Source organism: uncultured Intestinimonas sp., from assembly GCF_944387245.1.
Classification (GTDB): Bacteria; Bacillota; Clostridia; order Oscillospirales; family Oscillospiraceae; genus Intestinimonas.
Window position 1 is genome coordinate 1 of the sequence record NZ_CALXEE010000001.1, and the last position, 101,427, is coordinate 101,427.

General features: G+C 62.7%; 106 protein-coding genes and 2 riboswitches. Of the genes, 86 read left to right on the forward strand and 20 right to left on the reverse strand.

Translation table 11 applies throughout. From position 1 onward, the window contains the following. Positions 1–86: 86 nt before the first annotated feature. The 3 genes from Q0K15_RS00005 to Q0K15_RS00015 form a co-directional block, all read right to left on the reverse strand. Positions 87–707: a DUF4230 domain-containing protein gene (locus Q0K15_RS00005; protein ID WP_294510122.1), complete on the reverse strand. Its 621-nt coding sequence runs from the start codon at positions 705–707 to the stop codon at positions 87–89. A gap of 124 nt (positions 708–831) precedes the next feature. Beyond that, a complete protein-coding gene (locus Q0K15_RS00010; RefSeq protein ID WP_294510125.1) occupies positions 832–1,014 on the reverse strand; it encodes a hypothetical protein in 183 nt (60 codons plus the stop codon). Positions 1,015–1,069: 55 nt separating this feature from the next. Further along, complete coding sequence (locus Q0K15_RS00015; protein ID WP_294510128.1) at positions 1,070–2,254, reverse strand: M20 family metallopeptidase; 1,185 nt, start codon at positions 2,252–2,254, stop codon at positions 1,070–1,072. Positions 2,255–2,436: 182 nt separating this feature from the next. Here Q0K15_RS00015 and Q0K15_RS00020 point away from each other — a divergent pair, with 182 nt between their 5' ends. The 10 genes from Q0K15_RS00020 to Q0K15_RS00065 all read left to right on the forward strand — a co-directional run bounded on the left by Q0K15_RS00020 (position 2,437) and on the right by Q0K15_RS00065 (position 11,221). Then, positions 2,437–3,807 carry an MATE family efflux transporter gene (locus Q0K15_RS00020; protein ID WP_294510131.1) on the forward strand — a complete coding sequence of 457 codons (1,371 nt, stop codon included), beginning with the start codon at positions 2,437–2,439 and terminating at the stop codon, positions 3,805–3,807. Positions 3,808–3,973: 166 nt separating this feature from the next. Continuing rightward, a complete protein-coding gene (locus tag Q0K15_RS00025) occupies positions 3,974–4,534 on the forward strand; it encodes a hypothetical protein (protein ID WP_294510134.1) in 561 nt (186 codons plus the stop codon). A 137-nt stretch (positions 4,535–4,671) separates the two neighbouring features. Next, positions 4,672–5,073 carry a ribonuclease III domain-containing protein gene (locus tag Q0K15_RS00030; protein ID WP_294510137.1) on the forward strand — a complete coding sequence of 134 codons (402 nt, stop codon included), beginning with the start codon at positions 4,672–4,674 and terminating at the stop codon, positions 5,071–5,073. 6 nt (positions 5,074–5,079) lie between these two features. Further along, positions 5,080–6,711 carry an NFACT family protein gene (locus tag Q0K15_RS00035; protein ID WP_294510140.1) on the forward strand — a complete coding sequence of 544 codons (1,632 nt, stop codon included), beginning with the start codon at positions 5,080–5,082 and terminating at the stop codon, positions 6,709–6,711. A gap of 30 nt (positions 6,712–6,741) precedes the next feature. Then, on the forward strand, positions 6,742–7,065 hold the full coding sequence (locus tag Q0K15_RS00040) for a hypothetical protein (protein WP_294510143.1): 324 nt from the start codon (positions 6,742–6,744) through the stop codon (positions 7,063–7,065). Then, on the forward strand, positions 7,065–7,754 hold the full coding sequence (locus tag Q0K15_RS00045) for a response regulator transcription factor (RefSeq protein WP_294510146.1): 690 nt from the start codon (positions 7,065–7,067) through the stop codon (positions 7,752–7,754). Before Q0K15_RS00040 ends, Q0K15_RS00045 begins: the two co-directional genes overlap by 1 nt. A gap of 95 nt (positions 7,755–7,849) precedes the next feature. Then, entirely contained in the window at positions 7,850–8,773 is a 924-nt protein-coding gene (locus tag Q0K15_RS00050; RefSeq protein ID WP_294510149.1) for an ATP-binding cassette domain-containing protein, read from the forward strand. Continuing rightward, positions 8,766–9,539, forward strand: a complete 774-nt coding sequence (locus Q0K15_RS00055) for a hypothetical protein (RefSeq protein ID WP_294510152.1) — start codon at positions 8,766–8,768, stop codon at positions 9,537–9,539. The genes Q0K15_RS00050 and Q0K15_RS00055 overlap by 8 nt, the downstream gene beginning before the upstream one ends. Before the next feature lie 18 nt (positions 9,540–9,557). Continuing rightward, positions 9,558–10,322 carry a hypothetical protein gene (locus tag Q0K15_RS00060; protein ID WP_294510155.1) on the forward strand — a complete coding sequence of 255 codons (765 nt, stop codon included), beginning with the start codon at positions 9,558–9,560 and terminating at the stop codon, positions 10,320–10,322. 17 nt (positions 10,323–10,339) lie between these two features. After that, the gene (locus tag Q0K15_RS00065) at positions 10,340–11,221 is read left to right on the forward strand and encodes a HAMP domain-containing sensor histidine kinase (protein ID WP_294510158.1); all 882 of its coding nucleotides are present in this window, start codon (positions 10,340–10,342) and stop codon (positions 11,219–11,221) included. A gap of 55 nt (positions 11,222–11,276) precedes the next feature. Here the strand turns inward: Q0K15_RS00065 and Q0K15_RS00070 are convergent, their stop codons facing one another. Further along, positions 11,277–11,966: a hypothetical protein gene (locus tag Q0K15_RS00070; RefSeq protein WP_294510160.1), complete on the reverse strand. Its 690-nt coding sequence runs from the start codon at positions 11,964–11,966 to the stop codon at positions 11,277–11,279. 235 nt (positions 11,967–12,201) lie between these two features. Between Q0K15_RS00070 and udp the strand changes: the two genes are divergently transcribed. From udp to Q0K15_RS00090, 4 genes are all read left to right on the forward strand, one after another. Beyond that, on the forward strand, positions 12,202–12,975 hold the full coding sequence (gene udp, locus Q0K15_RS00075; protein ID WP_294510164.1) for a uridine phosphorylase: 774 nt from the start codon (positions 12,202–12,204) through the stop codon (positions 12,973–12,975). A gap of 112 nt (positions 12,976–13,087) precedes the next feature. Further along, on the forward strand, positions 13,088–14,158 hold the full coding sequence (locus tag Q0K15_RS00080) for a glycosyltransferase family 2 protein (protein WP_294510166.1): 1,071 nt from the start codon (positions 13,088–13,090) through the stop codon (positions 14,156–14,158). A 154-nt stretch (positions 14,159–14,312) separates the two neighbouring features. Continuing rightward, positions 14,313–14,771 carry a MarR family transcriptional regulator gene (locus tag Q0K15_RS00085; protein WP_294510169.1) on the forward strand — a complete coding sequence of 153 codons (459 nt, stop codon included), beginning with the start codon at positions 14,313–14,315 and terminating at the stop codon, positions 14,769–14,771. Beyond that, a complete protein-coding gene (locus Q0K15_RS00090) occupies positions 14,761–16,185 on the forward strand; it encodes an MATE family efflux transporter (protein WP_294510172.1) in 1,425 nt (474 codons plus the stop codon). The genes Q0K15_RS00085 and Q0K15_RS00090 overlap by 11 nt, the downstream gene beginning before the upstream one ends. 48 nt (positions 16,186–16,233) lie before the next feature. Here the strand turns inward: Q0K15_RS00090 and Q0K15_RS00095 are convergent, their stop codons facing one another. The 4 genes from Q0K15_RS00095 to Q0K15_RS00110 form a co-directional block, all read right to left on the reverse strand. Further along, entirely contained in the window at positions 16,234–16,392 is a 159-nt protein-coding gene (locus tag Q0K15_RS00095) for a FeoB-associated Cys-rich membrane protein (RefSeq protein WP_294510175.1), read from the reverse strand. A gap of 32 nt (positions 16,393–16,424) precedes the next feature. Beyond that, the gene (gene feoB / locus Q0K15_RS00100; RefSeq protein WP_294510179.1) at positions 16,425–18,635 is read right to left on the reverse strand and encodes a ferrous iron transport protein B; all 2,211 of its coding nucleotides are present in this window, start codon (positions 18,633–18,635) and stop codon (positions 16,425–16,427) included. A gap of 120 nt (positions 18,636–18,755) precedes the next feature. Beyond that, positions 18,756–18,977, reverse strand: a complete 222-nt coding sequence (locus tag Q0K15_RS00105) for a FeoA family protein (protein ID WP_294510440.1) — start codon at positions 18,975–18,977, stop codon at positions 18,756–18,758. A gap of 21 nt (positions 18,978–18,998) precedes the next feature. Beyond that, positions 18,999–19,208 carry a FeoA family protein gene (locus tag Q0K15_RS00110; protein ID WP_294510181.1) on the reverse strand — a complete coding sequence of 70 codons (210 nt, stop codon included), beginning with the start codon at positions 19,206–19,208 and terminating at the stop codon, positions 18,999–19,001. A 252-nt stretch (positions 19,209–19,460) separates the two neighbouring features. Here Q0K15_RS00110 and Q0K15_RS00115 point away from each other — a divergent pair, with 252 nt between their 5' ends. The 5 genes from Q0K15_RS00115 to Q0K15_RS00135 all read left to right on the forward strand — a co-directional run bounded on the left by Q0K15_RS00115 (position 19,461) and on the right by Q0K15_RS00135 (position 22,372). After that, positions 19,461–19,835 carry a metal-dependent transcriptional regulator gene (locus Q0K15_RS00115; RefSeq protein WP_294510184.1) on the forward strand — a complete coding sequence of 125 codons (375 nt, stop codon included), beginning with the start codon at positions 19,461–19,463 and terminating at the stop codon, positions 19,833–19,835. 189 nt (positions 19,836–20,024) lie between these two features. Further along, the gene (locus Q0K15_RS00120) at positions 20,025–20,588 is read left to right on the forward strand and encodes a DUF3793 family protein (protein ID WP_294510187.1); all 564 of its coding nucleotides are present in this window, start codon (positions 20,025–20,027) and stop codon (positions 20,586–20,588) included. Between the two features lie 52 nt (positions 20,589–20,640). Then, positions 20,641–21,072 (forward strand): flavodoxin, encoded by a 432-nt coding sequence (locus tag Q0K15_RS00125; protein ID WP_294510190.1) that lies wholly within the window; start codon positions 20,641–20,643, stop codon positions 21,070–21,072. A gap of 18 nt (positions 21,073–21,090) precedes the next feature. Further along, positions 21,091–21,489, forward strand: coding sequence for a metal-dependent transcriptional regulator (locus Q0K15_RS00130; RefSeq protein ID WP_294510193.1), 399 nt, complete (start codon positions 21,091–21,093; stop codon positions 21,487–21,489). A 91-nt stretch (positions 21,490–21,580) separates the two neighbouring features. Further along, the gene (locus tag Q0K15_RS00135; protein WP_294510196.1) at positions 21,581–22,372 is read left to right on the forward strand and encodes a ZIP family metal transporter; all 792 of its coding nucleotides are present in this window, start codon (positions 21,581–21,583) and stop codon (positions 22,370–22,372) included. A gap of 6 nt (positions 22,373–22,378) precedes the next feature. On the opposite strand, the gene Q0K15_RS00140 is transcribed toward Q0K15_RS00135, so the two are convergent. Beyond that, positions 22,379–24,370, reverse strand: coding sequence for a fructose-1,6-bisphosphatase (locus Q0K15_RS00140; protein WP_294510199.1), 1,992 nt, complete (start codon positions 24,368–24,370; stop codon positions 22,379–22,381). A 431-nt stretch (positions 24,371–24,801) separates the two neighbouring features. Between Q0K15_RS00140 and Q0K15_RS00145 the strand changes: the two genes are divergently transcribed. From Q0K15_RS00145 to Q0K15_RS00180, 8 genes are all read left to right on the forward strand, one after another. Then, complete coding sequence (locus Q0K15_RS00145) at positions 24,802–25,044, forward strand: ribosomal L7Ae/L30e/S12e/Gadd45 family protein (RefSeq protein WP_294510202.1); 243 nt, start codon at positions 24,802–24,804, stop codon at positions 25,042–25,044. An 81-nt stretch (positions 25,045–25,125) separates the two neighbouring features. After that, complete coding sequence (gene rpsL, locus Q0K15_RS00150; RefSeq protein ID WP_204739785.1) at positions 25,126–25,548, forward strand: 30S ribosomal protein S12; 423 nt, start codon at positions 25,126–25,128, stop codon at positions 25,546–25,548. A gap of 216 nt (positions 25,549–25,764) precedes the next feature. After that, positions 25,765–26,235: a 30S ribosomal protein S7 gene (gene rpsG / locus Q0K15_RS00155; RefSeq protein ID WP_204739783.1), complete on the forward strand. Its 471-nt coding sequence runs from the start codon at positions 25,765–25,767 to the stop codon at positions 26,233–26,235. Positions 26,236–26,252: 17 nt separating this feature from the next. Further along, positions 26,253–28,361 (forward strand): elongation factor G, encoded by a 2,109-nt coding sequence (gene fusA, locus Q0K15_RS00160; protein ID WP_294510211.1) that lies wholly within the window; start codon positions 26,253–26,255, stop codon positions 28,359–28,361. Between the two features lie 134 nt (positions 28,362–28,495). Continuing rightward, the gene (tuf, locus tag Q0K15_RS00165) at positions 28,496–29,698 is read left to right on the forward strand and encodes an elongation factor Tu (protein ID WP_294510214.1); all 1,203 of its coding nucleotides are present in this window, start codon (positions 28,496–28,498) and stop codon (positions 29,696–29,698) included. A gap of 187 nt (positions 29,699–29,885) precedes the next feature. Beyond that, positions 29,886–30,728, forward strand: a complete 843-nt coding sequence (locus Q0K15_RS00170) for a mechanosensitive ion channel family protein (RefSeq protein WP_294510218.1) — start codon at positions 29,886–29,888, stop codon at positions 30,726–30,728. A 13-nt stretch (positions 30,729–30,741) separates the two neighbouring features. Next, positions 30,742–31,317 carry a hypothetical protein gene (locus Q0K15_RS00175; RefSeq protein ID WP_294510221.1) on the forward strand — a complete coding sequence of 192 codons (576 nt, stop codon included), beginning with the start codon at positions 30,742–30,744 and terminating at the stop codon, positions 31,315–31,317. 30 nt (positions 31,318–31,347) lie between these two features. Further along, positions 31,348–31,917: a hypothetical protein gene (locus Q0K15_RS00180; protein WP_294510224.1), complete on the forward strand. Its 570-nt coding sequence runs from the start codon at positions 31,348–31,350 to the stop codon at positions 31,915–31,917. A gap of 69 nt (positions 31,918–31,986) precedes the next feature. On the opposite strand, the gene Q0K15_RS00185 is transcribed toward Q0K15_RS00180, so the two are convergent. Then, positions 31,987–32,469: a DUF4830 domain-containing protein gene (locus Q0K15_RS00185; protein ID WP_294510227.1), complete on the reverse strand. Its 483-nt coding sequence runs from the start codon at positions 32,467–32,469 to the stop codon at positions 31,987–31,989. Between the two features lie 93 nt (positions 32,470–32,562). On the opposite strand from Q0K15_RS00185, the gene Q0K15_RS00190 reads away from it, so the two are divergent. The 11 genes from Q0K15_RS00190 to murF all read left to right on the forward strand — a co-directional run bounded on the left by Q0K15_RS00190 (position 32,563) and on the right by murF (position 44,499). Then, positions 32,563–33,273: a 16S rRNA pseudouridine(516) synthase gene (locus tag Q0K15_RS00190; protein ID WP_294510443.1), complete on the forward strand. Its 711-nt coding sequence runs from the start codon at positions 32,563–32,565 to the stop codon at positions 33,271–33,273. Positions 33,274–33,458: 185 nt separating this feature from the next. Next, positions 33,459–34,550 carry a helix-turn-helix domain-containing protein gene (locus tag Q0K15_RS00195; protein WP_294510230.1) on the forward strand — a complete coding sequence of 364 codons (1,092 nt, stop codon included), beginning with the start codon at positions 33,459–33,461 and terminating at the stop codon, positions 34,548–34,550. A 123-nt stretch (positions 34,551–34,673) separates the two neighbouring features. Next, positions 34,674–35,363 (forward strand): cell division ATP-binding protein FtsE, encoded by a 690-nt coding sequence (gene ftsE / locus Q0K15_RS00200; RefSeq protein WP_294510233.1) that lies wholly within the window; start codon positions 34,674–34,676, stop codon positions 35,361–35,363. 1 nt (position 35,364) lies between these two features. Continuing rightward, the gene (gene ftsX / locus Q0K15_RS00205) at positions 35,365–36,243 is read left to right on the forward strand and encodes a permease-like cell division protein FtsX (RefSeq protein ID WP_294510236.1); all 879 of its coding nucleotides are present in this window, start codon (positions 35,365–35,367) and stop codon (positions 36,241–36,243) included. Positions 36,244–36,274: 31 nt separating this feature from the next. Beyond that, positions 36,275–37,555 (forward strand): peptidoglycan DD-metalloendopeptidase family protein, encoded by a 1,281-nt coding sequence (locus Q0K15_RS00210; RefSeq protein WP_294510238.1) that lies wholly within the window; start codon positions 36,275–36,277, stop codon positions 37,553–37,555. 100 nt (positions 37,556–37,655) lie between these two features. Further along, positions 37,656–38,825 (forward strand): S41 family peptidase, encoded by a 1,170-nt coding sequence (locus Q0K15_RS00215; protein ID WP_294510241.1) that lies wholly within the window; start codon positions 37,656–37,658, stop codon positions 38,823–38,825. A gap of 93 nt (positions 38,826–38,918) precedes the next feature. Further along, positions 38,919–39,626 carry a hypothetical protein gene (locus Q0K15_RS00220; RefSeq protein WP_294510244.1) on the forward strand — a complete coding sequence of 236 codons (708 nt, stop codon included), beginning with the start codon at positions 38,919–38,921 and terminating at the stop codon, positions 39,624–39,626. Positions 39,627–39,768: 142 nt separating this feature from the next. Next, positions 39,769–40,248: a transcription elongation factor GreA gene (gene greA, locus Q0K15_RS00225; protein WP_294510247.1), complete on the forward strand. Its 480-nt coding sequence runs from the start codon at positions 39,769–39,771 to the stop codon at positions 40,246–40,248. Positions 40,249–40,274: 26 nt separating this feature from the next. Then, positions 40,275–41,774 (forward strand): lysine--tRNA ligase, encoded by a 1,500-nt coding sequence (gene lysS, locus Q0K15_RS00230; protein WP_294510250.1) that lies wholly within the window; start codon positions 40,275–40,277, stop codon positions 41,772–41,774. A 245-nt stretch (positions 41,775–42,019) separates the two neighbouring features. Then, positions 42,020–43,075 carry a D-alanine--D-alanine ligase gene (locus tag Q0K15_RS00235; RefSeq protein ID WP_294510253.1) on the forward strand — a complete coding sequence of 352 codons (1,056 nt, stop codon included), beginning with the start codon at positions 42,020–42,022 and terminating at the stop codon, positions 43,073–43,075. Positions 43,076–43,104: 29 nt separating this feature from the next. Next, positions 43,105–44,499 carry a UDP-N-acetylmuramoyl-tripeptide--D-alanyl-D-alanine ligase gene (gene murF, locus Q0K15_RS00240; protein WP_294510256.1) on the forward strand — a complete coding sequence of 465 codons (1,395 nt, stop codon included), beginning with the start codon at positions 43,105–43,107 and terminating at the stop codon, positions 44,497–44,499. A gap of 50 nt (positions 44,500–44,549) precedes the next feature. On the opposite strand, the gene mtnA is transcribed toward murF, so the two are convergent. After that, a complete protein-coding gene (gene mtnA / locus Q0K15_RS00245; protein WP_294510259.1) occupies positions 44,550–45,575 on the reverse strand; it encodes an S-methyl-5-thioribose-1-phosphate isomerase in 1,026 nt (341 codons plus the stop codon). A gap of 72 nt (positions 45,576–45,647) precedes the next feature. Here mtnA and abc-f point away from each other — a divergent pair, with 72 nt between their 5' ends. The 8 genes from abc-f (at position 45,648) to Q0K15_RS00285 (ending at position 53,718) form a co-directional block, all read left to right on the forward strand. Then, the gene (gene abc-f, locus Q0K15_RS00250; RefSeq protein ID WP_294510262.1) at positions 45,648–47,549 is read left to right on the forward strand and encodes a ribosomal protection-like ABC-F family protein; all 1,902 of its coding nucleotides are present in this window, start codon (positions 45,648–45,650) and stop codon (positions 47,547–47,549) included. Next, positions 47,546–48,352: a YdcF family protein gene (locus tag Q0K15_RS00255; protein ID WP_294510265.1), complete on the forward strand. Its 807-nt coding sequence runs from the start codon at positions 47,546–47,548 to the stop codon at positions 48,350–48,352. The genes abc-f and Q0K15_RS00255 overlap by 4 nt, the downstream gene beginning before the upstream one ends. A gap of 30 nt (positions 48,353–48,382) precedes the next feature. Beyond that, positions 48,383–49,447: a peptide chain release factor 1 gene (gene prfA, locus Q0K15_RS00260; protein WP_294510445.1), complete on the forward strand. Its 1,065-nt coding sequence runs from the start codon at positions 48,383–48,385 to the stop codon at positions 49,445–49,447. Positions 49,448–49,463: 16 nt separating this feature from the next. Continuing rightward, on the forward strand, positions 49,464–49,721 hold the full coding sequence (locus Q0K15_RS00265) for a hypothetical protein (protein WP_294510268.1): 258 nt from the start codon (positions 49,464–49,466) through the stop codon (positions 49,719–49,721). A 155-nt stretch (positions 49,722–49,876) separates the two neighbouring features. Then, positions 49,877–50,893 carry an L-threonylcarbamoyladenylate synthase gene (locus Q0K15_RS00270; RefSeq protein ID WP_294510271.1) on the forward strand — a complete coding sequence of 339 codons (1,017 nt, stop codon included), beginning with the start codon at positions 49,877–49,879 and terminating at the stop codon, positions 50,891–50,893. Positions 50,894–50,949: 56 nt separating this feature from the next. Next, positions 50,950–51,696 (forward strand): hypothetical protein, encoded by a 747-nt coding sequence (locus Q0K15_RS00275; RefSeq protein ID WP_294510274.1) that lies wholly within the window; start codon positions 50,950–50,952, stop codon positions 51,694–51,696. Next, positions 51,693–52,292: a dephospho-CoA kinase gene (gene coaE / locus Q0K15_RS00280; protein ID WP_294510277.1), complete on the forward strand. Its 600-nt coding sequence runs from the start codon at positions 51,693–51,695 to the stop codon at positions 52,290–52,292. The genes Q0K15_RS00275 and coaE overlap by 4 nt, the downstream gene beginning before the upstream one ends. 16 nt (positions 52,293–52,308) lie before the next feature. Beyond that, on the forward strand, positions 52,309–53,718 hold the full coding sequence (locus Q0K15_RS00285; RefSeq protein WP_294510280.1) for an aminopeptidase: 1,410 nt from the start codon (positions 52,309–52,311) through the stop codon (positions 53,716–53,718). 60 nt (positions 53,719–53,778) lie between these two features. Here the strand turns inward: Q0K15_RS00285 and Q0K15_RS00290 are convergent, their stop codons facing one another. The 5 genes from Q0K15_RS00290 to Q0K15_RS00310 form a co-directional block, all read right to left on the reverse strand. Next, complete coding sequence (locus Q0K15_RS00290; protein ID WP_294510283.1) at positions 53,779–55,509, reverse strand: glycosyl hydrolase family 18 protein; 1,731 nt, start codon at positions 55,507–55,509, stop codon at positions 53,779–53,781. A 154-nt stretch (positions 55,510–55,663) separates the two neighbouring features. Further along, positions 55,664–56,230 carry a 2-oxoacid:acceptor oxidoreductase family protein gene (locus Q0K15_RS00295; protein WP_294510286.1) on the reverse strand — a complete coding sequence of 189 codons (567 nt, stop codon included), beginning with the start codon at positions 56,228–56,230 and terminating at the stop codon, positions 55,664–55,666. Then, positions 56,227–56,982 carry a thiamine pyrophosphate-dependent enzyme gene (locus tag Q0K15_RS00300; RefSeq protein ID WP_227603905.1) on the reverse strand — a complete coding sequence of 252 codons (756 nt, stop codon included), beginning with the start codon at positions 56,980–56,982 and terminating at the stop codon, positions 56,227–56,229. The genes Q0K15_RS00295 and Q0K15_RS00300 overlap by 4 nt, the downstream gene beginning before the upstream one ends. 1 nt (position 56,983) lies before the next feature. After that, entirely contained in the window at positions 56,984–58,045 is a 1,062-nt protein-coding gene (locus Q0K15_RS00305) for a 3-methyl-2-oxobutanoate dehydrogenase subunit beta (RefSeq protein WP_294510293.1), read from the reverse strand. A gap of 25 nt (positions 58,046–58,070) precedes the next feature. Beyond that, positions 58,071–58,268, reverse strand: coding sequence for a 4Fe-4S binding protein (locus tag Q0K15_RS00310; protein WP_130849710.1), 198 nt, complete (start codon positions 58,266–58,268; stop codon positions 58,071–58,073). A gap of 211 nt (positions 58,269–58,479) precedes the next feature. On the opposite strand from Q0K15_RS00310, the gene Q0K15_RS00315 reads away from it, so the two are divergent. The 7 genes from Q0K15_RS00315 (at position 58,480) to Q0K15_RS00345 (ending at position 67,086) form a co-directional block, all read left to right on the forward strand. Continuing rightward, positions 58,480–59,244: an IclR family transcriptional regulator gene (locus Q0K15_RS00315; RefSeq protein ID WP_294510297.1), complete on the forward strand. Its 765-nt coding sequence runs from the start codon at positions 58,480–58,482 to the stop codon at positions 59,242–59,244. Positions 59,245–59,456: 212 nt separating this feature from the next. Continuing rightward, positions 59,457–60,518, forward strand: coding sequence for a butyrate kinase (gene buk / locus Q0K15_RS00320; RefSeq protein ID WP_294510301.1), 1,062 nt, complete (start codon positions 59,457–59,459; stop codon positions 60,516–60,518). 84 nt (positions 60,519–60,602) lie between these two features. Beyond that, complete coding sequence (gene nhaC / locus Q0K15_RS00325; RefSeq protein WP_294510304.1) at positions 60,603–62,039, forward strand: Na+/H+ antiporter NhaC; 1,437 nt, start codon at positions 60,603–60,605, stop codon at positions 62,037–62,039. Between the two features lies 1 nt (position 62,040). Beyond that, positions 62,041–62,946, forward strand: a complete 906-nt coding sequence (locus Q0K15_RS00330; RefSeq protein ID WP_294510309.1) for a phosphate acyltransferase — start codon at positions 62,041–62,043, stop codon at positions 62,944–62,946. Between the two features lie 60 nt (positions 62,947–63,006). Further along, positions 63,007–64,329, forward strand: coding sequence for a lactate racemase domain-containing protein (locus Q0K15_RS00335; RefSeq protein WP_294510312.1), 1,323 nt, complete (start codon positions 63,007–63,009; stop codon positions 64,327–64,329). 35 nt (positions 64,330–64,364) lie between these two features. Beyond that, positions 64,365–65,663, forward strand: a complete 1,299-nt coding sequence (locus Q0K15_RS00340) for an MFS transporter (RefSeq protein WP_294510315.1) — start codon at positions 64,365–64,367, stop codon at positions 65,661–65,663. 31 nt (positions 65,664–65,694) lie between these two features. Beyond that, a complete protein-coding gene (locus tag Q0K15_RS00345; protein ID WP_294510318.1) occupies positions 65,695–67,086 on the forward strand; it encodes an FAD-binding oxidoreductase in 1,392 nt (463 codons plus the stop codon). A gap of 166 nt (positions 67,087–67,252) precedes the next feature. On the opposite strand, the gene Q0K15_RS00350 is transcribed toward Q0K15_RS00345, so the two are convergent. Continuing rightward, a complete protein-coding gene (locus Q0K15_RS00350; RefSeq protein ID WP_294510321.1) occupies positions 67,253–67,789 on the reverse strand; it encodes a hypothetical protein in 537 nt (178 codons plus the stop codon). Between the two features lie 215 nt (positions 67,790–68,004). After that, positions 68,005–69,246: a serine hydroxymethyltransferase gene (glyA, locus tag Q0K15_RS00355; protein ID WP_294510324.1), complete on the reverse strand. Its 1,242-nt coding sequence runs from the start codon at positions 69,244–69,246 to the stop codon at positions 68,005–68,007. A gap of 293 nt (positions 69,247–69,539) precedes the next feature. Between glyA and nth the strand changes: the two genes are divergently transcribed. Together nth and Q0K15_RS00365 are read left to right on the forward strand one after the other, a co-directional pair. Beyond that, positions 69,540–70,184: an endonuclease III gene (gene nth / locus Q0K15_RS00360; protein WP_294510327.1), complete on the forward strand. Its 645-nt coding sequence runs from the start codon at positions 69,540–69,542 to the stop codon at positions 70,182–70,184. Between the two features lies 1 nt (position 70,185). Further along, positions 70,186–70,812 (forward strand): chloramphenicol acetyltransferase, encoded by a 627-nt coding sequence (locus tag Q0K15_RS00365; RefSeq protein ID WP_294510330.1) that lies wholly within the window; start codon positions 70,186–70,188, stop codon positions 70,810–70,812. 45 nt (positions 70,813–70,857) lie between these two features. Here the strand turns inward: Q0K15_RS00365 and Q0K15_RS00370 are convergent, their stop codons facing one another. Together Q0K15_RS00370 and Q0K15_RS00375 are read right to left on the reverse strand one after the other, a co-directional pair. Beyond that, on the reverse strand, positions 70,858–72,129 hold the full coding sequence (locus Q0K15_RS00370) for a replication-associated recombination protein A (RefSeq protein ID WP_294510333.1): 1,272 nt from the start codon (positions 72,127–72,129) through the stop codon (positions 70,858–70,860). Between the two features lie 77 nt (positions 72,130–72,206). Then, complete coding sequence (locus tag Q0K15_RS00375; RefSeq protein ID WP_294510336.1) at positions 72,207–73,139, reverse strand: S1 RNA-binding domain-containing protein; 933 nt, start codon at positions 73,137–73,139, stop codon at positions 72,207–72,209. Positions 73,140–73,272: 133 nt separating this feature from the next. Between Q0K15_RS00375 and Q0K15_RS00380 the strand changes: the two genes are divergently transcribed. The 31 genes from Q0K15_RS00380 (at position 73,273) to hemL (ending at position 101,004) form a co-directional block, all read left to right on the forward strand. Continuing rightward, on the forward strand, positions 73,273–73,464 hold the full coding sequence (locus Q0K15_RS00380) for a DUF951 domain-containing protein (protein ID WP_130849724.1): 192 nt from the start codon (positions 73,273–73,275) through the stop codon (positions 73,462–73,464). Continuing rightward, positions 73,461–74,531 carry a histidinol-phosphate transaminase gene (gene hisC, locus Q0K15_RS00385; RefSeq protein WP_294510341.1) on the forward strand — a complete coding sequence of 357 codons (1,071 nt, stop codon included), beginning with the start codon at positions 73,461–73,463 and terminating at the stop codon, positions 74,529–74,531. The genes Q0K15_RS00380 and hisC overlap by 4 nt, the downstream gene beginning before the upstream one ends. Next, positions 74,528–75,397, forward strand: a complete 870-nt coding sequence (locus Q0K15_RS00390; protein ID WP_294510344.1) for a radical SAM protein — start codon at positions 74,528–74,530, stop codon at positions 75,395–75,397. Before hisC ends, Q0K15_RS00390 begins: the two co-directional genes overlap by 4 nt. 92 nt (positions 75,398–75,489) lie before the next feature. Beyond that, positions 75,490–75,680: riboswitch (cobalamin riboswitch) on the forward strand. 102 nt (positions 75,681–75,782) lie between these two features. Further along, a complete protein-coding gene (cbiD, locus tag Q0K15_RS00395; RefSeq protein WP_294510347.1) occupies positions 75,783–76,925 on the forward strand; it encodes a cobalt-precorrin-5B (C(1))-methyltransferase CbiD in 1,143 nt (380 codons plus the stop codon). 15 nt (positions 76,926–76,940) lie between these two features. Further along, complete coding sequence (gene cobM / locus Q0K15_RS00400) at positions 76,941–77,696, forward strand: precorrin-4 C(11)-methyltransferase (RefSeq protein ID WP_294510350.1); 756 nt, start codon at positions 76,941–76,943, stop codon at positions 77,694–77,696. Further along, positions 77,693–78,733: a cobalamin biosynthesis protein gene (locus Q0K15_RS00405; RefSeq protein ID WP_294510353.1), complete on the forward strand. Its 1,041-nt coding sequence runs from the start codon at positions 77,693–77,695 to the stop codon at positions 78,731–78,733. Before cobM ends, Q0K15_RS00405 begins: the two co-directional genes overlap by 4 nt. A gap of 3 nt (positions 78,734–78,736) precedes the next feature. Continuing rightward, positions 78,737–79,474, forward strand: a complete 738-nt coding sequence (gene cobJ, locus Q0K15_RS00410; protein WP_294510356.1) for a precorrin-3B C(17)-methyltransferase — start codon at positions 78,737–78,739, stop codon at positions 79,472–79,474. A gap of 2 nt (positions 79,475–79,476) precedes the next feature. After that, on the forward strand, positions 79,477–80,217 hold the full coding sequence (gene cobK, locus Q0K15_RS00415) for a precorrin-6A reductase (RefSeq protein ID WP_294510359.1): 741 nt from the start codon (positions 79,477–79,479) through the stop codon (positions 80,215–80,217). Then, positions 80,214–81,413: a precorrin-6y C5,15-methyltransferase (decarboxylating) subunit CbiE gene (gene cbiE, locus Q0K15_RS00420; RefSeq protein ID WP_294510362.1), complete on the forward strand. Its 1,200-nt coding sequence runs from the start codon at positions 80,214–80,216 to the stop codon at positions 81,411–81,413. The genes cobK and cbiE overlap by 4 nt, the downstream gene beginning before the upstream one ends. Then, positions 81,403–82,776 (forward strand): cobyrinate a,c-diamide synthase, encoded by a 1,374-nt coding sequence (locus Q0K15_RS00425; protein ID WP_294510365.1) that lies wholly within the window; start codon positions 81,403–81,405, stop codon positions 82,774–82,776. The genes cbiE and Q0K15_RS00425 overlap by 11 nt, the downstream gene beginning before the upstream one ends. Before the next feature lie 3 nt (positions 82,777–82,779). Beyond that, positions 82,780–83,838, forward strand: a complete 1,059-nt coding sequence (cobT, locus tag Q0K15_RS00430; RefSeq protein WP_294510367.1) for a nicotinate-nucleotide--dimethylbenzimidazole phosphoribosyltransferase — start codon at positions 82,780–82,782, stop codon at positions 83,836–83,838. A 22-nt stretch (positions 83,839–83,860) separates the two neighbouring features. Continuing rightward, positions 83,861–84,376 (forward strand): bifunctional adenosylcobinamide kinase/adenosylcobinamide-phosphate guanylyltransferase, encoded by a 516-nt coding sequence (locus Q0K15_RS00435; protein WP_294510369.1) that lies wholly within the window; start codon positions 83,861–83,863, stop codon positions 84,374–84,376. 4 nt (positions 84,377–84,380) lie between these two features. After that, a complete protein-coding gene (locus Q0K15_RS00440; protein WP_294510374.1) occupies positions 84,381–85,151 on the forward strand; it encodes an adenosylcobinamide-GDP ribazoletransferase in 771 nt (256 codons plus the stop codon). Next, on the forward strand, positions 85,148–85,516 hold the full coding sequence (locus tag Q0K15_RS00445) for a bifunctional adenosylcobinamide kinase/adenosylcobinamide-phosphate guanylyltransferase (RefSeq protein ID WP_294510377.1): 369 nt from the start codon (positions 85,148–85,150) through the stop codon (positions 85,514–85,516). Before Q0K15_RS00440 ends, Q0K15_RS00445 begins: the two co-directional genes overlap by 4 nt. Continuing rightward, positions 85,507–86,091, forward strand: a complete 585-nt coding sequence (locus tag Q0K15_RS00450) for a histidine phosphatase family protein (protein ID WP_294510385.1) — start codon at positions 85,507–85,509, stop codon at positions 86,089–86,091. Before Q0K15_RS00445 ends, Q0K15_RS00450 begins: the two co-directional genes overlap by 10 nt. Then, positions 86,088–87,062, forward strand: coding sequence for an adenosylcobinamide-phosphate synthase CbiB (gene cbiB, locus Q0K15_RS00455; RefSeq protein ID WP_294510388.1), 975 nt, complete (start codon positions 86,088–86,090; stop codon positions 87,060–87,062). The genes Q0K15_RS00450 and cbiB overlap by 4 nt, the downstream gene beginning before the upstream one ends. Before the next feature lie 25 nt (positions 87,063–87,087). Further along, positions 87,088–88,146, forward strand: a complete 1,059-nt coding sequence (gene cobD / locus Q0K15_RS00460; protein ID WP_294510391.1) for a threonine-phosphate decarboxylase CobD — start codon at positions 87,088–87,090, stop codon at positions 88,144–88,146. After that, positions 88,147–89,649, forward strand: a complete 1,503-nt coding sequence (locus tag Q0K15_RS00465; RefSeq protein ID WP_294510394.1) for a cobyric acid synthase — start codon at positions 88,147–88,149, stop codon at positions 89,647–89,649. A 4-nt stretch (positions 89,650–89,653) separates the two neighbouring features. Further along, a complete protein-coding gene (locus Q0K15_RS00470) occupies positions 89,654–90,298 on the forward strand; it encodes a precorrin-8X methylmutase (RefSeq protein WP_294510397.1) in 645 nt (214 codons plus the stop codon). Between the two features lie 19 nt (positions 90,299–90,317). Then, positions 90,318–91,106 (forward strand): sirohydrochlorin cobaltochelatase, encoded by a 789-nt coding sequence (locus Q0K15_RS00475; RefSeq protein ID WP_294510400.1) that lies wholly within the window; start codon positions 90,318–90,320, stop codon positions 91,104–91,106. Between the two features lie 18 nt (positions 91,107–91,124). Then, positions 91,125–91,317: riboswitch (cobalamin riboswitch) on the forward strand. 27 nt (positions 91,318–91,344) lie between these two features. After that, positions 91,345–92,061 (forward strand): energy-coupling factor ABC transporter permease, encoded by a 717-nt coding sequence (locus tag Q0K15_RS00480; RefSeq protein WP_294510404.1) that lies wholly within the window; start codon positions 91,345–91,347, stop codon positions 92,059–92,061. A gap of 13 nt (positions 92,062–92,074) precedes the next feature. Then, on the forward strand, positions 92,075–92,368 hold the full coding sequence (locus tag Q0K15_RS00485) for an energy-coupling factor ABC transporter substrate-binding protein (protein WP_294510407.1): 294 nt from the start codon (positions 92,075–92,077) through the stop codon (positions 92,366–92,368). Positions 92,369–92,370: 2 nt separating this feature from the next. Beyond that, positions 92,371–93,153: a cobalt ECF transporter T component CbiQ gene (cbiQ, locus tag Q0K15_RS00490; protein ID WP_294510411.1), complete on the forward strand. Its 783-nt coding sequence runs from the start codon at positions 92,371–92,373 to the stop codon at positions 93,151–93,153. Further along, the gene (locus Q0K15_RS00495) at positions 93,150–93,995 is read left to right on the forward strand and encodes an ATP-binding cassette domain-containing protein (protein WP_294510414.1); all 846 of its coding nucleotides are present in this window, start codon (positions 93,150–93,152) and stop codon (positions 93,993–93,995) included. The genes cbiQ and Q0K15_RS00495 overlap by 4 nt, the downstream gene beginning before the upstream one ends. A 4-nt stretch (positions 93,996–93,999) precedes the next feature. After that, positions 94,000–94,680 (forward strand): precorrin-2 C(20)-methyltransferase, encoded by a 681-nt coding sequence (gene cobI / locus Q0K15_RS00500; RefSeq protein ID WP_294510418.1) that lies wholly within the window; start codon positions 94,000–94,002, stop codon positions 94,678–94,680. A gap of 28 nt (positions 94,681–94,708) precedes the next feature. Next, complete coding sequence (gene hemA / locus Q0K15_RS00505; RefSeq protein ID WP_294510422.1) at positions 94,709–95,962, forward strand: glutamyl-tRNA reductase; 1,254 nt, start codon at positions 94,709–94,711, stop codon at positions 95,960–95,962. After that, the gene (locus Q0K15_RS00510) at positions 95,925–96,377 is read left to right on the forward strand and encodes an NAD(P)-dependent oxidoreductase (protein WP_294510425.1); all 453 of its coding nucleotides are present in this window, start codon (positions 95,925–95,927) and stop codon (positions 96,375–96,377) included. The genes hemA and Q0K15_RS00510 overlap by 38 nt, the downstream gene beginning before the upstream one ends. After that, positions 96,374–97,264: a hydroxymethylbilane synthase gene (gene hemC, locus Q0K15_RS00515; protein ID WP_294510429.1), complete on the forward strand. Its 891-nt coding sequence runs from the start codon at positions 96,374–96,376 to the stop codon at positions 97,262–97,264. The genes Q0K15_RS00510 and hemC overlap by 4 nt, the downstream gene beginning before the upstream one ends. Next, positions 97,249–98,754, forward strand: a complete 1,506-nt coding sequence (gene cobA, locus Q0K15_RS00520) for a uroporphyrinogen-III C-methyltransferase (RefSeq protein ID WP_294510432.1) — start codon at positions 97,249–97,251, stop codon at positions 98,752–98,754. The genes hemC and cobA overlap by 16 nt, the downstream gene beginning before the upstream one ends. After that, complete coding sequence (gene hemB, locus Q0K15_RS00525) at positions 98,741–99,724, forward strand: porphobilinogen synthase (protein ID WP_294510434.1); 984 nt, start codon at positions 98,741–98,743, stop codon at positions 99,722–99,724. The genes cobA and hemB overlap by 14 nt, the downstream gene beginning before the upstream one ends. Then, complete coding sequence (gene hemL, locus Q0K15_RS00530) at positions 99,724–101,004, forward strand: glutamate-1-semialdehyde 2,1-aminomutase (protein WP_294510437.1); 1,281 nt, start codon at positions 99,724–99,726, stop codon at positions 101,002–101,004. The genes hemB and hemL overlap by 1 nt, the downstream gene beginning before the upstream one ends. Positions 101,005–101,427 lie beyond the last annotated feature (423 nt).

A 101,427-nucleotide genomic window follows, 5' to 3' on the forward strand; every position in this document is an offset into this window, starting at 1 on the left:
GAGCGAGGTTTGGAAACCCTTTTCGGGCTCCAAACCTCGCTCATTTTTATGGCTTCATTTTGCAACGCGCCCTTTTTGCGGCTGGTTCAGCAGATGGTCCAGGTGTAGGTGCCACTGCCGGGGAGGAGGGAGACAAAGGTCTCCACCGCGCCGCGGGCCTTTTCAGCGGCGTCCGTGAGCAGACCCTCGTCGATGGCCTTCTGCTCCACCTCCGCCTTCTGGTCCTTGGTAAAGCCGGTGTAGTCCTCGATGGTAATGGGGTTGAAGATGTTGCGGGTCTCGTCAAAGACCTGGAGGCTGTCCTCCGGGATCTCGTGGGAGAGGATCTTACTCTCCGGCAGGGTGATGGTCACGGCCTTCCGGAGCTCGTCCACGTCCACCTCAGCTCCGCTCAGGTCCACGCCGGCCTTGATGACGCCGTCGTAGGAGACGAGGAAGCTTTTGGTGGTGAAGGGCACCTTCCAGCCGTAAAAGTCCAACTGATTTTCAAATTTCCCCATGTTGGTGTAGTGGTACTCCACTGATACCAGCTCCTGGACTGACCGGAGCTGTTGGCCCAGCAGGTCGCTGGTGATGGTGGGCTGCTGTTCGCGGCCCCTCCAGAGGGCGCCCAGCCAGAAGGCCAGGAGCAGGAGAAGGACGGCTCCGGCCGCCCAGAAGAGCTTGCGCTTCAAGCGAAAAAAGTTGTGGGTCTTGGTCTCTGCCACAGGGTGGTTCCCCCTTTCTTCCGCATATCATAGCGGAAAACAGGGAAAAATGCAAGCCCAACGGGAAAGTTGCCGAAAAAGGACGGCAGCCGCCCGGGCCGGTGGGCCGGGGCGGCTGCCGCTGTCAGGGGTGTTCCTGCCGTCCCATCAGCCGGGCGGCGTGGCTGCGCAGGTCGGAAAGGGTGTTGATCTGCTTCATCCTCCCGCTGAGCCGGGACTGAATATCCTCGGGCAGGGCGTGAAGGTAGGCGTCCGCCTCCGGGTCGTGGCGGCACAGGGCGTAGAGATCGGCGTAATCCCGCTGCATGGGGCATCACCTCGCCTCTAGCATTTCCCATTCCGCCGCATCCAACCCAGGAAGATCATCCCTGCCAGGCCAACCCCTCCAGGGCCGAGCGGGCCAGCAGGGCGGCGTCTACGGCCAAGGCGTCGTCGTCGGTGCGGAATTTGGGACTGTGCCAGCCGGCGTTTTCACGGTCGGGGAAGCCGGAGCCCAGCCAGTAGAAGAAGTAGGGCACCTCCCGGCCAAACTCGGGAAAATCCTCGGAGCTCATCTCCGGGGCTGTGCCCACAATGTTATCCTCTCCCACGACGGCGGCCGCCGCCCGACGAGCCAGGGCGGTCATGGTGGGGGAGTTGGAGAGCAGGGGGGCGGCCTCCTGACAGTCAAAGTCGCAGCCGCAGCCGTAGGCTGAGGCGATATCACGGGTGAGCCGCTCCACCCGGTTCTGGGCCATCATCCGGGTCTCATGGGAGAAGGCCCGGATGCTCCCCGTCATGGTTAGAAGGTCGGGGGCAAAGTTCTCTGGAGTCCCGGCGTGGACAGAGCAGACGGCGCACACAAGAGGGTCCTCCGGGGCAGTGTTGCGGCTCACCACCGACTGGATGCTCTGGATGATGGCCGCCGCCGGTACGATGACGTCCACGCACTTCTGCGGGGTGCCGCCGTGGCCGGTGACCCCGTGGAGGACAATGGTGAAGTTGGCCTTCTCCGACATGAGGGGCCCCTCCTGAATAGCCACCTTTCCGGTGGGGATCTGGGGCCGGTTGTGGACACCAAAGACACAGGCCGGTTTGCTGGGCAGCTTTTCCCACAGCCCGTGGGAGAGCATGGCACGGGCGCCGCCGGTGGTCTCCTCGGCGGGCTGGAAGAGGAAGGCTACGTTCCCGGCCAGCTCCTCCCGCATGGCGGAGAGGAGACAGGCTGCGCCGTAGAGCCCGGCGGTGTGGAAGTCGTGGCCGCAGGCGTGCATAACGCCGGGCACCTCCGACACCACCTTCCCCTCCTCCGGCGTCTCCTGGACGATGGCGTCGATGTCGGCCCGGAGGGCCACGGTGGGGCCGGACTTTCCGCCCCGGAGCAGGGCGGCACAGCCGGTCTCCATGCCCAGGTCGATAAGCTCCAGCCCCAGAGCAGTCAGCTTCTCCTTCAGAAGGGCAGTGGTGCGCACCTCCCTCCAGCTTAATTCCGGGTGGCGGTGGAGGTCGTCTTTGAGCTGCCTGAGCGCCGGCAGGAATGACTGAGCCTGTTTCAACAAGATATCCATAGTGATCTATCCCTCATTTCACGGTGTTGTGTCGGAAGAAACAACAATTCCGAGGCATCACCGGTTGTTTTCGGCGGAGATCTGTATTATAATAATACATCGTTCACCGAACGGGTTCTGGTGCGGGTACCCGCCTATAGTATAGTCCCTGTCATTTTAAATCACAAGGAGGAGACGCCGGGATGGCACAACAGCAGAACGATTTTTCCAAAGGAAGCATACCCAAGACCATCCTGACCTTGGCGGCTCCCATGACACTGGCACAGCTTATCAATGTTCTATACAGCGTGGTGGATCGGATGTACTTGGGGCGTCTGCCCGGCCACTTGGCCCTTACCGGCCTCGGACTCACCATGCCCATCATCTCTATCCTCATGGGCTTTGCCAATCTCTGCGGTATGGGCGGTGCCCCTCTGTGCTCCATCTATCGGGGCAAGGGGGAGAACGAAGAGGCCGAGTATGTGATGGGCAACTCCTTCACCCTGCTCATTATTTTGGGTGTCCTGGCTACACTGGGCTGCCTGCTGGTGAAGAAACCCATGCTCTACCTCTTCGGTGCCAGTGACGCCACCTTCCCCTATGCCGATGCCTACCTCACCATCTATCTCATGGGAACCCTTTTCGTGATGATCAGTTTGGGCCTCAATCCCTTCATCAACTCCCAGGGTTTTGCCAAGATCGGCATGATGACGGTGGGCTTGGGTGCCGTTGTGAACATCGTACTGGACCCGGTTTTTATCTTTGTGCTGGACATGGGGGTCCAGGGCGCGGCCCTGGCCACTATCCTGGCCCAGGGGTGTTCCGCAGTGTGGGTGCTCCGCTTCCTCACCGGAAAGAAGGCCATCCTGCGTCTGCGCCTGAGCCGGATGTCCCTGACACTTCAGCGGGTGAAAAAGATCCTCTCCCTGGGTCTGGCCGGATTTTTTGTCAACCTCACCAACAGTCTTGTTCAGGTGGTGTGCAACGCCACCCTTCAGACCTGGGGCGGCGACCTCTATGTGGGCGCTATGACCATCGTTAACTCGATCCGCGAGGTTGTGTGCATGCCCCTCACTGGTGTGACCAACGGTGCCCAGCCGGTGCTGGGCTTCAACTACGGCGGCGGCCTGTACCGTCGGGTCCGGCAGGGTATCCGCTTCTCCGCCGCTGTGGTGGTCATCTACTCCATCTTGGCCTGGGCGGTCATCATGGTTTTCCCGGAGCTCCTGATCCGGCTTTTCACTACGGAGGACGAGCTGGTTCGGGTAGGGGTGCCCGCCCTGCGTACTTATTTCTCGCTCTTTATGTTCATGTCTTTACAGCTGGCGGGGCAATCCATTTTCACCGCTCTGGGGCGGGCCAAAAATGCCATCTTTTTCTCCCTCCTCCGCAAGGCCTTCATCAATGCCCCGCTCACTCTGCTGCTGCCCTATGTCTTTGGCACCAACGGCGTATTCATTGCCGAGGCCGCCTCGCAGTTCCTGGGAGGGCTGGCCTGCTTCACCACCATGTACTTTGTGGTCTACCGGCCTATGGGCCGGCTGGAGGCTGCGGAAACGAGCGCGTCAACATAAGATGAAACAAACGGCTGCCCGATACCGGGCAGCCGTTTGTTTCATCTGTGTGCAGACGATGGAGACAGGTATGAGCGGGGCGGCAGGAAAAAGGTCCTGAATGTCGCTTCTGCCGGGAAAAACTTTCACAGCTGCGCATAGGATAGGAAAAAGAGGGGGGAGGGACATGGAGCGGCGGTATACGCTGGAGGGCGGCGGCAGTCTGACCGTGCAGGCGGATGAGCTCCGGGCGGTGCTGACGGCGGAGCGGGCATCGGACAGCCGGGGACTTTACAAGGCCTATCTCCGGGGGCCTACCGGCCGGGCGCTGCTGGGTACTTTGGCGCCGGAAAACGGACAGCTCCGAATCAGGCGCACCCTGACCCTGGACGCCCTGGAGCGGCAGGGTGCCTGGCCGCCGGTGGGGGGAGAGCTGGAACTGGCCTTTGCCTTCGGGAGAGAGAAGGCGCCCTCCGGATGGAGCTGGACGGAACCGGAGAAGCTGACATTCGGAGAAGAGGCCCTCCGGGCCATGGCGGTCCGGCAGGGGCGGGCCCTCTTCCAAACCGTGGACGGGGGATTCCGGCTGGCCTTTCCCTTCTCCTGTGCCCGGCCCTTTCCTCTGCCGGGGCTTTTTTGCCTGGCCAGACTGGGCATGATAGAGGGGGAACGCCACATCTGCTTTCAGTTTGACCGGAAGGGCTGGCCCATTCTGCCGGATAGAGGACGGGGATCGGGTGTTTGTTGACCGCCCGGCGGCACTGTGATACACTGTAAAAGAATACCGCTTCGGAGCGAGCGGAGACCTGCTGCCCTCCGAAGCCGGGCGACGAGAGCCGTGGACAGGCTCCGTGCCCATCCTGAACAGATACGGAGAAGAGATACATGACCGATTATTTCCACTTGCACGCAACACCTGACGAGATCCGGGCCATCAGCAGTCTGGGCCTTGCGCATCTGGGCGACGGCGTCTTTGAGCTGATGGTACGCTCCTGGCTGGTGCTCCGCGGAAAGGCCACCTCCCGGGGACTCCACAAGGCCACCGTCCACTTTGTGGCGGCGCCCGCCCAGGCGGCCATGGCCAAAAAGCTGGAGGGCGTCCTCACCGAGGAGGAACAGGACGTGTTCCGCCGGGGCCGGAACACCAGCCCCCACACCATTCCCAAGGCGGCCAGCCGGGAGGAGTACCAGACGGCCACCGCCCTGGAGGCCCTCTTCGGCTACCTCTACCTCCAGGGGCGGACGGACCGGCTCAACGAGCTGTTTACCCTGATGATGGAGGAGTGACGCGGCATGGCATTGGATGCGATCTGCCTGACGGCAGTGCTGGAGGAGCTTAGAAAGGTGCTGGAGGGCGGACGGATCGACAAGGTCTACCAGCCCAGCCGGGACGAGATCGTCCTGGCTGTCCGGGGCGCGGGAGCGAATGTGAAGCTCCTCCTCTCCGCCAGCCCCAACGGTCCCCGGCTGCACCTGACCAAGGAGGTCCGGGAGAACCCGGCCCAGCCCCCCATGTTCTGTATGCTCCTGCGCAAGCACCTCACCGGTGCACGGTTCCTCCGGCTGGAGCAGCCGGAACTGGAGCGCATCGTGCTGCTGCGGCTGGAATCCACCGACGAGCTGGGGGACAAGGTCGGCCGCACCCTGGTGCTGGAGGCCATGGGCCGCCGGGCCAACCTCGTTCTGCTGGACGGCGAGGACCGGATCATCGACTGTGTCCGCCGGGTGGAGGGAGATGTGGCCACCGGCCAGCGGGGCATCATGCCCGGCCTTCTCTACCGCCTCCCCGATCCCAGGCCGGGTCTGCCCCCGCTGCTGGAGCGGGAGCTGGACTTTCGCTCCAACGGCGTGAGCCGAGGGGAGAGTCTGGCGGAGAAGCTGGAGCGCCTCAGGGAGGCGGTAGGCCCGGAGGGTTATGTGCCCTACGGCCTTGTGCGGGAGGACAAGCTGGTGGACTTCACCTTCCTCCCCATCCTCCAGTACGGGCCCAGTACGGAGCTCCGGCGCTATGAGAGCTTTTCCAAGCTCCTGGACGACTTTTATGCCAGTCGGGCCACAGCGGAGAAGGTGGGCCAGCGGGGCGCCGACCTCCAGAAGGCGGTGAGCCGGGTCCGGGACCGGGTGGCCCGGCGTGTGGCCCAGCAGGAGCTGGAGCGGGAGGCCACCAAGGACCGGGAGCGGAAACGGGAGCTGGGGGATATCCTCACCTCCAACCTTTACGCTCTCCACAAAGGTATGGGGACGGTGCGCCTCACCGACTACTACGACCCCGAGGGCCGGGAGGTGGACATCTCGCTGGACCCTCTTCTCACCCCACAGCAGAACGCCGCCAAGTACTATAAGGAGTACAACAAGGCCAAGACGGCCGAGGTGGTGCTGGGGGAGCAGATCGAGAAGGGCAAGCGGGAGCTGGAGTACCTGGACAGCGTGTTGGAGGCCATCGTCCTGGCCGAGGGCGAGCGGGACCTTGCGGAGATCCGCCAGGAGCTCACGGACACCGGGTACCTCCGCCGGGGGGCCAAGGCAGCCAAGCGGATGAAGGTGGCGGCCAAGCCCATGGAGTTCCGCTCCACTGCCGGACTGCGTATCTCAGTGGGTAAGAACAATACCCAGAATGATCTCCTCACTGCCAAACAGGCGGGGAAGGGGGATCTGTGGCTCCACACCCAGAAGATCCACGGCTCCCACGTGATCCTGTGGACTGAGGGACGGACCCCGGATGCCGGGAGCATCGAGGAGGCGGCCAAGCTGGCGGCCTGGTTCTCCCAGGCCCGGGATGGAAAGAAGGTGCCGGTGGATTACACTCCGGTGAAGTATGTAAAAAAGCCCGCCGGGGCAAAGCCGGGCATGGTGGTCTACACCACCTACCAGACCGCTTACGTGGACCCGGACGGGGAGCTGGCCAAGCGGCTGCGAGTAAAATAAAAAGGCGGAAAAACGGGAGGCGTATGTGATATGAAATGGGTCTGTTGGGAGTGCGGCCACGAAAACCACTATCATTTTATCAAAGCTGTGCAGGACAAGTGCCCTCAGTGCGGCGCACAGCTGAAGATCAGCCAGGCTCCGCTGGCCAGCTCCAGCAACATCGCCGGATTTTTGCTGATGTTCGGCGGTGTGTTCTGGGGCTATGACAATCTGGTGGACAAGTATATGAGCTTTACCACCTTCGGCATCCTTGCGGTGCTCTTTGCCTTTGTGGTGGGGGTCCTCATGGTGCTGCTGGGGCTGTCTCTCTATAACCGGGCGGCCAGGGACCACAGGGAGGGGGAGCGGCTCTGATGGAGACCTGCCACATCCTGGTGGTAGAGGACGACCAGGACATCAACCGGCTCCTGTGCCGCATCCTCGCCGACGGCGGCTATGACGTCCGCCCGGCCTTTTCCGGCAGCGAGGCGGTGCTGTGGGCGGAACAGTATGACTACGACCTGGTGCTGCTGGACCTGATGCTGCCGGGGATCACCGGTGAGGAGTTCATCGCCCGGATGCGGAAGAAGCGCACCATGCCTATTATCGTTCTCTCGGCCAAAGCTGGACTGGAGGACCGGGTGAACGTGCTGCGGCTGGGTGCCGACGACTTCATTCCCAAGCCCTTTGACAACGCCGAGGTCCTGGCTCGGGTGGAGGCACAGCTCCGCCGGTACAAGCAGTTCTCCGCGCCCGGAGGCGGCCAGGTGCTGCGCTGCGGGGACCTGGAGCTGGACCGGGAGGCCATCCGGGTCACCGCCGGAGGGAGAGAGGTGGCCCTCACCGCCCGGGAGTTCGAGATCCTCACCCTTCTCATGTCCCATCCCAGGAAGGTCTTTACCCGGGAGCAGCTCTATGAGAGCGCCTGGGGCGGGGAATACATGGGGGATGACAACACCGTAAACGTACATATCTCCAACCTGCGCTCCAAGCTCTCCAAGGTGTCGGACCGGGAGTATATCAAGACGGTGTGGGGCATCGGCTTCAAGATGAACGCGGAGTGAGAATGGATTTAATCTTTTCTTCACCTTTGCTTTATGCGGGCTTGCTGCCTTTCCGCTATGATGAAACCAAGATCAAAAGGAAAGGCTGATGCCAGATGTCAGAACCCATCTTAGTGACCCGCGGGCTCACCAAGAAATACGGTACCAACCTGGCGGTGGAGGATGTGGAGCTCCGGCTGGAGAAGGGCCAGATCTACGGCCTGGTAGGCCGCAACGGAGCGGGCAAGACCACCATCATCCGCATGCTCACCGCTCAGACGGTGCCCACCTCCGGGGAGATTGAGCTCTTCGGCGAGACCACTGAAAAGGGGCTCTCCGCCGCCCGGGCCCGGCTGGGAGCCATGGTGGAAATCCCCAGCTTCTACCCCTACCTCACCGCCGCCGAGAACCTGGAGTACTACCGCCGCCAGCGGGGTATTCCCGGCCGGGACTGTGTGTCCCGGGTGCTGGACCAGGTGGGCCTGAGAGGGACGGGAAAGAAAAAGTTCAAGCAGTTTTCCCTGGGTATGAAGCAGCGGCTGGGGTTGGCCCTGGCGCTCATGGACAACCCCGATCTGCTGCTGCTGGACGAGCCCATCAACGGTCTGGACCCGGAGGGGATCGTGGAGTTCCGCAACCTGTTGTTGGAACTCAACCGCCAGCGGGAGACCACCATCCTCATCTCCAGCCACATCCTCTCAGAACTCTCCAACGTGGCCACCCACTACGGCTTTTTGGATAAGGGCCACATGCTGGAGCAGATCTCCGCCCAGAAGCTGCGGGAGAAGTGCCGTGCCTGTCTCCAACTCACGGTGGACGACGCCTCCAGAGCCGCCCTGGCCCTGGAGCAGCGGCTGGACACCCGGGAGTATGAGGTGCTCCCAGGCAATGTGCTGCGGCTCTATGCCTTCCTGGACCGGCCCCAGGTGGTCACCGCCGCCCTTGTGGAGGAGGGCGTAGCTCTCATCGGGGCGGAGAGTAAGAATACCGACCTGGAGGACTACTTCCTGGGCCTGATCGGAGGTGTCCGCCATGCTTGACTACCTCCGTGCCGAGTGCTATAAGATGCTCCACCGGTCCTATCTGTGGATGGCCCTCCTTATTGTGGGAGGACTGGAGCTGGTACTGGTCCTGCTGTGGGCCTGGCTCAATGGGGACGCAGTCAACATGACGGCCTCCGCGGGCTTTACCATGCTGCTCTACCTTTTGTCCCTGGGCTATTACGCCACAGCCATCACCTCTGACATCGTTTTCTCCGACCAGTACAAGTTCAACACCCTGAAAAATGAGGTGGCCTACGGTATCCTTCGGACCCGAATCTACCTGGGCAAACTCTTTGCCGGCGTTCTGCTGTCCATTGGGACCTGCGCCCTGCTGCTGGGCTGGTATGCTCTGCTGTGTGCCCTCATGCTCCCCGGAGACGACGCTGCCCTGGAGGCCCTGAAGGTGCTGGGCTTTGCGCTGCTTTGTGCCTTCCCGGTGTGGCTGGGTGCCCAGGCCCTCTTCACCATGTGCGCCTTCACCATTCGGGGCAACACCGCCGGTACCATCCTGGGCCTGGGAATTCTGGCCATTCTCGGACAGCTGCTCACCTTCCTGTCTCTGTTGGTCAGCTTGCCCGCCCCCGCCCTGGCGGACGCTCTGCTGGCGGTTAAGGGGCTCCTCCTTACCTCGCCCCTGGAGAACCTCACCGACGCCATCTGGGACTGGTCCCGGGTGGCCTGGGCCTGGGCCGTGGGTGCGGGCTGGTGTGTGGGTACCACGGCCTTGGGCCTGTGGTGCTTCCGCCGGCGCGAGATCAGCTGAAAGGAGGCCGGGACGGCCATGCTCAACTATCTCAGTGCCGAGCTGTGGCGGATGACCCGGCGGCGGACCGCCTGCCTGGGCTGGGGGATCTATTTGCTCCTGACCTTTTTGACGGGACTTACCCTCAGAGGAAATCCGCCTTCGGAGTGCCTCCAGGCCTTCCAAAACTTTATGGTGATCGGACTCTATGTGGCGCTGCCACTGGCTGACTGGGCGGGAGGCGGACTGGATCGGGCGGGAAGCCTGACCAATGAGGTCTCCTTCGGCCTGCCACGGGTCCGAATTTACCTGGGGAAGCTCTATGCCGCCCTGCTGGTGGGGACAGCTCTCTTCCTGCTCACCACGGTGGCCTTTTTTCTGGGAGCACTCTCTCCCTCTGCTGTGCTGGCTTTGAGCCGGGAGGACAGGGCGCTGGCGAGCATGGCCCTGCTGATCGCTATGCTCCACTCCCTGCCCCGATATGTGGGAGCGGTGTCCCTGGCCTATTTTCTGGTCTTTACCATCCGTCCTGCCGGAGCGGGAACGGTACTTTATTACCTCTACATCATCCTGGGCGAGTTGACCCTGGCCGCAGTCCGGGTGATGGGCATGGGAGTGGTGGGAGACCTGATCAACCGTCTGGCCGAGATGGTGCGGCCCTTTCTGCTCACCAGTGCCTATTTTGTCTATAGCTATGGGAATGCTCCACCCACGCTGGGCAACAGTTGGCTGACGGGGACCCTATGGCTGGGGCTCACCACGGGGCTGGGGCTGCTGCTGTTCCGGCGTCGGGAAATCCGATAGAAAGGGGAGAAGCGAGCATGCTCATCCTGCTGGTGGTACTGGGTCTGCTCTGCCTGGTGCTGGGTCTGCGGCTCTATGCCCTGGAGCGGGACATCCGCACCTGTGCCAAGCAGCTCCGCTCCGGGCGTCCCCGGGTATCCATGGCGGCCCCCAACGCCGCGGCGGAGGAGCTGCTCACGGCCATCAACGCCCTGCTGGACCTGCGGGAGCGGGAAGAGGGGGACTACCGCCGTCAGGAGCAGGCCATCCGGCAGCAGATCGCCAACATCTCCCACGACCTGCGCACCCCCCTCACCTCTATCCTGGGCTATCTCCAGCTGCTGGAGGGGGAGGGCCTGACGGGAGAGGAGCGGCGGGAGTATCTGGCCATTGTCCAAGGCCGGGCTAAGGCCCTCCAGAGTATGATCGTCAGCTTCTATGACCTCTCCCGGCTGGAGGGGGGCGAGTATCCCCTCTCCCGGGAGCGTGTGGATCTTTACCACGTGCTCAGCGAGCTGGTGGCGGAATTCTATAACGACTTCGAAGGATTTGATATGACGGTAGAGCTCCGGGAGGGCCTGCCGGCCGTGATCGCCGACCCGGCGGGGGTATTGAGGGTGTTCACCAACCTCATCCGCAACGCCATGGAGCATGGCAGATCCAGAATGTCCATCCTCCTTTATCAGGAGGGCGACGAGGTGGTGTCTGTCTTCGCCAATGACGCTCCCGGCCTGACTCAGGAGGATGTGGAGCACGTGTTTGACCGGTTCTTTACTGCTGACAAGATGCGCACCGGCCAGTCCACCGGACTGGGCCTGGCCATTGTGAAAGCCCTGGTGGAGCGGATGGGACATACCGTCTCCGCTGAGCTGGATGGGGACCTCTTCCGTGTGATGGTGCGCTGGTGTGTGGCCAAATAAGGAAAAACCGCCGCTTTTCCGAAATATCCGGAAAAGCGGCGGTTTTGATTTACATTCAGATGGTCCACTCACTGTGGATGACTCCCACCAGTCGATAGGAGCCGTTGCCGTCTACATCGCGGAAGACCAGCTTAAGGGCGCACCAGTCCAGGCCGCCCACCTCCGGGTCCTGACCCGGGAAGTAGTACTCCAAAAAACGGTCCCCCGGATAGGCGTCCTGTACGTTCTCCAGGGAGTTGCCGGAGGAGAGGACAGAGTCCACTCCGATGATAGGAGCCTGGGTATAGTCAATGTTAAAGACGTAGGCGTCCAGATACTCCGGTAGCGTCATGGTGATGGGTTCCCCCTTGCCCTGGGTATAGCCCCAGACATAGCGGGTGCCGTTGGCGCCCGCCTGGGAGAGTTGGTCGGGGGAGAATGTGAGATCGCTGTGGGGGTCCACGGTGGAATAGGGAGTAAAGGTCACACCCCGCTCCGGGTCCACCAAAGTGGACAACGTCTGGATATCGTCCTTTTTGAGGGCGGAGAGGACGGCATTTCCCGCATCTAACAGCGGGGCGTTGCTGTCCGGATCGACGGAGCTAGCCGGAGTGTGGGGGCTGAGCAGGGCGGTGCTTGGAGTGGTGGCAGCTGCGGCGCTTGAGGCCAGAAGCCCGCGGCCGTCAAGCTGACTGAAGTTGAGGAGCAGACCGGCGGTGGCGCCCAGGATGAGGGCCAGCACGCACAGGAGAGCGCTTCGTTTCATAAATGCCTTCTTTCCACCGGCGAAGAGGTCACGCCGGGCGTTTAAGATGGGGGAGTTCCTCTACCGGAGACGGAAGAACGGCACTGGCCCCAAACTGGTATACTACATTGTAGCGAAACGACGGAAAAATTGCAATTACAAATGGTTACAACCGGCTGGGAGAAGGCGGTTTTCTTGCAAAAATAGGTGAGATGTGGTAGAATCAAACTACCCTAATGTTACAGGAGGCGAGCAGATGCAGCAGCATGAGCTTCAGTTCCATATTCAGTGTAAAGAAGGCGACGTAGGTCGGTATTGTATCCTGCCGGGCGATCCCGGCCGGTGCGAGAAGATTGCCGCCTATTTTGATGATCCCGTCAAGGTCCAGTCCAACCGGGAATATACCGTCTATACCGGCACGCTCCTGGGGGAGAAGGTTTCTGTGTGTTCCACCGGTATCGGCGGTCCCTCCGCCGTCATCGCCATGGAGGAGCTCCATGCCATCGGTGCCGACACCTTCATCCGGGTGGGCACCTGCGGCGGCATCGCCCTTCAGGTCCAGAGCGACGACGTGGTCATCGCCACCGGCGCTGTCCGCCATGAGGGCGCCAGCCGGGAGTACGCCCCCATCGAGTTCCCCGCCGTGTCCGACTACCGCATCCAGGAGGCCCTGGTTCAGGCCGCCAAGAGCTTGGGCAAGCCCTGGCACGCCGGTGTGGTCCAGTGCAAGGACTCCTTCTACGGCCAGCACGACCCCGCCCGCATGCCGGTAAGCTATGAGCTCCAGGCCAAGTGGGAGGCGTGGAAGCGCCTGGGCGTCCTGGCCTCCGAGATGGAGTCCGCTGCCCTCTTCTGCTGTGCCGCCGCCCTGGGCGTGCGCTGCGGTTCCTGCTTCCACGTGGTGTGGAACCAGGAGCGGGAGGCCGCTGGCCTGGATCAGCAGGAGAGCCATGATACTTCCGCCGCCATCGAGGTAGGCATCGAGGCCCTCAAAATCCTCATCCGGGAGGAGCAGGCCAAGCAGGGCTGAAACGAACGCTTGTAAAGAGCGCCCATGGGTGCGGTCCCACAACCGCCCCGTGGGCGCTCTTTTGTCACCATCTCCCCAAGTGGTACATAGGCTGGGCGGAGGAGGTGGTCCCATGGCGACGATCAGCCTGTGTATGATCGTAAAGAATGAGGAGAAGGTGCTGGGCCGCTGCCTGGACAGTGCGGCGGGGCTGGTGGACGAGATGGTCGTCGTGGACACCGGCAGCACCGACGCCACCAGAGAGGTGGCCCTGTCCTACACCGACCGTGTCTACGACTTCCCCTGGCGGGACGACTTCGCTGCCGCCCGGAATTTTGCCTTTTCCAAAGGGCGGATGGAGTACCTCATGTGGCTGGATGCGGACGATGTCCTGCTTCCGGAGGACCGGGAGGCATTTCTGGACCTCAAGCGGACCCTGTCCCCCGATGTGGATATGGTGATGATGCCCTACCACAGCGGCCTGGACGAGGGCGGGCGGCCGGTCTTCACCTGTTACCGGGAGCGGCTGGTGCGGAATCTGGGCCGGGACCTGTGGGAGGGGGCGGTCCACGAGGCCATCGCCCCCTTCGGCAAGATGGTCTGGTCCAAGGCGGCGGTGACCCACCGGAAGGAGGGGGCCGGCGATCCGGATCGGAACCTGCGCATCTATGAGCAAAAAAAGGCCCGAGGGGAGGACTTCTCTCCTCGGGAGCGGTTCTATTATGCCCGGGAGCTCATGGACCACCGGAGGTACGGGGCGGCGGCGGAAGTGCTGGAGCAGTTCCTGGACCGTGGAGGCGGCTGGGTGGAGAACGAGATTGAGGCCTGCCGGCTTCTGTCCCGATGCCGTCTGGAGGGGGGAGATGAGGCCGGAGCCCTCCAGGCCCTGCTGGACAGCTTCCGCTATGACGATCCCAGGGCGGAGACCTGCTGCGCCCTGGGTGCCTACTTCCAGGCCCGGGAGACGTGGCGGCGGGCCATCTTCTGGTATGAGCTGGCCCTCACCCGGGAGCGGAGCGACGAGGGCGGCGGCTTTGTCCAGCCGGACTGTTACGGCTTCCTTCCCTGCATCCAGCTGTGCGTGTGCAATGACCGCCTTGGCCGCCATGCGGAGGCCGAAGCCTGGAACCAGCGGGCAGGCAGCTACAAGCCGGATGATCCCTCCTATCTCTGGAATCTGGCCTATTTCCGTTCTCTGTCCTGAAAAAGTCCCCTGTTTTCCCGACACGGAAAGCAGGGGACTTTTGTCGATTATGATTGACCATGCAACTATTATATGATATCCTGTACAGGCCCTGGGAAACGGCGGCCGAGAGAGCGCCGTGAGCATGGAGCACCACGGAAAGGGGACAGGCACTATGGACGAGTCTGTGTTCCTGGGTCGGAACATCTCCATCGCCTATCGGATGGCCAACCGCTTTTATGACCGGGTCCTGGCGCCATGGGGGATCGGCTGCGGCCAGCAGTTCTTCCTCCTGCGCATCCATGAGCACCGGGGGATCAGCATGTACGATCTGGCGCGGATGGGCCTCTACGACAAGGGGACGGTGACCCGGGCGGTACAGAAGCTGGAGGAGCTGGGCTATGTCCGCTCTGAGGCGGACGAGCACGACAAGCGGGTACGGCGGCTGTATGCCACGGAGGCGGCCGAGCCTGTGGTCCGGGAGGCCTCTGCCGCCCGCGTCCGTTGGAACGAGATGCTTACCCGGGGGATGACACCGGAGGAGGCGGAGGCGGCCAAGGGCCTGGTGGCCCGCATTGCCGAAAACGCCCTTCTGGCACTGGAACAGGAGGAGAAAGAGAACAATGGCATCTGAACAGTTGGAACAGGGGAGACGACCGGGGGAAAACCCTCTGGGCTATGAGCCCGTCGGCAAACTGCTGTTGGCATTTTCCGTGCCTTCGGTGGTCTCCATGCTGGTCAACTCGGTCTACAACATCGTGGACCAGATCTTCATCGGCCAGGGCGTGGGCGTGCTGGGCAACGCCGCCACCACCATCGCCTTCCCGGTGGTCACCATCATGCTGGCCGTATCCACCATGATCGGCTCCGGCGGCTGCGCCTACGCCTCCATCAAGATGGGCGAGGGCGACGAGGAGGCCGCGGGGCGCACCCTCAACAACCTGTTTATCCTGTCCATCCTGGCCGGCATCGCCATGATGGCCCTGGGCCTGATTTTCCTGGAGCCCATGCTCCGGGCCTTCGGCGCCAAGGATACCGTGATGCCCTATGCCAAGGATTACACCTCTGTCATTCTGATTGGCGCTCCCTTCAGCGTGTTGTCGGTGACCCTCTCCAACATGGTCCGGGCCGACGGCAGTCCCAGAATGTCCATGTACGGCATCATCATTGGCGCCGTCCTCAACACCATCCTGGACCCCATCTACATTTTCATCTTCCACTGGGGCGTCCGTGGCGCCGCCATCGCCACCATCACCTCCCAGCTCATCTCCGCTGTGGTCCTGGCCCTCTACTTTTGGAAAAAGGGCATCCACATGCGCTTTGACCGGCGTCTTATGGGGCTGCGGGGAGACCTGTGCAGCCGTATCTGCGCCCTGGGCATCTCCTCCGGCATCACCCAGGGCGTGGCCTGCATCATGCAGATTGTCATGAACAATTCCCTAAAGTACTACGGAGACCTGAACCCCGTGGGTGGTGAGACCGCCCAGGCGGCCATGGGCATCGTCATGAAGATCGCCATGATCCTGGGCTCCATCTGCGTGGGCATCGGTATGGGCGCTCAGGCCATCCTGGGCTTCAACCGGGGTGCCCGGAAGTTCCACCGGGTGAAAAAGACCTATCTCATCGCCGTCATCACCGCCACAGTGGCAATTACCGCCGGCTGGGTGGTCTGCCAGACGGTGCCTGAGCTCATCCTCTCCCTCTTTGGCAGCGGCGACCAGAACTTCGCTGACTTCGGTGTCCGGTGCATGAGGACCTACATGTTTGGAATCTTCTGCGCCGGTTTCCAGATTATTTCCACAAGCTACTTCCAGGCCACCGGCCAGCCGCTGAAGGCGTCGCTGCTCTCCATGCTGCGGCAGTTGCTGCTGCTCATCCCCCTGCTGCTCATTCTGCCCATCTTTTTCGGCCTGGACGGCATCCTCTACGCCGGCCCCATCGCCGACATCTCCTCGGGGATCATCGTGGCCCTCTTCATCGTCCCTGAGATGCTGAAGCTGGGCCGCCTGATGGCCCAGGAGGACGCCCAGCGGCTCCCCGAACGATAAGGAAAAGGTCCCGGTACATCCGTGATGTACCGGGACCTTTCTGCATGTTCAGTGGTGTTCGCCGGAGCAGTGGCAGCTGCCGCCGCAGCTCCCGCCGCAGCTCCCGCCGTAGCCGGAGCAGCCGCCCTCCTTGTGGCCCTTGACCACGCTGCGGGCGGCCAGGCCCAGAATGGCCAGCACGATGACGCCGACGATGATGGTTTCCATAGAGAAAAGCCTCCTTTCAGAGATGAGATGGTTCAGGTCCGGACGGCGTCCACGGCCCGGAGCCGGACGGTGTCGCCCTGGTAGCCCTTGCGGAAGAGCAGGAAGATGAGGGCGGCCAGGCAGAGGACGGCGGCCACGGTGCCCGCACCAAAGCTAACCTGACCGGTGATGAGACCGCCAAACTGATAGACCATCAGGGAGATCACATAGGCAAAGCCGCACATATAGCCGATGGCGCCCAGAGTCCACTTGGGGCTGTTCATCTCCCGTTTGATGGCGCCCATGGCGGCGAAGCAGGGGGCGCACAGTAGGTTGAAGATCATGAAGCTGTAGGCGGTGATGCCGGTGAAGTCGCGGGCGATGTTGCCCCAGATCTCGTCGCCGTTGTCGGAGAGCTCACCGGCGAACTGGTAGAGGACGCCGAAGGTGCCCACCACGTTCTCCTTGGCCACAAGGCCGGTGAAGACGGCCACGGCGGGCTTCCAGGAGCCGAAGCCCAGAGGGGCGAAGAGGAAGGCGATGCCGGAGCCGATGGTGGCCAGCAGGGAGGTGTTGTTGTCCTCCACGGCCTGGAGAGTGCCGTCCACCATGCCATAGCCCTGGAGGAACCACAGTACCACGGAGGAGAGGAGGATCACGGTGCCTGCCCGCTTGATGAAGGACCAGCCCCGCTCCCAGGTGCCCCGGAGGATGTTGACGGGCTTGGGGATGTGGTAGGCGGGCAGTTCCATGACGAAGGGGGCGGGGTCGCCGGCAAAGATGCGGGTTTTCTTCAGGATGATGCCGGAGATGACCACGGCGGCTACGCCAATGAAGTAGGCAGAGGTGGCCACCCAGGCCGAGCCGCCGAAGAGGGCGCCGGCAAAGAGGCCGATGATGGGCATTTTGGCGCCGCAGGGGATGAAGCCGGTGGTCATGACGGTGAGCTTGCGGTCACGGTCCTGCTCGATGGTGCGGGAGGCCATGATGCCGGGGACGCCGCAGCCGGTGGCCACCAGCATGGGGATGAAGCTCTTGCCGGAAAGGCCGAAGCGGCGGAAGATCCGGTCCATGATAAAGGCGATGCGGGCCATGTAGCCGATGTCCTCCAGGATGCACAGCAGGAGGAAGAGGACCAGCATCTGGGGCACGAAGCCGAGGACCGCGCCCACGCCGGCCACGATGCCGTCCATGACGAGGCCGTAGAGCCACTGGGCGATGACGGGGGCGCCGTCGGCGCCCAGGAGGAAGCCGTTGAGGAAGTTGGGGACGATCTGGCCGAAGAGAACGTCGTTGGTCCACTCGGTGGCGGCGGTGCCGATGGAGATGGGGATGGTAACGGTATCCGTCTCAATGGCAAAGCTGCCCATGGAGAGGGCGTATACCAGGAACATGACTACGGCGAAGATGGGCAGGGCCAGCACCCGGTGGGTGACGATCCGGTCGATCTTGTCCGAGGTGGAGAGGCCGGCGCGGACCTTTTTCACACAGTGGTCCATGACCTTGGAAATATAGGTATATCGCTCGTTGGTGATGATGGACTCGCTGTCATCGTCCATGGCGTCCTCGCAGTCCTTGATGAGGCCCTCCAGGCGGGCGGAGACGTCGGCGGAGAGGGTGAAGCCGGCCATGACCTTCTCATCCCGCTCGAAGAGCTTGATGGCATACCAGCGCAGAGAGTCGGAGGGGACCACGTCCTTCACCAGCTGGGAAATGGAGCTGAGGGCCTCCTCCACCGGCTGGGCAAAGGCATGCCGGGGGGCAAAGGACTCCTTGGTCAGGGCCAGGGCGGCGGCCTTTTCGGCGGCGGCTATACAGCCCTCGCCTCTGACGGCGGCGGTCTCCACCACCGGACAGCCCAGGGTGGCCGAGAGTTTGGCAGTGTCGATCTTATCGCCCCGTTTCTTGACCACGTCGATCATGTTGAGGGACACCACCACCGGGATGCCCAGCTCCAGCAGCTGGGTGGTGAGGTAGAGGTTGCGCTCGATGTTGGAGGCATCCACCAGGTTGAGGATGACGTCGGGACGCTCACGGGTCAGGTAGTTCCGGGCCACCACCTCTTCCAAGGTGTAGGGGGACAGGGAGTAGATGCCGGGCAGGTCCATGATGGCCACATCCTTGCGGCCCTTGAGCCGGCCCTCCTTTTTCTCCACGGTGACGCCCGGCCAGTTGCCCACGAACTGGGCGGAGCCGGTGAGGGCGTTGAACATGGTGGTCTTGCCGCAGTTGGGATTGCCGGCAAGGGCGATGGTGATAGACATGTTGATCGATTCCTCCTCTGCGGGGGCATCCCCGCTGACAAATTCAGTCTTTGAAGGCTGGTTATCTCTTGCTAACTCAAATACAAAAGGGATGGGCGGTCTCCCGCCCGTTCTGTGTGCTCACTGCACCTCGATACACTCGGCGTCGCCCTTGCGGATGGACAGCTCGTATCCGCGGACGGTGATCTCCACGGGGTCGCCCAGGGGAGCGACCTTGCGGACATAGACGGTGGCGCCCTTGGTGATGCCCATGTCCATGATGCGCCGGCGCAGGGCACCCTCGCCGTTGAGCCGGGTCACCTGTACGGTCTGTCCCACTTTGACGTTTCTCAAAGTCACGATGGTTTCCTCCTCTCCTTGCTGTTACACCAGGATGCGCCCCGCCATGCTCTTACTCAGGGCGATGCGGGTATCCTTGACATTGACGATCAGGTTTCCGCCCATTTCGGAGATTACGGTCACCTCGCCGCCCTCCACCAAGCCAAGGCTCTCCAGAAAACGGCGTGTGTCGTCTCGTCCATTGATCTTTTTTACCCGGTTGGCAGAACCGGAAGGGGCCATAGTCAGGGGCATGATAACGATCACCTCTCCTTATGATACCGCTGTGTGCAGGGGCACGCAGCAAACGGTTAGCTATTACTAACTATCTGACGACGGTTAGTTTACCATTGCTAACCGATCCTGTCAATACCCCGCAGGAAAAATTCTCCGTGGGGGACCGGAGGACCGCACCCCTTGTGCCCGGAGCGGGAATGTGCTAAAATATAACAATACCATCTGCCCGTGGCGTTGACGCGGGGACAGTCTGACCGGGAGGGAAACCCATTGAAGATCCAAGAATCGGCGGAGGACTACCTGGAGGCCATCCTGGCCATCCGGGAGGCGAAGGGGACGGCACGCTCCATCGATGTGGCCCACCGCCTGAACTATTCCAAGCCCAGTGTGAGCCGGGCCATGAGTCTGCTACGGGAAAACGGCTATGTGACTATGGACAAGGATGGCCTGCTGGACCTTACCGATGCGGGGATGGCCATCGCCTCCCGGATCTACGAGCGGCACCGATTCCTCACCGAATGGCTCACCGCCCTGGGGGTGAGCCCGGAGGTGGCGGCGGAGGACGCCTGCCGCATCGAGCACGACATCAGCGAGGAGACGTTTTCCCGCCTGAAGGCCCATATTGCCCCCAAGGAATCACAGTAATGTCCTGCCCGCCGGAATCCGGCGGGCAGAATTTTTTTGCCTGACCCCTTGACAGGGACGAGTGGGGTGTGGTATCCTCCAGGTGGTTAGCAAAAGCTAACTAGAGAGAAACGGAGGGGATGTGAGCCCCCCTTTCTTTTTCAAATATGGTTAGCAAGAACTAACTAAAAGAAAAGGAGAAGACCGACCATGAAACGGACCCTGGATCAGATTTTGGCCTATCACTGCGCGCCTGCGCTGGCGGGCCTGAAGCCCTCCAACCTCGTCTCCCTCTCCCGGGAGGAGTTTCCCGACCTGGAGGAGCGGCTGGAGGAGTACCGGCGGCTTTTTGCCCCCAGAGGGGTGGCCTTCCGCACCATGTGCGGCTGCGGCCGAAACCTGCTGGTGCTGGTCTACCGTCCGGCGGAGCTGGAGCGAGCCCTGCGGGCGCCGCTGTCGGCGGCCCTGCTGAAAAAGGACGGCTACGACGCCGGGGAGGATCTGGGGGCCATGCTGGACCGGCTGGGCCGGAGGCTCCGGGCAGAGGGGGACTTTCCCCATGAGATCGGTCTTTTCCTGGGCTATCCGCCGGAGGATGTGGCGGGCTTCCAGCGCCACCGTGGCCGTAACTGCAAGCTGTGCGGACACTGGAAGGTCTATTCCGACGTGGAGCGGGCCAAGGCCCTGTTCCGGCGGTACGACCGGTGCCGGGAGTACCTTTGCGCCCGGCTGGCCATGGGCATGACCCTGGGCCAGGTGTTCCGGGCGGCGTGAATCTCTTCAAAGTACGACAACCTTTTTCAAACAACACAGGAGGGAAATTACCATGAGCAAGATGACTGTGATCTACTGGTCCCAGACCGGCAATACCGAGGCCATGGCCAAGGCCATCGCCCAGGGGGCGGAGGCCGCCGGCGCCGAGGTGAAGCTGCTGACGGTGTCTGAAGCCTCCGAGGCCGACGTCACCGGCAGCGACCTGGTGGCCTTTGGCTGCCCTGCCATGGGGGCCGAGGTGCTGGAGGAGGACGAGTTCGAACCCTTCTTCACCTCCGTCGAGGATAAGCTCTCCGGCAAGAAGGTGGCCCTTTTCGGCTCCTACGGCTGGGGTGACGGTCAGTGGATGCGGGACTGGTGGGACCGCGCGGAGCGGGACGGCGCCGTTCTCTACGGCGGCGAAGGTCTGATGATCAATGAGACGCCGGATGACGAGGGCCTGGGGCGCTGCCGGGCCTTCGGCGGCGGCTTCGCCGGCGCGTAAGGAAAGGAGGCGGCAGGAATGGGTATGTCTGCGGCGGCCACACGGTATCTGCTCACCATCTATCAGCTCAGCGGCGAGGGGGCGCCCGTGCGCTCGGTGGACATCTCCCGGGCCCTGGGGGTCTCTCCCGCCAGTGTGGTCCACATGATGGGGGTGCTGAGTCAGGAGGGACTGGTCAGCAAACGGCACTACGGCCGGGTGCAGCTCACCGGGGAGGGCATCTGGGCGGCCAATCAGCTCTATACCAAGTGCATGCTCCTGGAGTCCTTTTTGGCCGAGGAGCTGGAGGTAGACGAGCGGGTGGCCCGCCGGGACGCCATCGCCTGCCTGTGCAGCCTTTCGGAGGAGAGCATCGAGCGGATCGTCCGGCGGGTTCTGCCGGACAACACCGTCATCCTGCGGGCCGTGGGAGAATAACGGCCCATTTTACAAAAGCAGCGCGCCGGTGAACAGAGGTTTTCTGTTCGCCGGCGCGCTTGTTGATTTCAGAAAAAGGAGAATAGATATTATGTCACCGATCTTATGGGCGGCGGGGGGCACAGGCTTCACCTTCCTGATGACCGCCCTGGGCGCCGCTCTGGTATTTTTCTTCCACAAAAGCGCCACGCCGGCGCTCCAGCGGATCTTTCTGGGCTTTGCCGCCGGCGTCATGACGGCGGCAGCCGTGTGGTCCCTGCTCATCCCCGCCATCCGGGAGGCTGAGGCGATGGGAGGGCCGGGCTGGGTACCGGCGGCGGGGGGCTTTCTCATGGGTGTGGGCTTTCTGCTGGGGCTGGACGAACTCCTGCCCCACCTCCACCCCGGCAGCCGGGACCCGGAGGGCATGCCCACCGGCCTGAGACGCACCACCCTCATGGTGCTGGCGGTCACCCTTCACAACATCCCGGAGGGGATGGCGGTGGGCCTCAACTTTGCCCTGGCGGCCCAGCACGGCGGGGACGAGGGCCTCTATGCCGCGGCCATGGCGCTGGCCCTGGGCATCGGTATCCAGAACTTCCCCGAGGGGGCGGCGGTGGCCCTACCCCTGCGGCAGGAGGGGATGAGCCGTTGGAAGGCCTTCCTGTACGGGAGCGCCTCTGGAGTAGTGGAGCCCATCTTCGGTGTCCTCACGGTGCTGGCTGCGGGGAGCATCGGCCCCCTCATGCCCTGGCTGCTCTCCTTTGCCGCCGGCGCCATGCTGTATGTAGTGGTGGAGGAGCTCATCCCGGAGGCCCATCTGGGGGAGCACTCCAATACGGGGACCCTGGCGGTGATGTCCGGTTTCCTCCTCATGATGGTCCTGGACGTGGCCCTGGGGTGAGGGCGATCAGTCCCGGTGGTCCTCCAAAACCTCGCCCATCCTGTAGGCCCGGAGCAGGGCCTTCAGGTCGTCCACCTGCTGCTGGAGCTCGCTGCCGATGTCAGTGCCGGAGATCTTGACCCGGGTCTCCATGCGCTCAAAGACCTCGGAGGTGGAGGCAATGTCCCGATTTTCCCGAATGGCCTCCTGCTTGCCGGAGAAGGGCTTGTGGGAGACGATGCGGTAGCAGTTGGAGTTGTAGATGAGGGTGTAGCCGGCGATGCCGGTGGTGGGCTGGTAGGCCCGGCAGAAGCCGCCGTCGATGACGATGAGCTTGCCGCCGCCCTTGAAGGGGCTCTCGCCCTTTTTGGACTTCACCGGCACGTGGCCGTTGATGATGTGGCAGTGGGGGCCGCTGAGTCCGAACTCGGCCAGGAGCATGTCGCACACGGCGGGGTCATTGTAATAGGTATAGTAGGCGTTCTTGGGCTCGGCCCAGGAGGACTCGTCCTTGATGAGGCGGCGCTCGAAAGTGGTCATCTGGTGCCGGCCGAAGAGGGGGGAGTTGCGGCCGCACCAGAGGAACCAGAGGAAATCCTGACCGGCAGTGCGCTCCGGGGTGCCGGGCTTGGCGTAGTAGCCCTGGCGGGCCACGGCCTCGGCGTGATCCAGGAAGGCCCGGCCACCCAGGTTCTTGCAGCCCACCATGCTGAACTTGAGGATCTGGCCGTCCTCGGTGAGGGGGACGCAGCCGTGGAGGAGGAGGTTGCCGTTGAAGACCTTGTAGAGCCCGCCCTTGGAGTAGAGGAAGCGGACATGCTTCTGGAGCTTTTCGCTGCGCTGGAAGGAGTCGGTGAGCTGGTCGATGAGGTCACTCTCCTCGGGGGAGAGGTCGTAGGGGTGCTCACGGTCCACGGTGGGGAAGTCGGTGTCGGCCAGGTCGTACTTGACGCCGTTGATGGTGATGCACTTGTGCCCGTAGTCGATCTTGTCCAGCAGCAGCCGGTCCTCCATGCCGAAGCCGGGGTTGCGCATGATCTTCTGCCCCTCCAGCTTGAAGAGGATGATGGTGATGGCCTTGTGCATCCGGGCGGCCAAGGCCTTGTCCTTTTCGGTGTAGTGGTCGGCGTCGTCCCCGGCGAATTTGGCCTCGAAGCAGGAGCAGTCGCAGTCCCGGTAGACCTCGTTGGCGAAGAGGGCCAGCGGGCGCAGGGAGATGCCGTAGCCGGTCTCGATGACCTCCAGGTTGTTGTAGTGGATGGAGTTGGAGAGCACGGTGGCCACCAGGGTGCGGCTGCCGGTGGCGGCGCCCATCCACAGCACGTCATGGTTGCCCCACTGAATATCCACATTGTGGTGGGCCATGAGGGCGTCCATGATGATGTCTGCCCGGGGCCCTCGGTCGAACATGTCGCCCACCATGTGGAGCCGGTCCACCACCATGCGTTTGATGAGGTTGCACACGGCGATGATGAAGCCCTCAGCCCGGTCGATGTCGATGATGGTGGAGATGATGTTCTCATAATAGTCCCGCTTGTTGTGGAACTCATAATTGGTGTTGAGCAGCTCGTCGATGATGTAGGCGTACTCCTTGGGCAGGGCCTTCCGGACCTTGGAGCGGGTGTACTTGGAGGTGACCAGGCGGCAGATGTCGATGAGCCGGTGGAGGGTGATGCGGTACCACTCCTCCAGCTCTTCCTGGCTTTCGGTCTGGGCGGCGATTACGCTGAGCTTCTCCTCGGGGTAGTAGATGAGGGTGGCCAGCTGGTCCCGCTCCGCCTTGGACACGCTGGTTGCGAAGAGGGCGTCCACCTTCTCCCGGACCACACCCGAGGCCGAGTTGAGGATGTGGAGGAAAGCCTCGTATTCGCCGTGCACGTCGGAGATGAAGTGTTCGGTCCCCTTGGGTAGGTTCAGGATGGTTTGGAGATTGATGATCTCACTGCTGGCCGCCTGGACGGTGGGGTACTGGCGGGAGAGCATCTGCAAATAGCGCAGGTTTGGGGTCATTTTTTTCATCCGGCTCACTCCTTCTGTGTGGTTGTGTCATCACCCCTGATTGTACCACCGCAGCAGCAGAAAAGGTACTACTTTTTAAACTAAAATTATAATGAAAAACAAGTGAAAACTGGGAAAATAGAAACGAAAGAAGGAACTTTCCTATGAAAAAATGTAACGGCGCGATGGGACCCTAAGGCCCTTTTGAACGACCAGATATTTCCTTTCGATAGAAAAAACATGTACGGCTACGGACGTTTTTCATGGTAAACATGCAAAAATGTATAAAGCAGCAGGCGGTGTGGTGGTTTTTCCTGTCAAAATATCGCTTGACTTCCCTTGTGGCCCATGGTATAATCCCAAATTGCGCAGGTGTATTCTGCGCTCGGTGGAAAAGTGGGTGGAAAACCCCGCTTTCCATTGGGACATCTGAACTCAAGGGGGATGACGGTTTGCTCACCGAGCTCAAGACCGGACCCCGGGTGGTGGGCGCCAAGCAGACCCGCCGCGCTCTCAGCGATGGAAAGGCCGTTCGGGTCTATCTGGCAGAGGACGCCGACCCGGGTGTGACCGGACCCATCGAGACCTTGTGCGCCGAGCGGGGCACAGAGGTCGTCCGTGTTCCCGCCATGCGGGAGTTGGGCCAGGCCTGCGGCATTGCCGTGGGGGCCGCCGTGGCGGCACTGGTCCGCTGAAAGTGATTTTAACGGAATAATTTTCTGTTGTTCCGTTAAAATATATTTTTGATTGAAAATGCGAGAAAGGAGGAAATATCCATGCCTACGTTCAACCAGCTCGTCCGCAAGGGCCGCGAGAAGGTGACCTACAAGTCCACTTCCCCCGCCATGCAGCACGGCCTGAACACCCTGAAGAACCGCGAGACCGACCTGCCTTCTCCCCAGAAGCGCGGCGTGTGCACCGCTGTTCGTACCTCTACCCCCAAGAAGCCTAACTCCGCGCTCCGTAAGATCGCCCGTGTGAAGCTCACCAACGGTTACGAGGTCACCGCCTATATCCCCGGTGTCGGCCACAACCTGCAGGAGCACTCCGTGGTCATGATCCGCGGCGGCCGTGTTAAGGACCTCCCCGGCGTGCGTTACCACATCATCCGTGGTACCCTCGACACCCAGGGCGTCAACGGTCGTATGCAGGCCCGTTCCAAGTACGGCGCCAAGCGGCCCAAGGCCGGCAAGAAGTAAGAGATTACTTCTCCATGGGACGCCTCTGGCGTTCCGCACAACCATGAACGACTTTCGCGCTCGTAGCGCAAGGCAGTTGTCCTTGCAGAAGCGCTTACCTATATAATAGGGGCGTTTTCCTGTGAGGCACTGGACAAGCAGGCACTTGTCTTACACGGGGGCTTTTTGAAAGCCTTCGAGTACCTATGAAATCATACTGTGAAGGAGGGAAGCAAAGTGCCCAGAAGAGGAAACGTACCCAAGCGGGAGGTTCTGCCCGATCCCCTGTATAACTCCGTCCTGGTGACCAAGCTGGTCAACAGCATCATGCTGGACGGCAAGAAGGGTGTCTCCCAGAAAGTGGTCTACGGTGCTTTCGACATTATCAAGGAAAAGACCGGTAAGGAGCCCCTGGAGGTTTTCACCACCGCTCTGGAGAACATCATGCCGTCCCTGGAGGTCAAGGCCCGCCGTGTGGGCGGCGCCACCTACCAGGTGCCCATCGAGGTCCGCCCCGAGCGTCGTCAGACCCTTGGTCTGCGCTGGCTCACCACTTATGCCCGCAACCGCAGCGAGAAGACCATGAAGGAGCGTCTCGCCGGCGAGATCATGGATGCCGCCAATAACCTCGGTTCCGCGGTCAAGAAGCGCGAGGATACTCACAAGATGGCCGAGTCCAACAAGGCCTTCGCGCATTACCGCTGGTAATAAGGAGTTATTAGAGTATGCCTAGAAAAGTCAGCCTAGAGAATACGCGTAATATCGGCATCATGGCTCATATCGATGCCGGTAAGACCACGACGACCGAGCGCATCCTGTTCTACACCGGCGTCAACTACAAGATTGGCGAGACCCACGACGGTACCGCCACTATGGACTGGATGGCTCAGGAGCAGGAGCGCGGCATCACCATCACCTCTGCCGCTACTACCTGCTACTGGAAGGGCTCCAAGAACCAGTTCCCCCAGACCCGTATCAACATCATCGACACCCCGGGCCACGTGGACTTCACCGTTGAGGTGGAGCGTTCCCTGCGCGTGCTGGACGGTTCCGTGACCGTCATGTGCGCCAAGGGCGGCGTGGAGCCCCAGTCCGAGACTGTGTGGCGCCAGGCCGACCACTACAAGGTCCCCCGCATGATCTACGTCAATAAGATGGATATCATGGGTGCCGATTTCTACAACGTGCTGCGCATGATCCACGACCGCCTCAAGTGCAACGCCGTGCCCATCCAGCTCCCCATCGGTAAGGAAGAGACCTTCAAGGGCATCATCGACCTCATCGAGATGGACGCTGACATCTACTATGATGAGATGGGTAAGGACATGCGCGTGGAGGAGATCCCCGCCGATATGATGGAGCTGGCTCAGGAGTACCGGACCAAGCTCATCGACGCCTGCGCCGATCTCTCCGATGAGATCATGGAGCTGGCCCTGGAGGAGAAGCCCATTCCCCAGGACCTGATCCGGAAGGTCATCCGTCAGGGCACCATCGACAACAAGTTTGTCCCCGTGACCTGCGGCACCTCCTATAAGAACAAGGGCGTGCAGAAGCTGCTGGACGCCATCGTGGACTTCATGCCCTCTCCTGTGGACATCCCCGACATCGACGGTGTGAACCCCGATACCGACGAAGAGGACCATCGTCCCGCCGACGACAACGCCCCCTTCTCCGCTCTGGCCTTCAAGATCATGACCGATCCCTATGTGGGCCGTCTGTCCTTCATTCGCGTGTACTCCGGCGTGCTCAACACCGGTACCTCCGTGCTCAACTCCACCAAGAACCAGAAGGAGCGCATCGGTCGTATCCTGCAGATGCACGCCAATCACCGCGAGGACATCGAGACCGTCTACTCCGGCGACATTGCCGCCGTGGTTGGCCTGAAGAACACCACCACCGGCGACACCCTGTGTGATGAGAAGCATCCCATTATCCTGGAGTCCATGGAGTTCCCCGAGCCCGTTATCCGCGTGGCCATCGAGCCCAAGACCAAGGCCGGTCAGGAGAAGATGGGCCTTGCTCTGGTGAAGCTGGCCGAGGAGGACCCCACCTTCAAGACCTATACCGACGAAGAGACTGGTCAGACCATCATCGCCGGCATGGGCGAGCTCCACCTGGAGATCATCGTGGACCGTCTGCTCCGCGAGTTCAAGGTGGAGGCCAACGTGGGCGCTCCCCAGGTCGCCTACAAGGAGACCATCAAGAAGAGTGTGGAGCAGGACACCAAGTATGCCCGTCAGTCCGGCGGTAAGGGCCAGTACGGCCACGTCCGCATTACCGTTGAGCCCAACGAGCCCGGCAAGGGCTATGAGTTCCTCAACGAGATCACCGGCGGCGTCATCCCCAAGGAGTATATCCCCGCTGTCGACGCCGGTATCCAGGGCGCCATGCAGGCCGGTGTTCTGGCCGGCTACCCCGTGGTCGATGTGAAGGTCCACCTGACCTTCGGCTCCTACCACGAGGTGGACTCCTCCGAGATGGCCTTTAAGATTGCCGGCTCCATGGCCTTCAAGGAGGCCTGCCGGAAGGCCAATCCCATCCTGCTGGAGCCTGTGATGAAGGTCTCCGTCATCGTCCCCGACGAGTACCTGGGCAACGTCATCGGCGACCTGAACGGCCGCCGCGGCATGATCCAGGGCCAGGAGAGCCGTCCCGGCGCCACCCAGATCGACGCTCTGGTGCCTCTGGCCAACATGTTTGGCTACGCCACCGACCTGCGTTCCAGCACTCAGGGCCGCGGCCAGTACTCCATGGAGCCCCACAGCTATGTGGAGATTCCCAAGAGCATTGCCGACAAGATCATTGCCGAGCGCGGCCGCAACAACGCGGAATAAATTCTACGCTTTCCCTGGGGCTTTTGCCCCAGGGCAGGGCGAGAAAGGGTATTGCAATTCTGGCGGCTATGCGTTAGAATGTTACCCGTAATTATACAGTCGTAAAACCTGTAATATAAGGAGGACAACTTAAAATGGCTAAGGCTAAATTTGAGCGTACCAAGCCCCATGTCAACATCGGCACTATTGGCCACGTTGACCACGGCAAGACCACTCTGACCGCCGCTATCACCAAGTATCTGGCTCTGAAGGGCCAGGCTCAGTACGAGGACTACTCCAGCATCGATAAGGCTCCCGAGGAGCGTGAGCGTGGTATCACCATCAACACCGCCCACGTGGAGTACGAGACCGACGCTCGTCACTATGCCCACGTCGACTGCCCGGGCCACGCCGACTATATCAAGAACATGATCACCGGTGCTGCCCAGATGGACGGCGCCATCCTGGTCATCGCCGCCACTGACGGCCCCATGGCTCAGACCAAGGAGCACATCCTGCTGGCCCGTCAGGTGGGCGTGCCCGCCATCGTGGTCTTCCTGAACAAGTGCGATCAGGTCGACGACGAGGAGCTGCTGGAGCTGGTCGAGATGGAGGTCCGTGAGACCCTCGACAAGTACGAGTTCCCCGGCGATGACACCCCCATCATCAAGGGTTCCGCTCTGAACGCTCTGACCTGCGAGTCCGGCGACCCCAACGATCCCGCTTTCGCCTGCATCAAGGAGCTGATGGACGCTGTCGACTCCTATATCCCCACTCCCGCCCGTAACGACGACCTGCCCTTCCTGATGCCCGTCGAGGACGTGTTCACCATCTCCGGCCGTGGCACCGTGGCCACCGGCCGTGTGGAGCGTGGCGTGCTGAAGGCTGGCGAGACCGTCGACATCGTGGGCCTGAGCGACGAGAAGAAGTCCACCGTCGTCACCTCCATGGAGATGTTCCGCAAGACCCTCGACTATATCGAGGCTGGTGATAACGCTGGCTGCCTGCTGCGTGGTATTGCCAAGACCGATATCGAGCGTGGCCAGGTGCTGTGCAAGCCCGGCTCCATTCACCCCCACACCAAGTTCGTGGGCCAGGTGTACGTCCTGAGCAAGGACGAGGGCGGCCGTCACACCCCCTTCTTCAACAACTATCGTCCTCAGTTCTACTTCCGTACCACCGACGTTACCGGCGTCATCACCCTGCCCGAGGGCACCGAGATGTGCATGCCTGGCGATAACGTCGACATGAAGGTCGAGCTGATCACCCCCATCGCCATTGAGAAGGGCCTGCGTTTCGCTATCCGTGAGGGTGGCCGTACCGTGGGTTCCGGCGTGGTTATCGAGATCGAGGAGTAATTTTACGCCTGAAACACCCCACCGCAGATGCGGTGGGGTGTTTTTTTGTCTGTGGGCCACTGTGTAGCCGGATGGGGACAGATGCCTGTGGACCATCTTTTTTCCACGGGTGGGTTCTCTTTTTTGCGGGCCCATGGTATACTGATAAAACAATACGACGACGGAAGGAAGAAAGGGGGCGGGGGAGATGTCGGCGGAGCTGCCCACCTCCACCACGACGCCGGAGGAGACAGTGGAGGTATTTGAGCAGATCGCCAAGGGGATGACCTGGGATAAGGCGCTCTACAGCGTGCTGCTTTTTCTGGTCTGCCTGGCGGTGATGAAGACGGTGATGTCCATCATCGACCGGACCATGACCCGGCTGAAGGTGGAGCCCACCGTACATAAGTTCACCCGCTCTTGCCTCAAGGTGCTGATGTGGGTGATCACCGGCCTGATCGTGGCGGGATATCTGGATGTCCCGGTCAACTCTCTGGTGACAGTGCTGGGCGTTATCGGTGTGGCGCTGTCCCTCTCTCTTCAGGGGAGCCTGTCCAATCTGGCTGGGGGCATTACGGTGATGGCCTCCCGTCCCTTTGCGGTGGGCGATTACGTGGAGGCTGGGGGCGTGTCCGGTACGGTCAACGAGATCGGCCTGGTCTACACGAAGCTGAAGACCATTGACAACAAAATCATCTTCATCCCCAACGGGGAAATCTCAGGGGAGAAAATCATTAATTATAACAAGCAGGAGCAGCGCCGGGTGGATCTCACCTTTACCGTCTCCTATGACGCCGACCCAGAGCAGGTCAAGGAGATCATGCGCCAGGTCATCGGCGCCCATCCAAAGGCGCTCTTCACGCCAGAGCCCTTTGTCCGCACCACCGCCCTGGGGGAGAGCAGCGTCAGTTATACGCTGCGGGCGTGGTGTGCCACGGAGGACTACTGGGACCTCTATTACGATCTGCTGGAGCAGGTTCGGGCTGCCTTTGACCGGGAGGGTGTGGAGCTCACCTATAACCACCTCAACGTACACATCATGAAAGAGTGAGGGGGAACTGCACATGTACGACGACAACCTGCTGGCCGGCAGAGGCCTGAGGCTCATGTTCGTCTCCCAACTGCTTGCCCTGATCGGGGGACTGATGAGGGAGGGTATCCTGGTCGGGGTTCTGAATTTGGTGGCCATTATAATGGGCATCGGGGCGCTCAATGTGGCTGCGCCCAGCCACCCCTATTTCAGCCGGGCATTTTGGCTCAATATCGTCCGGCTGGTACTTACCGGCCTGACAATTTTTAGCGGAGCATACCAGCTGACAGGACTGGCGATCGTGTTCTCTATAGCCAGCCTGGCTCTGGATGCATATATTGTCTATCTCGTCTGTACGGCAGCGGGACAGATCCTTATCATCAACGGTTATGCTACCCTGGCTGACAAGGGGGCCACCGTGTGGAAGGTCAATCTGTTCTGCACCATCGCCCTTGCCTGCTTTATGGTGATGGCCCTGGCGCCCATTTTGCTGATATTGGCCGGTGTGCTGGTGATCGGCACGGCAGTAGCCGCGCTGGTAGGCAGTATCTTGTATCTGAAGTTCCTTAGCAATGCCTACCATATCCTACTGGGCGTGGAGAATTTCTGAATCATGAAGGCATGAGGAGGAGAAAGAAGCATGTACGAGGACAATCTAGCAGTAGGAAAGAGCTTGAAACTACTCTTCATTGGTGAGATCCTGGCAGCGATTTCAGCAGTGCTGGGAGATAGCGGTCTGGCTGGCCTGGCAAGTCTTGCCTCTCTCATCCTGAACCTGATCGCTTTGAGTATGGCTGCGCCTACGCATCCCTATTTCCGCACGGCCTTTCAAGTCAACATCGCCCTCATTGTTTTAGGAGTCGCACAGGTGATCCTGACACTGACAGGGATGGTGGCCCTGGCAATTCTGGCGGTCGTTGCAGAAGCGGTGCTGGGGGTGCTGAACGTCTACCTGATCTGCACAGCGGCGGGACAGTTCCTCACGGTGAACGGATACGCTGCCTTGGCCGCGAAAGGTGTCGTGGTGTGGAAACTCTATCTGATCTGCTCGGTGGCCATGGTGGTATTCATGGTGCTGCTCCTGGTCCCCTTTGTACAGATCATCGCAGTGTTCCTGGTGATCGGCACGGCGGTGGCTATGCTGGTGGGCGCCATTTTGTACATGGTATTCCTCTACAACGCCTATCATGCCCTGCTGTACGGGCAGTAAACGGGCAAAGGCTGCCGGAAAAGCCGCAGGGACTTTTCCGGCAGCCTGTCTTGTTGTGCGATGGACGGCTCAGCTGGGCATGGCCAGGCCCTGGATAAAGCCGCCCAGCTTGGTGGAGAGGACCTCGCCGGCCACTACGGTATTTTTGTAGATGAGGAGGCCGGCCTCCACGCCCTGCTCCCCGGAGGGGTAGTTGGTCACCTCGTAGGTGTACCGCTTCACCCGCTTGCCTTTGTACTGGGTGAGGTCAAAGCCCTGCTGGGCCTGGAGGGCCAGGTACTGATCGTAGGTTTCGTCGAACTCCTCGGGGATGAGGAGCTCCTCCACCGACACCGCCTCGGGAGAGACGGTCCAGCCGTAGCTTTCCAGATAAGCCACCCGGTCCTCATTGGTCTTGATGCCCTTGGGGCTGGCAGGGGCGGGGGAGACGGCATCCACCTCACCGGGGGAGAGGCCGCCGGCAAGGACAACTGCTCCGCACAGCGCCAGCAGCAGCGCCGCCGCACCGGCGGCCAGCCTCCCCCGGCGCAGTTTGGCAGTCCAGATAAACACAGCGCAACGCTCCTTCCATGCTGGTCTCAAGGGATTGATATGCGGGAAGGAGCGCTGCTATGACCACGGAAAAGGAGCGAAAGCAATATGGCATTGGAGCGGCTGGATAAGATTCTCTCCGGCACCGGGCGCTGGTCCCGACGGGAAGTGAAGGACCTGGTGAAGGCCGGGCGGGTGACGGCGGACGGTGCTGTGGTCCGGCGGCCGGAGGAGAAATTCGACCGGGCGTCCACGGTGCTGGCGGTGGACGGCGAGGAGGTGGACGGGGAGAAGTGTGTCTACCTCATGATGCACAAGCCCGGCGGGGTGCTGTCGGCCACTGAGGACCCAAAGCAGCCCACGGTGCTGGATCTGTTGCCGCCCCACCTGCGGCGGATTGGCCTCTTTCCGGTAGGCCGGCTGGATAAGGACACCGAGGGGCTCCTGCTCCTCACCAACGACGGACCTCTGGGCCACCGGCTCCTGGCGCCCAAAAAGCACGTGGACAAGGTCTACTTCGTCCGGGTGGACGGCAAACTGGACAAAGCGGACAGCGCCGCCTTCCGGGGGGGAATGACGCTGGGGGATGGGCTCCAATGCCTGCCGGCGGAGCTGGAGGTGCTGGAGCCGTCGGACACCGGTCTGGTCACCCTTCGGGAGGGGAAGTACCACCAGGTCAAGCGGATGCTGGCCGCACGGGGCAAGCCGGTTGTCTATCTCAAGCGGCTGTCTATGGGCCCTATCGTACTGGACCGGGACCTGGCGCCCGGGAGCTGGCGGCCGCTGACAGAGGTGGAGCGAGAAGCTCTGGAAGGGTTGCGATGACCCTCCAGCCCCCCATGAAAGACCTCACTTGAGGTTCTTCGGCATTTTTCACAAAAAAATGCGGATTCCCTATTGAAAAGGGAGAAAAAAACCAGTATAATAGAAAAGCCGGATTTGACGTTGTTCAGTGAACCGGCTGTTTGAGATTTTTGCGCAATGATGCGCTGAGAAGGGGGCAACGCACGATGTCCAGCCGGATTTTCCAAAGCGTGGTTTTGCAGATGAAGGACAGCACCGACCGCGCCATCGGCGTCATCGATTCCGAAGGAACGGTGGTAGCCTGCAATGAGCTTACCTGCATTGGAGAAAAGTGGGGCGGTGCGGTGGAAGCGGTGAACGCCGCGGAGACCGAGCTGGTAGCCTTTGGAGGGAACACTTTCAAGCCACTGGCGGGGTGGAGCTCCCAGTTTGACTATGCCGCCTTTGCCCGGGGCGAGGATGAGACCGCCCGCACAGTGTGCGCCATGGCTGTAGTGGCGCTGAATGGGGCCAAGGCCTATTATGAGGAGAAGCACGACAAGGCCACCTTTGTCAAGAGCATCATCTCCGACAACATTCTCTTGGGGGACATCTATGTCCGGGCCAAGGAGCTCCACTTTGTCTCCGAGGTGCCCCGAGCCGTATTCCTGATCCGCCAGGTGGGCACCACCGACATGGCCGCCATCGACGTGGTTCAGTCCCTCTTCCCGGACAAGCAGTCGGACTTTGTCCTCTCCATCAACGAGACCGACCTCACCCTCATCAAGCAGCTGGGGGACGGGGTGGAGGCCAAGGACCTCTACCGCATCGCCGAGCAGGTGGAGAACGCCCTGAAGAACGAACTGGGGCTGAAGGTGGTCATCGGCGTGGGCACCGTGGTGGGTCACATCCGGGAGCTGGCCCGGGCCTACAAGGAGGCCCAGGTTGCCATCGATGTGGGCAAGGTCTTCGACACCGAGAAGTCCATCATCAACTATGAGAACCTGGGCATCGGACGGCTCATCTATCAGCTGCCCACCACCCTCTGCGAGATGTTCCTCCAGGAGGTCTTCAAGAAGAACCCCATCGACTCTCTGGACCAGGAGACCCTGTTTACCATCAACAAGTTCTTTGAGAACAACCTGAACGTCTCCGAGACGGCCCGGAAGCTCTTCGTCCACCGGAACACCCTGGTCTATCGGCTGGAGAAGATCAAGAAGCTCACCGGCCTGGACCTCCGGGAGTTCGACGATGCCATCACCTTCAAGGTGGCCCTGATGGTCAAGAAGTATCTGGTGTCCAGAGGCATCGAATCTTAATTACACATGATCTGCGGCGGGGGCGGTGCCCCCGTCCTACCGAGTCTCAGTCTTGCGTTTTTTGGTAGGGCGGGGGGAACTGCCCCCGCCGCTGTCGCTGTGCCTTATTTGTGAGGATTGCATATGATACGTCTTATCGATGTACAAAAGACCTATGACAACGGTACCCGGGCGCTCAAGGGCATCTCCATGAAGATTGAGGATGGGGAATTTGTCTTTTTGGTGGGGCCTTCCGGATCTGGAAAGTCCACCATTCTGAAGATTATTACCGGCGAGGTGACCTGCTCCGGGGGACGCATCATGGTCAACGGGTATAACATGAACAACATCCGCCCACGACAGATCCCATACATGCGCCGGACCCTGGGGGTCATCTTCCAGGATTTCCGTCTCATCGAGAAAAAGACGGTAGAGGAGAATCTGACCTTCGTCATGCGGGTGGTGGGGGCCTCCCCCCGGGAGATCCGGAAGCGGGTGCCCTACGTCCTGCAGCTGGTGGGCCTGGACCACAAAGGGGACCGGCTCCCCACAGAGCTTTCCGGCGGTGAACAGCAGCGTGTGGCCATCGCCCGGGCCCTGGTGAACAACCCACAGGTCATCGTGGCCGATGAGCCCACCGGCAATCTGGACCCCCAGCGCTCCCTGGAGATCATGATGCTGTTGGAGAAGATCAATGAGCTGGGCACTACCGTCATGGTTGTGACCCACGAGAAGGAACTGGTCAACCGCTTCTCCAAACGAGTGGTGGCCATTGAGAGCGGCCGGATCATCAGCGACGGAATGGGTGGGTATTACAACAATGAGTCAGTATAATATGGGTTATCACATGAAAGAGGGCTTCCACAGCATCTTCACCCACGGCCTGATGTCCTTTGCCGCCGTGTGTATGATCGTGGCTTGCCTCATCATCATGGGCTCCTTTTCCCTTGTGGCAGTCAACCTGGACAACACCCTGGGAGATCTGGAGGCCCAGAACGAATTTACCGCCTATGTGGACGACAGCCTAACCGAGGCACAGGCCCGGGCCCTCCAGTCTAAACTGGAGGCGGTCCCCAATGTGGACTCTGTGACCTTCGTAACAGCGCAGCAGGCGCTGGAGAATTACAAGCAGCGCTATGTGGACAGCGAGTACGCCGAGCTCTTCGACCTGCCGTCGGAGGTCTTGCGCCACCGCTATCAGATCCATGTGGTGGACATCGAAAAGCTGGCCCAGACGGTCAAGGAAGTGGAGCAGGTGGACGGCATCGCCAAGACCCAGGCCGCCCTGGACGTGGCCCAGGGCTTCGTCACCGTCCGGAATGTGGCAGGCGCAGTGGCGTGGATTCTGATCCTGATGCTGCTTATCATTTCCCTCTTTATCATCGCCAACACCATCAAGTTGGCTACCTTCCACCGCCGGGAGGAGATCGCCATCATGAAGATGTGCGGCGCTACAAACTGGTTCGTCCGATGGCCGTTCATCTTTGAAGGTATGATCCTGGGCCTCATCGGCGCATTGCTGGCCTTCTTCCTCCAGTGGGGAATTTACAGCCTGATTGTCACCGCTATCACCGAGTACGGCGGGCTGCAGCTCATTGCCATCGTCCCCTTTAAGACCCTGGCCCTCCGGGTGCTGGGGGCCTTTGCGGCGGCCGGCCTGGCCATTGGTGCCGGCGGCAGTCTGTTGGCCATCCGCAAGTTCCTGCAGGTGTGACCTGCACCGACCTGGGAAAGGAGAAACGAACGTGTCCGAAGCAAAGCGTGTCCCCAAGAAAGCGGCGGCCAAACGCCCCAAGCGGGACTGGCATAAAACTGTGGTGGCGCTGCTGGCCCTGCTGATGGCGCTGCTGATGATCCTGCCCATGGTGACCATGGTGTTCCAGACGGCGGGGGCCGCCACCCAGGAGGAGCTCCAGTCGCAGATCGATGCGGGAAAGTCCCAGGTGGCCGATCTGAACGACCAGATTGACGCCCTGGGGGAGCAGCTGGACAGCATCCAGAACGACAAGAATCAGGCTCTGCAACAAAAAAGTCTACTGGAGCAGCAGATCAATGCTCTTACCGAAAGCATCAACGGCGTCAGTGCCACCATCGCCCAGTACGACCAGCTCATCGCCGAGAAGGAGACACAGGTGGCCGAGACCCAGGCCAAGGAGGAGGAACAGTATGCCCTCTTCTGTAAACGGGTGCGGGTGATGGAGGAGATGGGCACTGTCTCCTACTGGGATATCCTGTTCGGGGCCTCCAGCTTCTCCGATCTGCTGGATCGGGCCACCATGGTCAGCGAGATCATGGACTATGACAATCAGATCATGGACGAGCTGGCGGCCACCCGTCAGGAGCTCCAGACCCAGCAGGAGAGCCTGGAGGCCTCCCGCGCCGACCAGCAGGCCCAGAAGGACGAGCTGGAGGGTCAGAAGAGCGAGCTGAACGCCAAAAAGACAGAGGTGGACCAGCTGATTGAGAGCATCAAGGCGGACGAGTCCAAGCTGGAGCAGGCGGAGGCCGAGCTGAAGGCGGAGGCCGACCGCATCGATGCCCAGATCGTTCAGAAGCAGAAGGAGCTCCAGTCCCTCATCGCCGCCGGACAGATCAGCTTTGATCCCGGTTCCGGCTGGCAGTGGCCGGTCCCCGGGTACTACACCATTACCTCCACGTTCGGACCCCGAATCCACCCCATCACCGGGCGGCCAGGCAACCACACCGGCACCGATATCGCCGCCCCCGGCGGCACCAAGATTCTGTCGGCCCGGGGCGGTGTGGTGACCATCTCTACTTATAACAGCTCCTATGGCAACTACGTGGTGGTCCAGCACGACAACGGCATCTCCACCCTCTACGCCCATATGAATTCCCGGGCGGTCTCCGAGGGCGATGTGGTGACCCAGGGCCAGGTGCTGGGTTACGTGGGCACCACCGGCTCCTCTACCGGCAACCACCTGCACCTGGAGTTCCGGGTCAACGGCAGCCGGACCGACGCGCTGAACTATTATCCGTCGCTGGCCGGTCAGTTCCGTTACAGCTGATCTGAGCGGTCCACAGATTTCCTTGTAATTACAATATGGCAGGAAGGGAGGAGACGGGGCGAGAGCCCCGTCTCTGCTCTTTTATAAGGAGGCCTCTGCGTTGAAAGAGAAGCGTTTTTCCCTGTTGGCGCTGGTGGTCACCGCCCTGCTGGCGGCGGCGGTGACAGTAGCCGTCCTGGCTGGGGCGGCCTGGGTGCTCTTGGGGCGGGCCGGACTGGGGATGGCACAGGCCATGGTCCTCATCAACACCCAGTTTGTGGGAGAGCACGACATTGATAAAGCGGTGGACCAGGCCATGGATGCCCTCATCGAGGGCCTTGGGGACCGCTGGTCCTACTATATGGACGCCGACGGCTATGCCGCCCAGCAGGAGAGCCGCAGCAACTCCTATGTGGGTATCGGCGTCACCGTCACCTATCCCGAGGAGGGCGGCATGCTTATCCAGTCGGTGACCGAGGGGGGACCAGCGGAGGAGGCCGGCCTGACGGCCGGGGAGCGGATCGTGGCGGTGGACGGCACCGAACTGACGGCGGAGAACCAGCAGGAGGGTACCACTCTCATCAAGGGGGAGGAGGGCACCCAAGTGGTGCTCACCATCATGTCCGCTGACGGAGTGCGCCGGGAGGCGGCGGTAACCAGGAGGACAGTGGAGAAGCACCCGGCCAAGGGGGAGCTTCTGAGCGACAGCACGGGGCTGATTACCATCAAGAACTTCAACAGCCGCTGTGCCGAGGAGACCATCGCTGCCGTGGAGGACCTGGTGGAGCAGGGGGCGGAGCGGCTGGTCTTTGACGTGCGTAACAACGGCGGCGGCTATGTAGATGAGCTCACCACCCTGCTGGACCACCTGCTGCCAGAGGGGGACATCTTCCGCAGCGAGACCAAGGCGGGAGCAAAACGGGTGGTCACCTCGGATGCCGACTGTGTGGACCTCCCCATGGCGGTGTTGGTCAACGGGAACACCTATTCGGCGGCGGAACTCTTCGCAGCTGAGCTCCAGGAGATGGACTGGGGCGTGGTGGTGGGAGAGCCCACCTTCGGCAAGGGCTTCTCCCAGCAGACCTTCCCCCTGCTCAACGGAGATGCCGTCAACATCTCTACTGCCCGGTATTACACCGGAAAGGGCGTCTGCCTCATCGGGACCGGCCTCACCCTGGACCAGAAGGTCACCCTGACCGAAGCGCAGAGCGCGGCTCTGGCCGCCGGCAGCCTGGCGCCGGAGGACGACCCCCAGCTTCAGGCCGCCCTGGCACTGCTGGAGGAAAACTGAACCAACGGCTCCGGAAGACCTGTGCTTCCGGGGCTGTTTTATCCCTTGGATAAAGGGAAATGGAGGCGCATATCCTTTCCCGAGGTGAGTGAGATGACAGGCCATATCGTACCCGGGTCGGGAAACCGCTTCCTGATCCGTCTCTCCCGGGAGAGGCTGCTGGGGCTGTCCCTGCTGCGTGGGGAGATACCGGGGAGTGCCCTGACGCCCCGGCGGGTCCGGCGGACAGCAAGGGCTCTCCGAAAGGCGGGGGTGATCCGGGTGTTGGCCCCGGAAGGATTTCCCCTCTGGGAGGAGGTGTTGGCCCAGGGGCTCCGACCGGTGGAGACGGGGGAGCTGTGCCGGGCTATGGCCGTGCCGATTGCCCTGGCGGCGCTGGCGGGGGACGGGGTGCCGCTCCGGCAGGCCAGCGTGACCCTGCAAGGGGACAGGGTCACCCGTGCCCTGCGGGCGGCGGCCATGGAGCTGTGTCCCCAGGTGCGTCAGCTCCTGGTGGAGGTCCCCGCCGGCGGCGAGGAGCTTCAGCGGGAGCTGAACCGGGAGTTCGGGCTGCCGGTGGTGGAGGGCGGGCCAGAGAGATGGACCCACCTGGCCCTGTGTTTCTCACCGCCTGGGGAGGGGAGAAGGGGGCGGATCGTGGATCTCTCAGGGGAGACGCCCGGGCTGGCGGAGTACCGCTTCAACCTGCGGGAGGGCGCTCTTCCGGGTGACGCCGCCGCCCTGCCTCTGCTTGCCGCCCTGTGGGCCTCCGGCCGGCTGGAACGGGGCGATATTACCGTGCAGGCCCATTTTCACACTTGACAGACTGGAGGAAAGTACATATAATACAGAATAATGTAAAGGTATCACTATTTGCATAGCAGATTATGACCGATAACGGTCTTTCCAGGGGAATTTACCCCCATTTCCGCCGGAAAAGGCGCAGAAAGGAAGCAGAAACAGCATGGCGAAAGAGTATAAACTGAGCCCTGAGCGGTTCAAGGCGCTCCAGGATGAGCTGGTCTATCTGAAAACCGTCCGTGAAAAGGAAGTGGCCGACCAGATCAAGGAGGCCCGGTCCTTTGGCGATCTGAGCGAGAACAGCGAATACGACGAGGCCAAGAACGAGCAGGGCAAGCTCTACTCCCGGATTGCGGAGGTGGAGGGTATCCTCCAGAACTGCGTGGTCATCGAGGAGGCCCACGACGCCAACCACAATGCAGTGCGTCTGGGCAGCAAGATCACGGTCCTGGACAAGGAGTTCAACGAGGAGGAGGTCTACCAGGTGGTGGGCTCCCAGGAGGCCGACCCCATGAACGGCCTCATTTCTGAGGAATCTCCCTTCGGCAAGGCCCTGCTGGGCAAGGTCGTCGGAGATGACGTGGTGGTGGAGGCGCCTGCCGGCGTCCTGCGCTACCAGGTCTTAGATATTCAAAAGGCCTGAGAAAGGCAAGACAGGAGGAACCCGAAATGACAGAAGAGAAGAACACAGGCGCTCCCGAGGAGCTGGACCTGTCCGAGCAGAGACGCATCCGCCGCGCCAAGCTCAAAGAGCTCCAGGACGCGGGTCAGGACCCCTTCCAGATCACCAAATACATCGTCACTGCTCACAGCGCCGATGTGAAAGAGAAATTTGATGAGATGGAGGGCAAACAGGTCTCCGTGGCGGGCCGGATCATGTCCAAACGTGGCATGGGCAAGGCCGTGTTCTGCGATCTTCAGGACGGGAAGGGCCGCATCCAGCTCTATGTCCGCATCGACGAGCTGGGCGAGGAGCCCTTTGCCAAGTTCAAGAAGACCGATATCGGCGACATCGTGGGCGTCGAGGGCGAGGTCTTCAAGACCAAGCGGGGCGAGATCTCCATCAAGGCCCATAAGGTCACCCTCCTGTCCAAGTCCCTCATCCCCCTGCCTGAGAAGTTCCACGGTCTGAAGGACACCGAGACCCGGTTCCGTCAGCGCTACGTGGACCTCATCATGAACGAGGATGTGCGCCGGACCTTCGAGATCCGCACCAAGTTCATCAAGCACGTCCGTGCCTATCTGGATGCCCGGGACTATATGGAGGTGGAGACCCCCGTCCTCAACACCATCTCCGGCGGCGCCACTGCCCGGCCCTTCATCACCCACCACAACACCCTGGACATCGATATGTATATGCGTATCGCCACCGAGCTCCATCTGAAGCGCCTCATCGTGGGCGGCTTCGAGCGGGTGTACGAGATCGGCCGCATCTTCCGCAACGAGGGCATGGACCCCAAGCACAACCCCGAGTTCACCTCCATTGAGCTCTATGAGTCCTATGCCGACTTCCACGACATGATGGACATCACCGAGGGCATCCTGTCCTCCGCCGCCAAGGAGATCCTGGGCGACTACCACGTCCAGTGGCTGGGCACCGACATCGACCTGACTCCCGGCTGGCAGCGGCTGACCATGATCGACGCCGTGAAGCAGTATGTGGGTGTGGACTTCGACGCCATCAGCGACGACGAGACCGCCTGCAAGGCCGCTGAGGCCGTGGGCATCGACCTGGAAGGCTGCGAGCGCACCTGGGGCACCGCCCTCTACGAGTGCTTCGACCAGCGGGTGGAGGAGAAGCTGATCCAGCCCACCTTCATCACCATGTACCCGGTGGAGGTCTCCCCCCTCACCAAGCGTTCTCCCAAGGACCCCCGCCTCACTGAGCGGTTCGAGCTCTTCATCAACCACGCCGAGTTTGCCAACGCCTTCTCCGAGCTCAATGACCCCATCGACCAGCGGGGCCGCTTCGAGCATGAGATCGCCCTCCGTGAGGCCGGCGACGACGAGGCCGGCATGATGGATGAGGACTTCATCAACGCCCTGGAGTACGGCATGCCCCCCACGGGCGGCCTGGGCATCGGCATCGACCGCTGCGTCATGCTGCTGACCAACTCCGATACCATCCGCGAGGTCATCCTCTTCCCCACCATGAAGCCCCTGGACTAAAGGTCCGGATTTTTGGGGAAATCCAACGATTGTGAAACAGAGCCGCTGACACCGTCAGCGGCTCTGTTTTTGCCCTTTGCTCTCCCCGGGAAAGAGAAGGGATGTGGGACATTCATGTTGAGATTTTTACAACGATATGGTAAAATAATATATTCGTGAGAGAAGCGCCGAAAATCCAGTGTCTTTTCCGGCGTTTCCGCATATCCTGTCAGTGAGGAACCAATTCCGAGAGGAGTTTTGTCTGCATGAAGATCGTGGTCTTGGCCGGCGGACTGAGTCCCGAGCGCAACGTATCCCTGTCCTCGGGCGTCATGGTGGCGGAGGCGCTGCGGAGCCGCGGCCACCGGGTGGCCCTGGTGGATCTGTATTTTGGCTTGGAGAACTGGGAGGGAACGCCGGAGGAGGTCTACGATGCCCCGGCGCCCGAGAAGTGGCGAAGGGTAGATCACACCGCTCCCGACCTGGATGAGATCCGTGTCCAGCGGAAGTGGAAGAGTGAGAGCCAGTTCGGTCCGGGGGTGCTGGAGTTGTGTGCCGGCGCTGACGCCGTCTTTTTGGCCCTCCACGGCGCCTGCGGTGAGGACGGCCGGGTACAGGCCGCCCTGGACCTCATGGGTATCCCCTATACCGGCTCTGGCCACCTGGGCAGCGCCATCGCCATGGATAAGGACCTGACCAAGCGCCTGTGTGCCCAGGCCGGAGTGGCTACCCCCCAGTGGAGGCTGCTGGAGTATACCGAGGCGGAGATCCCCACTCTGAGCCAGAGCCTGGAGCTCCCCCTGGTGGTGAAGCCCATGGACTCCGGCTCCTCCATCGGTGTGTCCATCGCCCGCACTCCCGCCGAGCTCACGGCAGCTCTCACCTCCGGACTGAGCTTCGGCGGTAGGGTCATCGTGGAGCAGTATGTCTCGGGCCGGGAGATCCAGGTGGGCGTGCTGGAGGAGAAGGCCCTGCCCTCCATCGAGATCATCCCCAAGCAGGGCTTTTACGACTACGAGAACAAGTACCAGCCGGGGGCGGCGGTGGAGGTCTGCCCGGCGCCGGTGGACCCGGAGCTGGAGACCCTGCTGGAGGAGACGGCCCAGAAGGTCCACGCCCTGGTGGGCCTGGCGGTGTACTCCCGCAGCGATTTCATTGTGGATGCCCAGGGGAAGCCCTGGTTTTTGGAGATCAATACCCTGCCCGGCATGACCCCCACCAGCCTCCTGCCCCAGGAGGCGGCGGCGGTGGGCATCGATTATCCCACCCTGTGTGAGCGCATCCTCACCGCCTCCCTGGAAGCCCGGAAGGCCGGACGTTGAGAGAAGCAGAAAAAGGAGAAGGTCATACTATGGAGCCCATTACCATACGAGAGATCATTGCGGCCGTGGACGGCAAACTGCTGGGGGAATTCACCGATCTGGACCAGACGGTGACCCACGTTTTCACCGACAGTCGGAAGCCTGATCCCGGCGCCCTTTTCATCCCCCTGGTGGGGGAGCGCTTTGACGGCCACGCCTTCATCAACGATGCCCTGGAGGGCGGCGCGGCCGGCTGCTTCACCCAGCGGGAGCGGGAGAGCTATCTGCCCGGCAAGTTCTATATCAAGGTGAACAGCACCCAGAAGGCCCTCCGGGACCTGGCCCGCTGGTATAAGCGGAAGTTCCCCATCCCCTACGTGGCCATCACCGGAAGCGTAGGAAAAACCACCACCAAGGACATGGTGGCGGCGGTGCTGGGGGAGCGGTTCAAGGTCCTCAAGACGGAAGGCAACTTCAACAACGAGGTGGGGTTGCCCCTCACCCTGCTGCGCCTGAACAGCACCCACGAGATCTGTGTGCTGGAGATGGGCATGAACCACTTTGGGGAGATCGAGTACCTCGGCGCCATCGTGGAGCCCGATGTGGCCGTCATCACCAACATCGGTGACTCCCATATCGAGAACCTGGGTTCCCGGGAGAACATCCTCAAGGCCAAGTGTGAGATCTTTTCCCACATGGATCCGGAGAAGGGCTTCGTGATCCTCAACGGGGACGATCCCCTCCTGGCTGCCCTGCGGCCCACCCTGGCCTTTGAGACGGTGTCGGTGGGTACGGCGGAGGGCCTGGAGTACCGGGCCACCGACGTGTCGGCGGACGGGGAAAAGAGCGTCTGCTGCCATGTGACCACCCCCGGCACCGATTTTGACGTCCAGATCCCCGCTCTGGGCAGCCACATGCTCTATCCCACCCTTACCGCTGCGGCGGTGGCGGAGCACTTCGGCATGACCAGCGAGGAGATTGCCCGGGGCATTCTGCGCTTTGCACCCACCAAGATGCGCATGAACATCCTCAAGCGGGGGAACGGCATCACCATTCTCAACGACACGTACAACGCCAACCCCCAGTCCATGCGGGCGGCGGTGGAGGTGCTGGCCAAGACCGGCTCGGGCTACAAGATCGCTGTACTGGGCGATATGTTCGAGCTGGGGCCCTTCGCCCCCAACCTCCACGCCGGGGTGGGCGCCTATCTGGCCAAGGCGGGCATCGACTGCCTGCTGGCGGTGGGTGAACTGGCCCAGCACATCTACAAGGCCGCCCAGGAGGCCAATGTGGCCGAGTCCTTCTGGTGCCTGACCAAGGAAGAGGCCAAGCCTATTCTGGAACAGCTGGTGCGTCCCAATTCCACCATTCTGGTGAAGGCCTCCCGGGGCATGGCCTTTGAAGAACTGGTGGACTACCTTAAGTCCATCACGGAGGAGCCGTAAGGGAAACGAAAAGCCGTGCCGCAACAGCGGCACGGCTTTTGGGGGATACTTCAGCCGAAGAGCTCGGCCAGGCGCTCGTCAAAGGGCGGGTGGATGACCCCCTTTTCGGTGACGATGCCGGTGAGGAGCTTGTGGGGGGTCACATCAAAGGCGGGATTGTAGACACCCACGCCCTCCGGCGCCGTCTGCACCCCGGCGAAGTGTGTGACCTCGTGGGGGTCCCGCTGCTCGATAACGATGTGCTTCCCGTCGGGGATGGACATGTCGATGGTAGAGGAGGGCAGCACGGTGTAGAAGGGGATGCCGTGGTAAGCGGCCAGCACTGCCACCCCATAGGTGCCGATCTTGTTGGCGAAGTCCCCGTTTCGGGCCATGCGGTCGCAGCCCAGAAAGACCATGTCGATCTTGCCCTGGGCCATGAGGGAGGCCGCCATGTTGTCGGTGATGAGGGTGGCGGGGATGCCGTCCTTCACCAGCTCCCAGGCGGTGAGCCGGGCGCCCTGGAGGAGGGGCCGGGTCTCGTCGCAGTAGACCATCTCCACATTCCCCTTGGCGTGGGCGGCACGCACGACGCCCAGGGCGGTGCCGTAGCCGCCGGTGGCGATGGCGCCGGCGTTGCAGTGGGTGAGGATTCGGGCGCCGGGGGGTACCAGCTCGGCGCCGTACCGGCCGATCTTCCGGTTCATGGCGATGTCCTCCCGGTGGATGGCCTCGGCCTCCCGGGTGAGAACGGGGATGGCCTCAGCGCCGCTGCCGGCGGCAGAGAGGGTGAGCTTCATCCGGTCCAGGGACCAGAAGAGGTTGACCGCCGTGGGCCGGCTGGCAGCCAGGTCCTTCATGGCCCGGTCCATACTGGCCCGAAAGTCCTCGAGGGTCTGGTCCCGGAACTCCATGGCGGCCAGACACACGGCGTAGGCCGCGGCGATGCCGATGGCCGGGGCGCCCCGGACCACCAGGCGCCGGATGGCGTCCACCACCTTTCGGTAGTCGGTGTAGTCGTCCCAGACTTCCTCCGTGGGGAGCCGGGTCTGATCGAGAAGGGCAAGGGAATCCCCCTGCCAGCGAATGGCGTCCATGGAGCATGGCCTCCTTATTTCAGCAAATTTTTACGTGTTCATCATACCACATCGGGGAGCGGGAGTAAACGAATGATAGACATATCCGTGTCAAACGTCAGTAAAGAATTTGAAGTGGGCCGGAAGATCCTGGACGGGGTCACCTTTCAGGTGGACACCGGGGAGCGGGTGGGCCTGCTGGGCAAGAACGGGGCGGGCAAGACCACCCTGTTCCGCATCCTCACCGGAGAGCTGGAGCCCGACGAGGGTCAGGTGTCGGTGGCCTCGGGTAAGCGGGTAGGGCTCATCTCCCAGATCCCGGTGTACCCCGACGGCTATACGGTGGAGATGGTGCTGCGGGCGGCCTTCCAGCGGCTCAAGGACATGGAGGGGGAGATGGAGACCCTCACCGCCCGGATGGCGGCGGGGGAGAGCGACCCCGCCCTCCTGCGCCGGTACGACGCCCTGACCGCCGCCTTCGAGTCCGGCGGCGGCTACGACGTGGAGACCCCCCTCAACAAGGTGTGCAACGGTCTGGACATTTCCGCCGATATGCGCCAGCGGCCCTTTGCCGACCTCTCCGGCGGAGAGAAGACCCGGGTTAACCTGGGCCGGCTCATCCTGGAGGACACTGACGTGCTGCTGCTGGACGAGCCCACCAACCACCTGGACCTGCGCTGTACCGAGTGGCTGGAGGACTACCTCTCCCGGTTCAAGGGCACCGTTCTTACCATCTCCCACGACCGCTGGTTCCTGGACAAGGTGGTGAGCCGGGTCATCGAGCTGGAGAACGGCAGGGCTGAGTTCTACGCCGGCAATTACAGCTACTATGTGGAGGAGAAGGAGCGCCGCTATCAGGAGAAGCTCAAGCAATACGAGAAGGAGCAGGCCAAGATCGAGCAGCTCCAGGCAGCGGCGGACAAGATGCACCTGTGGGCCTTCATGGGCAATGACAAGCTCCACAAGCGTGCCTTCTCCATGGAAAAGCGGATCGAGCGCCTGCGCAAGACGGACAAGCCCCGGAAGGACCGAAAGCTGGAGATCAAGTTTGGCGAGCGGGAGTTCCGGGGGGACGAGGTCATGGTCATCAAGGACCTGAAGAAGTCCTTCGGGGACCGTACCCTCTTCGAACATGTGGACCTGGAGGTGGTGGGGGGCGAGCGCATCGCCCTGTTGGGGGACAACGGCACCGGCAAATCCACCCTCATTAAGATGATCATGGGGGAGGAGGTCCCGGACGCGGGCAAGATCCGGCTGGGCCCCACGGTGAAGATCGGCTACCTGCCCCAGATCATCCACTTTGACCGGCCCGACCGGAACCTGGTGGACACCATGCTCTACGCCCAGAACTGCTCCACCCAGGAGGCCCGGGACCGGCTGGCCGCCTTCGACTTCCGGGGGGAGGACGTCTTCAAGAGCGTCTCTACCCTCTCCGGCGGCGAGCAGTCCCGGCTGCGGCTGTGCATGCTCATGGACAACAAGATTAACCTCCTCATCCTGGACGAGCCCACCAACCACCTGGACCTCAACTCCCGGGAGTGGATCGAGGAGGCGGTGGCCGACTATACCGGGAACCTCCTCTTTGTCTCCCACGACCGCTACTTCATCAACCAGTTTGCCACCCGGATCTGGATGCTGGAGGACGGAAAGATCACCGACTTTGAGGGGACCTTTGCCGAGTACCGGGCCTGGAAGGAGAAGAAGCTGCCGGCGCCGCCCCCGAAAAAGGAGGAGGCACCGGTGAAGAAGGAGAAGCCCAAGCGCACCGGCGGCACCAAGATGCTGGAGAAGGAGGTGGCCGCCGCAGAGCGGGAGGTCACAAAGGCGGAGGAGCGGATGTACGACCTCACCCAGGAGATCGAGGCCTCCAGCAGCGACTATCTGAAGCTCACCGAGCTCTACGAGCAGCGTGAGGCTCTGGAGGAGGAGATCGCCCATCTCTACGCCGTCTGGGAGCGGCTGAGCGCCGAGCTGGAGGAGGCGAAGGCGGAGTGAATACAAGGCCTTACCGGCCCTATCAGGGGGCTGGGCGCTGGGGCGGCGTGCTGGTGGGACTGGGTGTCCTTCTGGTGATTGCTGCCCTGGTGATGTTCCTGATTGCCCCCTTCAGCCTGCAAAAATTCGCCGCCTTCCCGGCGGCTGGGGGCGTCTACCTGATCCTCTATGGCCTCACCGCCCGGTGTGAGATCTCCACGGGCCGGATGCTGCGCCGCATCCTGCTGGCGCTGCTGGCCCTGGCCCTCATCGCCTTTGGAGTCCTGGAAGCGGTGGTGCTTACCGGCGGCCGGACGGAGATTGCCCAGGGGGAGGACGAGCCGGAGGTTATGGTCATCTTCGGCTGCCAGGTGAAGCCGTGGGGGCCCTCGGAGCTTCTCCAGGACCGGCTGGACACCGCCCTTACTTATCTGGACGACCACCCAGACATGACGGTGGTGGTCTCAGGTGGTCAGGGCCCTGACGAGCCCATGAGCGAGGCCCAGTGCATGTACGACTATCTGGTGGAGCACGGCGTAAATGGGGAGAACATCGTGCTGGAGGACAACTCCAGCAACACCTGGGAGAACATTCAATATACATTGGAACTGTTCCAGGATGGTACAGTGGAGCCCACGGGGAAGATCCTGGCCGTGTCCAACGGCTTCCATCTTGCCCGCATCCGGCTGCTGTGGAGCCGGGAGTGGGAGGGGACCTATACCCTCTCCACCCTGGCCGCCCCCTCCAGCCATCTGCCCTCCCGGCTGTCCATGTACCTCCGGGAGCCCTTTGCCCTGGTCAAGTCCTGGCTGCTGGACCGGTAGCATAAAACCCACATTGAGGAGCACGCTATGCTGGAAGAGAAACTCAAGGCATTGGAAAATCAATACGCCGAGCTGGAGGCCCGGCTGGCGGCGCCGGAGACCTACGACGACCCGGCCCGGGTGGCCCGGCTCAACAAAGAGCAGCGGGAGCTGGAGCCGGTGGTCACCACCTACCGGGCCTGCGTGAAGCGCCGGCAGGACCTCCATGAGGCCGAGGGCCTCCTGTCCGACCCGGACATGAAGGAGCTGGCCATGGAGGAGTACGCCGCCGCCAAGGCCGACATCGAGGCCCTGGAGGAAAAGCTGAAGATCCTGCTGCTGCCCCGGGACCCCAACGACGACAAGAACGTCATCGTGGAGATCCGGGCTGGGGTGGGGGGCGAGGAGGCGGCCCTCTTTGCCCACTCCCTCTACCGCATGTACACTATGTACGCCGAGTCCCGCCACTGGCATGTGGAGGTGGACTCGGCCAATGAGACCGAGCTGGGCGGCGTGAAGGAGATCTGCTTTACCATCGACGGGGACGGGGCGTATAGCCGCCTGAAGTTTGAAAGCGGCGTCCACCGGGTCCAGCGGGTGCCCGAGACGGAGAGCGGAGGGCGTATCCACACCTCCACCGCCACGGTGGCCGTGCTGCCCGAGGTGGACGAGGTGGACTTTGAGCTCAACCCCGCCGACATCGAGATGCAGGTCTTCCGGTCCTCCGGCGCCGGCGGCCAGCACGTGAACAAGACCTCCTCCGCCGTGCGGCTCATCCACAAGCCCACCGGCACGGTGGTGGAGTGCCAGCAGGAGCGCAGCCAGTTCCAGAACCGGGATAAGGCCATGCAGCTGCTGCGGTCCCGGCTTTATGAGGAGAAGGTCCGGGAGCAGGAGGCGTCGGTGACGGCGGAGCGCCGCAGCCAGGTGGGCACCGGCATGCGCAACGAGCGCATCCGCACCTATAACTTTCCCCAAGGCCGGGTCACCGACCACCGCATTGGTTTGACCTTATACCAGATCGACGCCATCATGGACGGGAACCTGGACGAGATCATCGACGGCCTCGTCACCGCCGACCAGGCCGAGCGCATGAAGGCCAGTCAAGAGGAATAAAAGGAGATCGAAGACCATGGAAATGCTGATTCATTTTAATGCCCTGCCCCAGGGCCTGACCCTGGACGCCGTGAAGTCCGACCTGGCCCTCCTGCTGGAGGATGACGGCTGGCTCACCGGCTCCGGCGAGCATCACATCGAGCTGGAGCTGGAGGACGAGAAGGCCAACCCCAAATACGGTATCCTAACGGTGAAGGGCTATCTGCAAAAGGCCAAATTTACCCCGGACACCACCATCGAGCTGGCGGGGGTGCCGGTGGGCATCTACGAGTGACGGAGGGACCTCATTTATGAAGACGGCCATTTCCATTGTGAACATCGTGTTCGGCGCGGTCCTGATTGCCGCCGGTGTGGTGAGCCTGGTGCTCAACTGCCGGGAGAAGGGCCGGGAGCGTTGGCGCTGAACGGAAGAGATCGAGGCGAAGAAGCATGAAGACAGAGAAACTGACCGCCGCCGACGTGGAGCAGGCCGCGGCCATCCTGCGGCGGGGCGGCCTGCTGGGGATTCCCACCGAGACGGTGTACGGGCTGGGGGCCAACGGCCTGGACCCCGAGGCGGTGGCCCATATCTTTGAGGCAAAGGGGCGGCCCCAGGACAACCCCCTCATTCTCCATGTCCCGTCGGCAGAGTGGCTGGAGCGGTACTGCCAGCACATTCCCGACGCCGCCTACACCCTGGCGGCGCGGTTCTGGCCGGGCCCCCTCACCATGATTTTGGAGCGCAAGCCGGTGGTGCCCGATGTGGTTACCGCCGGACTGAACACCGTGGGCATGCGCTGCCCTGCCCACCCGGTGTGCCGGGCCATCATCGCCGCCGCCGGTGTGCCGGTGGCGGCCCCGTCGGGGAACACCTCCGGCCGGCCCAGCCCCACCAACATGGCCGACATGCTGGAGGATATGGAGGGGAAGATCGACGGCATCGTGGACGGCGGCCCCTGCTCCGTTGGGGTGGAGTCCACCATCATCGACCTCACCGAGCAGCCGCCCCGGCTGCTGCGGCCCGGCGGCATCACCCTGGAGGAGCTCCGGGACGCCCTGGGGGAAGTGGCCGTGGACCCGGCAGTCACCCGTCTCATGGGGGCGGGTGAGCATCCCCGGGCCCCCGGTATGAAGTACCGCCACTACGCCCCCAAGGCCCCCGTCACCGTGGTGAAGGGGGATGCGGCGGAAACCGCCGCCTACATCCAGGCCCATCTGGAGGAGGGTGAGGGCGTGGTCTGCTTCGACGAGTACGCCGGCCTATATGCCGGTCACACTGTGGAGAAGCTGGGGCCGGCGGCGGACAAGGCCGCCCAGGCCCGTAACGTCTTTGATGCCCTCCGAGCCTTTGACGGGACCGACGTCACCGCCATCTGGTCCCAGTGCCCCGACGAGAGTGGGATCGGACTGGCCATCTCCAATCGCCTCAACAAGGCAGCAGGCTTCCACATCATCGATCTGACCTGAAGCCGTAGACGAAGCGGCGAAAATGGTGTATGATACCGGAGGGAGGAGGGAGTGCCATGCAGATGCTCTTGGTGCTTTTGATCCTGATTGTCCTGGCCATTTTAATCGTCCTGGATGTCCGGCAGAAGCTGGACCTGGGCCACCCGGTGTTTGTGCTGCTGACGGCCGTGGGGTATTTCTGCTCCGTGGTGTGGACGGTGGCCCTGGCGCTGCTGGCCCTGATTGAGACCCTGGACGGCGGCTCCCTGCTGGCCTGGGGAAAGGTGGCCCTGTCCACCCTGCCCGGCACCCTGTTCGGGCTCTACGTCCTCCTGCGAGCCAACCTCACTCCCATGCACCGAAAGAGCACCTCACCGGCCCGACGGACAGTCCGCCTGTTGGATGACGGCCTGGTCATCGGCCTGCCCCTCCAGGTGGCGGTGGTGGTGGGCTATGTGCTGGTCTCTGTTGGTCTCCACAGCATGTTCCAGGGCCCCCTGTGGATGCTGCCCTTATACCCTCTGGTGCTGGCAGTCCTGTGGCCCATGATGCACCTGGTGTTCCATGTGGCCATCGTGGCCATCGCTTTGGACCCACTCATCCTGCTGGTTGCCTTTCTCATCGGCCTGTTATGGACCGTCCAGGTGATTTTCCTGGCCCACGGCTCGGTCCGAGGCTGCCTGATTGCGAAAAAGAGCGCCGGGTCTCTGGTGGCCCATATTTTGTTGAGCTTCGTTCCGGTGGTCAACCTGGTGTTGGCCATCCGTCTGCGCTGCGCCATGAGAAAAATGGAAGTTCCCGTGTGGGAGGAGGTCCAGGTATGAAGATCATCGGTATCACCGGCCCCACCGGGGCGGGCAAGACCACGGTGCTGAACGCCCTCACGTCTCTGGGTGCCTGCATCATCGACGCCGACGCGGTGTACCACCGCCTGTTGGAGGAGAGCGCCCCCCTGCGGGAGGCCCTCACCGCCCGCTTCGGGGACATCTGCGACGGGGTGGGTAAGATCGACCGCAAGAAGCTGGGCAATGTGGTTTTTACGGACCCTGCCGCCCTGTCCGAGCTCAATGTCATCACCCACCGCTTTGTGGGACAGGCCATCGACCAGCTCTTGACGGGAGCGGAGGAGTCCGGCTGCCCCGCCGCCGCCATCGACGCCATTGCCCTCATCGAGAGCGGGCTGGGGGAGCGGTGTGACGCCGTAGTGGGGGTCATCGCCCCTGCGGAGGTGCGCATCCGGCGCATCATGGCCCGGGAGGGCATTTCCGAGGAGTACGCCCGCAAGCGGGTGAGCGCCCAGAAGGGGGAGGACTTCTTCCGGGCAAACTGCGATTATGTGCTGGAAAATACGGAGGACGACACGCCCGAGACCTTCGGGGATCGGGCCCTGGTCCTCTTTACTGAAATCTTAGATCATTGAATAGGAGGTTATTCCCATGGAAGAGAAAAAGAACGCCGGCGATCAGCGCCGGGATGCCATCCTGTACCGGCCCAAGAACGGCTGGGATCGGATCAGCGCCGCTCAGGAGGCGGAGCTGAAGAGCTACTGTGAGGACTATAAGAAGTTCCTGGACAACAGCATGACCGAGCGGGAGGCGGTGGAGAGTGCCATCGCCATGGCCGAGGCCAAGGGTTTTAAGCCCTTTGTCCGGGGCATGGCCCTGAAGGCCGGCGACAAGGTCTACCGCTCCAACCGGGGCAAGGCCATCATGCTGGCCGTGGTGGGCAGCGAGTCCCTGGACCAGGGCGCCAACATCTGCGCCGCCCACATCGACTCCCCTCGCCTGGACCTGAAGCCCAACCCCCTCTATGAGGACGCCGAGCTGGCCTTCTTCAAGACCCACTACTACGGCGGTATCCGCAAGTACCAGTGGGTGACCATCCCCCTGGAGCTCCACGGCGTGGTGGCTCTGAAGGACGGCTCTACCGTGAAGGTGGTGGTGGGTCCCGCCGCCGGCGACCCCATCTTCACCATCGACGACCTGCTGCCCCACCTGGGTGCCGAGCAGGCCAAGAAGCCCCTCAGCGAGGCCATCCCTGGCGAGAACCTCAACGTTCTCATCGGCAGCCGTCCCTTCGCCGGCGACGAGGGCTCTGACCGGGTGAAGCTGGCCATTATGGACATCCTCAACCAGAAGTACGGCATCGTGGAGGAGGACTTCATCTCCGCCGAGCTGGAGGTGGTCCCTGCCTTCCGGGCCTCCGACGTGGGCTTTGACCGGTCCCTCATCGGCGCCTACGGCCACGACGACCGGGTGTGCGGCTACGCCGCTCTGGCCGGCCTGCTGGACCTGGAGGAGGTCCCCGCCAAGACCGCCGTGTGCATGCTGGCGGACAAGGAGGAGATCGGCTCCGAGGGCGTGAGCGGCATGCAGTCCGCCGCCTTTGATACCTTTATGTCCGACCTGTGTGACGCCCAGGACGTGAAGCTGAAGGCCTGCTATGAGAAGTCCTTCTGCCTCTCTGCCGACGTCACCGCCGCCTTTGACCCCAACTTCCCCGAGGTCTATGAGAAGCGCAACAGCGCCAAGGCCAACTATGGCATTGGTCTGGCCAAGTACACCGGGGCCCGGGGCAAGTCCGGCTCCTCCGACGCCTCCGCCGAGGTGGTGGCCAAGATCCGGGCCGTGCTGGACGACGCCGATGTGGTGTGGCAGATGGCCGAGCTGGGCAAGGTGGACGCCGGCGGCGGCGGCACCGTGGCCTGCTATATGGCCAACCGGGACATCGACACCATCGATGCCGGTGTGCCCGTGCTGAGCATGCACGCTCCCTTTGAAACCGTGTCCAAGCTGGACTGCTATATGACCTATGCGGCCATGAAGGCGGTCTACCTGTCCAAGTAATATTTCTGCGTTAAAAGTGCCCTGTTTCCCGCTACAGTGGGAAACAGGGCACTTTTCTGTTCAGAGGAGAAAGAGAGCGGAGAACCGCTCCAAAATCACGGCCAGCTCTGCCCGGGTAGCGGTGCCGCCGGGGACCAGAGTGGTCTGGGTTCGGCCGGTGAGCAAGCCGGTATCCACTGCCCAGGCCATGGTGGTCCTGGCGTAGGAGCTGATCTGGGCGGCGTCGGTGTAGCCGGAAAGACTGGACCTGCCGGAAGTGTCGTAGCCCTGATATTTGGCGTACCGGAAGAGCAGGGTGGCCAACTGCTCCCGGGTGACCGGGTCCTCCGGTCCAAAACGGCCGTTTTCATAGCCCAGGACAATCCCTTCTTCCGCTGCCCAGGCCACCGCCTGGGTGTACCAGGTGCCGGCCTCCACATCGGGAAAGGAGGGGGCTTCGGCCTCGGGGCTGCCCGCCAGACGGTGGAGGATGGTGGCTGCCATGCTCCGGCTGATGGGCAGGTGGGGGGAGAATAGGTTAGCAGAGGTGCCGGTCATCCAGCCCTGCTCGTGGACATAGGCCACGGCGGCGGCATACCAGGTGCCGGTGGAGACGTCGGTAAAGGGAGCACCCCCCAGCTGGGAGACGGCGCTTTCGATGAGAACGGCGCCCCTGTCCTGGGAGAGCTCCCAGAAGCCGATGCCCTGGAGGTCCAGATCCCGGGCCAGAGCGGCTTTCTCAGCTATGGACTCCGGGTCATCGTAAGAGAGAAAGCTGCCATTGCCATAGAGATAGGGGACCTTGGCCTCGGTGTGCCAAAGCTGCCGGTAGGCCGGGTCGGAGAGGTAAGTGGTCACCAGCGTGTCATAGGGAATGGAGCGGGCGGTGGTAAAGGTGCTATAAAGCCCGTTTTGATTGCCGCTCACGCCGTCATAGCGGTAGCCGTAGAGGGGCATGCCCAGCACCAGCTTGTCCGCGGGCACGCCCTTTTCCAGATAGGCCTCCACGCTGTCGCTGACGCTGCTCTGGTAGTGGGGGGCCTGGCCGGAAGGCGTATAGAGGGGAGCATTAAAGTCGGCGTACGTGTCCCAGGGGCCGTGAATGTCGTAGGCCATGAGGAAGATGTGGTCCACCACGTCGGCTACGGCGGTGGGCTGGATGTTGCTGAGGTACCAGTCCCCCGCGGCGCCGGCGATGGTCAGCTGGTAGTCCTTCCCGTCCCGTTTTCCCTGGCGGTCCAGTTCCTGGCGGATGGCTCGGAGGAGCAGGGTGAAGTTCTGCCTGTCCTGGGGACGGTGGTTGGTGCCGGCGGTGCCGCCGGAGACCGGGTATTCCCAGTCCAGATCGATGCCGTCCAGATCATGAGCGGAGAGAAGCACTGCACAGCTCTGGGCAAAGGTGGCTCGTCCGGCGGCGGTGGCAGCCACATCGGAGAAGTGGGCGGAGTAGTCCCACCCACCAACCGACAGTATGAGCTTCAGATGGGGATATTCCTCCCGAAGTGCCCGGAGAGCGGCAAAGTTTTTTTCATCCTGTGCAGGATTGTCCAGGGCCAGGGTACCGGCATCCGGGTCAATCATGGCAAAGGCGTAATTGATGTGGGTCAGCAGGTGGGCGGGGATGTCCGAGGCCCGGTAGCCCTGGTAGGCTGACCAGCCGGCATAATAGCCCACCACAGTGCTCTGGGGATAGGTGTATGTATCGGTATCCGCCCCTGTGCCAGCGGGGACGGCTCCCACCGGCGGGCGCAGCAGCAGGAGTGCGGCACAAAGAAGGAAGGTGCGCCGCAGAAAAGGCTTTGGAAAAGACATAGAGCGCTCCTTTTTCGCGGATATGTGCACTTATTGTACCTAAAATGGAGCGCAGAGACAAGGAAAGGATATTCCCAGCTCTTCCGTGTGTTGGGTATAGAGGAAAAAGAATGCCGCCTGACCCGTATGGGTCAGGCGGCATATGCTTATTCTATCAGCGGACACAAGAGGCGTTGGTGAGGCACTCCACGGCGTTGTAGCCGGCGTCAAAGGCCTTGGCATTGGACTCGTTGAACTTAGACTTGCCCTTCTTCTCGAACATGTGGTTCATGGCGGCGATGGCGGCCTCCTTTGTGAAGTCGCCCATGAGCTTGACAACAGCGCCGGTCATGACCACGTTGGCACCCTTGGGGTTGCCCAGGGAGGTGGCGATCTCCGTGCAGTTGACGTGGACGTAGGTTACATCCTGTCTGGCGTCATCAGGAATGGTGACGGTATCGCCCACCAGCACGGTGCCGCCGGGTGCCACGATGGGGAGGAACATGTGGAGGGAGGGCTCATTCATGGCCAGCAGCAGGTCGGGTTGCTCCTGGGAGGGATTGTAGATGTAGTTTTCTGCGCAGTACTTCACCGTACAGTTGGCGGTGCCGCCACGCATGGCGGAGCCGTAGGAGGGGACCCAGGTGACGTTCAGGCCCTCGGTAGCGGCAATATCGGAAATAATGAGGCCCACAGTCAGGACGCCCTGTCCGCCGGAGCCAGCGAATACGATCTCTCTCACTTCTGCTCCTCTCCTCTCTTCTTGAATTCACCAATGGGGTAGTAGGGGATCAGTTCCTTTTCAATGCGCTCCATGGCCTTGACCGGGGTGAGACCCCAGTTGATGGGACAGGGAGAGAGGACCTCCACGATGGAGTAGCCCTCGTGGTTGAGCTGGGCCTGGAGGGCATTTTTGATGTAGCCCTTGAGCTTGTTGATGTTGGCGGGATTGGTGACGGTGCCCCGGGCGGCATAGGCGGCGCCGGGGAACTCCCGGGCCACGATCTCCGGAAAGCGGATGGGGTAGCCGGTGACGGAGCAGTCACGGCCATAAATGGAGGTGGAGGTCTTTTGACCCTCCATGGTGGTCAGGGACATCTGGCCGCCGGTCATACCGAAGTTGGTGTTATTGATGACGATGACGGTGATGTTCTCGTTGCGGTAGGCGGCGTTGAAGGTCTCAGCAATACCGATGTTGTAGGCATCGCCGTCGCCCTGATAGGAGACCACCAGGGTGTCAGGGCTCACACGCTTCATACCGGTGGCCACTGCGCCGGCGCGGCCGTGGCAGCAGTGGAGACGGTCACACTCCAGACCGGCGCCCAGGTTGGAGGAGCAGCCCACGCCGATGGGGAAGATGATGTTGTCCAGCTGGTCCAGCTCCTCCAGAGCCTCCATGATCAGACGGCTGACGATGCCGTGCCCACAGCCGGGACAAAAATCCATGGGTTTGTCCACAAGGGCAGGGACCTTTCTTTCACGGGTAGCGGCCATATCAATAGACCTCCTTTACTTCGCCGTTCTTGATCCGGTGATAATCGGCCTTGATGCTGCGGATGGGGGGCGTGTTATAGACGTATGTAAGGGCGTAGGCGGGGATGTTGCGGTCCTTGTGGGTCTTTTTGATGTAGAGGGCGGCGTCGTCCACCAGCTGGCCGGTGGCATTTTCTTCCACGGTGATGACGCCCTTGCAGGCGGGGTTGATCTTGGCAAAGGCTTTTTCCGGGAAGGGCCAGGCGGTGATGGGACGGATGAGGCCCACCTTCTCGCCTTCGGCCCGCAGCTCACGGATGGCGCCCAGGGTGGCCCGGCCGGGAACGCCGTAGGCCACGAACACGTAGTCGGCATCCTCGACGCCTTCGTCGAACCAGCGCTGCTCGTTCTCCTTGATGGCGGCGTACTTCTCACGCAGCTCCACGGCCTCCTTGCGGGAGTCCCGTTCAAAGATACCGATCTTCTTATAGTCGTACTTGCCGGTGAGGGCCCAGGGGGTCCGCTTGGTCTCCACGAAATCGGGGAGGGTGACCGGCTCCATCATCTGGCCCAGAGTGCCCTCGCCCATCATGACCACGACGATGCGGTACTTCTCAGAAAGCTCATAGGCGGGGAGCATCAGGTCCACGAACTCCTGTACAGAGGAGGGACAGAGGACGATGCAGCGGTAGTCGCCCTGACCGCCGCCACGGGTCTCGCGGTTGTAATCGCACTGGGCGGTGAAGAGGGTGCCCAGGCCATTGCCGTAACGGACCTGGGTGATGACCACGGCGGGGAGACCCTCGTCGCACAGGGTGGAGATGCCCTCCTGCTTGAGGGAGATACCCGGGCCGGAGGAGGCGGTGAGGGCCCGCACACCACAGGCAGAGGCGCCGATGACCATGTTGATGCCGGCCAGTTCGCTTTCGGCCTGGACAAAGGAACCGCCGACCTCTGCCATACGCCAGGACAGATATTCCATGATCTCGCTGGAAGGGGTGATGGGATAGCCAGCGTAGAACCGCGCGCCTGCCCGGACGGCGGCCTCTGCGATTGCCTCGTTGCCTTTCATCATTTCAGCCATGTCGTATATACTCCTTTCCGCTCACTCAGCCCAGGACGTGGAACACGCCGTCGGGGCACACGGTGTAACAGATGCCGCAGCCAATGCAGGCTTCGTCGTCGATCTGCACAGGGTAATACCCGGCATCGTTGAGCTCAGTCGACTTGCTGATGCACTTTTTTGGGCAGTTGTGGATGCAAAGGCCGCATTCCTTGCACCGCGCCCGGTTGATTTCGACCTTCATCTGGGTCCCTCCATTCACTATTTGTTCCGAAGAATAGAACCTTGTTCCGATATTTAGAGCATACACCCGCCGCCTGCCCATGTCAATACCTCCCAGAAGGAAAATTTAGCGGATATGAAAATTGTTTCACTGTGTGGAACAGCTTGACACCGATTTGGAAGTGTAGTTTAATTATGGTTGAAAATTGTGAGTGTTTAGGGAGGAATGTCGTGTGTCTGACATCATTCAGTCGGTGGACCGGGCTCTGGAGATCATGATCTATCTGTACCATGAGGGGAAGGAGACCAGCATCACCAAGATCGCGGCGGACCTGGGTGTCTATAAGAGCACGGTATACCGCACACTGGTGACCCTGGAGAACCGTGGTTTTGTCCGCAAAAATCCGGAGACGGAAAAATACTGGCTGGGAAACCGTCTATTCGTCCTGGGGAAGGGGGTAGAAAACCGGATGGGGCTGCCGGAGATCGTCCGTCCCTACGCAAAAAAACTCTATGACGCCTATTGCGAGGTAGTCAATGTCTCCATTCTTGAACGCAATCCGGACGATGTCTACCGCAGCGTCATCATCCTGAAGGAGGAGAGCAGCCGGCAGGTTCTCACTGTCAACCCGCCGGTGGGGTCCAGCAGCGAGTGCTACTGCTCTTCGGTGGGCAAATGTCTGTTGGCATACAGCGCCGACATTGACCTTGGCATTTATGAGACCCACCCGATGCGCCCTCACACCGATCATACTATCACCACAGTGGCGGCACTGCGGTCAGAACTGGCGAAGGTCCGGGATCGGGGCTATGCCTTGGACCACGAGGAGCTGGAATATGGTCTGACGTGTATTGGTGCGCCCATTTTGAACCAAAAGGGGGAGGCAGTGGCAGCCATCAGCCTCTCCGGCCCCACCAGCCGCATGCTCTCCGGCGATATTGAGGAGCGGATCGAAGCGGTCAAGCGGATCGCCCGGGAAATTTCCAGTAACTTTTGACACCCGGTTTCTGTTCCGCCACATGGGACACGTGTTTTAAATGCATAAAAAATCATTGTGATTTTGTACAAAAAGTATGCTTGACATTTCCAGAGAATGGGGGTATGCTCAACAGCGTAATGGGAAGAAGCGCCGCGCGTTTCTTTCTTTTCCGACAATATAGGAACATTGTTCTGAAGAATAGAACAACAAAGAAAGGCGGGGGAAGGAACATGAAGATCCTGGTCATCAATCCGGGCGGCACTTCCACGAAGATCGCGGTTTTTGAAGATGACAAGCAACTCTTCAAGGCCAATATCACCCACACGGCGGAGGACCTGAAGCCCTTTCACAGGGTGTTCGACCAATTTGGCTATCGAAAGGAGCTTATCTTGCGGGCGGTCACAGAGCAGGGCATCGAGCTGAAGGAGCTCTCCGCCGTGGCCGGTCGGGGTGGCCTGATGGAACCTATTCCAGGCGGAACTTACGCGGTCAATGACCGTATGGTGGAGGATATGCGCAACGCCGTCCACGGAGAACATCCCTCCAACCTGGGCTCTGTGTTGGCAAAGGAGATCGGCGATGAGCTGGGGATTCCCTCTTTCGTGGTAGACCCCGTCTCTGTGGATGAGCTCATGCCTATAGCCAGGATCTCCGGCATCTCCGATCTGGAGCGGCCCAGTTGGTTCCACGCCCTCAACCACAAGGCGGTGGCCCGGTGGGCGGCGGAACGGGTGGGGAAGCCCTATGAAGAATGTGACCTCATCGTGGCCCATCTGGGCTCCGGCAACTCTATTGTGGCCCATAAGCACGGCCAGATGATCGACGGCAGCGGTGGCCGGACCAATGGTCCCTTTTCTCCCGAGCGCAGCGGTGGCCTGCCCACCTATCCGCTGGTGGAACTGTGTTACTCCGGGAAATACACCCATGAGGAGATGGTGGCGAAGCTCAGCTTGGTGGGCGGTATGTACGACTATCTGGGTACCAAGGATGCCCAGGAAGTGGAGCGGCGCATGGCTGAGGGCGATGAGAAAGCAAAGCTGGTCTATGAGGCCTATGTCTATGCCATCGCCAAGGAGATCTGTTCCTACGCAGCCGCCTTCGAGGGGAAAGTGGACCGTATCGTGCTCACCGGCGGCATTGCCCACTCCGCGTACGTGGTCCGTGAGGTGGGCCGGATGACGGCTTTCCTGGCCCCCATGGAAGTGGTGGCTGGCGAGTTTGAAATGGAGGCACTGGCCCTGGGAGCCCTGCGGGTGCTCCGTGGGGAGGAGACGGCAAAGGTCTACCAATGAGCGGAAAGCTCCCAACCGTCGCCTGCATCCTGTGAAGAGGCAGGTGGGAAAGGAAGGATAACATGGAGAAAGAGGGCGGCCATCTTGTCTCAACCCGAATGTAGGACCAAGCGCGAACCAAGCGTTGGAATGTCCCTTGTGGTATTCCTGATCGCTATGGGGATCATGCTCTTCGGACTGGTGATCTTTGAACTGGATATTCATATTGTTATGCTAGTGGCCCTGGCCTTTGCCTGCATTGCCTCGGCTCCGCTGGGATATAGCTTTGATGACCTGTTGGAGTGCATGAAGAAAACGCTGGGCCAGTCCATGTCGGCCATGGTGATCTTCATCTTCATTGGCCTCATCATCGCAGCCTGGATCTTCTCCGGAACGGTGCCGGCGCTGATCTATTATGGGCTGCACTACATCACACCCAAGCTGTTTCTCCCTGTTGGTCTTCTCCTGTGCAGCCTGACCTCCATGTCCATCGGTACCTCCTGGGGGACGGTGGGGACCATGGGACTGGCCATGATGGGGATCGGCGCGGGAATGGGGATTCCGGCTGGGCTGACCGCCGGCATGGTGCTGTGCAGCGCCTCCTTCGGCGACAAGATGTCCCCCATTTCCGATACCACCAATCTGGCTCCGGCGGCAGCGGGGACGACTTTGCAGCGGCATATCAGCAGCATGTGGATGACCACACTTCCGGCCTATATCATCGTCTTTGTGATCTTCACGATCATTGGTCTTTTCTATCAGGATGGGCAGATGGATTACACCACCATCAATACGTTCATCGACACAATTGGAACGACATTCCATATTTCGCCTGTTCTTCTGCTGCCGGTCGTGGTCCTGCTGGTGCTCAATATCCGGCAGTTCCCCGCCATACCTGGCATGGCTATCGGTACGCTGCTGGCAGTCATTCTGGCGGTGGTGGTGCAGGGGGTCAGCATCCGGGATGTGATCTCCGGCCTGAACTACGGCTACACCGCCTCCACCGGTGTGGAGATGGTGGACACCCTGCTCCAGCGAGGTGGGATCCAGAGTATGATGTATACCTTCTCGCTGGCCTGCATTGCGATCTCCTTCGGCGGCGTCATGGAGCGGGTGGGTTATCTGCATAAAGTCGTGGGACTGGTGGTCTCCAAGGTCAAGTCAGACAAAATGATGGTGCCGTTGGTCATCGGATCGGCCACCGTGGGCACCATGGTCATGGGCGAGGTCTACCTTACCCTAGTGCTCAACGGTAATCTGTTCCGGGAGACCTTCAAGGAGCGTGGACTGCGCCCGGAGATGCTCTCACGGCTGCTGGAGGAGGGCGGTACCCTGACCCAGGTCTTTGTCCCCTGGTCCACCACCAGCATGTTTGTCACGGCGGCGCTGGGAGTCTCCACCGCGGAATACTGGAGATTTGCCCTGCTGCACTATATCAATCCACTACTGTCGATTGTACTTTGTTTCTTTGGGTACGGCGTACTGTATATCAACAAACCTTGCCGCTGGGACAAGAGATGCGGCCCTGTGGAGGAGTCATGAAATGCTGAAAAATTTTGATGAAGTTCTTGAGAAAGTGCGTTCCATCGAACCCTTTACCGTCAGCGTGGCTGCTGCTGCTGACAAGGAACTGCTCCAGGCGGTCAAGACGGCCTCGGATCTGGGGTTTGTACGCCCGGTGCTGGTGGGAGACCCAAAGGCGGTAGGCGGCATCTGTGAAGAGATTGGCCTCAAGCCTCTGGATATCCTGGCAGCTGACGGGGAGGAAAAGGCGGTTGCAGCTGCTGTCAAGGCGGTGCGGGAAGGCGGCGCCCAGGTCCTCATGAAGGGCCTGGTGAACACCAGCGTCTACATGCGGGGTATCCTCAACAAGGAGCACGGCTTGCGTACGGGACGACTGCTGTCCATGATGGCGGTATACGAGGCGCCCGGCTACCATAAGCTGGTCTACTGCAGCGACAGTGGTATCAACGTAGCGCCCAATCTGGAGCAGAAAAAAGATATTTTGAAAAATATCCTTCTGGCCACCAAGTCCATTGGACTGGAGAACCCCAAGGTGGCCGCGTTGACGGCCAATGAGATGGTGGACCCCAAGATCCAGTCCACGGTGGATGCCGCCGGACTGGTGGAGTATGTTGCCAGCGGCGCCCTGGGGCCGGATCTGCCCTGCATCATCGAGGGCCCCATCGCCTTCGACGTGGCCTTTGATCCACACGCCGCCGCCCACAAGAAGATCGACAGCAAGATCACCGGCGAGACCGACATCGTGATCTTCCCCAATATGGAGGCGGGGAACATCATGGGCAAGTCCTGGATCCACCTGTGCAAGTGCCGCTGGGCGGGCATCGTTCTGGGGGCTACCCATCCGGTAATCCTGGGGTCCAGGGCGGACACGCCGGAGATCAAGCTCAATTCCATCGCACTGGCCTGTCTGGCTGCACGGAGCTAAGGTCTGGCCTTTCCGCAAAAGATGTGTGACAACGGCTGTGGAAAGGGGGTAGTGTGAGGGATGTTGATCTCGTTTCCTAAAATGGATCTGCCTCTCCAGGAGGCGGACCGGATTGTCATCCCGCCCATGTACCGGATCAGGCAGAAATACGATGACCGGCACATCCAGGACGTTTCGGGACATCTGCGGAAGCAGTTGGAGTTCTCAGTGCTTGACCGGAAGCGGCTGCGTGGCAAGCGGCTGGCGCTGACAGTGGGCAGCCGGGGCATTCCGGACCTTGACAAGCTGGTCCGCACCATCTGTGACACCTGTAAGGCGTGGGGGGCAAAGCCCTTCATCGTGCCCGCGATGGGAAGTCACGGCGGATCGACGGCAGAGGGACAGCGGCAGATCCTGGCGGAGTATGGGATCACCCAAGAGACCATGGGCGTGCCGGTGTACTCCAGCATGGAGGTGGAGCAGTACGGAGCCCTGGAGGACGGAACGCCGCTCTACTGTGACAAGAATGCTTGGGAGGCCGACGGGGTGATCCTGTTCAACAAGGTCAAGCCCCACACCGATTTTCGGGGAAAGCACGAGAGCGGCTTGGGCAAAATGGTGGCCATCGGCCTGGCCAAGGGAAAGGGAGCATCTGTATTCCACACCAAGCGGCTCAGCCGTTTCCCGGAGTATATCCCAAAGGTGACCGAGATCTTCATGAAGACCGGGAAGGTGGCCTTCGGTGTTGGTGTGGTCCAGAACGCCTATGACCGGATCTGCCGGATCGAGGCCTGTGAGAGCGCGGATATTCTGGACCTGGATGCCCGGCTTCAGGCCTTTGCCAAGACCCAGCTTCCCAGGTTTAAGTTTGACCGCTGCGATGTGCTGGTGGTGGATGAGATCGGCAAAGACATCAGCGGCAGCGGCATGGACCCCAACATCACGGGGCGGAACGATACGGGAGATTTCCCAGGGGTCCTGGACCTGCAGAGACTGGTGGTCCTCGGCATTACCGAAGCATCCTGCCACAATGGCTGCGGCATCAACTTGTGTGACCTGACGGTCCGGAGATGTCTCAACGAGATCGACTGGTACGCCACCTGGCTCAACAACGTGACCGCGTCCATGCTCAGCAGAGGGCAGATCCCCACCTATGTTGAGAACGACCGGGATGCCGTGCTCACCGCCATCCGAACCTGTGTCGAGACAGACTTTGACCACCCCAGGGTGGCCCGCATCAAAAATACACTGCACATGTCTGAAATCCTGGTCTCTGAGGCCCTGTACCAGGACATCAAGGATCGTGAAGACGTCGTGCTGCTCTCCGGTCCCAAGGAGATGCGCTTCGACGACCATGGCTTCTTGCGAAAGGATATCTGGGGTCAGGAGGTATCTGACCCATAAAATCAGGACATCTGTCCAGAGAGTGAGGGTTTTGAATGAGTAATGCGGAAAAACACAGCACCAAACTGAGCGTACGCCAACTAACCATCATCTTCTTCCTTGGCTTGGGCTATACCATCGTCTACGCGACCCCCTTTATCCAGTATGTGTTCTACGATTCCCTGGTGGGCACGCTGGGCTGTACCCAGCAGCAGTTGGGATACCTCATCACCATCTTCGGTATCGGCAACCTGCTGGCGCCCTTCGGCGGCATGCTCAGTGATAAATTCAATACCAAGAAGATCTATCTGCTGTCCGTAGGCGTTATCTGCGTGCTCAATGTGTTGTTTGTGCTCAACATGACCTACAGCTTTGCCCTCATTATCTGGGCCGGTTTTGCATTCTTTGCCCTCTTCCTCTATTTCCCCGCCCACACCAAGCTGGTCCGTCTGGTGGGCAGTGAAAACCAGCAGGGCACTATTTTCGGTCTTACCGAGTCCTTCTGCGGCATTACCAACGTTATCGTGAACTTCATCGCTCTCTTCCTTTTTGCCAAGTTTGCCAATGACACCTTTGGCACCAACGGCCTTAAAGCGGCCATCATCGGCTATGCCGTGCTGGGCGTGATCTCCCTGGTCATACTGGCCGTTCTGGTCCCCGACCCCGGCAAGCCCTCTCCCGAGAGCGGCGGTGAGAGCAACATCAATTCCAAGATGACCATCAGGGACTGGGTGAGCATCGTGATCAACCCCCGTACCTGGATGTCCGGCATCGCTGTGTTCACTACCTACACCATGTACTGTACCCTCTCCTATTACACCCCCTATTTCAGCAATGTTTTGGGTGTCTCCCTGGCCGGCACGGGCGCCATCGCCATCATCCGGCAGTACGGTACCCGTTTTATCGGCGCTCCGGTGGGCGGTTGGCTGGGCGATAAGATTCACTCGGTCTCCAAAGTGGTGGGCGTCTCCCTGGCGGCGGCCGTGGTGATCGTGCTGGTCTTTATGCTCGTACCTGTCGGTACCAGCGCGGCCGTGCTTACAGCACTTACCCTGTGCGCTGGCGTGCTCACCTACATGGCCCGCGGCTGCATGTTCGCCGTTCCTTCGGAGCTGAAGATCCCCAGAAAGTATGCAGGTACCACCTCCGGTGTGGTGTGCGCCATCGGCTACTGCCCCGACCTCTTTATCTTCGTCCTCTTTGGCTACTGGCTGGATAAGCACGGCAATGCCGGCTACCAGAACATCTTCATCTATGCGGCTGTCATCATGGCCATTGGCGTGGTGAACGCCATTGTCACTCAGATCTACAAGAAAAAGGTCCTTGGGAAAGAATCCGCTCAGGACGCGGTCTGACCGCGCCACACAGAAAGGGGTAAGAACAGCAATGAAACAGGAATTCATCGACGCGCTCATCGGTATCTGCGGTAAGGATTATGTCTATTCTTCCAAGGAGGATGTGTCCGGCTATCTCTATGACGAGACGGAGGAGTTTGTCCGTCCCAAGGCCTGCGAGGATTGTCTGGTGGTCCGGCCCGGTACTTATGAAGAGGTCTCCAAGATTCTCCAGTGGGCCAACGAGACAAAGACCCCCATCATCCCCCGCGGCGGTGGTACCGGCGCCTGCGGCGCGGCCATCCCCACCATCCCCTCCGTCATCATGTCCATGGAACGTTTTAAGGACATCGTGGAGGTTGATGAGACCAATATGATGATTACCTGTCAGACCGGCGTCACGCTGGCCAAGCTCAATGAATACCTCAATGAGAATGTCCACGCCCTGTACTTCCCCTGCCACCCCGGCGACGAGGGCGCCCAGGTGGGCGGTATGTGCATTGAGAACGCCGGTGGTGTCCGGGCCGTGAAACACGGCATCATGCGCAGCTATGTCAAGGGAATGAAGGTCTGCCTCCCCAACGGCGAGATCGTCCAGTTCGGCGGCAAGCTGGTGAAGAACAACATGGGCTATGACCTGCTCCACCTGCTGGTAGGCTCCGAAGGCACCCTGGCTGTGGTGCTGGAGGCCACACTGAAGCTTTATCCCCGCCTGGACTACACCGGCGCTCTGGTCTGCTCCTTTAAGGACACCGAGTCCGCTGTCAAATCGGTGGGTGAGGTCCAGAAGGCGGGTATCATCCCCCTGGCCGTAGAGTACATGGACCGCGATATCGCCGTGGAGACCGCCAAGCGCATCAGCAAGACCTGGCCCATGAGCGACGAGGGCTGTGTGGACCTCATCTACATGGTGGAGGAGGCCACCGAGGACGCCCTTTATGAGACCGCAGGTACCATCGCCGAGATCTGCGAGAACAACGGGGCCGTGGGTTCCGTCATCGCTGAAAACGAGAAGGAGCAGCGCAATATCCTGGAGATCCGCTCCGATATCTACGAGGTCTTTAAGCCCGAGTTTGTGGACTCCCTGGATACCGCTGTCCCCGTGGCCCACATCGGCGATCTGCTCCGGTACATCGACGCCATTGCCGAGAAGTACGGCACCCGCAGCCCCCGCTTTGGTCACGTGGCCGATGGCAACTTCCATAACTTCATCCTCATGGTAGACGGAAAGGTGCCTGAGTGGGCCGACGATATGCGCCGGGACATCTACAAGGCCGCTCTGAAGTACGGTGGAACTGTTACTGCCGAGCACGGTACCGGCAAGACCCGGAAGCCCTACATGGAACTGCAGTATACCCCCCATGTGCTGGAGATCATGCGCAACATCAAGCGTGCCTTTGATCCCAACAATATCCTCAACCCCGGTGTCATCGTGGATCTGTAAAAACGGAAGTTCACGTGCTTGATGGCGCGACAACAACAGATAGCAAAATGGGCCCGACCGCTTTTTAGCGGTCGGGCCCATTTTGCTGTGAACTGTCGTTTACACGGGAATATTAAGAGAGGCGTGATGTGGGTCAGCGGGTCCCGGCGGGCGGCAGTGCAGCCGGTCACTGGTCCTGCCCAGAGAGACGTTCGGCCCAGGTGGAGGCGTCCCGATAGCCATCCAAAAGCGAGAACTGTTCTTTGGGAAGGCAGGCTGTGAGCTTATTCTGAAATACATTGATAAAGTCGCGGGAGGTAGTGCGGTAGTCCTGATGATAGGGACGCCAAACTCCGCCCACTGACATGAGATGGCCGCCCTCAAGATCGACCTGGGCATAGGCGATGGTGCCAGACAGCAAGGCCTGATAAAAACGGTGGACTTTCTTGCGTTCTGGCTCAAGAACACGGGTGGAACCGATGGGGTCCACCTCTGTTACCCGATGGAGCTGTCGGGTTCCATATGTGACGTCCTCCAAAGTCTCCGCTGCATTTTTAAGAACGGTGTCACCGGCACGCTGTCTCTGCCTGAGGTAGATGGACGGGAGATCATCGACACCGGCTACAAGTAAAAAACCATCTGCTCCGGAAGACAATGTAAGGCTGATTTCTTCCTTAAGAATCTCTATAGGCCTTTGGAACATCGGAGGCATATAAATTTTCACACAGTCCTCGATGAAACAGCAATCGTGCGCATCTTGAGAAATGTCGTAAAGACCACTGAGAAACCCGGGTCCTGTGGACAATGCCGACCAACACCAACATATTTTAATTCAAAAATATCAGATTTTACAGAAAAGTAAAACATATTTCCCCAATAATACAAAACGAGGAGCCTGGCCACGGTGGACAGACTCCTCGCTTGCTGATGGGATAAGACTCACTGATAGAGGGGGTATTTGGCGCACATGGCGGCTACAGTCTCCCGAATGGAGTTAGCCTTGGCATCAAAGTCGGTGGCGGCCTGCCAGATCAGGGAGCCGATGACCTTCATCTCCTCCTCGCCGAAGCCGCGGGTGGTGACGGCGGGGGTGCCCACCCGGATGCCGCTGGTGACGAAGGGCTTCTCGGGGTCGTTGGGGATGGCGTTCTTGTTGACGGTGATGCAGACCTCATCCAGCCGCTTCTCCAGCTCCTTGCCGGTGATATGGGCTTTGCGCAGGTCCACCAGCATCAGGTGGTTGTCGGTGCCTCCGGAGACCAGGTCGAAGCCGGCGTCGGTGAGAGACTGGGCCAGGACAGCAGCGTTTTTGATGATCTGCTCCTGATAGGTCTTGAACTCGGGCTTGAGAGCCTCGCCGAAGGCAACAGCCTTGGCGGCGATGATGTGGAGGAGAGGACCGCCCTGGGAGCCGGGGAAGATGGCGGAGTCGATCTTCTTGGCCAGCTCCTCCTTGCAGAGGATCATGCCGCCCCGGGGACCACGGAGGGTCTTGTGGGTGGTGGTGGTGACCACGTCGGCGTAGGGGACAGGGGAGGGGTGGAGCCCGGCGGCCACCAGGCCGGCAATGTGGGCCATGTCCACGAACAGGTAGGCGCCCACCTCGTGGGCGATGTCGGCGAAGGCCTTAAAGTCGATGATCCGGGGGTAGGCGGAGGCGCCGGCGATGATCATCTTGGGCTTGTGCTGCCGGGCCAGGTCCCGGACCTGGTCATAGTCGATGTAACCCTTGTCGTTGAGGCCGTAAGAAACCATATGATAGTTCTTGCCGGAGAAGTTCACGGGAGAGCCGTGGGTGAGGTGGCCGCCGTTGCCCAGGTCCATGCCCAGTACGGTGTCGCCGTGCTCACACAGAGCCTGGTAGACGGCATAGTTGGCCTGGGCGCCGGAGTGGGGCTGGACGTTGGCATGGTCGGCGCCGAAGAGCTTGCAGGCCCGGTCCCGGGCGATGTTCTCGGTGACGTCCACCTCCTGGCAGCCGCCGTAGTAGCGCTTGCCGGGGTAGCCCTCGGCGTACTTGTTGGTGAGCACCGTGCCCATGGCCACCAGTACCGCCTCGCTGACGATGTTCTCAGAGGCGATGAGCTCAATGTTCCGCCGCTGCCGGGCCAGCTCGGCCGCCACGGTGGCGCCCACTTCCGGGTCGTTGGCGGTGAGGAAATCGATCATTTCTTGTACCATTGCCGTCGCACCTCGCATCAAGAAAGTAATGTGTCAAAGTGACATGCAAATATTATACCGGAACGTTTTGAGAAATACAACTGTCATTCTTGGAAAAACACAGTCGCATCTTGCCGATATTTATGGTATGATAATGGAGACTGAATAAACCGCAATGCATTTTATCCGCGCGGCAGAGCCGCACAATTTTATAAAAACAGACAAAATGAACTGTTTTTGTGAAATTCAGATATTACGACAGCAGAGTCCGGCGGAAGACCGCCGGCAGTGCGGCATGGAAAGGAATGGCCGATATGACAAAGAAAGAGCGGGCCAGAGCCATCGTGGAGGAGCTCAAGGCTCTTTATCCGGAGGGCATCTGTTCCCTCAACTACCCCAAACCCTATGAGCTGCTGTTTGCCGTCCGCCTGTCGGCCCAGTGTACCGACGAGCGGGTGAACATGGTGACGCCGGCCCTCTTTGCCCGATTCCCCACCCTGGAGTCCCTGGCCCAGGCCGACGTGGCCGAGGTGGAGGAGTACATTCACTCCACGGGCTTTTTCCGGGCCAAGGCCCGGGACATCGTGGCCGCCTCCCAGATGATGCTGGAGCAGTTTGACGGCAAGGTGCCCGACAACATGGAGGATCTGCTGAAACTGCCCGGCGTGGGTCGTAAGACGGCCAACCTCATTCTAGGGGACGTCTATCACGTCCCCGGTGTGGTGGTGGCGGACACCCACTGCATCCGCATCTCGGGCAAGCTCGGCCTTACCGATGGCACCAAGGACCCGGGCAAGGTGGAGACCCAGCTGCGGAAGGTACTGCCTCCGGAGGAGTCCAACAACTTCTGTCACCGGCTGGTGCTCCATGGCCGGGCGGTGTGTACCGCCCGGAAGCCGGACTGCCAGAACTGCACTCTGCGGCCCTGGTGCGCCTTCTTCCAGAAGGGGACGAAGTGACATGGAGTTGGTAGACCTGGAGACCTGGCCCCGCAAGGAACATTTCCAATTCTTTTCCGGGCTTTCTTTTCCATTTTATAATGTGACCAGCACCCTGGATGTGACCAAGTTCTATCCGTGGGTCAAAGAACGGAAGGGCTCCTTTTATTACAGTCTCATCTATGCCACCATGACGGTGATGAATGACCTGCCCGATTACCTTTATAAAATCCGGGGCAGCCAGGTGGTGAAGCACGACCATCTGGACCCCAGTTTTGTGGTCATGGATGGGAACACCCATCTGTTGAAGATCGTGACGGTGCCCTTCGGCGGAAGCGTAGAGGAATTTTGTGACCGATGTGCCCGGTATGACGCAGCCCAGAAATCGCCCTTCCCGCCGGCGGAGTCGGAGGCCAGGGACGATCTGGTCTATATTTCCTGCCTGCCCTGGATAAGCTTTAGCAGCCTTACCAACGAGATGGACATCAACCCGGACGACTCCATTCCAAGGGTGACCTGGGGAAAGCTTGAAAAGCGGGAGGGGAGGCTTCTGCTGCCCTACGCGGTGCAGCTCAACCACCGCCTCCTGGACGGTTGGCACCTGAGTCAGCTGGTGGGCGGGGTCCAGGCCTGGATCGATCGAAGATGAAACATAACGAAAGACCCGCGGCCCAGGCCGCGGGTCTTTCTGTGTTTAGAAATCGGGTCCCTTGATCTCTTCCCAGTAGCGTTTGGCCGCCTGCTCTGCCTTGTTCTCGGCGTAGGTGTAGTACCGGGTGCCCAGAAGGCTGTCGGGAAGGTACTGCTGCCGTACCCAGTGGTGGGGGAAGTCATGGGGGTAGAGGTAGCCCTGTTCCCGCTCCATGCCGGCGGAGTCGGCGTGTTTGTTCTGGAGGTGGCGGGGGTAGTCCCCGGTCTTGCCCGCCCGGACGTCGGCCAGGGCGGCGTCGAAGGCGATGTGGGCGGAGTTGGACTTGGGGCTGGTGGCCATGAGTACCGCCGCGTCCCCCAGGGGGATACGGGCCTCAGGGAGGCCCAGCATGTTGGCAGCGTCCACGCAGGCCTTGACGATGGGGATGATCTGGGGGTAGGCCAGGCCGATGTCCTCGCAGGCGATGACCATGAGCCGGCGGCAGGCGGAGATCAGGTCCCCCGCCTCCAGCAGCCGGGCCAGGTAGTGGCAGGCTGCGTCAGGGTCGGAGCCCCGGATGGACTTCTGGAGGGCGGAGAGGATGTCGTAGTGGTCGTCCCCTTCCCGGTCATACCGCATGGCGGAGCGCTGGGCCACCACTTGGGCGTCGGCCAGGGTTACCCGTAGCACCCCGTTTTCCCGCCGGGCGGTGTTCATCAAAAGCTCCACCGCGTTCATGGCTTTGCGCACGTCGCCGCCGCAGGCCGAGGCGATGGCCTCCCGCACGCCGTCCTCACAGGAGAGCTCTGCCCCCAGCCGGACGGCCATGATGGACATGCCCCGGTCGATGGCGGGGAGGACGTCGGCGGCCTCCACCGGCTTGAACTCGAAGACGGTGGACCGGCTGAGCACGGCGTTGTAGACGTAGAAGTAGGGGTTCTCGGTGGTGGAGGCGATGAGGGTGACGTCGCCCTTTTCGATGACCTCCAACAGGGACTGCTGCTGCTTTTTGTTAAAGTACTGGATCTCGTCCAAGTAGAGGAGGATGCCGTTGGGGGCCAGCATGGTGCCCACGTCGGCTAATACGTCCTTCACATCGGAGAGGGAGCCGGTGGTGGCGTTGATTCGCCGCAATGCCCGGTTGGTCCGGGCGGCGATGAGGTTGGCCACGGTGGTCTTGCCGGTGCCAGAGGGGCCATAAAAGACCAGGTTGGGGATGTTCCCGCTCTCGATGATGCGCCGCAGCAGCCCGTCCGGGCCCAGAATGTGCCGCTGGCCCACCACCTCGTCCAGACTGGTGGGGCGGATCTCGTCCGCCAGAGGCCGGTACGCCATAAAAAGACCTCCCGAAAAAAGAATGGAGGGGAATGTTCCCCTCCATTCTAACATGTGTTCGAGTCGGCGTAAAGGCTTTAGAGGAAATCGGTCTCCAGCCCCGTTTTCCGGCAGCCTTCGGGGGCGTAGCGCCAGTGGCCCAGCCGGCCGTCGGTGATGAAGTAGGTGAGGGGTGGCGGTACGGGCTCCGGGGGCAGCCGGTCGATGATGAGGAGCTTGATCTTCATCCGCTCGGGCAGGATGGATTTGAGAAAGACGGAGACCCGGTCCCCCTCCCGCAGATCCTCCCGGGGCTCGGCCAGGCCGGACAGGTTGGGGAAGAGCTCCACAAAGATGCCGTAGTCCTTGATGCCCCGGACCCAGCCCGCCACTGTCATGCCGGTGGCAAGGCGGCGGGCGTTTTCCTCCCAGGTGCCCAGCAGCTCACGGTGCGTGAGCCGCACCCGGCCCAGGTTGGGGTCGGTGTCCACCACGGCGGCGAAAATCTCCTGGCCCACGGTGAAGCGGCAGGCGGGGTGGGGGATACGGGAGACGGAGATCTGCTCCAGGCCGATCATGGACACCAGGCCGCAGCCCATGTCCACAAAGGCGCCGAAGGGCTCTAAGTGGGTGACGGTGCAGGGGATGACCATGCCGGGCCGCAGCCGGGCCATGAGGGCCTCCCGGGCCAGCAGCTGGGCACGGCGGCGGGAGAGGAGGAGCCGGGGACCGTCGGGGCCCTCCATGACCCGCTCCACCAGAAAACATACCGGCTTGCCCACCCGGGAGAGGATGGCGATGTCCCGGACGGTGCCCTCTGCCACCCCCACGGCGGTCTCCGACCGGGGGATCACCCCGATAAAGGGCCCCAGGGCCACGGTGAGGTCGTGCTCCGGGGAGCAGGAGAGGGCCATGCCCTCCAGGATCTGGTCCCGGTCCCGGGCGGAGAGCAGCCCGGACAGAGAGGAACAGGCGGCCCGGTTCTCCGGCGTCTCCAGGCGTCTGCCCTCGGGAAGAAAACGGCTGAGCATCCCGATCATTCCTTTCTATGGTCCCGTTTTTTGCGGATATGTCACTATATGCGCCGGGAAAGCCGGAATTGACAGGATGGGCCCTGGAACATATAATTAGTTAATTGTAATCTGCGGGAAGGAGGCGCTCACCATGGATGTGCGTCTGGGCGATGTTCTGGAGATGAAGAAGCCCCACCCCTGCGGCAGCAAGGAATGGCTGGTGCTGCGGGTGGGGATGGACTTCCGGCTCCGCTGTCAGGGCTGCGGACACGAGGTCATGCTGCCCCGGAGCAAGGCGGAGAAAAACATCAAAAAGATCCTGCGGGAGGAGGAGCAGCCGTGAAAAAATACTGGAGCCGCCGGATCCGGGACATGGTCCCCTACGTGCCGGGGGAGCAGCCCAAGGACCGGGTCTTTATCAAGCTCAATACCAACGAAAATCCCTATCCCCCATCCCCTAAGGCCCTGGAAGCCCTGCGGGAGGCGGCGGACGACCGGCTGCGGCTGTACCCCGACCCGGAGTGTGCCCAGCTGCGCACGACCATCGCCGCCGTCCACGGGCTCACACCGGAGCAGGTATTCCCCGGCAACGGCTCCGACGAGGTGCTGGCCTTCTGCTTCCAGGCCTTCTTTGACCCTGACCGGCCGGTGTGCTTTGCCGACATCACCTATACCTTCTATGCTGTCTACGCCGAATATTTCGGCCTCAACCCTCGGCTCATCCCCCTGGGGGAGGACTTCTCTCTGCCGGTGGTACCCTTCTGCACCGGGAACAGCGGCGGCGTGGTGGTGGCCAACCCCAACGCCCCCACGGGCTTAGAGGTGTCCCGGGAGGATCTGATCCGCATTCTGGAGTCCAATCCTCAGGCGGTGGTCCTGGTGGATGAGGCCTACATCGACTTCGGCGGCACCTCCGCCGACACCCTGGTGAACCGATATGACAACCTGGTGGTGGTACGCACCCTCTCTAAGGGCCGCGGCCTGGCCGGTATGCGGGTGGGCTACGCCCTGGGACACCCCGACCTGATGGCCGCCCTCCGGTGCGTCCGGGACTCCATCAACTCCTATACCGTGGACCGGTGTGCTCAGGCGGCGGCCGCTGCTTCCATCGCCGATGAGGCCTATTTCGAGGCCCAGGCGGCCAAGGTATCCGCCACCCGGGATCGCTCGGCGGCGCAGCTGCGGGAGCTGGGCTTTACGGTTACCGACTCCAAAGCCAACTTCCTGTTTGTCCATCACCCCAAGGTCGCCGCTAAGACCCTATTGGACGGCCTGCGGCAGCGGGGCATCCTGGTGCGCTGGTTCGACCGGCCCAGGATCTCCGACCATCTGCGCATCAGCGTGGGTACCGACGAGGAGATGGACGCCCTTTATCAAGCTATGAAAGAACTGACGGAGGAACATTTGTGAGATACGAAGGCGATATTTACCGGCCCCCGGGAGAGTGGAAGAGCTACCTTCTCCAGGTCACGGTGGGCTGCTCCAACAACACCTGCACCTTCTGCAATATGTACCGGGACAAGAAGTTCCACATCCGGCCCATGGCGGATATTCTGGAGGATATCCGCATGGCCAAGGCCTACTACGGTGATGTGCGGCGGGTCTTCCTCTGCGACGGCGACGCCATTATCATGCGCACCAATGATCTCATCACCATTCTGGATACCCTCTACGCCACCTTCCCCTCTCTGGAGAAGGTGACTACCTACGCCGGTCCCCGGAGCACCCTCACCAAGACTCCGGAGGAGCTGAAGCTCCTACGGGAGCACGGCCTGGCCCGGGCCTACCTGGGGGTAGAGACGGGGAACGACGCCCTCCTGCGGAAGGTGAAAAAGGGCGTGGGCGCCCGGCAGATGCTGGAGGCTGGAACGCGGCTCCGGGAGGCAGGCATGGATCTGTGGGTTATGATCCTGCTGGGCCTGGGCGGCCGGGAAGGCAGTGAGCAGCATATCCTGGACACCGCCGCCATGATGAACGAGATGAAGCCCCGGCACCTCTCCGCCCTCACCCTGACCCTCTATCCAGGCACGGAGCTCTATGCCGACTACCAGGCGGGGAAGTTCCAGCCCATCACCCCCATGGACAGCCTGCGGGAGGCCCGGCTCCTCATCGAAAAGCTGGAGGTAGATCCCCTCCACTTTACCTGTGACCATGCCTCCAACTATGTTCCGTTGAAGGGAAGTCTGCCGGAGGATAAGGCACAGTTTCTGGCCCGCCTGGACAAGGCACTGGAGAGCGGCGCCGGTATGCGGCCTGAGTGGAGCCGGGGCTTTTGAGCCCCGGGGAAAGTATTCCTTTACTTCCTGCTATAAAGTTGCTATAATACATCTGTTAGGCCGGCCCATCGGAAGGAACGGCCTGATGACAATTTGATATTCATCCGCACAGGTGCAGCGACGCAGCTGCTGAAAAGGGAAGTCCGGTGTAAATCCGGCGCAGTCTTACCTCTACTGTGAGCGCGGACGAGGGCGTGAACCACCCATTGGCCCAAGGGGCTGAGAAGGGACGCCTGAGGAGGAAGCGTGAGCCAGGAGACCTGCCGTGCGGAGCGATCGTGTTGCTCTTAGGTGGAGAGGACCAGACCAGTACCGTTGACGACGGGCCCTTTCCATCCAGGAAAGGGCCCGTTTTATGTCTCAAAAGCCCCGGGAGGTGGATGAATTGAGCGATTTCGAACACTATATCTCCGTGGGGCGGGAGCGGCTGCGGTGCGGCTATACCACCGGCACCTGCGCAGCGGCGGCGGCCAGAGGGGCGGCGGAGCTCCTCCTCACCGGCCAGCTTCCCCCGGCGGTGCGCATCGACACCCCGGCGGGTATCCCGGTGGAGGTTGAGCTGCTGGAGCCATCGGCGGGACCCGGCTGGGCCTCCTGCGCTGTCCGGAAGGACGGGGGAGACGACCCCGACGCCACCCACGGCACCCTCATCTTCGCTCGGGTGGAGCGGTGTGACGGTTCCGGCGTCGCCATCGACGGCGGGGAAGGGGTGGGCCGGGTCACCAAACCCGGCCTGGACCAGCCCGTGGGGGCTGCCGCCATCAACCACGTCCCCCGGCAGATGATCGGGCAGCAGGTGGCCGCCGCCATGGCGGACCACGGCTGTGACGGAGGACTGCGGGTGGTGATCTCCGCCCCCGAGGGGGAGCGGCTGGCCCAAAAGACCTTCAATCCCCGGCTGGGCATCGTGGGGGGCATCTCCATCCTGGGCACCTCCGGTATCGTCCGGCCCATGAGCGAGGCCGCCCTCATCGATTCCCTCCGGCTGGAGCAGGACATGCTTGCCGCCGCCGGGGCGACGGACATTGTGGTCACCCCGGGCAACTACGGGGAGACCTTTGCCCGGGAGGTGCTGGGCCTGGGGCTGGGCCGCTGGTGCACCTGCTCCAACTACATCGGCGAGGCCATCGACCACGCCGCCGGCCTGGGCTTCCGCAGCCTGCTGCTGGTGGGCCACGTGGGCAAGCTGTGCAAGGTGGCCGCCGGGGTGATGAACACCCACTCCCGGGTGGCCGACGGCCGGCGGGAGACCCTGTGCACCCACGCTGCCCTCTGCGGCGGGGACCGGGCCACGGTAGAGGCCCTCTACCGCACCGTCACCACCGACGACGCTGTGGCGATTCTGGACGGGGCCGGGCTGCGGGAGGCGGTCATGGCCTCCCTGACCGAGGCCCTGGACGAACAGCTCAAACGCCGGGCGGGGGCGGAGATGGCCATTGAGGCCATCTTCTTCTCCAACCGCTATGGAATTCTGGGAAAGACGGCGGGGGCCGACCGGCTGGCCGCTCTACACCCCATCTCATCGTGAAAGGAAGTTGTGACCATGATCCACTTCATCGGCGCGGGCCCCGGAGCCGCCGACCTCATCACCGTCCGGGGAGCCAAGCTCCTGGGGGAGGCCGACGTCATCATCTACGCCGGGAGCCTGGTGAACCCCGCCCTGCTGGACTATAAGAAGGAGAGCTGCATCGTCTACGACAGCGCCTCCATGACCCTGGAGGCCGTCATCGACGTCATGAAGGACGCTGAGACCAAGGGGTGGGACACCGTCCGCCTCCACACCGGCGACCCTTCCCTCTACGGCGCCATCCGGGAACAGATGGACCTGCTGGACGAGCTGGGACTGGCCTACGACGTGACCCCCGGCGTCTCCTCCTTCTCCGGAGCGGCCGCCGCCCTGGAGGCCGAGTACACCCTCCCCGACGTGTCCCAGAGTGTCATCATCACCCGCATGGCGGGCCGCACGCCGATGCCCGAGGGGGAGAAACTCTCCAAAATGGCCTCCCACGGCTGCACCATGGTCCTCTTCCTCTCCACCGGTCTGCTGGAGGAGGTGGAGAAGGAACTGATGGAGGGCGGCTACGCCCCCGACACCCCCGCCGCCATCGTCTACAAGGCCACTTGGCCGGAGCAGGCGGTTTACCGCTGTACCGTGTCCACCCTGGCCGTCACCGCCAAGGAGCACAACGTCACCAAGACCGCCCTCATCACCGTGGGCGGCTTCCTGGGGGACAAGTACGACCGCTCCAAGCTTTATGACCCCGCCTTCACCCACGGCTACCGGGAGGCCAGCAAGTGAAGATCGCCCTCACCGCCTTCACCAGCCGGGGGACCGGGCTGGCCAGAAGCCTGGCCCACTACCTGGCGGAGATCGGCCACAGCTGCGCCCTGGCGGTGCCGGAGCGGCTGTCGCCGGAGACGGGGCTCCCCGGCTACGGGAGCCTGGGGGAGTGGGCCGGGGCGCGGTTTGCCGACACCGACGCCCTCCTCTTCGTGGGGGCCAGCGGCATCGCCGTCCGGACCATCGCCCCCTATGTGAAGGATAAATTTACCGACCCCGCCGTGGTGTCGGTGGACGAGGCGGGACACTTCGTCGTCCCCCTCCTCTCCGGCCATGTGGGGGGCGCCAACGACCTGGCCCGGCTGGTGGCACGGTTCACCGGAGGCGCTGCGGCGGTGTCCACCGCCACCGATGTGAACGGATTTTTTGCCGTGGACCAGTGGGCCAGTGAGCAAGGATTTTACCTTGACGGACGAGAAGGGGCCAAACGGGTGTCCGCTGCCCTGCTCGCAGGCACTTCCGCAGGGCTGTCAAGTGATTTTCCTATCCGGGGAGAATTGCCCCAAGGGGTGGCGGAAGGCCCGGCGGAGGCCGGCATCGCCCTCACCCTGGACCCGGAAAAGACGCCTTTCCCCCACACCGTCCGCCTCATCCCGCCGGTGCTCCGCCTGGGCATCGGCTGCCGCCGGGGCACGGCGGCGGCGGCCATCGCTGGAGCGGTGGAGCGGGTCTTTGCGGCTCACCATCTCTCCCTTAAAGGGGTGGCCGCGGTGTGTTCCATCGACTTGAAGAAGGACGAGCCCGGCCTCCTGGCTTTCTGCCGGAGCCTGGGCCTGCCCCTCACCACCTATACTGCTGAAGCGCTCTCGACGGTGCCGGGGAACTTTACCCCGTCCCCCTTTGTGAAAGGGGTCACCGGGGTGGACAACGTGTGTGAGCGCGCCGCCGTCCTGGGAGGCGGCGCCCTGATCGTAACCAAACAGGCGGGGGCGGGGGTCACCGTGGCGGTGAGTCAGGTCCCCCTCACCATCCGCTTTTCTGAAAAAGGAGATTGATTCATGCGAGTGACAGTTGTGGGCCTGGGGCCCGGCGCCGGCCGGGATCTGACGGGCCGTGCCCGGGAGGCCCTGGAGCGGGCCGACCTCATCGTGGGCTATACCGCCTACATCGCCCTCATCCGCGAGGAGTTTCCCGAGAAAGAGATGCTGTCCACCGGTATGCGCCGGGAGGTGGACCGCTGCCGTGCGGCGGTGGAAGCGGCGGTGTCCGGCCGGGACGTAGCCATGGTGTGCTCCGGCGACTCCGGCATCTACGGCATGGCGGGCCTCATCTATGAGGTGGCCCAGGAGTATCCCCCCATCGAGATCGAGGTGGTCCCCGGCATCACCGCCGCCTGCGGCGGCGCCGCCGTGCTGGGCGCCCCGCTGACCCACGACTTTGCCGTGGTCTCCCTCTCCGACCTGCTCACCCCCTGGGACAAGATTGCCCTGCGGCTGGAGTGCGCCGCTAAGGGCGACTTTGTCCTGTGCCTCTACAATCCCGCCAGCCACAGCCGCCCCGACCATCTGAAGCGGGCCTGCGACATCCTGATGGCGGCGGGGAAGTCCCCGGACACCATCTGCGGCTATGTGCAGAACATCGGCCGCGAGGGAGAGCGGGGGACCATCACCACCCTGGGTGCCCTGCGGGATACCCAGGTGGATATGTTCACCACCGTCTTTATCGGCAGCAGCCAGACCAAACTGCTGGGCGGCAAGATGGTGACCCCCAGAGGCTACCTCCAGCGGGAGGGCTGAGGATGAAGATCCTGCTCTTCGGCGGCACCGGCGAGGGCCGGGCGCTGGCCGAATGGATGCTCGCCCGGGGGCTGGACGCCACGGTGTGCGTGGCCACCGAGTACGGGGAGACCCTCCTGCCTGAAGGGATGAAGGTCCACGTGGGGCGGCTGGACGCCGGTGAGATGGAGGCCCTGATGGCCGAGGGCTACACCCTGGTCATCGACGCCACCCACCCCTACGCCGTGGAGGTCACCAAGAACATCCGGGCGGCCGCCGGCCGCGCCGGCCTGCCCTGCCTGCGGCTGCTGCGGCAGTCCGATGGGGAGGACGGGTGCCGGAAGGCGACGGACATGGCGGCGGCGGCGAACCTGCTGGAGAAGCTGCCTGGGAACGTGCTCCTCACCACGGGGAGCAAGGAGCTGGATCACTTTGCCCGGCCGGGGCTCCGGGAGCGCTGCTTTCCCCGGGTGCTGCCCATGGCGGACTCCCTGGAGCGGTGCCTGGTGCTGGGCTTTCCGCCCAAGAACATCATCTGCATGCAGGGTCCATTCACCAAGGAGATGAATGTGGCCACCCTGCATCAGTTCCACATCGATACCCTGGTGACCAAGGACACCGGAGGCTATGGCGGCTTCCAGGCCAAGGCGGAGGCCGCCAAAGAGGCGGGCTGCGCCCTCCTGGTGGTGGAGCGGCCCCAGACCGAGACGGGGCTCACCCTGGAGGAAATTCAGCGGCAGCTGCTGGGGGAGGAAGAGGCATGAAGATCTATCTCATCGGCGTGGGCATGGGCAACCCGGATACCCTGACCCTGGCGGCCAGAAAGGCCATCGACGTCTGTCCGGTGCTCATCGGCGCCCCCCGGCTCCTGGAGCCCTGGGGGGAGGGCCACACCTGCGTGCCCCTCATCGCCGCCGACGACATTGCCCGCCGCATCGGGGAGGAGCAGGAGAACGTGGCCGTTCTCCTCTCCGGCGACACCGGCTTTTACAGCGGGGCCAAAAAGCTCTGGAAGCTCTTGGAGGGCTGTGAGGTGGAGACCCTCCCCGGCATCTCCTCCCTCTCCTATTTCTGTGCCAGGCTCCACACCTCCTGGCAGGACGCCCACATCGTCAGCGCCCACGGCCGCAGCCACAACGCCGTGGGGGAGATCCAGCGCAACGCCAAGACCTTTGCCCTCACCGGCGGGGCCACTAAGGTGGAGGACATCTGTAAGGAGTTGGTCCGCCGGGGTCTGGGGGAGGTCCGGGTGGCGGTGGGGGAGCGGTTGAGCTACCCCAATGAGCGCATCGTCTCCGGCACGGCGGCGGAGCTGGCAGAGGAGACCTTTGAAGATCTCTCCGTGCTGCTGGCGGAGAACCCCGAGCCGGTGGGCCGGCCCTGGAACAGCCCCGGCCTCCCTGACGAAGTCTTTCAGCGGGGGGCCGTCCCCATGACCAAGGAGGAGGTCCGGGCCATCTCCGTTTGCAAGCTGCGGCTCCAGCCCCACCATGTGGTGTGGGATGTAGGAGCGGGCACCGGTTCGGTCTCCCTGGAGTGCGCCCTGGCCTGCCCTGCCGGACAGGTCTTTGCCATTGAAAAGAACCCCGAGGCGGTGGCCCTCCTGGAGGAGAACAAGGCCCGCCTGGGGGCGTCCAACCTCACCATCGTTCCGGGCACCGCCCCGGCGGCCCTGGAGGACCTGCCCGCCCCCGACCGGGTCTTTCTGGGGGGGACCTCCGGGAACATGGACGACATTCTGATGATGATATTTGACAAAAATCCCGCCGCCCGGGTGGTGTGCACCGCCGTCACCCTGGAGACGGTGGGGGAGGCCGCCCGGCTCTTCGCCCATCTGACGGAGGCGGATATGGTGCAGCTGTCGGTGACCCGGACCCGGAAGGCGGGGCGGTATCACCTGATGGACGCCCAAAACCCGGTGTGGATCTTCAGCGGGGAGGGGAAGGGCCATGACGCGTAAGGTGCCCCGTATCCTCCTCTGTGCCCCGGCCAGCGGCGGCGGCAAGACCACCGTCACCTGCGCCCTTCTCCAGGCTCTGGTGGACCGGGGCACGGCCCCGGTGGCCTATAAGTGCGGCCCTGATTACATCGACCCCATGTTCCACAGCGAGGTCATCGGCGCCAAGAGCCGCAATCTGGACCTTTTCCTCATGGGAGAGACCGCCGTCCGCCGAAGTTTGCTGGAGAACACCCCTGACGCTTCCATGGCGGTTATCGAGGGAGTCATGGGCTATTACGACGGCATCGCCATGTCCTCCCAGGCCAGCGCCTATGACCTGGCCCGGACCACGGAGACTCCGGCGGTGCTGGTGGCAGACGCCCGGGGCCGGGCCCTCACCGCGGCCGCCCTGGTGAAGGGCATGGCGTCCTTCCGGCCCGATTCCAACATCCGTGGCGTTATCCTCAACCGCTGCCCCCCCATGATGTATGGCCGGCTGAAGGAGACCATCGAGACGGAGACCGGCGTGCGGGTGTACGGCTATCTCCCCAACCTGCCGGAGGTGGCGCTGGAGAGCCGCCACCTGGGCCTGGTCACCGCCGCCGAGGTGGGGGATCTGAGGCAAAAGCTCCACCGCATGGCGGAGCAGGCGGAAAAGACCATTGATATCGACGGCCTGCTGGCCCTGGCGGCATCGGCGCCCACCCTGGCGGCGCCGGAGCGGCCGGAGACGTCCATTTCCCAGGAAAGGACGGTCATCGCCCTGGCCCGGGACAAAGCCTTTTGCTTCTACTACGCCGACGGCCTTTCTGAGCTGGTGCGACAAGGGGCGGAGCTGGTGGAGTTCTCTCCATTGGAGGACGAAAAATTGCCGGAGGGCTGCTCCGGTCTCTACCTGGGGGGCGGCTACCCGGAGGTCTACGCCAAAGAGTTGGCCCGGAATACCGCCCTGCTGGGGGAGATCCGGGAAAAGATCCTCCACGGCCTGCCCACGGTGGCTGAGTGCGGCGGCTTCCTCTACCTGCAAAAGACACTCTGCGACGCCGACGGGTGCTGCGACTGGGAGATGGCAGGGGTTTTCTCCGGTCGGGCCGCCAACACCGGGAAGCTGGGCCGGTTCGGCTACATCGGGGTGACTGCCCGCACCGACGGGCTGCTGTGCAGGGCGGGGGAGACCCTCCACGCCCACGAGTTCCACTACTGGGACAGCACAACGCCGGGGGGCGATTTTCGGGCCCAAAAACCCCTGAGCGACCGGGGCTGGGACTGCGCTTGGCACACCCCCACCCTGTACGCGGGCTTTCCCCATGTGCATTTCAGCGGCTGCCCCCAGGCCGCCCGGCGGTTTGTGGAGGCGTGCGTACGCTATCAAAGGGAGGAATAAGGTATGGACTTGCAGGAGATCGTGACCGGGATCGGACCGGTGGATGAGAAGGCCATGGCGGAGGCCCAGCGGCGCTGGGACTCCATCGCCCACCCTCTGAACAGCCTGGGGATGCTGGAGCGGGACATCATCCGCATCGCAGGCATCACCGGTGATCCCAACGTGGACCTCTCCAAGAAGGCGGTGGTGGCCATGTGCGCCGACAACGGCGTGGTGGCCGAGGGGGTTACCCAGACCGGCCAGGACGTCACCGCCATTGTCACCGAGAACATGTCCAAGGGGGACACCTCTGTGTGCTGCATGGCCCGGAAGGCTGGGGCTGAGGTCATCCCGGTGGACATCGGCGTGGCCCGGGCGGTGGTGGGGGAGCACATCCGCCAGTGCTGTATCCGCCGGGGCACCGCCAACATGACCAAGGGTCCTGCCATGACCCGGGCGGAAGCCGAGCGTGCTGTCCTCACCGGTGTGGAACTGGTGGGTGAGCTGAAGGAGAAGGGGGTTCGCCTCCTGGCCACCGGCGAGATGGGCATTGGCAACACCACCACCTCCAGCGCTATCGTCTCGGTGCTGCTGGGGAAGGACCCGGCGGAGGTCACCGGCCGCGGCGCAGGCCTCACCTCGGAGGGCCTGGAGCGGAAGATCCACGCTATTGAGACCGCTATCGCGGTGAATCAGCCCGATCCCACTGATGGCCTGGACGTCCTCCACAAGGTGGGCGGTCTGGACATCGCCGGCCTAGCCGGTGTTTTCCTGGGAGGTGCCTACTACCGCATTCCCGTGCTGGTAGACGGCTTTATCTCCTCCGCCGCCGCCCTGGCAGCTGCGGCCATCTGCCCGACAGCCAAGGACTACATGCTGGCCAGTCACGCCTCCAACGAGCCCGCCGGGCGCATGGTGCTGGAGGCCCTGGAGCTGGAGCCCTTCCTCTATGCCGGTATGTGCCTGGGCGAGGGCACCGGCGCGGTGGCCGTCATGCCCCTGCTGGAGATGGGCGCCGCGGTCTACCGAGAGATGTGCACCTTTGAGGCCACCGATATCGAGGCCTACGAGCACCTTACTTAATGAGAAAAAGGGAGGACGTCCCATGCTGATCCTGGTCTCCGGCGGCTCCGCCAGCGGAAAATCCAAATACGCGGAGGACCTGGTGGTGCAGGCGCCGCCGGGAGAGCGGATCTACGTGGCCACCATGCAGGTCTGGGATGAGGAGAGCCGCCGCCGGGTGGAGCGCCACCGGGCCATGCGGGCGGGGAAGGGCTTTCGAACTGAGGAGCGGCCCGTCCATCTCTATGACATGCCGGTGCCCGCCGGGGCGGTGGTGCTGCTGGAGGACCTCTCTAACCTGACCGCCAACGAGTGGTTTGGACCGGAGGGCCGGGAGGGGGGCGAGGAGCGGGTCCTCGTCGGCGTCCGCAAGCTGAAGGCAGAGAGCGCCTGCACGGTGGTAGTCACCAATGAACTCTTCTCCGATGGCATTACCTACGATCAGGAGACGGCGGACTACCTCTCCGCCCTGGCCCGGCTCAATGTAGCCGTGGCGGCGGAGGCCGACCGGGTCTATGAGGTGGTCTGCGGCATCCCGGTCTGCTGGAAGGGGGCGTAAAGACATGTTCCGTTCGCTGTGCATTGCCGTGGCCATGTACTCCAAGCTCCCCACGCCCAGGGTGGACTGGGACAAGAAGAGCCTCTCCTGGGCTATGTGCTTTTTCCCGGTGGTGGGGGTGGTCATCGCCCTGCTGCTGGGTATCTGGCTCAAGCTCTGTGCCTGGTTGGACTTCGGGCCCTTTCTCCGGGCTGCTGTGGCCCTTCTCCTGCCCATTGCGGTGAGCGGGGCCATCCATCTGGACGGCTTCTGCGACACCTCCGACGCCCTGGGTTCCCACCAGAGCCGGGAGAAGAAGCTGGAGATTTTAAAGGACTCCCATACCGGGGCCTTTGCCATCATCTGCTGCTGCCTCTATCTCATTTTCTTTTTTGCTGTATGGTGTGAGGTGGAGCCGGAGGATGAAGCGCTGTGGGTGCTGGCCCTGGGTCCTGTCCTGTCCCGGAGCCTTTCGGGGCTGGCCGCCGTGAGCTGGCCCAACGCCCGGGGCAGCGGCCTTCTGGCCACCTTTATCCAACCCATGGACGCCGTCAAGGCCCGGGTGGTGCTGCTGGTGTGGGTGGCGGTGAGCGCCGCCGCCATGATCGCCCAGAACCCGGTCACCGGCATTGCCGCCGTGGCAGGGGCAGGGCTTTCCTTCCTCTATTATTTTGTCATGTCCCGCCGGCAGTTCGGCGGCATCACCGGAGATCTGGCAGGCTTTTTCCTCCAGGTCTGCGAGTGCGCCATGGTCCTCGCGGTGGTCCTGGCGCAGCGTCTGGAGGCATTGTTATGATCCTGCTCATCGGCGGCGCCGGCCAGGGAAAGCTGGCCTACGCTCTGAAAAAGACCGGCCTGGGGCCGGAGGCCGTGGCCCACGACCCGGCATCCGCCCGGACCAGGCCCATTTTTGACGGGCTGGAGACCTGGGTCCGAAGCCACCCCGGAGAGGGGGTCGGGGACCTGCTGGAGGCCAATCCCGGCGTGGTCATCCTTTGTGACGAGGTGGGCTGCGGCGTGGTGCCGGTGGACCCGGCGGAGCGGGCCTGGCGGGAGGAAGTGGGCCGCCTGTGCTGCGACCTGGCCCGGAGGGCGGACCGGGTGGAGCGGATCTTCTGCGGTCTGAGCATGGTATTGAAGGGGGAAGGAACATGGAAGTGATCCTGGTACGCCACGGCATCACAGAGGGGAACAAGGAAAAGCGCTTTGTGGGGCGGCTGGACGTGCCTCTGGCGCCGGACGGGGAGGCCATGGCCCGGGAGACGGCCCCCCTTATGCCGGAGGTGGAGCACCTCTATGTAAGCCCTATGCTCCGCTGCCGCCAGACGGCCAACCTGCTGTGGCCCGGAGTGCCCCGGACCATTGTGGAGGACCTGCGGGAGACGGATTTCGGCATTTTCGAGGGGAAAAACCACGCCGAGCTCCAGGACGACCCCGCCTACCAGCGGTGGCTCGCCGGCGAGATGGTGGTTGGGGAGCCGGCGGAGGACTGTGCCCGCCGGGGCGCCCGTGCCTTGGCCTTTGTGGGGAAGGACGCCACTGAGCACGGCTATGAGCACGTGGGCGTGGTCTCCCACGGGGGGCTGCTGATGGGCATGCTCACCCTCTGCGGCCGCCCGGCCCGGAAGGGCTTTTACGACTGGTTCCCCCAGAACTGCGGCGGCTACCGGGGGGAGCTCACCCTGGACCCCTTGGAGTACCACGTCACCGGCACCGTGGGGAGGACCAAGGCATGACCCTTACCTTGCGGCTTTTCGCCCTGCTTTTGGGTTTTTGCCTGGATCTCCTCTTTGGTGACCCCCATTGGATGCCCCACCCGGTTCGGGCCATGGGTGCCCTTATCGCCGGACTGGAAAAGCCCCTGCGGGCAGTCTTTCCCAAGACCCCAAAGGGGGAGCTTATCGCCGGAGGATTTCTCGTGGTGCTGACGGCTGGCATCTCCACAGGCGCGGCGGTGCTGCTGCTGTGGCTGTGCGCCCAGATTCACCCCTGGCTTGCCTTCGCTGCGGAGACCCTGCTGTGCTACCAGCTCCTGGCGGCCCGGTCCCTGCGGGACGAGAGTGTGAAAGTCTACAAGGCCCTCCGGGACGGTACCCTGGACGACGCCCGGAAGGCGGTGGCCATGATCGTGGGCCGGGACACCGAGCGGCTGGACGAGACCGGGGTGGCCAAGGCAGCGGTGGAAACGGTGGCGGAGAACGCCTCCGACGGCGTCATCGCCCCCTTGCTGTTCCTGGCCATCGGCGGCGCCCCTCTGGGGGTGCTCTATAAGTCCATCAACACCATGGACTCCATGGTGGGCTATAAAAACGACCGCTACCTGTACTTCGGCCGGGCGGCGGCCAAGCTGGATGACCTGGTGAACTTCGTCCCCGCCCGTCTGGCGGGCATCCTGCTGTGTCTGGCGGCCCGGCCCGCCGGCTTTGACGGCAAAAATGCCTGGAAGATCTTCTGGCGGGACCGGAAGAACCACAAGAGCCCCAACTCCGCCCACACCGAGGCGGCGGCGGCGGGGGCGCTGGACGTGCAGCTGGCGGGGAGTAACTACTATTTCGGCAAGCTGGTGGTCAAGCCCACCATCGGCGACCCGCTGCGGCCGGTGGAGCCGGCGGACATCCTGCGCTGCAACCGGCTCATGTACGCCGGGACCTTTCTAGCCATGGTGCTCTGCTGCGGGCTGCCCCTGGTATTGAGCCTGGCCCTGTGACCCCTTGGAAAAGGAGGACGACCATTTGAAGGAATATACCCATGGCGGCGACATTGTAGGTGCCCGTGCGGTGTGGCAGGGGGAGCTGCTGGACTTCTCCGCCAATTTAAACCCTCTGGGCATGCCGGAAGCCGTGCGGAAGGCGGCGGAGGAGGCGGTGGGGGAGGCCATCCACTACCCCGACCCCCTGTGCCGGGCGCTGTGTGCCGCCATCGCCCGGCGGGACGGTGTGGCACCGGAGCAAGTCCTCTGCGGCAACGGTGCCGCCGACCTGGTCTTCCGGCTGGCCTTCTCCCAGCGTCCCCACCGGGTGCTGGTCACCGCCCCAACCTTTTCCGAGTACCAGGACGCCGTCCAGGCTGCCGGCGGGGAGGTGGTCTACCACCGCCTGACGCCGGAGAACGACTTCGACCTCACTGAGGCCGTGCTGAACGATCTGGATGACAGTCTGGACATGGCCTTTTTCTGTACCCCCAACAACCCCACCGGCCGCCTCATCGACCGGGACCTGATGCTACGTATCCTGGAGCAGTGCCGGGAGAAAAACATCCGGGTGGTGGTGGATGAGTGTTTCCTCTCCCTGGCCGACCCGGGCGAGCAGGTAAGTCTGGCGGGAGAGCTTAAAAATTACCCTAACCTGGTGCTGCTTCGGGCCTTCACCAAGAGCTATGCCATGCCCGGACTGCGGCTGGGCTATTGCCTGAGCGCCGACGCCACTCTGCTGGACGGACTCTCCCGGTGTGCCCAGCCCTGGAGCGTCTCCGGACCCGCCCAAGCTGCGGGCCTGGCCGCCCTGGCCGAGCCGGAGTACCCCGCCCAGGCCCGGCAGCTCATCGCCGTGGAGCGGGCCTGGCTCACCGACGCCCTCCGGGAGTTGGGACTCCAGGTTTTTCCCAGCCAGGTCAACTACATTCTGTTCCGTGTGCCCGGGGTGGACGATCTGAAGGAGCGGCTGCTGGCCCACGGTGTGCTCATCCGCTTCTGCGCCAACTACGTGGGCCTGGGCAGCGACTATTACCGGGTGGCGGTACGGCCCCACCGGGAGAACGAAGGGCTCATCCGAGCCATGCGGGAGGTGCTGTAAATGGCCAAGACCATCATGATCCAGGGCACCGCCTCCAACGCGGGCAAGAGCCTGCTGGCGGCGGGGCTGTGTCGGGTGTTCCGGCAGGATGGGCTGAAGGTGGCCCCCTTCAAGTCCCAGAATATGGCCCTCAACTCTTTTATCACCGCCGACGGCTTTGAGATGGGCCGGGCCCAGGTGGTCCAGGCCTACTGCGCCGGGGTGGCACCTGACGTGCGGATGAACCCCATCCTTTTAAAACCCACCAACGACACCGGGAGCCAGGTCATTGTGAACGGCGTTCCCCGGGGCACCATGGGGGCGGTGGACTATTTCCGCTACAAAAAGGCCCTCATCCCCGATATCATGGAGGCCTTCCATGGTCTTTCTGCCGAGTATGACGTCATCGTCATCGAGGGGGCGGGGAGCCCAGCGGAGATCAACCTGAAGCAGGACGACTTCGTCAACATGGGTATGGCCAAGCTGGCCAATGCCCCGGTGCTGCTGGCGGGCGATATCGACCGGGGAGGCGTCTTCGCCTCCCTCTATGGGACGGTGAAGCTGCTGGAGCCCGACGAGCAGGCCCGGATCAAGGGCCTCATCATCAACAAGTTCCGTGGGGACGTGGAGATCCTCCGCCCCGGCCTCACCACCCTGGAGGAGCTCACCGGTAAGCCGGTGCTGGGGGTGGTGCCCATGCTGGACGTGGACATTGACGACGAGGACTCCCTCTCCTCCAAGCTTACCGGCGGGGAGCAGGTGGGACGGCTGGACATCGCCGTCATCCGCCTGCCCCGGCTCTCCAACTTCACCGACTTCAATCCTCTGGAGCGAATGGAGGGGGTGACGGTGCGGTACGTCTCCAACCCCGGCGAGCTGGGCCGCCCCGACCTCATCATCCTGCCCGGCACCAAGAGCACCATGGATGATCTGAAGTGGATGCGCCAGAACGGTCTGGAGGCTCTGGTGCTCAAGCACGCCGCCCGGGGCGGCGCGGTGGTGGGCATCTGCGGCGGCTACCAGATGCTGGGCCGGGTCCTCTCCGACCCCGACGGGGTGGAGAGCGGCGGCACCATGGCGGGCATGGGGCTGCTGCCCACCGAGACCGTATTCCTGGGGGAAAAGACCCGCACCCGGGTCAGCGGCGCTTTCCACCGCGGCCAGGGCCTCTTCGCGGGCCTGGACGGGGTGCCCTTCCACGGCTACGAGATCCACATGGGGGAGACCACCTACCTGGAGGAGGCCGCCCCCCTCTCCCGGCTCACCTGCCTGGGCGGGGCGGAAAAGTCGGACGGCGCCGCCCGGGGAAATGTGTGGGGCAGCTACGTCCACGGCATCTTTGACGCCGGGGCTTTTGCCCAGGAGCTGGTCAACGCCCTGCTGTCGGCCAAGGGGCTGGACCCCAACGCCGCGGCGGTGGATTGGGAGACCTATCAGGAGGAGCAGTACGACAAGCTGGCGGCGGGCGTCCGTGCCAGCCTGGATATGGACCGGGTCTACCGGATTCTGAATGGCGAGGAATGAGCATATGAAAGTAGAATTGCAGCGGGTGGCCCCGGCGGAGATCGAGGCCCGGAGCATGGAGATCATCCAGTCGGAGCTGGGAGACCGGACCTTCCCGGCGGAGGTGCTGCCGGTGGTGAAGAGGGTCATCCACACCACGGCGGACTTCGACTACGCCGACAACCTGATCTTTTCCCCCGGCGCGGTGGAGCAGGGCATCGCCGCCATCAAGGGCGGCTGCACCATCGTCACCGACACCCAGATGGCCAGGTCGGGCATCAATAAGCGGGTGCTGGAGAAGTTCGGCGGGGAGGCGGTTTGCTTTATGTCCGACCCCGACGTGGCTGCTGAGGCCAAGGAGCGGGGCGTCACCCGTGCGGCGGTTTCCATGGAGCGGGCAGCCAAGCTGGACCGTACCCTGATCCTGGCCCTGGGCAACGCCCCCACCGCCCTGGTCCGGGCCTGTGAGCTGCTGGAGGAGGGGGCCATGAAGCCCGCCCTCATCATCGGAGCCCCGGTGGGCTTTGTGAACGTGGTGGAGAGCAAGGAGCTCCTCCTCACCGAGGATGTGCCCTATATCGTGGCCCGTGGCCGGAAGGGCGGCAGTAACGTGGCCGCCGCCATCTGCAACGCCATGCTGTACCTGGCCTCCGGCAACGCCCGGGAGTGACCGGGAGAGGGGAGACCAAATGAACGAGAAAGCGGTTTTGGTGGTGTCCTTCGGCACCACCCACCTGGATACCCTGGAAAAGACCATCCAGGCCATTGAGTGGGACATCGCCGGGCGGATGCCCGGCCGGGTCCAGCGCCGGGCCTTCACCAGCGGCATGATTCTGCGCCGCCTGGCCGACCGGGAGGGGTTGCACATCGACGACGTGCCCCACGCCCTGGAGCGGCTGGCGGAGGAGGGCTTTGCCGACGTGGTGCTCCAGCCCACCCACATCATGAACGGGGACGAGTTCGACAAGCTGTGCGCCCAGGCCGAGCCCTTCCGGGCCAGGTTTGCCCGCATGGCCTTCGGCCGGCCCCTCCTCACCACGCTGGAGGACTACCGGGACCTGGCCGCCGCCCTCACGGAGATCCTGCCGGAGGCGGAGGCGGACACCGCCCACGTCTTCATGGGCCATGGCACCGAGCACTATGCCAACGCCGCCTACTGCCAGCTGGAGTACATGCTCCACGACGGCGGGCGAACCGACGCGGTGTTGGGCACCGTGGAGGGCTATCCCGGCCTGGAGGAGGTCTTCCGGCGGCTAGGCGAGCGGAAAACCGTGAAGAAGGTAGTCCTCCACCCCTTGATGGTGGTGGCGGGAGACCACGCCAAGAACGATCTGGCCGGCGATGAGCCGGAGAGCTGGAAGAGCCGGCTGACGGAGCGGGGCTACCAGGTGTCCTGTAAGCTGAAGGGCCTGGGGGAATATCCCCAGATCCGTGCCCTCTTTGTCCGCCACGCCCTGGAGGCGGCGGAAGACCGTTGAGTCCGGGCGTCTGCCCGTTCTCATAGTTTCGTACAGGGTGTCCCACGGGACCTAACAGGGAAGCTGGGTGAAAATCCCGCGCAGTCCCGCTGCCGTGAGAGGGGAGCCGCCCCGCAGATTTGCCACTGGGCCGGAGAAAGGGGGCCCGGGAAGGCGCGGGGACGGCGGTGAGCCTTGAGCCGGAAGACCTGCCCTGACGTATCCACCCTGCGAGAGACAGGGAAAAGGAGAGATCTCGATGAAGCGACCCAACTACACCAACGTGAGGCTTCTGGCGGCCATGGTAGCCGTGCTGGGCCTCAGTACCGTCAGCGCCTCGGCCATGCACATCGCCGAGGGCTACCTGCCCAAGACCTGGGCCTTTGGCTGGATGGCCGTCTGTATCCCCTTCGTGGTGGTCGGTTTTCTGTCCATCCGGAAAAAGGTGGAGCGCAGCCCCAAGGCCAAGGTCCTGCTGGCCATGTGCGGCGCCTTCGCCTTCGTCCTCTCGGCCCTGAAGATCCCCTCGGTTACCGGTTCCTGCTCCCACCCCACCGGCGTGGGCCTGGGTGCCATCCTCTTCGGGCCCACCGCCACCACCATCCTGGGCCTCATCGTACTGCTGTTCCAGGCCCTGCTGCTGGCCCACGGCGGCCTCACCACCCTGGGTGCCAACCTCTTTTCCATGGCCATCGTGGGGCCCATCGTGTCCTGGGCGGTCTATCGGGCCCTGAAAAAGGTGGGAGCCAAGCCGGCGGTGGCCGTGTTCTGCGCCGCCGCCCTGGGTGACCTGCTGACCTACGTGACCGCCTCCTTCCAGCTGGGCGTGGTCTACGGGAACATTGTGGAGTATCTCACCATCTTCGCCGTGACCCAGATCCCCCTGGCCATCGCCGAGGGACTCCTCACCGTGGTGGTCTTCAACGTGCTGGAGAAGTATTCCGCCGCCGAGCTCCATGAGCTCGCCGTGCTGTAAGGAGGGGAATCACATGAAGGTATGGCAGAAAAACCTGATTCTCATCGGACTTGTGATCGTGCTGGCGGCCTTCCCGCTGTGGTACTGCCGGGACGCCGAGTTCGGCGGCGCCGACGGCATGGCGGGGGAGCTCATCGAAGAGACAAACCCCGACTATGAACCCTGGTTCCAGCCCATCTTTGAGCCGGCCAGCGGCGAGGTGGAGTCCCTCCTCTTTGCCCTCCAGGCCGCCATCGGCTCCGGTATCGTCTGCTTCGTGCTGGGCCGGGTGACCGCCAAAAAACCGGAGGACAAGAAGAAGGTGTGACCATGGGGACGGACCGATATGCCTATCTCTCCCGCCTGCGGCGGGTGGACCCGGTGGCCAAGGTGTGGGTCTCCCTGGCGGTGCTGCTCCTCTGCCTCTTCAGTGAGAGCATCGCCGTGGGCCTTGTGACTCTGGCCGCCATGAGCATCCTCAGCGTAGCCCTGGGGGGGCAGCGGCCCGGGACCGTCCTCCACTTCATGAAGGTGCCCCTGGCCTTCCTGGTCATCGGCTGCCTCACCATCGTCATCCGGCCCATCCCGGCGGAGGAGCCGGCCCTGTGGGCGGTATGGCTCTTCGGCCGGTTCCGCTGGGGGATCACCCAGACCTACCTCAACATGGGGCTCATGGTCTTCTGCAAGGCCATGGGCGCCATCTCGGCCATGTATTTTCTGGCCCTCAACACCCCCATGACCGACCTTATCCTGGCCCTGGAGCGGCTCCACGTCCCCAAGCTGCTGGTGGAGCTCATGGAGCTCATCTACCGCTTCATCTTCGTCCTTATGGACACCGCCGGGCGCATCCGGGTGGCCCAGGAATCCCGGCTGGGGTACGGCAGTTTCCGCAAGAGTCTGGACCACATGGGGGACCTGGTGTCCCTGGTCTTTCTCCGGGCCTGGCGGAAGGGGGACAAGGTCTATACCGCCCTGGAATCCCGGGGCTATGACGGCAGTCTCTCCACCCTGTCCGCCGCCTATACCGGCGGCGGGCGGGTGTATGCCTGGGGGGCGGCGGCAGCCGCACTCCAGGTGGTAACGCTGCTGCTGGAAAGGAGGCTCCTCCTGTGAGCTATGCCATCGAGGCCCAGGACCTCTACTATACCTACGAGGACGGGACGGTGGCCCTGAACCACATATCCCTCCGGGCGGAGCAGGGAAAGATCACCGGCATCCTGGGGGCCAACGGGGCGGGGAAGTCCACCCTCTTTCTCAACCTCAACGGCGTTCTCACCCCCAAGGAGGGGACGGTGACGGTGAACGGAAAGCGGGCGATCTACGACCGCAAGGGCATCCGTGAGATCCGCCGCCAGGTGGGTATCGTCTTCCAGGACCCGGACGACCAGCTCTTCTCCGCCGATGTCTACCGGGACATCTCCTTCGGGGGTGTGAACCTGGGACTGCCCGAGGAGGAGGTCCGCCGCCGGGTGGAGGCGGCCATGGAGCGCACCGGTGTGGTGGCCCTCCGTGACAAGCCCACCCACGCCCTGTCCTTCGGACAGAAGAAACGTGTGGCCATCGCCGGTGTGCTGGTGATGGAACCCAGCGTCATGATTCTGGATGAGCCTACCGCCGGCCTGGACCCACAGGGGGTCAGCGACATTATGCACCTTTTGACCGAGCTGCGGGACGGCCTGGGCATGACCATCCTCATCGCCACCCACGACATGGACATCGTCCCCCTCTACTGTGATTACACCTACCTCCTGGGCGGAGGCAGGGTAATCCTGGAGGGGACGCCAGAGGCGCTCTTTGCCCAGCCCGAGGAGCTGAGAAAAAACAACCTGCGCCTGCCCCGGATCGCCCACCTCATGGAGATCCTGCGGGAGCGGGACGGGCTGGACACCACCCCCACCGCCGCCACCATCAGCGCGGCCCGGCGGGAGATCAATCGACTGTTACAGGAGAAGTGAAAGCATGGAGAGAGGAAAGCTGTACGGCGTAGGCGTAGGCCCCGGAGATCCGGAGCTGGTGACCAAAAAGGCGGAGCGGGTCCTGCGGGAGGCCGACATCGTGGCCGTCCCCGACAAGGGCGCGGGGGAGAAGACCGCCCTCAACATCGTCCGTGACATCGTGGCGGGGAAGGAGCTCCTCTACTGCCCCACCCCCATGGTGCGGGACCGGGCGGTGCTGGACGGCTGCTATGAGCAGATCGCCAATGACATCTGCGCCCTGCTGGACGAGGGCAAGAACGTGGCCTTCATCACACTGGGGGACCCCACCGTGTACTCCACCTATATCTACGTCCACAAGAAGGTCCTCGCCCGGGGCTATGCCGCCGAGCTCATCCCCGGGGTGCCCTCCTTCTGCGCCGTGGCCGCGCGGCTCAACACCTCTCTCTGCGAGGGGGCGGAGCGGCTCCTCATCGTCCCCGCCTCCCACGACGCCGCCGACTGTCTGGACATCCGGGCCAACAAGGTATTCATGAAGGCGGGCAAGGCCATCGGGGAGCTCCAGGCACAGCTGGCGGAGCGGGGCATGCTGGAGCATGCCTCCCTGGTGGCCAACTGCGGCATGGAGGGGGAGCTGGTCTGCCCCCACTTTGCCGACATGACCGACGGCACCGGCTATTTTTCCATTGTTCTGGTCAAGGAATGAGACCCATCAAAAAGGAAGTGAGACCCCAATGGTCATCATGATGTCAGGTCTGGATTACAGTCTGGCCCCCATTGAGCTCCGGGAGCAGCTCTCCTTCACCAAGGCCCAGGTGGGGGCGTTGGTGGAGCGCATCCGGGCGGAGGTGGAGGGGGTGCTGGGCTGCGTCCTCCTGTCCACCTGCAACCGCACCGAGCTCTACCTCTCCTGTGAGAAGGGGGTGGAGCTCCAGCCCGGGGAGGTGCTCTGCGCCGCCGTGGGCCTGAGCTATGCCCCATTCGCCCGGGCCTTTGTCACCCGCCGGGGCAGCGACGCCGCCCGTCACCTGATGGAGGTCTCCGGCGGGCTCCAGTCCCAGATCTGGGGGGAGGACCAGATCCTCTCCCAGGTCAAGGGGGCCATCGCCATCGCCCGGGAGGAGGGCGCCGCCGACCCGGTGTTGGAGACCCTATTCCGCAACGCCGTGGCCGCCGGCAAGGAGATCAAGACCAAGGTCCGCCTCACCGGCGTGGCCACCTCCGCCGCCGCCCGGGCCGTGGAGGTCCTCACCAGCCAGATGGGCTCCCTGAGGGGAAAGCGGGCCCTGGTCATCGGCAACGGAGAGATGGGCCGGCTGTCGGCCACCCTCCTGCGGGAGGCCGGCTGTACCGTCACCGTCACCCTGCGGACCTACCGCCACGGGGAGACCGTGGTCCCTGCCGGCTGCGGCGTGGTGTCCTATGACGACCGCACCGCCGCCATGGAGGGGATGGACATCGTCCTCTCGGCCACCACCAGCCCTCACTATACCATCACGGCGGAGCAGGTGAGCCGGCTGGGCCGCCGTCCGTCCTATGTGGTGGACCTGGCCATGCCCCGAGATGTGGACGCGGCGGTGGGAGACCTGCCGGAGGTCCGGCTCTACAACGTGGACACCCTGGGGGCCGAGCGGCACCAGGGGGAGATCCCAGCCGAGGCCCTGGACATTCTGGACGACTATATGGGCCGGTTCTACGAGTGGAACAACTACCGCAAATGCCTGCCCGCCATCGAGGATCTGAAGACAGCCATCACCGAGCGGGTCCTCACCTACCCGGAGGTGGAGGAGGACCTGGACGCCGAAGAGCTCATCGAGCTGGCGGTGGGCCGGGCGGTGGACCTGCTCACCGGCGGGCTCAAGGAACACATCAGCCCGGAGGATCTGGAGCGGTGCGTGGGCAAGATCAAGGTCCACACCGCCGTCAAAAGCCGGGAGAGGGAGGGCGGACATGACCGAAAACGCATCCCGTTTCCCGCTATTTGTTGACCTCACCGGCAGGCGCTGCGTTATCGTGGGGGGAGGGGCCATTGCCGCCCGCCGGGCGGCGGTGCTGGCCCGCTTCGGGGCGGCGGTCACCGTCATCGCCCCCGCCTGGACCGGGGCCGTCCCCGGCGTGGACTGGCAGGCGCGGCCCTATGCCCCCGGCGATCTGAAGGGGGTCTTTCTGGCGGTGGCCGCCACCGACGACCGGTCGGTGAACCGGCAGGTGGGGGAGGAGGCCCGGGCCCTGGGCATCCCCGTCACCGTGGCCGACTGCCGGGAGGAGTGCACCTTCTTTTTTCCCGCCGTCTGTGAAGGCGGCGGCGTGACCGCGGGGCTCATCTCCCGGCACGGCACCGACCACCACCGGGCGGCCAGAGCCGCCAAGGCAGTGCGTCAGGCATTGGAGGGATTGGATTGAAGAAGCTGAGAGCGGGGAGCCGGGAAAGCCGGCTGGCCGTCATCCAGACCGAGCTGGTCATGGAGGCCATCCGGACCCAGGACCCCGCCTGTGAAATAGAACTGGTCACCATGAAGACAACCGGAGACAAGATCCTGGACCGCACCCTGGACAAGGTGGGGGGCAAGGGCCTTTTCGTCAAGGAGCTGGACGCCGCCCTGCTGGATGGACGGGTGGACTTCACCGTCCACAGCTGCAAGGACCTGCCCATGGACCTGGATCCCCGGCTCCCCCTGGCGGGCTTCTCCCGTCGGGCCGACCCCCGGGACGTGCTGGTGCTGCCCGAGGGGGTGGCCGAGCTGGACCCCCAAAAGCCCATCGGCTGCGCCAGCGCCCGCCGGGCCCTCCAGCTGAAAAAACTCTTCCCGGGCCAGCCCATCGCCCCCGTCCGGGGCAACGTCCTCACCCGGCTGGCCAAGTTGGACAGCGGGCAGTACGCCGCCCTGGTCCTGGCCGCCGCCGGGCTCAAGCGGCTGGACCTGGAAGAGCGGATCACTCGCTACTTCTCCACCGATGAGATGATCCCCGCCGCCGGCCAGGGCATTCTGGCTGTCCAGGTGCGGGCAGGGGAGGACACCGATTATCTCGCCGCCTTCCTGGACCGGGACGGCACCGACTGTGCCACGGCGGAGCGGGCCTTCGTCCGGTGGCTGGACGGCGGCTGCTCCTCCCCAGTGGCGGCCTTCGCCACGGTGGAGGGGGAGACCCTCACCCTCCGGGGCATGGACGTTACATCATCGGGGGAGCCCATTTTTGACACCATCACCGGTCCGCGCAGCCAGGGGGAGGCCCTGGGCATCGCGCTGGCCGACCGGATCAGGGAGGGAACAGCATGTACGGCAAGGTGACACTGGTGGGGGCGGGTCCCGGAGACCCGGGCCTCCTCACCGTCAAGGGCCGGGAGGCCCTGCTGGCGGCCCAGGTGGTGGTCTATGACCGCCTGGTGAGCCCCGCCATCCTGGCGCTGATGCCGGAGGAAGCGGAGCAGATCAACGTGGGCAAGGAGGCCAGCCGCCACCCCGTCCCCCAGGATCAGATCAACCACATCCTGCTGGAAAAGGCTCTGGAGGGCAAGAACGTGGTGCGGCTCAAGGGGGGCGACCCCTTCCTTTTCGGCCGGGGTGGCGAGGAGCTGGAGCTCCTGCGGGAGCACGGCGTCCCCTTTGAGGAGGTGCCCGGCATCACCTCGGCCATCGCCGTGCCCGCCTACGGGGGCATCCCGGTGACCCACCGGGACTTTACCTCATCCCTCCACATCGTCACCGGCCACGCCCGGGCGGGCAAGGCCCTGGACATCGACTTCGAGGCCCTGGTCCGCACCAAGGGGACCCTGGTCTTCCTCATGGGGGTGAGCAGCCTCCCCGACATCTGTGAGGGGCTCTTGAAGGCGGGTATGGACCCCGACACCCCCGCCGCCATCGTGGAGCGAGGCACCACCCCCGCCCAGCGTCGGCTGGACGCCACCGTGGCCACCCTGGCCCGGACGGCGGCGGAGGGGAAGGTGGAGAGCCCGGCCATCAGCATCGTGGGCCAGGTTTGCTCTCTGGCCAAGGACTTTGACTGGTTCGACGCCCTCCCCCTGAAGGGGAAGCGCATCGTGGTCACACGGCCCAAAGAGCGGGTGGGCACCCTGGCCAATCGCCTGCGGAAGCTGGGGGCCGACGTCTTTGAGTACCCCTGCATCCGGACGGAGCCCATCACCCCCTGTCCTGCCATGGAGCAGGCGGTGGAACACCTGGCCGACTACGAGTGGCTGGCCTTTACCAGCCCCGCCGGTGTGGAGGCCTTCTGGGCCATGGCCCAGGCCAAGGGCTGGGACGCCCGCGTCCTGGCCGGGGTCAAGCTGGCCGCTATTGGTGCCGGCACCGACAAGGCCCTTCAGGTCCATGGCCTCCGGGCCGACTACATCCCCGAGGTCTACGACGCCGCCCACCTGGGGGCGGGCCTGGCTCAGCGTGCCAAGGGGAAGGTACTCCTCCTCCGGGCGGAGTGGGGCTCTCCCGCCTTGACGGAGGCCCTGGAAGGGAGTAACATTCCCTATGACGACATCCCCTGCTACACCACCTCCTATGAGAGTGAGCACGCCGCCGCCCTCCGGGATCTGGTGACGGCGGGCCGGGTGGACCTGGTCACCTTCACCAGCGCCTCCACGGTGAAGGGCTTCGTCTCCTCGGTGGGCGAGCTGGACTTCTCCGGCCTCACCGGGGTGTGCATCGGGGCGCAGACCGCCGCCGAGGCGGCCAAGCACGGTATTCCCACCGTTGTGGCGGAGCGGGCCACCTTGGACGCTCTGGTCAATATCATCATCAAAGAAGGTCAGACAAATGGAACTCATTAACCGGCCCCGCAGACTGCGGCAGAACGACTCCATCCGGCGGCTATGCCGGGAGACCCGCCTCTCCCCGGACAGCCTCATTTATCCCATCTTTGTAGACGAGACCCTGAAGGGCAAGCGGGCCATCCCCGCCCTGGACGGGCAGTTCCACTACGGCCTGGACGCCGTGTGCGAGGCGGTGGAGGAGTGCATCCAGGCGGGTGTGGGCCGGTGCATCCTCTTCGGCCTGCCCGCCCACAAGGACGCCGTGGGCTCCTCCGCCTGGGACGAGCACGGCGTGGTCCAGGAGGCCATCCGGGTCATCAAGGCCAAGTACCCCGACTTCTATGTCATCACCGACGTGTGCATGTGCGAGTACACCGACCACGGCCACTGCGGTATTCTCTGCGGCCACGAGGTGGACAACGACAAGACCCTGGAGGTTCTGGCCAAGACCGCCCTCTCCCACGCCCAGGCCGGCGCCGACATGGTGGCGCCCTCCGACATGATGGACGGCCGCATCGCCGCCATCCGGGCGGCTCTGGACGAGCACGGCCTCCAGAACGTGCCCATCATGTCCTACTCCGCCAAATACGCCTCCGACTTCTACGGCCCCTTCCGGGAGGCCGCCGGCTCCGCTCCCTCCTTCGGGGACCGGAAGGGCTACCAGATGGACCCCCACAACCGCCGGGAGGCCCTGAAGGAGTGCGCCCTGGATGTGGAGGAGGGCGCTGATATCCTGATGGTGAAGCCCGCCCTCAGCTACCTGGACGTGATCCGGGAGTGCTCCGACGCCTTTGACCTGCCTATGTGCGCCTACTCCGTCTCCGGCGAGTACGCCATGATCAAGGCGGCCAGCGCGGCGGGGCTCATCGACGAGTACCGGGTCATGTGTGAGAGCGCCCTCTCCGTCTATCGGGCGGGCGCCGACATGCTCATCACCTACTACGCCAAGGAGCTGGCCCAGGCCATGAAGAAGGGGGATATCGGCTGATGGAGCGCTCTCAGGAACTCTTTGACCGGGCCCAAAAGGTCCTCCCGGGCGGCGTCAACTCCCCGGTCCGGGCCTTCCGGGCGGTGGACCTGTGCCCCCGGTTCATCACCAAGGCCCAGGGCGCCTATATCTATGACGCCGACGGCAAGTCCTACATTGACTATGTCTGCTCCTGGGGGCCCATGATCCTGGGCCACGACCACCCGGTGGTGCGGGAGGCGGTGGAGAAGGCCGTAAAGGACGGCCTCTCCTTCGGCGCTCCCACCGAGCGGGAGGTGGAGATGGCCGAGCTCATGGTGGAGCTGGTCCCCAACATCGAGATGGTCCGCATGGTGAACTCGGGCACCGAGGCTGTCATGTCGGCCATCCGCCTGGCCCGCGGCGCCACCGGCCGGGACAAGATCATCAAGTTTGAGGGCTGCTACCACGGCCACTCCGACTGCCTGCTGGTAAACGCCGGCTCCTCCGCCCTGGCGGGAGGGCATCCCTCCTCTGCCGGTGTCCCGGAGGACATCGTCAAGCACACCCTCACCGCCCAGTTCAACCGCCTGGAGACCGTGGAGGCCCTGCTGAACGAGTACCCGGGTCAGGTGGCCTGCGTCATCGTGGAGCCGGTGGCCGCCAACATGGGTGTGGTGGCCCCCGCCCCCGGCTTCCTGGAGGGGCTCCGGGCCCTGTGTGACAAGTCGGGCGCCCTCCTCATCTTCGACGAGGTCATCACCGGCTTCCGCCTGGCCCTGGGCGGCGCCCAGGAATACTTTGGCGTGAAGGCCGATCTGGTCACCTTCGGCAAGATCATCGGTGGCGGCATGCCGGTGGGCGCCTATTGCGGCAGCCGCGCTCTTATGGAGCAGGTGGCCCCCTGTGGCCCGGTGTACCAGGCGGGCACCCTCTCGGGCAACCCCGTGGCCATGGCCGCCGGCCTTGCCCAGCTCCGGTACTTGAAGGCTCACCCCGAGGTCTACGACTACATCGGCACCCTGGCCAAGGAGCTGGCCGACGGCATGCGGGAGGCAGCGGAGCGGCATCACGCCGGCGTGGCCGTCAACCAGATTGGCTCCCTGGCGGCTCCCTTTTTCACCCCCAACGCCGTCACCACCTTCGTGGACGCCAAGGGCAGCGATGTGGGCCGATACGCCCGCTACTTCAAGGGCATGCTGGAGCGAGGCGTCTACCTGGCTCCCGCCCAGTTCGAGGCCATGTTCGTCTCCGCCGCTCACACCCGGCAGGACCTGGCCCAGACCCTGGAGGCCGTGGACGAGGCTCTGGCCGAGCTGTAAGCTTCCATATGTTTCTCTCCAGAGACTGTATATTGCTGAGGCGGTGGATAGACCACCAGCTTTATCGAGATGAAATAGACAGAGCGGGCCTGTGTGAACAGGCCCGCTCTGAGCCTGTCGACTTTGTCGACAGGCTCTCTCGCACGTGCAAGCACGTGCTCGAAGAGTTGCAGCCCACTGCGTCGCACGCGCAAAGCGCGCACGCTTGTGGGCTGAGAAGTGTTTTTTCCGAGGCACATGTCCCCGGAAAAAACAGATTGGCACTTGATTCCGTCGTCTGCGGACGACGGAACTCTGCGAGGCTCTTGCAGAAAATCAAGCGCATATGTGCTTTTTCGACAGCCTGAGAGCGGGCCTGTGTGAACAGGCCCGCTCTATTTCATTTTCGGAAATATCCGCTCTTCCGTCTGTCACTGCGATCCG

Excerpts from the sequence above, each read along its gene's own strand:
- Q0K15_RS00480 (WP_294510404.1), top strand. The coding sequence starts at position 91,345 with ATGAAGCGACCCAACTACACCAACGTGAGGCTTCTGGCGGCCATGGTA.
- Q0K15_RS00060 (WP_294510155.1), top strand. The coding sequence starts at position 9,558 with ATGCTCAACTATCTCAGTGCCGAGCTGTGGCGGATGACCCGGCGGCGG.
- Q0K15_RS00015 (WP_294510128.1), bottom strand. The coding sequence starts at position 2,254 with ATGGATATCTTGTTGAAACAGGCTCAGTCATTCCTGCCGGCGCTCAGG.
- Q0K15_RS00330 (WP_294510309.1), top strand. The coding sequence starts at position 62,041 with ATGCTGAAAAATTTTGATGAAGTTCTTGAGAAAGTGCGTTCCATCGAA.
- cobA (WP_294510432.1), top strand. The coding sequence starts at position 97,249 with ATGTACGGCAAGGTGACACTGGTGGGGGCGGGTCCCGGAGACCCGGGC.
- Q0K15_RS00130 (WP_294510193.1), top strand. The coding sequence starts at position 21,091 with ATGGGTATGTCTGCGGCGGCCACACGGTATCTGCTCACCATCTATCAG.
- Q0K15_RS00175 (WP_294510221.1), top strand. The coding sequence starts at position 30,742 with ATGTACGACGACAACCTGCTGGCCGGCAGAGGCCTGAGGCTCATGTTC.
- Q0K15_RS00055 (WP_294510152.1), top strand. The coding sequence starts at position 8,766 with ATGCTTGACTACCTCCGTGCCGAGTGCTATAAGATGCTCCACCGGTCC.
- hemA (WP_294510422.1), top strand. The coding sequence starts at position 94,709 with ATGGTCATCATGATGTCAGGTCTGGATTACAGTCTGGCCCCCATTGAG.
- Q0K15_RS00135 (WP_294510196.1), top strand. The coding sequence starts at position 21,581 with ATGTCACCGATCTTATGGGCGGCGGGGGGCACAGGCTTCACCTTCCTG.
- Q0K15_RS00030 (WP_294510137.1), top strand. The coding sequence starts at position 4,672 with ATGACCGATTATTTCCACTTGCACGCAACACCTGACGAGATCCGGGCC.
- lysS (WP_294510250.1), top strand. The coding sequence starts at position 40,275 with ATGACAGAAGAGAAGAACACAGGCGCTCCCGAGGAGCTGGACCTGTCC.
- hemL (WP_294510437.1), top strand. The coding sequence starts at position 99,724 with ATGGAGCGCTCTCAGGAACTCTTTGACCGGGCCCAAAAGGTCCTCCCG.
- Q0K15_RS00340 (WP_294510315.1), top strand. The coding sequence starts at position 64,365 with ATGAGTAATGCGGAAAAACACAGCACCAAACTGAGCGTACGCCAACTA.
- cbiB (WP_294510388.1), top strand. The coding sequence starts at position 86,088 with ATGACCCTTACCTTGCGGCTTTTCGCCCTGCTTTTGGGTTTTTGCCTG.
- Q0K15_RS00045 (WP_294510146.1), top strand. The coding sequence starts at position 7,065 with ATGGAGACCTGCCACATCCTGGTGGTAGAGGACGACCAGGACATCAAC.
- fusA (WP_294510211.1), top strand. The coding sequence starts at position 26,253 with ATGCCTAGAAAAGTCAGCCTAGAGAATACGCGTAATATCGGCATCATG.
- cobM (WP_294510350.1), top strand. The coding sequence starts at position 76,941 with ATGATCCACTTCATCGGCGCGGGCCCCGGAGCCGCCGACCTCATCACC.
- Q0K15_RS00310 (WP_130849710.1), bottom strand. The coding sequence starts at position 58,268 with ATGAAGGTCGAAATCAACCGGGCGCGGTGCAAGGAATGCGGCCTTTGC.
- Q0K15_RS00285 (WP_294510280.1), top strand. The coding sequence starts at position 52,309 with ATGGAAGAGAAAAAGAACGCCGGCGATCAGCGCCGGGATGCCATCCTG.
- Q0K15_RS00025 (WP_294510134.1), top strand. The coding sequence starts at position 3,974 with ATGGAGCGGCGGTATACGCTGGAGGGCGGCGGCAGTCTGACCGTGCAG.
- coaE (WP_294510277.1), top strand. The coding sequence starts at position 51,693 with ATGAAGATCATCGGTATCACCGGCCCCACCGGGGCGGGCAAGACCACG.
- Q0K15_RS00345 (WP_294510318.1), top strand. The coding sequence starts at position 65,695 with ATGAAACAGGAATTCATCGACGCGCTCATCGGTATCTGCGGTAAGGAT.
- nth (WP_294510327.1), top strand. The coding sequence starts at position 69,540 with ATGACAAAGAAAGAGCGGGCCAGAGCCATCGTGGAGGAGCTCAAGGCT.
- cbiE (WP_294510362.1), top strand. The coding sequence starts at position 80,214 with ATGAAGATCTATCTCATCGGCGTGGGCATGGGCAACCCGGATACCCTG.
- hemB (WP_294510434.1), top strand. The coding sequence starts at position 98,741 with ATGGAACTCATTAACCGGCCCCGCAGACTGCGGCAGAACGACTCCATC.
- Q0K15_RS00375 (WP_294510336.1), bottom strand. The coding sequence starts at position 73,139 with ATGCTCAGCCGTTTTCTTCCCGAGGGCAGACGCCTGGAGACGCCGGAG.
- Q0K15_RS00235 (WP_294510253.1), top strand. The coding sequence starts at position 42,020 with ATGAAGATCGTGGTCTTGGCCGGCGGACTGAGTCCCGAGCGCAACGTA.
- cobK (WP_294510359.1), top strand. The coding sequence starts at position 79,477 with ATGAAGATCCTGCTCTTCGGCGGCACCGGCGAGGGCCGGGCGCTGGCC.
- Q0K15_RS00085 (WP_294510169.1), top strand. The coding sequence starts at position 14,313 with ATGGACGAGTCTGTGTTCCTGGGTCGGAACATCTCCATCGCCTATCGG.
- Q0K15_RS00270 (WP_294510271.1), top strand. The coding sequence starts at position 49,877 with ATGAAGACAGAGAAACTGACCGCCGCCGACGTGGAGCAGGCCGCGGCC.
- Q0K15_RS00125 (WP_294510190.1), top strand. The coding sequence starts at position 20,641 with ATGAGCAAGATGACTGTGATCTACTGGTCCCAGACCGGCAATACCGAG.
- abc-f (WP_294510262.1), top strand. The coding sequence starts at position 45,648 with ATGATAGACATATCCGTGTCAAACGTCAGTAAAGAATTTGAAGTGGGC.
- Q0K15_RS00450 (WP_294510385.1), top strand. The coding sequence starts at position 85,507 with ATGGAAGTGATCCTGGTACGCCACGGCATCACAGAGGGGAACAAGGAA.
- Q0K15_RS00305 (WP_294510293.1), bottom strand. The coding sequence starts at position 58,045 with ATGGCTGAAATGATGAAAGGCAACGAGGCAATCGCAGAGGCCGCCGTC.
- Q0K15_RS00010 (WP_294510125.1), bottom strand. The coding sequence starts at position 1,014 with ATGCAGCGGGATTACGCCGATCTCTACGCCCTGTGCCGCCACGACCCG.
- cobJ (WP_294510356.1), top strand. The coding sequence starts at position 78,737 with ATGCGAGTGACAGTTGTGGGCCTGGGGCCCGGCGCCGGCCGGGATCTG.
- glyA (WP_294510324.1), bottom strand. The coding sequence starts at position 69,246 with ATGGTACAAGAAATGATCGATTTCCTCACCGCCAACGACCCGGAAGTG.
- Q0K15_RS00510 (WP_294510425.1), top strand. The coding sequence starts at position 95,925 with ATGACCGAAAACGCATCCCGTTTCCCGCTATTTGTTGACCTCACCGGC.
- Q0K15_RS00380 (WP_130849724.1), top strand. The coding sequence starts at position 73,273 with ATGGATGTGCGTCTGGGCGATGTTCTGGAGATGAAGAAGCCCCACCCC.
- buk (WP_294510301.1), top strand. The coding sequence starts at position 59,457 with ATGAAGATCCTGGTCATCAATCCGGGCGGCACTTCCACGAAGATCGCG.
- udp (WP_294510164.1), top strand. The coding sequence starts at position 12,202 with ATGCAGCAGCATGAGCTTCAGTTCCATATTCAGTGTAAAGAAGGCGAC.
- Q0K15_RS00065 (WP_294510158.1), top strand. The coding sequence starts at position 10,340 with ATGCTCATCCTGCTGGTGGTACTGGGTCTGCTCTGCCTGGTGCTGGGT.
- Q0K15_RS00080 (WP_294510166.1), top strand. The coding sequence starts at position 13,088 with ATGGCGACGATCAGCCTGTGTATGATCGTAAAGAATGAGGAGAAGGTG.
- mtnA (WP_294510259.1), bottom strand. The coding sequence starts at position 45,575 with ATGGACGCCATTCGCTGGCAGGGGGATTCCCTTGCCCTTCTCGATCAG.
- Q0K15_RS00445 (WP_294510377.1), top strand. The coding sequence starts at position 85,148 with ATGATCCTGCTCATCGGCGGCGCCGGCCAGGGAAAGCTGGCCTACGCT.
- cbiQ (WP_294510411.1), top strand. The coding sequence starts at position 92,371 with ATGGGGACGGACCGATATGCCTATCTCTCCCGCCTGCGGCGGGTGGAC.
- cobT (WP_294510367.1), top strand. The coding sequence starts at position 82,780 with ATGGACTTGCAGGAGATCGTGACCGGGATCGGACCGGTGGATGAGAAG.
- murF (WP_294510256.1), top strand. The coding sequence starts at position 43,105 with ATGGAGCCCATTACCATACGAGAGATCATTGCGGCCGTGGACGGCAAA.
- Q0K15_RS00470 (WP_294510397.1), top strand. The coding sequence starts at position 89,654 with ATGAAAGTAGAATTGCAGCGGGTGGCCCCGGCGGAGATCGAGGCCCGG.
- Q0K15_RS00300 (WP_227603905.1), bottom strand. The coding sequence starts at position 56,982 with ATGGCCGCTACCCGTGAAAGAAAGGTCCCTGCCCTTGTGGACAAACCC.
- Q0K15_RS00050 (WP_294510149.1), top strand. The coding sequence starts at position 7,850 with ATGTCAGAACCCATCTTAGTGACCCGCGGGCTCACCAAGAAATACGGT.
- Q0K15_RS00195 (WP_294510230.1), top strand. The coding sequence starts at position 33,459 with ATGTCCAGCCGGATTTTCCAAAGCGTGGTTTTGCAGATGAAGGACAGC.
- rpsL (WP_204739785.1), top strand. The coding sequence starts at position 25,126 with ATGCCTACGTTCAACCAGCTCGTCCGCAAGGGCCGCGAGAAGGTGACC.
- Q0K15_RS00020 (WP_294510131.1), top strand. The coding sequence starts at position 2,437 with ATGGCACAACAGCAGAACGATTTTTCCAAAGGAAGCATACCCAAGACC.
- Q0K15_RS00095 (WP_294510175.1), bottom strand. The coding sequence starts at position 16,392 with ATGGAAACCATCATCGTCGGCGTCATCGTGCTGGCCATTCTGGGCCTG.
- ftsE (WP_294510233.1), top strand. The coding sequence starts at position 34,674 with ATGATACGTCTTATCGATGTACAAAAGACCTATGACAACGGTACCCGG.
- Q0K15_RS00275 (WP_294510274.1), top strand. The coding sequence starts at position 50,950 with ATGCAGATGCTCTTGGTGCTTTTGATCCTGATTGTCCTGGCCATTTTA.
- Q0K15_RS00040 (WP_294510143.1), top strand. The coding sequence starts at position 6,742 with ATGAAATGGGTCTGTTGGGAGTGCGGCCACGAAAACCACTATCATTTT.
- Q0K15_RS00090 (WP_294510172.1), top strand. The coding sequence starts at position 14,761 with ATGGCATCTGAACAGTTGGAACAGGGGAGACGACCGGGGGAAAACCCT.
- Q0K15_RS00435 (WP_294510369.1), top strand. The coding sequence starts at position 83,861 with ATGCTGATCCTGGTCTCCGGCGGCTCCGCCAGCGGAAAATCCAAATAC.
- Q0K15_RS00180 (WP_294510224.1), top strand. The coding sequence starts at position 31,348 with ATGTACGAGGACAATCTAGCAGTAGGAAAGAGCTTGAAACTACTCTTC.
- Q0K15_RS00140 (WP_294510199.1), bottom strand. The coding sequence starts at position 24,370 with ATGAAAAAAATGACCCCAAACCTGCGCTATTTGCAGATGCTCTCCCGC.
- Q0K15_RS00425 (WP_294510365.1), top strand. The coding sequence starts at position 81,403 with ATGACGCGTAAGGTGCCCCGTATCCTCCTCTGTGCCCCGGCCAGCGGC.
- Q0K15_RS00290 (WP_294510283.1), bottom strand. The coding sequence starts at position 55,509 with ATGTCTTTTCCAAAGCCTTTTCTGCGGCGCACCTTCCTTCTTTGTGCC.
- feoB (WP_294510179.1), bottom strand. The coding sequence starts at position 18,635 with ATGTCTATCACCATCGCCCTTGCCGGCAATCCCAACTGCGGCAAGACC.
- Q0K15_RS00485 (WP_294510407.1), top strand. The coding sequence starts at position 92,075 with ATGAAGGTATGGCAGAAAAACCTGATTCTCATCGGACTTGTGATCGTG.
- greA (WP_294510247.1), top strand. The coding sequence starts at position 39,769 with ATGGCGAAAGAGTATAAACTGAGCCCTGAGCGGTTCAAGGCGCTCCAG.
- Q0K15_RS00440 (WP_294510374.1), top strand. The coding sequence starts at position 84,381 with ATGTTCCGTTCGCTGTGCATTGCCGTGGCCATGTACTCCAAGCTCCCC.
- Q0K15_RS00265 (WP_294510268.1), top strand. The coding sequence starts at position 49,464 with ATGGAAATGCTGATTCATTTTAATGCCCTGCCCCAGGGCCTGACCCTG.
- Q0K15_RS00475 (WP_294510400.1), top strand. The coding sequence starts at position 90,318 with ATGAACGAGAAAGCGGTTTTGGTGGTGTCCTTCGGCACCACCCACCTG.
- Q0K15_RS00120 (WP_294510187.1), top strand. The coding sequence starts at position 20,025 with ATGAAACGGACCCTGGATCAGATTTTGGCCTATCACTGCGCGCCTGCG.
- cobI (WP_294510418.1), top strand. The coding sequence starts at position 94,000 with ATGGAGAGAGGAAAGCTGTACGGCGTAGGCGTAGGCCCCGGAGATCCG.
- Q0K15_RS00070 (WP_294510160.1), bottom strand. The coding sequence starts at position 11,966 with ATGAAACGAAGCGCTCTCCTGTGCGTGCTGGCCCTCATCCTGGGCGCC.
- Q0K15_RS00370 (WP_294510333.1), bottom strand. The coding sequence starts at position 72,129 with ATGGCGTACCGGCCTCTGGCGGACGAGATCCGCCCCACCAGTCTGGAC.
- ftsX (WP_294510236.1), top strand. The coding sequence starts at position 35,365 with ATGGGTTATCACATGAAAGAGGGCTTCCACAGCATCTTCACCCACGGC.
- Q0K15_RS00465 (WP_294510394.1), top strand. The coding sequence starts at position 88,147 with ATGGCCAAGACCATCATGATCCAGGGCACCGCCTCCAACGCGGGCAAG.
- Q0K15_RS00110 (WP_294510181.1), bottom strand. The coding sequence starts at position 19,208 with ATGCCCCTGACTATGGCCCCTTCCGGTTCTGCCAACCGGGTAAAAAAG.
- Q0K15_RS00335 (WP_294510312.1), top strand. The coding sequence starts at position 63,007 with ATGTTGATCTCGTTTCCTAAAATGGATCTGCCTCTCCAGGAGGCGGAC.
- Q0K15_RS00035 (WP_294510140.1), top strand. The coding sequence starts at position 5,080 with ATGGCATTGGATGCGATCTGCCTGACGGCAGTGCTGGAGGAGCTTAGA.
- Q0K15_RS00170 (WP_294510218.1), top strand. The coding sequence starts at position 29,886 with ATGTCGGCGGAGCTGCCCACCTCCACCACGACGCCGGAGGAGACAGTG.
- Q0K15_RS00220 (WP_294510244.1), top strand. The coding sequence starts at position 38,919 with ATGACAGGCCATATCGTACCCGGGTCGGGAAACCGCTTCCTGATCCGT.
- Q0K15_RS00365 (WP_294510330.1), top strand. The coding sequence starts at position 70,186 with ATGGAGTTGGTAGACCTGGAGACCTGGCCCCGCAAGGAACATTTCCAA.
- tuf (WP_294510214.1), top strand. The coding sequence starts at position 28,496 with ATGGCTAAGGCTAAATTTGAGCGTACCAAGCCCCATGTCAACATCGGC.